The organism is Catenovulum agarivorans DS-2 (genome assembly GCF_000568405.1).
GTDB lineage: Bacteria > Pseudomonadota > Gammaproteobacteria > Enterobacterales > Alteromonadaceae > Catenovulum > Catenovulum agarivorans_A.
The window spans coordinates 1-115,343 of record NZ_ARZY01000004.1 but is presented as its reverse complement, the minus strand read 5'-3'; the positions used below and the strand labels follow the sequence as shown (position 1 = coordinate 115,343).

General features: G+C 40.9%; 95 protein-coding genes (1 of these 95 running past the window's edge). 34 read left to right on the top strand and 61 right to left on the bottom strand.

Features of this window, described 5'->3' with window-relative positions:
• Together DS2_RS03645 and DS2_RS03640 are read right to left on the bottom strand one after the other, a co-directional pair.
• Positions 1-744, bottom strand: partial view of a FecR family protein gene (locus DS2_RS03645; RefSeq protein WP_051479592.1) — the 5' portion only. It extends 621 nt beyond the left edge of the window; 744 of the gene's 1,365 nt are visible here — the first part of the coding sequence; it begins with the start codon at positions 742-744; the stop codon falls past the left edge of the window.
• 14 nt (positions 745-758) lie between these two features.
• On the bottom strand, positions 759-2,255 hold the full coding sequence (locus DS2_RS03640; RefSeq protein ID WP_035013280.1) for a porin family protein: 1,497 nt from the start codon (positions 2,253-2,255) through the stop codon (positions 759-761).
• 22 nt (positions 2,256-2,277) lie between these two features.
• Between DS2_RS03640 and DS2_RS03635 the strand changes: the two genes are divergently transcribed.
• Positions 2,278-3,222, top strand: a complete 945-nt coding sequence (locus DS2_RS03635) for a hypothetical protein (RefSeq protein ID WP_152537535.1) — start codon at positions 2,278-2,280, stop codon at positions 3,220-3,222.
• Position 3,223: 1 nt separating this feature from the next.
• On the opposite strand, the gene DS2_RS03630 is transcribed toward DS2_RS03635, so the two are convergent.
• Positions 3,224-4,288 carry a polysaccharide deacetylase family protein gene (locus DS2_RS03630; RefSeq protein WP_035013278.1) on the bottom strand — a complete coding sequence of 355 codons (1,065 nt, stop codon included), beginning with the start codon at positions 4,286-4,288 and terminating at the stop codon, positions 3,224-3,226.
• 46 nt (positions 4,289-4,334) lie between these two features.
• On the opposite strand from DS2_RS03630, the gene DS2_RS03625 reads away from it, so the two are divergent.
• On the top strand, positions 4,335-5,603 hold the full coding sequence (locus DS2_RS03625; protein ID WP_160168537.1) for an MATE family efflux transporter: 1,269 nt from the start codon (positions 4,335-4,337) through the stop codon (positions 5,601-5,603).
• A gap of 260 nt (positions 5,604-5,863) precedes the next feature.
• Here DS2_RS03625 and nfuA read toward each other — a convergent pair whose 3' ends face one another.
• Positions 5,864-6,460: a Fe-S biogenesis protein NfuA gene (gene nfuA / locus DS2_RS03615; protein WP_035013276.1), complete on the bottom strand. Its 597-nt coding sequence runs from the start codon at positions 6,458-6,460 to the stop codon at positions 5,864-5,866.
• Positions 6,461-6,577: 117 nt separating this feature from the next.
• Between nfuA and DS2_RS03610 the strand changes: the two genes are divergently transcribed.
• Positions 6,578-9,106, top strand: a complete 2,529-nt coding sequence (locus tag DS2_RS03610) for a M14 family zinc carboxypeptidase (protein ID WP_051479590.1) — start codon at positions 6,578-6,580, stop codon at positions 9,104-9,106.
• Positions 9,107-9,108: 2 nt separating this feature from the next.
• Here DS2_RS03610 and DS2_RS03605 read toward each other — a convergent pair whose 3' ends face one another.
• A complete protein-coding gene (locus DS2_RS03605; RefSeq protein ID WP_035013275.1) occupies positions 9,109-9,858 on the bottom strand; it encodes a ComF family protein in 750 nt (249 codons plus the stop codon).
• Between DS2_RS03605 and bioH the strand changes: the two genes are divergently transcribed.
• From bioH to DS2_RS03585, 4 genes are all read left to right on the top strand, one after another.
• Complete coding sequence (gene bioH / locus DS2_RS03600; RefSeq protein WP_035013274.1) at positions 9,857-10,603, top strand: pimeloyl-ACP methyl ester esterase BioH; 747 nt, start codon at positions 9,857-9,859, stop codon at positions 10,601-10,603. The genes DS2_RS03605 and bioH overlap by 2 nt on opposite strands.
• 76 nt (positions 10,604-10,679) lie before the next feature.
• The gene (locus DS2_RS03595; protein WP_035013273.1) at positions 10,680-10,958 is read left to right on the top strand and encodes a hypothetical protein; all 279 of its coding nucleotides are present in this window, start codon (positions 10,680-10,682) and stop codon (positions 10,956-10,958) included.
• A 6-nt stretch (positions 10,959-10,964) separates the two neighbouring features.
• On the top strand, positions 10,965-11,936 hold the full coding sequence (locus DS2_RS03590) for a putative metalloprotease CJM1_0395 family protein (RefSeq protein ID WP_035013272.1): 972 nt from the start codon (positions 10,965-10,967) through the stop codon (positions 11,934-11,936).
• 57 nt (positions 11,937-11,993) lie between these two features.
• Positions 11,994-13,001: a phospholipase A gene (locus tag DS2_RS03585; RefSeq protein ID WP_051479589.1), complete on the top strand. Its 1,008-nt coding sequence runs from the start codon at positions 11,994-11,996 to the stop codon at positions 12,999-13,001.
• Positions 13,002-13,072: 71 nt separating this feature from the next.
• Here the strand turns inward: DS2_RS03585 and pyrE are convergent, their stop codons facing one another.
• The 3 genes from pyrE to moaE form a co-directional block, all read right to left on the bottom strand.
• Positions 13,073-13,726, bottom strand: a complete 654-nt coding sequence (pyrE, locus tag DS2_RS03580; protein WP_035013271.1) for an orotate phosphoribosyltransferase — start codon at positions 13,724-13,726, stop codon at positions 13,073-13,075.
• Between the two features lie 12 nt (positions 13,727-13,738).
• Complete coding sequence (rph, locus tag DS2_RS03575; RefSeq protein ID WP_035013270.1) at positions 13,739-14,452, bottom strand: ribonuclease PH; 714 nt, start codon at positions 14,450-14,452, stop codon at positions 13,739-13,741.
• Positions 14,453-14,541: 89 nt separating this feature from the next.
• Positions 14,542-15,000 (bottom strand): molybdopterin synthase catalytic subunit MoaE, encoded by a 459-nt coding sequence (gene moaE, locus DS2_RS03570; RefSeq protein WP_035013269.1) that lies wholly within the window; start codon positions 14,998-15,000, stop codon positions 14,542-14,544.
• A gap of 218 nt (positions 15,001-15,218) precedes the next feature.
• On the opposite strand from moaE, the gene DS2_RS03565 reads away from it, so the two are divergent.
• Positions 15,219-15,770, top strand: a complete 552-nt coding sequence (locus DS2_RS03565; protein WP_035013268.1) for a YfaZ family outer membrane protein — start codon at positions 15,219-15,221, stop codon at positions 15,768-15,770.
• A 98-nt stretch (positions 15,771-15,868) separates the two neighbouring features.
• On the opposite strand, the gene prlC is transcribed toward DS2_RS03565, so the two are convergent.
• The 4 genes from prlC to proB all read right to left on the bottom strand — a co-directional run bounded on the left by prlC (position 15,869) and on the right by proB (position 21,004).
• A complete protein-coding gene (gene prlC / locus DS2_RS03560; protein WP_035013267.1) occupies positions 15,869-17,917 on the bottom strand; it encodes an oligopeptidase A in 2,049 nt (682 codons plus the stop codon).
• A gap of 168 nt (positions 17,918-18,085) precedes the next feature.
• Complete coding sequence (locus DS2_RS03555) at positions 18,086-18,340, bottom strand: lipoprotein (protein ID WP_035013266.1); 255 nt, start codon at positions 18,338-18,340, stop codon at positions 18,086-18,088.
• A gap of 294 nt (positions 18,341-18,634) precedes the next feature.
• Entirely contained in the window at positions 18,635-19,885 is a 1,251-nt protein-coding gene (locus DS2_RS03550; RefSeq protein WP_035013265.1) for a glutamate-5-semialdehyde dehydrogenase, read from the bottom strand.
• A gap of 18 nt (positions 19,886-19,903) precedes the next feature.
• Positions 19,904-21,004 carry a glutamate 5-kinase gene (proB, locus tag DS2_RS03545; RefSeq protein ID WP_035013264.1) on the bottom strand — a complete coding sequence of 367 codons (1,101 nt, stop codon included), beginning with the start codon at positions 21,002-21,004 and terminating at the stop codon, positions 19,904-19,906.
• Positions 21,005-21,148: 144 nt separating this feature from the next.
• Between proB and DS2_RS03540 the strand changes: the two genes are divergently transcribed.
• A complete protein-coding gene (locus tag DS2_RS03540; protein ID WP_081754176.1) occupies positions 21,149-22,375 on the top strand; it encodes a GAK system CofD-like protein in 1,227 nt (408 codons plus the stop codon).
• 90 nt (positions 22,376-22,465) lie between these two features.
• On the opposite strand, the gene DS2_RS03535 is transcribed toward DS2_RS03540, so the two are convergent.
• Positions 22,466-23,320, bottom strand: a complete 855-nt coding sequence (locus DS2_RS03535) for a spermidine synthase (RefSeq protein ID WP_035013262.1) — start codon at positions 23,318-23,320, stop codon at positions 22,466-22,468.
• Between the two features lie 116 nt (positions 23,321-23,436).
• Between DS2_RS03535 and speA the strand changes: the two genes are divergently transcribed.
• Positions 23,437-25,329, top strand: coding sequence for a biosynthetic arginine decarboxylase (speA, locus tag DS2_RS03530; protein ID WP_035013261.1), 1,893 nt, complete (start codon positions 23,437-23,439; stop codon positions 25,327-25,329).
• Positions 25,330-25,409: 80 nt separating this feature from the next.
• Here the strand turns inward: speA and DS2_RS03525 are convergent, their stop codons facing one another.
• Positions 25,410-26,636: an EAL and HDOD domain-containing protein gene (locus DS2_RS03525; RefSeq protein WP_035013260.1), complete on the bottom strand. Its 1,227-nt coding sequence runs from the start codon at positions 26,634-26,636 to the stop codon at positions 25,410-25,412.
• Positions 26,637-26,996: 360 nt separating this feature from the next.
• Between DS2_RS03525 and rpoH the strand changes: the two genes are divergently transcribed.
• From rpoH to DS2_RS03510, 3 genes are all read left to right on the top strand, one after another.
• Positions 26,997-27,860: an RNA polymerase sigma factor RpoH gene (gene rpoH / locus DS2_RS03520; RefSeq protein WP_035013259.1), complete on the top strand. Its 864-nt coding sequence runs from the start codon at positions 26,997-26,999 to the stop codon at positions 27,858-27,860.
• A gap of 101 nt (positions 27,861-27,961) precedes the next feature.
• Positions 27,962-28,213, top strand: a complete 252-nt coding sequence (locus DS2_RS03515) for a YkgJ family cysteine cluster protein (RefSeq protein WP_035013258.1) — start codon at positions 27,962-27,964, stop codon at positions 28,211-28,213.
• Between the two features lie 10 nt (positions 28,214-28,223).
• Complete coding sequence (locus tag DS2_RS03510; RefSeq protein WP_035013257.1) at positions 28,224-28,613, top strand: VOC family protein; 390 nt, start codon at positions 28,224-28,226, stop codon at positions 28,611-28,613.
• A gap of 1 nt (position 28,614) precedes the next feature.
• Here DS2_RS03510 and DS2_RS03505 read toward each other — a convergent pair whose 3' ends face one another.
• The 8 genes from DS2_RS03505 to DS2_RS03470 all read right to left on the bottom strand — a co-directional run bounded on the left by DS2_RS03505 (position 28,615) and on the right by DS2_RS03470 (position 37,868).
• Positions 28,615-28,947 (bottom strand): Na+/H+ antiporter subunit G, encoded by a 333-nt coding sequence (locus DS2_RS03505; protein WP_035013331.1) that lies wholly within the window; start codon positions 28,945-28,947, stop codon positions 28,615-28,617.
• The gene (locus DS2_RS03500) at positions 28,947-29,216 is read right to left on the bottom strand and encodes a K+/H+ antiporter subunit F (RefSeq protein ID WP_035013256.1); all 270 of its coding nucleotides are present in this window, start codon (positions 29,214-29,216) and stop codon (positions 28,947-28,949) included. The genes DS2_RS03505 and DS2_RS03500 overlap by 1 nt, the downstream gene beginning before the upstream one ends.
• Positions 29,210-29,731, bottom strand: coding sequence for a Na+/H+ antiporter subunit E (locus DS2_RS03495; protein ID WP_035013255.1), 522 nt, complete (start codon positions 29,729-29,731; stop codon positions 29,210-29,212). The genes DS2_RS03500 and DS2_RS03495 overlap by 7 nt, the downstream gene beginning before the upstream one ends.
• A complete protein-coding gene (locus tag DS2_RS03490) occupies positions 29,731-31,242 on the bottom strand; it encodes a monovalent cation/H+ antiporter subunit D (protein WP_035013254.1) in 1,512 nt (503 codons plus the stop codon). The genes DS2_RS03495 and DS2_RS03490 overlap by 1 nt, the downstream gene beginning before the upstream one ends.
• Positions 31,242-31,592: a Na+/H+ antiporter subunit C gene (locus DS2_RS03485; RefSeq protein ID WP_035013253.1), complete on the bottom strand. Its 351-nt coding sequence runs from the start codon at positions 31,590-31,592 to the stop codon at positions 31,242-31,244. Before DS2_RS03485 ends, DS2_RS03490 begins: the two co-directional genes overlap by 1 nt.
• A complete protein-coding gene (locus DS2_RS03480; protein ID WP_035013252.1) occupies positions 31,592-34,399 on the bottom strand; it encodes a monovalent cation/H+ antiporter subunit A in 2,808 nt (935 codons plus the stop codon). Before DS2_RS03480 ends, DS2_RS03485 begins: the two co-directional genes overlap by 1 nt.
• A gap of 325 nt (positions 34,400-34,724) precedes the next feature.
• A complete protein-coding gene (gene fusA, locus DS2_RS03475; RefSeq protein ID WP_035013251.1) occupies positions 34,725-36,812 on the bottom strand; it encodes an elongation factor G in 2,088 nt (695 codons plus the stop codon).
• A gap of 234 nt (positions 36,813-37,046) precedes the next feature.
• Positions 37,047-37,868 (bottom strand): glucosaminidase domain-containing protein, encoded by an 822-nt coding sequence (locus tag DS2_RS03470; protein WP_035013250.1) that lies wholly within the window; start codon positions 37,866-37,868, stop codon positions 37,047-37,049.
• Between the two features lie 165 nt (positions 37,869-38,033).
• Here DS2_RS03470 and DS2_RS03465 point away from each other — a divergent pair, with 165 nt between their 5' ends.
• Positions 38,034-39,224 carry a hypothetical protein gene (locus DS2_RS03465; protein WP_035013249.1) on the top strand — a complete coding sequence of 397 codons (1,191 nt, stop codon included), beginning with the start codon at positions 38,034-38,036 and terminating at the stop codon, positions 39,222-39,224.
• An 82-nt stretch (positions 39,225-39,306) separates the two neighbouring features.
• Here DS2_RS03465 and DS2_RS03460 read toward each other — a convergent pair whose 3' ends face one another.
• Positions 39,307-40,494, bottom strand: coding sequence for an iron-containing alcohol dehydrogenase (locus tag DS2_RS03460; protein ID WP_035013248.1), 1,188 nt, complete (start codon positions 40,492-40,494; stop codon positions 39,307-39,309).
• Between the two features lie 243 nt (positions 40,495-40,737).
• Here DS2_RS03460 and DS2_RS03455 point away from each other — a divergent pair, with 243 nt between their 5' ends.
• Positions 40,738-41,610, top strand: coding sequence for a transporter substrate-binding domain-containing protein (locus DS2_RS03455; RefSeq protein WP_235188537.1), 873 nt, complete (start codon positions 40,738-40,740; stop codon positions 41,608-41,610).
• Here the strand turns inward: DS2_RS03455 and DS2_RS03450 are convergent.
• The 9 genes from DS2_RS03450 to DS2_RS03410 all read right to left on the bottom strand — a co-directional run bounded on the left by DS2_RS03450 (position 41,591) and on the right by DS2_RS03410 (position 53,847).
• The gene (locus tag DS2_RS03450; protein ID WP_035013247.1) at positions 41,591-42,724 is read right to left on the bottom strand and encodes an ABC transporter substrate-binding protein; all 1,134 of its coding nucleotides are present in this window, start codon (positions 42,722-42,724) and stop codon (positions 41,591-41,593) included. The two genes, DS2_RS03455 and DS2_RS03450, sit on opposite strands and share 20 nt — an antisense overlap.
• Before the next feature lie 82 nt (positions 42,725-42,806).
• Positions 42,807-43,769: a class 1 fructose-bisphosphatase gene (locus DS2_RS03445; RefSeq protein WP_035013246.1), complete on the bottom strand. Its 963-nt coding sequence runs from the start codon at positions 43,767-43,769 to the stop codon at positions 42,807-42,809.
• Positions 43,766-44,848: a class II fructose-bisphosphate aldolase gene (gene fbaA, locus DS2_RS03440; protein ID WP_035013245.1), complete on the bottom strand. Its 1,083-nt coding sequence runs from the start codon at positions 44,846-44,848 to the stop codon at positions 43,766-43,768. The genes DS2_RS03445 and fbaA overlap by 4 nt, the downstream gene beginning before the upstream one ends.
• A gap of 15 nt (positions 44,849-44,863) precedes the next feature.
• Entirely contained in the window at positions 44,864-45,634 is a 771-nt protein-coding gene (tpiA, locus tag DS2_RS03435; RefSeq protein ID WP_035013244.1) for a triose-phosphate isomerase, read from the bottom strand.
• A 110-nt stretch (positions 45,635-45,744) separates the two neighbouring features.
• On the bottom strand, positions 45,745-46,692 hold the full coding sequence (locus DS2_RS03430; RefSeq protein ID WP_035013243.1) for a sugar kinase: 948 nt from the start codon (positions 46,690-46,692) through the stop codon (positions 45,745-45,747).
• Positions 46,692-47,972, bottom strand: coding sequence for an MFS transporter (locus DS2_RS03425; RefSeq protein ID WP_035013242.1), 1,281 nt, complete (start codon positions 47,970-47,972; stop codon positions 46,692-46,694). Before DS2_RS03425 ends, DS2_RS03430 begins: the two co-directional genes overlap by 1 nt.
• Before the next feature lie 8 nt (positions 47,973-47,980).
• The gene (locus DS2_RS03420; protein WP_035013241.1) at positions 47,981-48,316 is read right to left on the bottom strand and encodes a cupin domain-containing protein; all 336 of its coding nucleotides are present in this window, start codon (positions 48,314-48,316) and stop codon (positions 47,981-47,983) included.
• 126 nt (positions 48,317-48,442) lie between these two features.
• Entirely contained in the window at positions 48,443-50,656 is a 2,214-nt protein-coding gene (locus tag DS2_RS03415) for a chondroitinase-B domain-containing protein (RefSeq protein WP_051479588.1), read from the bottom strand.
• Positions 50,657-50,736: 80 nt separating this feature from the next.
• Entirely contained in the window at positions 50,737-53,847 is a 3,111-nt protein-coding gene (locus DS2_RS03410; RefSeq protein ID WP_035013240.1) for a TonB-dependent receptor, read from the bottom strand.
• 246 nt (positions 53,848-54,093) lie between these two features.
• Here DS2_RS03410 and DS2_RS03405 point away from each other — a divergent pair, with 246 nt between their 5' ends.
• On the top strand, positions 54,094-54,834 hold the full coding sequence (locus tag DS2_RS03405) for a FadR/GntR family transcriptional regulator (RefSeq protein WP_035013239.1): 741 nt from the start codon (positions 54,094-54,096) through the stop codon (positions 54,832-54,834).
• Between the two features lie 81 nt (positions 54,835-54,915).
• Here the strand turns inward: DS2_RS03405 and DS2_RS03400 are convergent, their stop codons facing one another.
• Positions 54,916-56,358, bottom strand: coding sequence for a sugar porter family MFS transporter (locus DS2_RS03400; protein ID WP_081754174.1), 1,443 nt, complete (start codon positions 56,356-56,358; stop codon positions 54,916-54,918).
• 130 nt (positions 56,359-56,488) lie between these two features.
• On the opposite strand from DS2_RS03400, the gene DS2_RS03395 reads away from it, so the two are divergent.
• Positions 56,489-57,661 carry a XylR family transcriptional regulator gene (locus DS2_RS03395; protein ID WP_035013238.1) on the top strand — a complete coding sequence of 391 codons (1,173 nt, stop codon included), beginning with the start codon at positions 56,489-56,491 and terminating at the stop codon, positions 57,659-57,661.
• 2 nt (positions 57,662-57,663) lie between these two features.
• On the opposite strand, the gene DS2_RS19630 is transcribed toward DS2_RS03395, so the two are convergent.
• From DS2_RS19630 to DS2_RS03375, 4 genes are all read right to left on the bottom strand, one after another.
• Entirely contained in the window at positions 57,664-58,731 is a 1,068-nt protein-coding gene (locus DS2_RS19630) for a M48 family metallopeptidase (protein ID WP_051479587.1), read from the bottom strand.
• A gap of 3 nt (positions 58,732-58,734) precedes the next feature.
• Complete coding sequence (locus tag DS2_RS03385) at positions 58,735-59,799, bottom strand: YjgN family protein (protein ID WP_035013237.1); 1,065 nt, start codon at positions 59,797-59,799, stop codon at positions 58,735-58,737.
• Between the two features lie 65 nt (positions 59,800-59,864).
• The gene (locus DS2_RS03380; protein ID WP_035013236.1) at positions 59,865-60,869 is read right to left on the bottom strand and encodes a LacI family DNA-binding transcriptional regulator; all 1,005 of its coding nucleotides are present in this window, start codon (positions 60,867-60,869) and stop codon (positions 59,865-59,867) included.
• Positions 60,870-60,970: 101 nt separating this feature from the next.
• The gene (locus DS2_RS03375; RefSeq protein WP_035013235.1) at positions 60,971-61,948 is read right to left on the bottom strand and encodes a heparin lyase I family protein; all 978 of its coding nucleotides are present in this window, start codon (positions 61,946-61,948) and stop codon (positions 60,971-60,973) included.
• A gap of 293 nt (positions 61,949-62,241) precedes the next feature.
• On the opposite strand from DS2_RS03375, the gene DS2_RS03370 reads away from it, so the two are divergent.
• Together DS2_RS03370 and DS2_RS03365 are read left to right on the top strand one after the other, a co-directional pair.
• Positions 62,242-63,345 carry a polysaccharide lyase family 7 protein gene (locus tag DS2_RS03370; protein WP_035013234.1) on the top strand — a complete coding sequence of 368 codons (1,104 nt, stop codon included), beginning with the start codon at positions 62,242-62,244 and terminating at the stop codon, positions 63,343-63,345.
• 363 nt (positions 63,346-63,708) lie between these two features.
• On the top strand, positions 63,709-65,457 hold the full coding sequence (locus DS2_RS03365) for a VCBS domain-containing protein (protein WP_035013233.1): 1,749 nt from the start codon (positions 63,709-63,711) through the stop codon (positions 65,455-65,457).
• Positions 65,458-65,621: 164 nt separating this feature from the next.
• Here the strand turns inward: DS2_RS03365 and DS2_RS03360 are convergent, their stop codons facing one another.
• From DS2_RS03360 to DS2_RS03315, 10 genes are all read right to left on the bottom strand, one after another.
• The gene (locus tag DS2_RS03360) at positions 65,622-68,429 is read right to left on the bottom strand and encodes a bifunctional aconitate hydratase 2/2-methylisocitrate dehydratase (RefSeq protein WP_081754171.1); all 2,808 of its coding nucleotides are present in this window, start codon (positions 68,427-68,429) and stop codon (positions 65,622-65,624) included.
• A gap of 189 nt (positions 68,430-68,618) precedes the next feature.
• Positions 68,619-69,026 (bottom strand): HIT domain-containing protein, encoded by a 408-nt coding sequence (locus tag DS2_RS03355; RefSeq protein WP_035013232.1) that lies wholly within the window; start codon positions 69,024-69,026, stop codon positions 68,619-68,621.
• A 130-nt stretch (positions 69,027-69,156) separates the two neighbouring features.
• On the bottom strand, positions 69,157-70,455 hold the full coding sequence (locus DS2_RS03350) for a tetratricopeptide repeat protein (RefSeq protein ID WP_035013231.1): 1,299 nt from the start codon (positions 70,453-70,455) through the stop codon (positions 69,157-69,159).
• Between the two features lie 17 nt (positions 70,456-70,472).
• A complete protein-coding gene (locus DS2_RS03345) occupies positions 70,473-71,078 on the bottom strand; it encodes an energy transducer TonB (RefSeq protein ID WP_035013230.1) in 606 nt (201 codons plus the stop codon).
• Positions 71,079-71,084: 6 nt separating this feature from the next.
• On the bottom strand, positions 71,085-71,492 hold the full coding sequence (locus tag DS2_RS03340) for an ExbD/TolR family protein (RefSeq protein WP_035013229.1): 408 nt from the start codon (positions 71,490-71,492) through the stop codon (positions 71,085-71,087).
• A 166-nt stretch (positions 71,493-71,658) separates the two neighbouring features.
• Positions 71,659-72,186 (bottom strand): MotA/TolQ/ExbB proton channel family protein, encoded by a 528-nt coding sequence (locus DS2_RS03335; RefSeq protein ID WP_419177429.1) that lies wholly within the window; start codon positions 72,184-72,186, stop codon positions 71,659-71,661.
• Between the two features lies 1 nt (position 72,187).
• The gene (locus DS2_RS03330; protein ID WP_035013228.1) at positions 72,188-73,561 is read right to left on the bottom strand and encodes a MotA/TolQ/ExbB proton channel family protein; all 1,374 of its coding nucleotides are present in this window, start codon (positions 73,559-73,561) and stop codon (positions 72,188-72,190) included.
• A gap of 11 nt (positions 73,562-73,572) precedes the next feature.
• Positions 73,573-74,334 (bottom strand): DUF3450 domain-containing protein, encoded by a 762-nt coding sequence (locus DS2_RS03325; RefSeq protein ID WP_035013227.1) that lies wholly within the window; start codon positions 74,332-74,334, stop codon positions 73,573-73,575.
• Positions 74,335-74,521: 187 nt separating this feature from the next.
• On the bottom strand, positions 74,522-77,227 hold the full coding sequence (locus DS2_RS03320) for a TonB-dependent receptor domain-containing protein (protein WP_235188536.1): 2,706 nt from the start codon (positions 77,225-77,227) through the stop codon (positions 74,522-74,524).
• 106 nt (positions 77,228-77,333) lie between these two features.
• Complete coding sequence (locus DS2_RS03315; protein ID WP_035013226.1) at positions 77,334-81,485, bottom strand: hypothetical protein; 4,152 nt, start codon at positions 81,483-81,485, stop codon at positions 77,334-77,336.
• A gap of 374 nt (positions 81,486-81,859) precedes the next feature.
• On the opposite strand from DS2_RS03315, the gene DS2_RS03310 reads away from it, so the two are divergent.
• Positions 81,860-82,456: a 5-formyltetrahydrofolate cyclo-ligase gene (locus DS2_RS03310; RefSeq protein ID WP_051479585.1), complete on the top strand. Its 597-nt coding sequence runs from the start codon at positions 81,860-81,862 to the stop codon at positions 82,454-82,456.
• Here the strand turns inward: DS2_RS03310 and arsJ are convergent.
• The 4 genes from arsJ to DS2_RS03290 are packed head-to-tail and all read right to left on the bottom strand — an operon-like array spanning position 82,406 to position 86,448.
• Positions 82,406-83,647: an organoarsenical effux MFS transporter ArsJ gene (gene arsJ / locus DS2_RS03305; protein ID WP_035013225.1), complete on the bottom strand. Its 1,242-nt coding sequence runs from the start codon at positions 83,645-83,647 to the stop codon at positions 82,406-82,408. The genes DS2_RS03310 and arsJ overlap by 51 nt on opposite strands.
• Positions 83,648-83,659: 12 nt before the next feature.
• Positions 83,660-84,664: an ArsJ-associated glyceraldehyde-3-phosphate dehydrogenase gene (locus DS2_RS03300; RefSeq protein ID WP_035013224.1), complete on the bottom strand. Its 1,005-nt coding sequence runs from the start codon at positions 84,662-84,664 to the stop codon at positions 83,660-83,662.
• Positions 84,665-84,699: 35 nt separating this feature from the next.
• Complete coding sequence (gene arsB / locus DS2_RS03295) at positions 84,700-85,719, bottom strand: ACR3 family arsenite efflux transporter (RefSeq protein WP_035013223.1); 1,020 nt, start codon at positions 85,717-85,719, stop codon at positions 84,700-84,702.
• A gap of 12 nt (positions 85,720-85,731) precedes the next feature.
• Positions 85,732-86,448 carry a metalloregulator ArsR/SmtB family transcription factor gene (locus tag DS2_RS03290; protein WP_235188535.1) on the bottom strand — a complete coding sequence of 239 codons (717 nt, stop codon included), beginning with the start codon at positions 86,446-86,448 and terminating at the stop codon, positions 85,732-85,734.
• A gap of 196 nt (positions 86,449-86,644) precedes the next feature.
• Between DS2_RS03290 and rpiA the strand changes: the two genes are divergently transcribed.
• From rpiA to bfr (DS2_RS03255), 7 genes are all read left to right on the top strand, one after another.
• On the top strand, positions 86,645-87,298 hold the full coding sequence (gene rpiA, locus DS2_RS03285; RefSeq protein ID WP_035013221.1) for a ribose-5-phosphate isomerase RpiA: 654 nt from the start codon (positions 86,645-86,647) through the stop codon (positions 87,296-87,298).
• Between the two features lie 146 nt (positions 87,299-87,444).
• The gene (serA, locus tag DS2_RS03280; protein WP_035013220.1) at positions 87,445-88,680 is read left to right on the top strand and encodes a phosphoglycerate dehydrogenase; all 1,236 of its coding nucleotides are present in this window, start codon (positions 87,445-87,447) and stop codon (positions 88,678-88,680) included.
• Positions 88,681-89,295: 615 nt separating this feature from the next.
• A complete protein-coding gene (locus DS2_RS20530) occupies positions 89,296-89,931 on the top strand; it encodes a helix-turn-helix transcriptional regulator (protein ID WP_160168536.1) in 636 nt (211 codons plus the stop codon).
• A 123-nt stretch (positions 89,932-90,054) separates the two neighbouring features.
• Positions 90,055-92,385, top strand: a complete 2,331-nt coding sequence (locus DS2_RS19625; protein WP_051479584.1) for a glycoside hydrolase family 88/105 protein — start codon at positions 90,055-90,057, stop codon at positions 92,383-92,385.
• Between the two features lies 1 nt (position 92,386).
• Positions 92,387-93,760, top strand: a complete 1,374-nt coding sequence (locus DS2_RS03265) for a BNR-4 repeat-containing protein (RefSeq protein WP_051479583.1) — start codon at positions 92,387-92,389, stop codon at positions 93,758-93,760.
• A 127-nt stretch (positions 93,761-93,887) separates the two neighbouring features.
• Entirely contained in the window at positions 93,888-94,352 is a 465-nt protein-coding gene (gene bfr / locus DS2_RS03260) for a bacterioferritin (RefSeq protein ID WP_035013218.1), read from the top strand.
• A gap of 14 nt (positions 94,353-94,366) precedes the next feature.
• Positions 94,367-94,834 (top strand): bacterioferritin, encoded by a 468-nt coding sequence (gene bfr / locus DS2_RS03255; protein ID WP_035013217.1) that lies wholly within the window; start codon positions 94,367-94,369, stop codon positions 94,832-94,834.
• Positions 94,835-94,929: 95 nt separating this feature from the next.
• On the opposite strand, the gene DS2_RS03250 is transcribed toward bfr (DS2_RS03255), so the two are convergent.
• The 8 genes from DS2_RS03250 to DS2_RS03215 form a co-directional block, all read right to left on the bottom strand.
• Positions 94,930-96,411, bottom strand: a complete 1,482-nt coding sequence (locus tag DS2_RS03250; protein WP_035013216.1) for a tryptophan halogenase family protein — start codon at positions 96,409-96,411, stop codon at positions 94,930-94,932.
• 203 nt (positions 96,412-96,614) lie between these two features.
• On the bottom strand, positions 96,615-99,713 hold the full coding sequence (locus DS2_RS03245) for a TonB-dependent receptor (protein ID WP_035013215.1): 3,099 nt from the start codon (positions 99,711-99,713) through the stop codon (positions 96,615-96,617).
• 271 nt (positions 99,714-99,984) lie between these two features.
• The gene (locus tag DS2_RS03240; protein ID WP_035013214.1) at positions 99,985-100,254 is read right to left on the bottom strand and encodes a transposase; all 270 of its coding nucleotides are present in this window, start codon (positions 100,252-100,254) and stop codon (positions 99,985-99,987) included.
• A gap of 1 nt (position 100,255) precedes the next feature.
• Positions 100,256-101,770, bottom strand: coding sequence for a tryptophan halogenase family protein (locus tag DS2_RS03235; protein ID WP_035013213.1), 1,515 nt, complete (start codon positions 101,768-101,770; stop codon positions 100,256-100,258).
• Positions 101,771-101,843: 73 nt separating this feature from the next.
• Positions 101,844-104,759: a TonB-dependent receptor gene (locus DS2_RS03230; RefSeq protein ID WP_152537534.1), complete on the bottom strand. Its 2,916-nt coding sequence runs from the start codon at positions 104,757-104,759 to the stop codon at positions 101,844-101,846.
• Between the two features lie 162 nt (positions 104,760-104,921).
• Positions 104,922-105,671 carry a LytR/AlgR family response regulator transcription factor gene (locus DS2_RS03225; protein ID WP_035013211.1) on the bottom strand — a complete coding sequence of 250 codons (750 nt, stop codon included), beginning with the start codon at positions 105,669-105,671 and terminating at the stop codon, positions 104,922-104,924.
• A complete protein-coding gene (locus tag DS2_RS19620) occupies positions 105,652-106,773 on the bottom strand; it encodes a sensor histidine kinase (protein WP_051479582.1) in 1,122 nt (373 codons plus the stop codon). The genes DS2_RS03225 and DS2_RS19620 overlap by 20 nt, the downstream gene beginning before the upstream one ends.
• Positions 106,774-106,875: 102 nt before the next feature.
• Positions 106,876-107,271: a GlcG/HbpS family heme-binding protein gene (locus tag DS2_RS03215; RefSeq protein WP_035013210.1), complete on the bottom strand. Its 396-nt coding sequence runs from the start codon at positions 107,269-107,271 to the stop codon at positions 106,876-106,878.
• A 342-nt stretch (positions 107,272-107,613) separates the two neighbouring features.
• Between DS2_RS03215 and DS2_RS03210 the strand changes: the two genes are divergently transcribed.
• From DS2_RS03210 to DS2_RS03195, 4 genes are read left to right on the top strand one after another with little or no spacing between them, the layout of a single operon-like run.
• Positions 107,614-108,327, top strand: coding sequence for a spondin domain-containing protein (locus tag DS2_RS03210; protein ID WP_035013209.1), 714 nt, complete (start codon positions 107,614-107,616; stop codon positions 108,325-108,327).
• A gap of 10 nt (positions 108,328-108,337) precedes the next feature.
• Positions 108,338-109,054 (top strand): spondin domain-containing protein, encoded by a 717-nt coding sequence (locus DS2_RS03205; protein ID WP_035013208.1) that lies wholly within the window; start codon positions 108,338-108,340, stop codon positions 109,052-109,054.
• A 58-nt stretch (positions 109,055-109,112) separates the two neighbouring features.
• Entirely contained in the window at positions 109,113-109,829 is a 717-nt protein-coding gene (locus tag DS2_RS03200; RefSeq protein ID WP_035013207.1) for a response regulator transcription factor, read from the top strand.
• 9 nt (positions 109,830-109,838) lie between these two features.
• The gene (locus DS2_RS03195) at positions 109,839-111,299 is read left to right on the top strand and encodes an ATP-binding protein (RefSeq protein ID WP_035013206.1); all 1,461 of its coding nucleotides are present in this window, start codon (positions 109,839-109,841) and stop codon (positions 111,297-111,299) included.
• Here the strand turns inward: DS2_RS03195 and DS2_RS03190 are convergent.
• Together DS2_RS03190 and DS2_RS03185 are read right to left on the bottom strand one after the other, a co-directional pair.
• Positions 111,271-112,170, bottom strand: coding sequence for a hypothetical protein (locus tag DS2_RS03190; RefSeq protein ID WP_152537533.1), 900 nt, complete (start codon positions 112,168-112,170; stop codon positions 111,271-111,273). The two genes, DS2_RS03195 and DS2_RS03190, sit on opposite strands and share 29 nt — an antisense overlap.
• 73 nt (positions 112,171-112,243) lie before the next feature.
• Positions 112,244-112,996, bottom strand: coding sequence for a SapC family protein (locus DS2_RS03185; RefSeq protein ID WP_035013205.1), 753 nt, complete (start codon positions 112,994-112,996; stop codon positions 112,244-112,246).
• A gap of 137 nt (positions 112,997-113,133) precedes the next feature.
• On the opposite strand from DS2_RS03185, the gene DS2_RS03180 reads away from it, so the two are divergent.
• From DS2_RS03180 to DS2_RS03170, 3 genes are all read left to right on the top strand, one after another.
• Positions 113,134-113,799 (top strand): tetratricopeptide repeat protein, encoded by a 666-nt coding sequence (locus DS2_RS03180; RefSeq protein WP_035013204.1) that lies wholly within the window; start codon positions 113,134-113,136, stop codon positions 113,797-113,799.
• A 253-nt stretch (positions 113,800-114,052) separates the two neighbouring features.
• On the top strand, positions 114,053-114,571 hold the full coding sequence (locus tag DS2_RS03175) for a sigma-70 family RNA polymerase sigma factor (protein ID WP_051479601.1): 519 nt from the start codon (positions 114,053-114,055) through the stop codon (positions 114,569-114,571).
• Positions 114,568-115,287, top strand: a complete 720-nt coding sequence (locus DS2_RS03170; RefSeq protein WP_035013203.1) for an anti-sigma factor — start codon at positions 114,568-114,570, stop codon at positions 115,285-115,287. Before DS2_RS03175 ends, DS2_RS03170 begins: the two co-directional genes overlap by 4 nt.
• Positions 115,288-115,343 lie beyond the last annotated feature (56 nt).

The window sequence follows — 115,343 nt, the reverse complement described above, 5'->3', positions numbered from 1 at the left end:
CTCGCTTTGTTGCGATTGATTATTGGCAGTTGCACTTTGTTGCTCTTCGTCTTGCGACTGACTTCCATCGTCGGTCTCCGCATCTTCGTCAGACTGTTCAGTCTCGTCAGTCTGCTGGTTTGGTTCAGCAGTGTGGCCGGATTCAAACACTTCAGGAACAGTTAATAACCCTGTCACTTGACCATTTGCTTGAATGAGGCCAAAGTTAAACTGTTCGTTTGCACCAAAAGACACGGTTTGCTGGATATCTGAGGTATCAACATTTAAATCGATCGCTCCATCCCAAACCGCAATAAATAAATCCCCTTCAACCAACTCAATTTCAAAATGCGTCCCACGAATACCTATACTGCCAACAGGTGTTTTAAGTTGATATTCACCGTTGTCGTTTTTAATTTTGCCACTAATGGTTCGAATGCCACCAGACAATAAATTCATGACCGCAGAGCCTGTATCTGTTTCAGGATCATATTCATAAGTCGAAATAAGTAACTGAGTATTCTCTTTAACGGCTAATAGACCTCCGTCCATCATTTTAAACTGAGCTGTACTGTTTGCACCTGTGGTGACAGTATCAATATCAAACACAGGGGAGCGACGCTTTAAAGCGCGTTTTTGTTCACCCGAAGCTTCAACTTGACCAAGAGCAACCAAGGTGCGTCCAGCAATCTCTGCTGCTGATGCGGTATTAGAAATCAGTGCAAAAGGTAACAACAACGCACATAAATTCAGCTTAGTTTTCATAAGTCACCTCTGCATTAAAATAAGTAGCGAATGCCAGTATTAACCACATTGCGATCAAAACTATAGACAAACTGATTACTATTTTTGCGGCTCAATCTTACTTGAGTACGCCACCTCCAACTCTCGGCAAGCGCGTATTCATGACCAATTTGGTAAATAATATTATTGTCTTTACGCTTTTCAGTAAAAAACGGAGAAACACCATCAACATCTTTAAAAATTTGATTCAGATGTTGATGTTTAGCCAATTGATACTGCCAACCCAAGCGCACCAACCCCAAAGACTCAAATTGATGCATCCAATTTATCGATAGTGAATTAATTGTCCGCTCGTATTGTTGTGAGGCTTGGTTAAAGTTTTTAACGTTTTCGTCTCTAAACGCGGTGGCAAAGGTCAGCCGACCAGAATCAAGTTGCTTGATGTACTCAAGCCTAACCATAGCGCTGTTAGAGTCTAGGTTATCGTTTACTTCATTGTTAATGGCAGAATAATTACCAGACAGCTGAACACTGTCCGATTGGTCAATGGCAAAGTTTGCACTCGCCATCACAGCCATCATGTTATGGTATTTTTCATCACCATACCAAAAAGACTGTAAAAACGTATTGGCCCGTAGTTGCAACGCGCCAATTCTGTGAGTATATCCAGCGATGATATCTAGGCTAGATTTATTAAAATCAGTGTATTGTTTGTTTTGCGTATGAGATGCACTAGCGCTGGCAAACCAAGCGTTAAATTTTGCAGTAGGATAACGATAGGCAAGATTAGCACTCAGTTTACTAAAGTTATCGGATTCAACTGGGAATTGCAGTTCAAACACCCCAACGCCCGCAACTGGAATGGGATAAAGTTCGTCACCCAAACCTGAATTGACGTTAGAGTCGTAGCCAAGGCTTATACCCGCAAACCCAGACCACACCGGATCTAACCGCACACTTTTTTGTTGGATTAAACTCAAATAACGCTCTGTTTGTGCAATAAGCTTATTAGTGGGCTGCAGCTTTAGTAAATTTTCAAATTCTCGCTTAGCCGCCACCAAATTATCCACTTCATAATATGCAACCGCTAACGCATATCGAGCATTTAGGTTATTAGGGCGATTCATCACCACCCGCTCAAATGCAAATATGGCTTCTTGATGTTTTCCGGCTTGGCGCGCTGATAAACCATACAAATAGTCAAAGTCGGCATCGCCAGCATATTGATCAAATAGAGATTCGGCTAACTCGAAAGCGTCTTGATATAACCCCGCTTCAACCAGCTTTATTAAATATTTACGTTCGTCTGTTTGCGCATTTGCACAGCATGTAAATACAAGCAAACTCGCAGATATCATTTTTGTTAGATTTTTCGCTGTTGAGAACATTGAATATATCCCTAATGGATAGTCTAATTTGTAAGCAATCAAGTGACTGCTGGATTTCCCAATAATTACCGTTAAACTTACAGTATAAGTGTAGGCACTCAAAATAGACAATGAATGAGCTAAGTATTTGTTAAACGAACTCATAAGTAAACACAAAGGCTGATAGTTGCGTCACATTCTTTTTATTTTTATCTGTTTCTCTGTTTGCTACTCAACTGGGTTGAGTAGCAAACAATTGCTGTTCGAAAAACATAAGCTCAACCGCCAAACACAGTTTAATTATGTTTGGTTAAACCATCAACAACAACAGCATAAACTGAGCTTTAGTTTAAGCAATAAAAAGTTATTTGGTTTGTTTAGAAAATTTAAGCTCTATCAACCCCATTTGGCTCAGCGTTTTGTTTACATCCAAATGCAAAAAGCCTTGAGTCAATGGCCGAATAAGAAACAGCGGGTGAAAATAATTTCACGCCCGAATGACCTTAAAATTGTCGCCTACGGCAGCACTCAGCCCCCACAAGAATTAATCAATCACTTGTTACAAGTTCAGGCCCAAGCTCAACAAACATATTTAGCACGCAATACTTACAGCCAAATGACAAATACATTTGGCAGCAAGGTAGTTAAACCCGATCATATGCGTATTGCAAAAGAGTCGCTTGAGTTTGTTTCTCCAATTGTCGAACATATTCCTCAGGAGCAGTCAGGTTATATTACCCGCGATTCAATCAATTACGTGCTCTCATGGATTCAAAGCATTCCATATTCAGCTCTAGAAAACCGCAGTGATTCAATGGGACTAGGTTTTAACCCACCCAACAAACTTTTATTTGAAAATCAAGGAGATTGTGACAGTAAAAGTACCTTGTTTGCGGCGATTATGCGAGCGTTTGTGCCTAATCTAGGCATAGTTATGGTTTACTTACCCAACCATGCAATGGTTGGACTGCAAATCCCGTACTCTCAAAAAGATGAATACATAGAAATAAATGGCAATTATTATGTATTAGCAGAGCCGACAGGCCCTGCTATATTACCGCTTGCTGAAATTGGCAGTGAATCCAAACGAGCAATTGATGCTGGCTCCTTTACTGCCGAATCAATGCCCTAATTTAATCCTCAATAAGCCAAGATTGCGACAACCAATAGAAGCGCCCAGCTTCTTTACTTTGCATTGTACAGTTGTAGCGCGAGCGACCTTTATCCAACGACTGGTTTGCCTTAATTTGAAAACGATTATCTGCTAGTTTTTCCATCACCATTTCAGCTTTGCCACCAATAAAACAATTTAGCTGGTTGGTTTTATCAAACAACAACTTAAAAGATAGAGATGGCGGATTATTGTCAGTGCTGACAATGGGTGAAGGCAACTGGGTATAATCCACAGGCAAAACTCGACTTAATAACTTGGTTGTTAATGTTTTCTCATTGGCATAAATACCTGAGGCTGGAAACCTTGGCAGCGCGGTAAAATCAGAAAAACCAGCTACCCCACCGCTTTGCTGGCCAAACGCAATAAGTTTCTGCTCGCGCAACCAGTTTTGTAACCAAGTATCATATTCACCATAAGGGTAGGCGACTAGCTTGCGGCTATAACCAATATGCTGAATTATCGCCTGTTCAGTATCTGTAATGGATTGTTTGATTTTCTGCTGCCATTGGTGATTATTTTGTGCGTTTTCTCGTACCCAATAGTCATGTAGCCAACCATGGTTAGCTATAGTGATTTTTTGCTTAGACCAATGTTTTAGTTCAGGCCATGTTAAATAGTAACTCGGGCTTTGAGTTAACAAGCCAGGGTTTACAAATACAGTTGCAGGCCAACCTCGTTTGACCAGTTCTGGTAACGCTTGATTCGCAATATTTTTATAACCATCATCGAAAGTAATCGCGACACTTTTATCCGGCAACGGCTCGCCACTACGAACTTTGTCGATAGCATCGGCCAAGTCAACAACATTCATATCTAGCTGCTCAATTAAATCTAAATGCTGGATAAACTGCTCATCTGTTACACTGGTAACCGCAGGTGTATCGTTTGCAACGTGGTGGTATTGCAAGATAACAAAACTATTATCAAGCAATTTTGCTTCTATGGATGCATAACTAAGTTTGCTAAACTGCAGTGCAATTAAGCCAACAAGTATCCAACAGCGACGCTGAATTAATTTTATCATGCTATTTTCACCTTCTTTAAAAGCTTATTTGGCGATTGCCTTGCCAATGATAGTGTCCAATATTACCACACCATTACTAGGCATTGTCGACACCAGTATTTTGGGTCATTTACCTCATGCCCATTTATTGGCAGGTGTTGCGCTCGCCAACACCGTAATTACCGCGATTGTTTGGATGTTTGGCTTTTTACGTATGTCAACTACAGGTCTAACTGCTCAGGCAATAGGCAAAAACAATAGCCAACAAACCACCCAATTATTAGTTCAAGGTTTAAGCATTGCTTTGCTTGTCAGCGGCCTTTTATTACTAATCCAGCCTTGGTTATTACAAGGTGCATTGTGGTTTGCGCAAGCAGATGAAAAGGTCAATCAAGCTGCCAGTGTATATTTTGCCATTCGAATTTACGCAATACCTGCAAGCTTAATCAATCTGGTGTTAGTTGGGTGGCTGCTAGCGCATGGTAAAACGAAAGCAATCATGCTGGCACAAATTGGCATTAACTTAGTGAATGTCGTGTTAGATTTAGTCTTAGTCTATGGGTTCGATTTAGCGGTCAGTGGTGTTGCCTGGGCGAGCTTGACGGCAGAGTACTTTGGACTAACAATCTATTTACTGGTGGGGAATAAGACCTTAGTAAAGACTCACTTACCTAAAGTAATACAACAGATTCAGCTGTCTAATTTTAACCATTTCTTGGCCGTTAATCGGGATATCTTAATTCGAACTTTAGTGCTTGAATCTGCCTTAGTATTCTTAACTTTTCAAGGCGCTCGAATTGGGGTAGATGTCCTTGCGGCCAACGCTTTATTGATGAACTTTTTATTGCTGATTTCTTTAGGACTAGATGGCATTGCTTACGCAGCGGAAGTGCAAATAGGTAAAAGTTATGGTGCTCAAGATCGAACAAAACTCAAACAAAACTACTTATTGGGAATGAGACTAAGTGTCGGTTTGGCATTGGTTTACTGTATTGTTTTTGCGCTCTTTGACCAACAGATTATTGCTTTAATGACGGATATAGATTCAATTAAAACCACTGCCAATACCTTTAGCTTTTATATAATTTTGTTGCCATTGACCGCGGTTTGGTGTTTTTTGTTAGATGGAGTGTTTATTGGCCTTGCAGACAGCAAAAGTATGAGAAACAGTATGCTTGTGTCTGTGATTGTAGTGTTCTTTCCGGTATGGTTTATCGGCAATCAATTGGCGTTAGCCTATGAGCTTAATCAAAACCATGCACTGTGGGTTGCAATTCATGCCATGATGTTGACTAGGGGTATTACTCTTGCTCGGAAAATAACTGTTTATATTTAGCTTTATGGTAACGTAAATTGGCCACCCGCGTGGCAAAAATACCAATATAACCATAAACTGCAAACGCAAATGCAATCAGGACCGCAACTAACAAAAGGTAAAGCCAAATACTCGCCATCTCAGGTAGCAGTACAAGCCCCGCAACACTCAACCAAAACCCTGACGCGCCAGCTAAAAAAAATCGCCAACTGCGCTTGGGGTTTTGGCTTAACCTATCACTCCAGTGCATATAGGGTTAAGTACGGTTGAAAAAGGCTAGTCTAATAATAAGAGTGCTCGCCAGCTTCGTGTTCTGTGACGTCACGTACACCCGTTAATTCCCCTGGGAATTGCTCCAAAAGTTGTTTCTCAATACCTTCTTTTAAGGTTACATCAACCATAGAACAACCATTGCAACCACCACCGAATTGAAGCACGGCTACGCCACTTTCAGTGATTTCCATTAAACTAACTTTACCACCGTGGTTGGCAAGCTGTGGGTTAACTTGGCTCACTAGTATATATTCAACTCGCTCAATTAAGCTCGCGTCTTCGCTCACCTTACGCATTTTTGCATTCGGCGCTTTTAACGTTAACTGTGAGCCCATTTGATCGGCTACAAAGTCGATTTCCGCTTCTTCTAAGTATGGCGCTGATTCGGGATCAACCACTGCGTCAAAACCATCATAAGAATATTTTAGGTCTTTTTCTTCAACCGCATCAGGTGGACAATAAGACACACCACACTCTGCATTTGGGGTACCTGGGTTTACAACAAAAATTCGAATTTGAGTGCCTTCTGCTTGACTTTCTAACAAGCGCGCAAAATGAGATTGTGCAGATTCAGAAATAGAAACTAATAGCTGTGAGTCGCTCATAAATTACCTGACTATTTTACTCAAGAAATAGCCATATGATACCGCAAAAATTGAATATTGGCTAAGAAACTGTATAGTTTGCTTAACTAAGTAAAAATGTTTCGTCGGAGCCCTGTCTTGAAGCGCTTTAGCCGTATTTTTGTTGTTTTTTTCGCCAGCATTTATAGTTATGGTATTTTCGCCAATTTAACCAGCCCAGAGCAATATTTCCCAAGTTACCAAGCGGACAAACATTTACGCTTTGACCAAATTGCGAATTACCTTAACTATGTTGATAAAAGTACAGCTAAAAGCAAACTCATCCAATTTGGTTGGAGTGAAGAAGGTCGGCCACTTTATTTGCTGGCCGTGTCATCTAAAAAAAATATTGAAAATTTAGATGAAATTCGCATTCGACACGAGCAGCTGAGCAATCCATACGCCACCCGACTCAATAGTCATAATTTACCAGTAATTGTATGGCTGAGTTTTGCATCACATGGCGATGAGCCAAGTGGTGCTCATGCTGCCATCAAAATTATTCACTACTTATTGAGCAACAATCAACCTGAGGTCAATAATTGGTTAAATAACAGTGTGCTGTTATTTGAAGTTGTCGCAAATCCTGATGGCTTTGACCAATACGCAAACTGGGTCAGTGGGTTTTATAGTGACTACCCCAGTAGCCATGCGCAACACGCAAAAAATACCCAAAAGTGGCCTAAATCTCGCGGCAATCATTATTGGTTTGATTTAAACAGAGATTGGTTGCCACAAACTCAAGCAGAAAGCAAAGCGCGCGTATTGGAATACCATAAGTGGAAACCAAACGTTTTGGCTGACTTTCATGAAATGCAATCAAACCAAAGTTATTTCTTTCAACCGGGTGTTAAGGCACGAATTAATCCACTCACACCAGAGCAAAACATTGATTTAACTAAAGATCTATCCAATTATACCGCAAGAGCGTTTGACCAAGCTTCCAAGCTTTATTACAGCGAAGAGAACTTTGATGATTTTTATATTGGTAAAGGGTCAACCTACCCTGATTTACAAGGTGGCCTCGGAATTTTACTTGAGCAAGCGCAAAGCCAAGGCCAGCAAATTCAAACACAAAATGGCCTATTAACTTTTGCACAAAGCGTCGAAAATCAGATGACTGGCATTACTTCAATGATTCGAGCAGCTAATGCAAAACGCAAAGCGCTAATAGACTTTCAGCAAGATTTTTTCCGCAACAACATTACCTTAGCACAAAAAGACAAAGTTTCAGGCTACTTAGTACAGTCGCAGTATGATGAACATAGCCTCGAGCAATTTTTGCAGCTAATGTCGGCTCACCAAATCAAAGTTTACCCACTTGAACAAGATTACCAAGCCAATGATCAACTGGTATTTTATAAAAACACCAGTTATTGGATCCCATTACAGCAGGCCCAATACCGCTTAATAAAAAGCATTTTTAGTCGGCAAACAGAGTTTAACGATCACACGTTTTACGACGTTACCAACTGGAATATTGCACTGGCTTATGGCTTACAACACTACAGTATTGAAGGTCGCTTTTTTGGTGTTAAAGCTCACGAGCAGCCATGGGATATCAACCGCCACGCTAAAACACTGCAAAAAACAACCAACTTAACAGAAAATGCGGCTGGTTACTTATTGGATTGGCGCAACGGCAAAAACCGCTTTGCGCTGAGCGAAATACTTAGAAACAATATCAAAGTTAGAGTGGCAAAAGCTCAGTTTAAAGGAGTGACACCAAACGGTAGCAAATCATTTCCAGCAGGCAGCGTGTTAATTTTACGCGCAGATAATACCAAGCAAGCCGTCACACAATTTAAAAATCTAGTGTCGCAATATAATTTACGAGCGCATAATTTAACCACTGCACACACGCCGGACGGACCCGACTTAGGCAGTGACAAAGTTCAATTAATTGAATTACCCAAAGTAGCAACACTTGCTGCACCTTGGGTTAGTCAAAGCGAGATTGGTGAATTTTGGTATTGGTTAGATAAAAAAATTAAACTACCACTGACCATGTTGGCCGACACAAGGCATACAAAGTGGCCACTAAACGACTTTACTCATTTGTATTTAGCTGATGGCCAGTATCAAAACCTGACTACGCAACAAATCGACCAAATTAAAACTTGGGTTGACCAAGGTGGCACTTTAATCGTAACCAAACGGGCTGCTATTTGGGCAAGTCAGCAACAGCTCATTAAAAACGACTATTTATCTGAACGTGATCTATCATCGCCCTTTAAACAAAATTACGACTATGCCAATAAAGAATCTTTCTATAGTGAAATGCGGATTTCAGGTACCGTTTTTAAAGGCGCGATTGACCCAACCCACCCACTTGGCTTTGGGCGTACTACACCATTGGTACATTTATTTCGCAACGACAGAGTTGTATTGCTCGAAACCAGCACACCATTTGCCGACGTCGCCCTCTATGACAATGACCCTTTAACCGCAGGATATGTCAGCCCAGAAAATATTAACCATATTAAAAATACCGTTGCGTTAACACATCATAAAGTCGGTAGTGGCAGAGTGATCGCTTTTAGCGACAATCCATTGTTTCGAGGATATTGGTTTGATACCGCCAAAATGCTAACCAACAGCTTATTTTTTGCCGAATTGATTGACTAAACTCAAACCTTACGCGCCCAACTTATGGTCGCAGCAGCTACACTTTTAGCCTGATGAGCCCAAAGACAAGTGGCGATTGAGTTTAGCGTTGATCCTGTCGTAACCACATCATCGATCAATAACAAACGTTTGCCCATAACGCCAGTGGCATATGCTGGGCGAACACGATAGACATTCGCCGCATGCAACCGCCTAGCGCCACCACTTAAGCGCGCCTGATGTTTAGTCGCTCGCACTTTAGTTAAGGCATTGATTATTGGAATGTTAAAGTGACGGCTAAGCTGCTGAGTGAGCCAAGCTGATTGATTAAATCCGCGTAGCCATAGTGCAGACCAATGCATAGGTACAGGTATAAAAAAGTCATACTGTTTAAATTGTTTGATTTGCTGAGGCGACAGGCGATTGAGGCTCTCGCGTAACACTTGCTGAAGTGCAGTTCTAACCGTTAGGTTTTTTTCAAACTTATATTGGGTTATCAACTGTGCAAACGGTGGCGTATACGCAGCTAAACAATATAGATGATCAAGTTCATGAATCTGCATACTTTTTTGCGCCTGTGACAAAACACTTACATCCTGCCAAGCCAAATTGTCGGCGCTCTGCCGCCAATCATCTAAGCAATGACGGCATAACAAGCTGTCGGCGCATGTAATTGATTGGCAACTAATACATTGACTCGGTAGCTTTGAGTAAAACTGTGTTAAAATAGCCAACAAGTTTTTGAGTCGAACAAAGTTGTTTTGCAAGTCCATGGCAAAAAATCTTCCTATTTATTTTATTCACGGCTGGGGTATGAACCGCGCTGTCTGGCAACCTACATTTGAGTTTCTTGCTCATCATACTGACAGAGCGCTTATCGCACTGGATTTACCCGGATACGGTTGCAGCATTGACACAATGCCAACCCACTATAACTTAACCGAGATCAGCCAACAAGTTGCGAGCCAGATAGATACCCCCGGCGTTGTAGTCGGCTGGTCATTGGGTGGCTTAGTCGCGCAACATATCGCAATAAATCAAGCAGAAAAATTACAGCAACTCGTGTTGGTGGGTTCAACCCCCTACTTTGCTGCAACCGAGGATTGGCCTGGGATCCAACCCAAAGTGCTCAACAACTTTCAACAGCAACTAAAATTAGATTATAAAAAAACTTTAGAAAGATTTTTAGCCATTCAAGCAATGGGCAGCATTGACGCTAAACAAGACATAAAAACGCTAAAAACTTTATTATTGACCCATCCAGAACCCAACCCACAAGCACTTGCATCAGGGCTAAACATTTTGCAGCATGCAGATTTACGCTCGCAAATTGGTCAAATCAACCAGCCTACGGCACGTTTATATGGCAAGCTTGATAGTTTAGTGCCTAAAGCTGTGATAGCGAAAATTGAGCAGTTGCAGCCAGCGTCGAATAGCTACATTTTTAATAAAGCATCACATGCACCATTCATTTCTCATCCCAATGAGTTTTGCCAGCAGTTATTAGAGCTAATCTAGGGCCTATTTATCTTTATTTTTTGCTTGTTTTGGTTAATAATTAAGCATTGGTTCTAACATAGTGAGTGGGGATTTAATGGATATTTCGTCAGCTTCCATTTCAAATGCGTTACAAACAAGTTTGCAAGGACTGCAAAAAAGCAGTGACGGACTCACCGAGCATGCTGAGAATATTCGTGACAGTAGTTTACAAAGTGGCGATCCATCTCAACAAAATCCACAAACAAGTACACTTCCTTCAACTACAGATAGCTTAGTCGGCTTGGTTGAAGATAAAAACTTGGCTGGTGCAAACATCAAGGCATTACAGACAGAAAATGAAGTGCTTGGTAGCATCATTGATATCAAGGTTTAATTCGCAATGAACATTGTGACTCAGTTTCCAGTTAACATTAATCTGAATACTGCGAATCCGCAAACCGAAGCGGCTCGCAAAGAAGCTCTGTCACGCGAAGCCATTACTCAAGCCACTGAAAATGAACAATCAGCCAAAGAATCAGGCGTTGGCTCTGAAAGAGAGCGTGCGCAAGCTCGTGCCAATCAGCCCGTTACTTATGAGTTTATCAAACAAGAACGGCATAATACTGAACAGTCAATTGAACAGCGACATGCGAAAGAACAGTCCGAAGAGAACTTGGCTGACGACAACCCTGAGCAACAAACAAACGAACAAAATCAGCAACAAGACCAACGCAATGGCCAAGCTGACAACCAACAGCTGTCGGATAGCGAACAACAAAAAGTAGAAGAACTCCAACAACGCGATCGTGAAGTAAAAACACACGAACAAGCACATGCTAATATCGGCGGTCAATATGCTGGTTCACCCAGTTATGACTATGAAAGAGGCCCTGATGGTAAGAACTACGCTGTTGGTGGTGAAGTTAAGATAGACGTTGCAAAAGTACAAAATGACCCTCAAGCAACCATCCGCAAAATGGAACAGGTTCAACGGGCGGCACTAGCACCAGCAGAACCGTCTGCAGCTGACCGCCGTGTTGCGAATGAAGCAGCACAAAAAGCTCAACAAGCTCGTAGCGAATTACAGCAAGAGCAAATAGATGAAATACAAAACACAACTTCAGTTGCTCAAGCTGCGGCGAGCGTAAACGCTGAGAATTCCAAAGAAGCCGAGGCAATTGCAACAATTTTTGGTGTCAAAGACGCAATCCCAACATTCGAACCAAAACAAAGCTTAAATGCCGATGCCACAGAGTCAGCTGCGATGGCCGAAAGCTACGACCCGAGTGTAAACGCCCGCGCGTTGCGAATTCAGAAGTATTACAATACAACCAGCATCCCCCAAACCACCCACTTTACTCGTTACGCCTAACGCCTGCTCAATCTTTTGCTATACTGAAAATAATATGAATAAAAATAGCGTGTTAGCATGGCAAAAACCGATAAATATTCTGCCGCTTTAGCCATTTTGGTTTACCTTGCATCCAGCCAACCTTTGTTAGCCAGCAATACTGATTTTATTGATGCGAAGCAGCACACGAATGCATGCAATCAGATTAAGTCGAATACACAACGTCTTGCCTGCTTTGACGCACTGTCTCCGCAAAAAACAACTGTGTCATTACAAAAACAACGAAGAGAGCAAGAAAAAGCGCATCATGACACACCTTTTATGATGCAATCATATAGGCCCAGTTATTTTTTGCCAGTCAGCTACAATCCAAGCCAGCATAAATTAAACCCCAATATTTTGTTTAATAGCCCGAAAGAAGGCTTATCGATAAACAACATAGAAGTGAAATTTCAAATCAGTTTTAAGCTACCGCTGGCTCAAGGTCTGCTGTTTGATAACGATGTTATAAGTATGAACTATACCCAACTGTCATTTTGGCAACTCTACAACGAAAGAGCATCTAAACCCTTTCGTGAAAATAATTACGAGCCCGAGCTGATGTGGCAGGTAGATTTTGATGACAAACAGCCGCCTAGCATACTGGGCTTGCCGCTAGATAGCTTCGGCGTTTCTTTTAATCATCAATCTAACGGGCGCTCGAATAACTTTTCGTTGGGCTGGAATCGGATTATTTTCCACTTTAATTTTAGCGACAAAAATTGGCTGATTGCCTTTCGTCCATGGATAAGAATGCCCGGAGACCACTTGCATGTACATGACAACGCGACTGACCACTACATGGGAAAATTTGATTTGTCAGCAGCGTATAAAATTGGCCAACATACACTTTCAAGTAAGTTACGCAACAATTTAAACACCTCAAAAAATAAAGGCTACTTAGAACTAAATTGGAGTTTTCCCCTGCCTATTACACAGCTAAAAGGTTTTGTGCAATACAGCACAGGTTATGGTGAGGTGCTGATTGATTACAACCACAAGGTTAATCGCATAAGCGCAGGCTTTTTATTAGCGGATTGGTTTTAGCAGGTTAATGTTAACCGCAAAGTTTGGGTAGCCTAATTGACTACCCAAAGCGATGATGTAGCTAAGAAAAATTAAGCTATGCCATATTGCTGACGGTATGCTTGAACTTTCTCTAGGTTAGTCTGGTTTTGCGGGTCTTGGTTATTTTGCTGTAAATATTCAATCAAGTCAGTCAATTGAATAATTGAAATGACCTGAGTGGCAAAATCGCGTTCCACTTCTTGAATCGCTGACAACTCACCTTTGCCTTTTTCTTGGCGGTCAAGCGCAATTAATACACCAGACAAGTTGGCACCTTGTTGTTGAATAATTTCCATAGATTCACGAATAGCAGTACCTGCAGTGATCACATCATCAACTAGCATAATGTCGCCAACTAAATCTGCACCCACTAGTGTGCCACCTTCACCGTGGTCTTTTTTCTCTTTACGGTTAAAACAGTAAGGTACATCTTGTTGGTAGCTATCGAACAAGGCGATGCTGGTTGCGCTCGCAATTGGAATGCCTTTATAAGCTGGGCCAAATAGTAGGTCAAAATTAACGCCACTGTCTTGCAAAGCCGCAGCATAAAAGCGACCTAATTGAGCTAAGTCACCACCCGTTTTAAACAAACCAGCATTAAAGAAATATGGGCTAGTACGGCCAGATTTTAATGTGAATTCGCCAAATTTTAGGACACCGCGTGACAAAGCAAATTCAATAAAGGCTTTTTTATAATCTTGCATGACTGTCACCTTTTACGCTAAAGCTGCTTTTTGAATATCAAAAATTTCTTTTAGTGCAAGACGCGCGTATTCCATCATTTCTTGCATTTCTTCAAAACTGTAAGGTTCGCCTTCGGCTGTACCTTGCACTTCAATTAATTTGCCGTTTTCTGCCATCACAACATTCATGTCTGTTTCAGCGTCAGAATCTTCTAAATATTCTAGATCAGCAATCACCTGACCTTTATAAACCCCAACAGAAATGGCGGCAATCATATGCTTTAGCGGGTTAGTTTTTAAAATCCCTTTGCTACGCATGTGCGCCAACGCATCTACCAATGCAACACAAGCACCAGTAATTGAAGCTGTACGTGTGCCACCATCGGCCTGAATAACATCACAATCTAAAGTTATGGTATTTTCACCTAACGCCTTTAAATCAACTGCAGCGCGTAACGCTCTACCAATGAGTCGTTGGATTTCTAACGTTCGGCCACCTTGTTTGCCACGAGCTGCTTCACGATCACATCGCGTATGAGTAGAGCGAGGTAACATGCCATACTCTGCCGTGATCCAACCTTCTCCTTTCCCTTTCATAAACCTAGGTACACCTTCGTTTGCCGAAGCTGTACAAATAACTTTAGTTTCACCAAACTCAATTAATACTGAACCTTCAGCATGTTTTGTGAAACCACGGGTAATAGTAATAGGGCGTATTTGGCTAGATGTTCGACCACTTGGGCGCATGAAACTCTCCTGTCAATTTGAATTGGCGGTATTATACCGAAATATGTTAGCCCTGCACTAAATGGAAAAATAAAATAGCCATTACGACTTTATTTCAACCAAGTTTGCGCCTGTGTTTGATCACTTTCTTTGGCATCAACCCAATGACTACCCTGCTCTGTTTGTTCCTTTTTCCAAAACGGTGCTTGAGTTTTTAATATGTCCATTATAAATTGCCCAGCTTCAAATGCAGCTTGCCTATGTTGGCTAGTTACACCAACAAAAACAATTTGTTCACCCAACTGCATTGTACCCACTCTATGTACCACAGAGATGCGACCTAATGGCCATTTTTCGCGAGCTTGCTCAACTATTAGGTTGAGTACTTTTTCTGTCATTGCTGGATAATGTTCTAGCGTCAGGCTTTTAATGCTTTGTTGTTGATTAAAATCCCGTACTAAACCAACAAAAAACACCACAGCGCCATCTTGCTGATTATTTTGGATCAACTGCTGATATTGTTCTGCAACATTAAAGTCGTCGTGTTGAACTTTTATTAAATCTGTCATTATGCTTAGCTAGTATTAAACTCGTCGATAGTCTTCATTTTAACCATGTTTACACTATATGTTGCAATATTCTTCAACGCAGTTGATATACAACAAATATTTCGCCACACAACTTAAGCAAATCTTTGTAGAACATCACATTTCACAGTTTTATCTTTGACTATTCTTATCGCTTGTATATTATGCGCGCATACAACATAAGGAATAAGGATCAGACGATGAAATATTCTCTAACCACAGTTTGCGCATCTCTTTTAGTAAGCCATTCAGTAGCGGCCAGTTATTTAACCGCTGATATCAGTAATGATGCGTTTAAGGCTGAGATCAGTTCAGATAGATTAGTTCAAAATGCTCAAGTAACAGCTACCGCCATCGCAACAGATGACGATGCAAATTTATTTGCCTTAGGTGCAGTAGTCGCTGGCCCAGTGCAAGAAATGCCTGATGTTGTTGCTGGTTTAGGTGGAAAGATTTATTTTAATGATATTAACGATGAAAACATGCAAGCATTTGCTTTGGGCGGTTACGCAAAATATCAAATTCCATCAGCAAAACACATTTCATTAACTGGTGAGTTTTATTACGCCCCAGGCATTACAGCGAGTGATGATATCGATTATCAAACAGACTTAAACCTTCGTGTTAGTTACCAATTGTTGCCGAATGGTGCATTTTTTGCGGGCTACCGTCATATCCAAGTGAATATTGAAAATGGCAGAAACTTAAGTTTAGATAAAGGCATACATTTAGGTTTTGAGTTTCAGTTTTAAGAGTGAATAGTCTGTTCGGAACTGGATTCAGCGCCGAACAGCGTTTTTTAAAATTATACTTCAGCTAGGCTTGATTGCACTTTGTCGAGCGGCAATAACTACGCCGCTTCAACCTCAATGCCACTGTGGCGCAACAAAGCATCCACTTTAGGCTCTCGCCCTCTAAAAGCTTTAAACAACTCCATAGGTTCCTGCGAGCCACCTTTTTGTAAGATATGCTCTAAGAAATCATGACCCGTTTTAGCATTAAAGATACCTTCTTCTTCAAAACGCGAAAACGCATCGCTTGATAACACCTCAGCCCACTTATAGCTGTAATAACCAGCGGCATAACCACCAGCGAATATATGGCTAAAACTGTGTTGAAAACGATTAAATTCAGGTGGGGTCACTACCGCAACTTTTTCACGTACCTGATTTATTTTTTGCTGGATATTATAACCAACGGCAGGTTTAAACTCGTGATGCAATTCAAAATCAAATAACGAGAACTCTAATTGGCGCATCATCATCATCGCCGATTGGAAGTTTTTCGCTGCCAACATTTTATCCAACAAATCTTGTGGTAAAGGCTCACCCGTTTCATAGTGGCCAGAAATAAACCCAAGTGCTTCAGGCTGCCAGCACCAGTTTTCTAAAAACTGACTTGGTAATTCAACAGCATCCCAGGCAACCCCATTAATGCCCGCAACCGCACTAACATCAACTTGAGTTAACATATGGTGTAAGCCATGGCCGAACTCGTGGAATAAAGTTTCCACTTCGTTATGGGTAAACAATGCAGGCTTATCACCAACTGGTTTGTTAAAGTTACAGGTTAAATACGCTACCGGTAGCTGTAATTCACCATCGTTTTTGCGCATTTGCCCTACACACACATCCATCCATGCTCCGCCTCGTTTGCCTTCGCGCGCATATAAATCAAAATAAAAGCTGCCTTTTAGTTGACCATCTTGTGCGAAAATATCGTAAAAACGAACCGACTCATGCCAAGTTTGCACACCGTCTCTTGGTTTAATTTCAATAGAAAATAAACGCTGTGCCGTTGCAAATAGGCCACTGATGACTTTTTCTTCAGGAAAATATGGGCGTAAAACTTCATCTGAAATAGCGTATTTTTGCTGTTTAAGTTTTTCAGCATAGTAACTCATATCCCAAGCTTCGAGTTTATCTATACCATGTTGCTCTTTGGCAAATTCAGTTAGTTCTGCGAGTTCAGCTTGTGCTTGTTTTTTACTTTTGTTGGCTAAATCATACAAAAAATCAGACACTTGCTGCGGGCTTTCGGCCATTTTGGTCGCTAAACTTAAGTCAGCATAACTTGCAAAATCGAGTAGTTGAGATTTTTCGTATCTCAATTCAAGAATTTGCTGCATTACCTTTGAGTTATCCCATTTACCTGCATTGGGCCCTTGATCAGACGCTCGCGTTGCAAATGCACGATATATTTCTTCACGTAAACTGCGATCATCCGCATACATCATTACAGGCAGGTAACTTGGAAATTCAAGGTTGAATAACCAACCGTCAAGCGACTTAGATTCAGCTGCTTGTTTTGCCGCTGCAATAGCGCTTTCAGGTAAACCAGCCAGTTGTTTTTCATCGCTAACTTCTTTGCGCCAACCTTGGGTTGCGTCCAATACATTATTAGAAAATTGTGTGGTCAATTCAGACAAAGCCTGACTAATCTCACCAAAACGCTTTTTCTTGTCATCAGGCAAGCTCACACCGGATAGTTTAAACCCACGTAATGCATCATTAATGGCTTTTTGCTGAGCTTGCGACAAGGCCACAAAATCTTCGCTGTCGGCTATTTGTTGATAAGCTTGATACAAACCTTGGTGCTGACCTACATAAGTGCTGTACTCAGATAATAAAGGTAAACAAGCCTCGTACGCTTGGCGCAAGGCTTCAGAATCAGCGACTGAATGTAAATGCGAAACAGGAGACCAAATTCGGCTTAATTTATCGTCAACCTCGTCAATTGGTTGGACAAAGTTTTGCCATGAGTAACTAGGTTGTTGCACAACTTGCTCTATGACAGATTTACATTCTGCTATTGCTTGCTCAACTGCTGGTAAAATATGTTCTGGTTTTATGTTGGCGAATTCAGGCAAGCTTGCTTCTGATAATAATGGATTACTCATTAATGACCCTTTGTTGTAAATTCAGTTTCCACTTTCATGTTTATAAGTATTTGGTTAAAACTATAAATTACAAGGTGGAGGGCAATAACTTTTATTCTGCTTTGATTGGGAATTAGAATTTAATAATAGAAGTGAGGTTTCCCAGTATTTAGGAAACCCATTAACGAATTATTTGAGGCCGTTTTGTAAGGTTAAAGTGGCAACATCTGCAACAAATGTAATTTTAATATTACGTTTATTGTCACCCCACATACATTGTTTGGTACCAATCACTTCAGAACACTCGTCTGGCGCACCAATAATAGTTTCAACTTCTTCTAAGGCCATGCCTACTTTAATTTTATTATAGTTATCAGCTGTAACTTTACTGCATCCACTGCATATGAATAACAACGCAACAATTAATCCCAAGCGTCTAAACATACCTGCTCCTATCTAACAATCCAACAAGAAAAAAAGTAACGAAGATGTTAAATATTTTTTAACTTATTACAAGCATTAATTGTAATTATTTGTAACAATAATGGTCTTAGAATGTTTTTTAGCCAAAAAATAAACAAAATTGTTTGGTAACTATTGTTCGAGCATGCTTGACTTGTACTATTTCTAACCAACAAGCTATTTTTGTTTATTTACAAAAAACAATGAGAGATGCGAAGTGTATTTAATGAAGGAGTTTAATGCAGTTAGCGCCGGCTAACTGCATTTGCAGGCCAATTAAGCTCTAATTTGACCTTCGCCTTGGACGATAAATTTCTGTGTGGTTAAACTTTCAAGCCCCATAGGGCCATATGCATGTAGCTTTGAAGTCGAAATACCGATTTCAGCGCCTAAACCCAATTGCCCTCCATCAGAAAAGCGTGATGATGCATTAACCATAACCACGGCACTGTTAACTCTACGGGTAAATTCATTCGCTCGCTGATAACTCTGAGTACAAATCACTTCAGTATGTCCTGAGCTATAGGATTCTAGGTGGCCAATCGCCGCATCAAAGTCATCGACAACACGAATCGCAATTTCTAACGCTAAATATTCAGCATGCCAGTCGTCTTCAGTGGCAAGCTCAGCTCCAGAGAAATAACCAATACTGCGCTCACAGGCATGAATTTTTACTCCTTTGTCAGCTAGTGCTTTTGCTGCCATTGGTAAAAAGCTATCGGCTTGTGATTGATGGACTAATAAAGTTTCTAACGCATTGCATACACCAGTACGTTGGGTTTTACCGTTTAGCAACAATTCAAGCGCCATCTGCTTGTCTGCATCTTGATCTACGTATAAATGACAAACGCCCTTAAAATGTTGAATCACTGGAATGCGACTATTTTCGGTTACAAACCGAATAAGCCCTTCACCCCCACGCGGAATAATCAAATCAATATCTTCTGATAGTGTCATTAACTCGTTCATAATGGCGCGATCTGGATCTGGCACCACACAAATCGCATTGGGATCTATGTTTTGCTCAACCAATGCTTCATGCAAACATTTAGCAATGACAAGATTAGAAAATAATGCTTCTTTACCACCACGCAAAATCACCGCATTACCCGACTTTAAACATAAAGCAGCGGCTTCAGCTGTTACATTTGGACGCGCTTCATAAATCATTGCTATCACACCTAATGGTATACGCATTCGACCTACACGCATACCATTCGGTCTAATTTTCAAATCAGACACTGTGCCTACAGGATCAGGCAATGTGGTTACTTCGACCAATGCATTGGCTAAATCTTTTACACGCTCAGGCGTTAATCGTAGACGATCTATCATCGCGTCGGTTAAACCGTTTTCTTTACCCGCGTCTAAGTCTTTTTGGTTTTCAGTTAAAATTAACTCTGTGCGCTCAATTAACTTTTGCGCCATAGCTGACAACGCAGCATCTTTTTGCGCTGTACTCAAATTGGCAACTGAAAAAGACGCTTTGCGTGCATCTTTAGCCATTTGTGCAATTGAAAAACTCATTATTCTACCTTTTATCTGTTACAGGATAACCAAATCATCTCTATGGATAATGACATCACTTGGACAATAACCCAACACTTGAATGATTTTTTGACTTTGCAATCCTTTAATTTTATTCAACTCTAAATCACTATACTGGCAAATACCTTTAGCTAACTTAGCACCCTCTAAGTCTTTAATATAAACCGCATCGCCTTTATTAAATACACCATCTACGTCTTTAATCCCAATGCTCAGCAATGACGCACCTTTGTTGCTCAAAGCGTTTGCCGCTCCATTATCTACTATTATGCTTCCTTGTGCTTTTAACGTATATTGCAACCAATGTTTACGCGCTTTTATTGGGCTCGCTTGACGCTTAAACCAAGTGCCCTGCGGCTGCTGTTGTAATAGGCGATCAAATACTTGACCTTTTGTACCATTTACAATCAGGGTATGCACCCCATTTACGGTTGCCTTTTCTGCCGCTTCAATTTTTGTACGCATGCCACCTGTGGCAATTTTATTCGTTGTGCCGCCCGCTAAGCCATAAATTTCTGGGGTAATACTTTCAACCGTAGCAATCAATTCTGCATCAGGGTTGCTTCGAGGATCTGCGGTAAAGAGGCCGTCAATATCACTACAAATCATCATCATATCGGCATCTGAAACTTGCGATACTAAAGCGGCTAGGTTGTCATTATCTCCAACCTTGAGTTCCTGAGTAGCAACAGTATCGTTTTCATTTACGATAGGCAGAATGCCGTTGTTGAGTAATTCTCTAATGGTATTTTTAATATTGACGTATCGACGGCGGTCAGCTAAGTCATCATGGGTTAACAATATTTGCGCACACGGGAAATCAAAAAATCGCGCCCAATTTGCCATCATACGAGTTTGCCCGACTGCGGCCATAGCTTGTTTTTCAGCAATAGATGGAATTTCTTTATGTGCAACCAGATCACGACCAGCCGCAACACTTCCGCTCGATACCAATACAATTTCTTTGCCCTGGGTACGGCACTCTGAAATATAGCGAGCTATTGGCAGCAAATATTGGCCGCTGCACCCTTTTCCTTCAGGCGCAATAAGAGCACTACCGACTTTTATGACAGCTCTTTGCCAGTCAAACCAACTCATGTTGTGACAACCTACTCAAATACAAAAACTATATTATACCCTTATTCAGTTTTTAGGTGCAGGGGGCGATTACAATTTATATGATATTGATGTTTATTAACTTGCGAATTGATCGCAAACCATCTATGTTGCAAAGAGTCCATTATGATTGTGAGACACTTACACTATGACAAGACACCACAGAATTTCGCCCACCTAAAGATGGCGTATTCGCAACCATTAAACTCAAACTTAAATGAACGAGTTGCGCAACATAAACAACCATCACTGGTTTTTTTCAGTGGAGGCAGTGCTTTGTCTGGGTTTAGCAAAGCACTAAAGTTATACAACCAAAATCACAATCATATCATCACCACTCTGGATTCAGGTGGTTGCACCGCCAAACTTAGACATTGCTTTTTGATGCCTGCAATTGGTGATATTAGAAATCGTCTGTTGGCGTTGGCAGATGATAGCAAAGCAGATGTCGCGGCTATTACACGCATTATGGGCCTAAGGTTTGCAAAACAAGGCAGCGCAGCTACATTGAGGCAATCTTTATTTGCGTTCAGCCACAGCGACCACCCAATGTATGCGCAACTTTCCCCAACACAACAACAAACTATCCAGAATTGTTTGAGTTATTTTGCCAACATCATTCCTGCAGACTTCGACCTGCGCAATACTAGCATTGGAAACGTTTGTTTGGCTGCGGCTTACCTGATCAATAACAGGAGTTTGTCCGCGGCTATTGATATATTTAGCCACTTGTTATCGATCAAAGGCCAAATCGTGCCAATGTCAGATAGTTACTGCCACTTGGCGGCCCATTTAAGTGACGGTCAAACCATAGTTGGCCAACATAATTTGACTGGCAAAGAAGTTTCTCCGATTCGGAGTAAAATCACCAAAGTTGAACTTTCAAGCAGTAGCGAATATCTATCACCTATACAAATCAAAACACCCAAAAATGTTTTAAATACCTTAGCCCAAGCGCAACTTATTTGTTATCCGCCTGGCAGCTTTTATTCAAGCCTGATCACCAACTTATTAACAGATGGAATAGGCCAGGCAATCAGCCAAAGCCAAGCGAAAAAAGTGTATGTCCCTAATCTGACACAAGACCCAGAGCAATTTGGCATGAGCTTGTTTGATTGCATAACGACACTGCTTGAATATCTAACCAAACATCTTGACCACAAAGTCTCTGTTTCATCTGTGTTATCAACTATTCTGCTCGATAAAAGCGCCCAGCACCAACTCACACCAGCCCAATATCAGCAATTATCTAAACTAGGAATTGCTGTTGAGATCTTGCCGCTGGTCAGCGAGAAGTCTGCACCATATTATGATCCACATCGCTTAAGCCAAGCACTACTAAGCCTATGTTGATCTTTGGCATAAATTTTTGCCGCCATTTGCATGGCTTCACCAAAAGTTTGCTTCTGCACTGATTGTTTGTGACACCAAGATCAGCACGCTCTATAATTTTCCAGTAAGATAGTTGGGTAAACAACCACTGAGCTTGTGGGTATCAGCACTATAATATTTAAGCTGCTGACTAAGATGTTGCGCATCTTGAAAGCGAATGTTGTTGAAGCCTGCACCTTTGGTTGCCAAGGTACAACTGCACTGCCCACTGGGGTAAATAGGTAAAGGAAATAATAAAGTTTCGACCTGCCTAAAGCCCGCTGCCAACATATTCTCTCGCATCGTCTTAATTTGCGCCTGCTGTAACAATGGTGAGCCACTGGGTGCGACCAACAGACCATTTTCGTTTAACAACATCATACAATCTTGATAAAAACTATCATCGAGCGCGCCACAGCTGGGTAATTCAGCATCGATCAAATCAACAATAATAACGTCAATACTCCGCTCAGGCATTCGTTTAATAGATTGCCTATGCTCTTCAAATAGCAGTTGCGCACGTTCATCAGCCTTATGTTCACTTAACTCGGGGAAATACCTGTGTGCCACCTCTGAGACTAAACTGTCACTATAGACTTGTTTAACAGACCGAACCGCTTGATGTTTGAGTACCTGCTGCAGGCATCCACAGTTTTCCCCACCAATGATCAGCACATTTTGTGGATTTGGATGAGTCAACATTGCAGGATGAACCATCATTTCATGATAAAAAAAGCTATCTTGACTACTTAAACGTGGGTAGTTATCTATGACCATTAAATAGCCAAAATCTGTGGTATTGTACACTTCGACTTTATGAAATGGTGATTGCTTTTCAACCACTTTATGCTTGACGCGCAGTGACACCCCTGTGCCCAAACGCTCATTTTGTTCTGCGAACCAACTCAGTGATGATAGATCTGGCATAGGTAACCCTTTTGATTATTGCTGCTGCAACGAAAAATCTAAATCAATTATAGCCCATCCAGCGTAATCAGATTACACTATTCGTTTTACTTGTTAACACTCTAATTGATTCGCTGATGACTGATAGTTTTATTCAACACGCTAAACAAATTTACAACGTAGCTAACTGGAGTGACGGTTATTTCGATATTAACGATCGTGGTGAGTTAGTTGCCCAGCCTAAAGGCAAACCACAACTGCAGATTAGCTTTACCAAAATTGTCCATGACCTACAGCTAGCTGGTCTAAGACTACCTATTCTCGTACGTTTTACCGATATATTGCGTGACCGTGTAAAAGCTCTCCAATCAGCCTTTAAAGACGCGATCGAACATCACCAATACGAAGGTTCTTATCACGCGGTCTATCCGATAAAGGTCAACCAACAGCACAGTGTCGTTGAACAACTACTTAGAGTGACTCCCAAAATAGGGTTAGAAGCTGGTAGCAAACCCGAATTACTTGCTATTCTCGGCGCGACAACCGAGCCGCTAAAAATTGTATGCAACGGCTACAAAGATAGCGAATTTTTACAGTTAGCCATTATCGGCCAACAAATGGGCCATAAAGTCTATGTGGTGATTGAAAAGCTTTCTGAGCTTAAAACCTTGTTAAAAGAAGCTGAAAAAATGGGTGCAGCACCTGCCATAGGTATTCGCATTCGTTTGAATACTGTAGGCAAAGGTCGCTGGCAAGATTCTGGCGGTGAAAAAGGTAAATTTGGTTTGCCTTCACACCAATTGCTACAGGCGATTAAATTGCTTAAAGAGCATAATCAAACGCATTTATTTCAACTGATCCATTTCCACATTGGTTCACAGATTGCCAATATTCGTGATATCCAAGTCGCAATTAAAGAATGTGCTCGATACTATGTTGAATTAAAAAATATGGGCTTGGCGGTAGACACCCTAGATGTCGGTGGGGGTTTAGGAGTTGACTACGAAGGCAGCGGTAGCCGTAGCCAATGCTCAATGAACTATGACATGCATGAATATGCCAAAAATATCGTCGCTGGTATCAGTGAAGTGTGCCATGCAAATGGGATTGCCGAGCCCAACATTATTACTGAGTCTGGTCGCGCAATGACAGCACATCACGCAGTGCTGCTATCGAACATTATTGATAGCGAGCAACCAATCAAGCTAGCAGCCCCATTTATCGCAAGCTGTGATGCCCCACTAGAAACGGTTGAACTAATTAAACTAAGCGAAACACTTTCACCTAGACGCGCGCTCGAAAGTTACCACGATGCAGTACATTATTTCGCCGAAGCCCAACAAAAATTTACCTTGGGATTAATTTCGTTGACGCATTGGGCTGAATTTGAAAGTTTCTACTTTTCGATTTTGTACATGATCCGCGACAACCTAGATAAAAATGCCCGCTCACATCGAGAGCTAAAAGAAGAATTAGATGAAAAGCTTGCGCGCAAACTATTTTGCAACTTTTCTTTATTTCAATCACTGCCAGATGCTTGGGGTATACAACAAATATTCCCAGTTGTACCGCTGAGTGATATGGACCAAGAACTGTCAGAGCGTGCCATTGTGCAAGATATAACCTGCGACTCAGATGGACAAATCAAACAATACGCTGATGGTATGGGAATAGAAAGCAGTTTACCTGTGCCCAAATACAAACCTGACAACCCTTATTACATCGGAATTTTTATGGTTGGGGCCTATCAAGAAATACTTGGCGATATGCATAATCTATTTGGAGATACAGATTCAGCCCATCTTGAGTTCGATACTTCAGGCAAAATGCGCATCAACCATATCTTGCATGGTGACACGGCTGAAACAGCATTGAAAACGGTGCATTTTCAGAAATCATATCTATTGGAGAACTATTCTTCGCAACTCGCGCAGTCAAAACTGACTAGTGAACAAAGAGATGAATATTATTTACTGCTCAAAAGTGGCGTTGAAGGCTACACCTATTTTGAAGATGAGCACAGTAGTTAAGCAGATTTACGCTTAGTTTTGAGGCATGCCTGTTTGTTGCAGGCATGCCTTGGCAAAAGCTTCACGCAACTCCGAGGCGCTTACGCAGCACTGCGTTCACAGTTACAAATTCTGTCAGCCCAAGCGAGCGATTCTTGGTAGAACTCATGGATATGGTCAATCGGAGCTTTCAATGCCATTGCCAAAGTCTCAACCTCGTCCCACTGAGCTTGTTCGTAACTTAGTGCGAGCTTAAGGTACAACCCCAATATGCCTTTTTGTTCAACCAAACCTTGTTTGATCTCGTCGGCGATAGGCAATTTGCCTGCAAGTGCATCCATTGGTTCATCTAATAGAGCATCGACTAAGCTAAGCATACCGACCAGAAAAGCCATAGGTGGATTTTCATCATCGCCACGCATTTGCGCAATGTGGCCACAAAATCGCGCTCGAGCCAATGACAACACCATTATTTCATCAGGCTTGTCACCACTTAAGTTTGCCAATGCTAACAACGAAATAAACTTCTTAACCTCGGCTTCTCCCATGTAGACGATTGCATGTTTTAACGAGGTAATCTGTTGGCTGGTACTGAACCCTGCACTATTTATAAACCGTAACAACTTGTAAGACAAAGCAACATCTTGTGCAAGTATTTCACTGACTTTATCAATATTCAACTGCGCACTACCGGCTTCGGAAATCAGCTGTAATAAATTGAGTTTATTAGCGACAATTTGTTTAGATTTAAAAATTTCTGGCCGAGCGAAAAAGTACCCCTGAAACAACTGAAACCCAAGAGTTTTTAATTGCTCAAACTCTTCACGAGTTTCAACTTTTTCTGCCAATAAATTCACACCTGATCCAGCAATACGGCGAACGTATTTGCTAATTTGCAAAATATTAAACTGACGAACATCAACTTTAATGGTGTCGATATAAGGTAAAAAGATATCCCAAACAGGATCAAAGTTGTGATCGTCTAATGCCAATCGGTAACCTTGCTTTTTCAAAGCACGACAAGCATCCAACAATTCCTCACTGATCTCGACACTTTCTAAGATTTCAATCACTACATTTTTAGGATCTAACGATTCTGGAAAGCGATTAATCAAAGTGTCTTCAAAAAAGTTGATGTAAGTACATTTACCATCAGTGATACTTTCGAGACCTCGAGTTAAATGATTAGATGTTAATATTTGTGATGTAGCCTGATCTGGACATATATCTGGAAATGCATTCTCTACACCATTTCGGAACAACAACTCATAACCGACTATTTTTTCTTCGACATCCAATATTGCTTGGCGCGCGACATACGAATACATAAACCACTCTCAATAGATACAACTTTGTGATATTTTTTTAACATTCACTAACAGATTACTGCGACATCACCACAATAGCTAGTCTAGAATGATAAAAAATGTCGAGATAGAACAATAAACAGCCAACTCAAGATAAAATCGTATTTAATATAACTCACAAATCTAAAAAGTTAGTCAGACTGTGTTAGGGTAAGGGAACAAAATCGGTTGACTTGCTTCTAATAAAGCAGTTATAACCATATTTAACAAATAATTGGTCCTTGATAGAATTTATCACGCCCCTATTAATAGGGTTGTTGAGTGTTAAAAACGATATTGATAAAATATATTCTCATCAAGGTAACCGGACTGGAGTGATTTATGACAGCGTCATCTACATCTACAGCATTAATGTTGACCCCACAAACGGGTAGTCTGGATTCTTATATCCAAAGTGTAAATAGCATTCCTGTATTGACGGCCGAGCAAGAAAAAAGCTTAGGCGAGCGTCTATTTAATGATGGTGACTTAGAAGCAGCACAACAACTTATCATGTCACATTTACGCTTTGTTGTGCACATTGCAAAAAGCTATTCGGGTTATGGATTACCGCAAGCAGACCTCATTCAAGAAGGTAACGTGGGCTTAATGAAAGCCGTTAGACGGTTTGATCCTTCAGTGGGTGTTCGCTTGGTTTCATTTGCAGTACATTGGATTAAAGCAGAAATCCACGAATACGTACTGAAAAATTGGCGTATTGTTAAAGTAGCAACAACTAAAGCTCAGCGAAAACTTTTCTTTAATCTACGTAAATCGAAAAAGCGCCTTGGCTGGTTTAACAATGAAGAAGTCGATAAAGTGGCAGGTGATTTAGGCGTCAGTCGCTCAGAGGTTTTGGAAATGGAAAGCCGCATGAGTAATCAAGACCAAGCCTTCGATTTAACTAACGACGATGATGAAAGCACCAGTTTTGCTCCGGCACAGTTTTTAGAAGACACAGCTTCAGACGTTGCCGAACACGTAGAAAGCGACCAATGGGAAAGCCATGCTAATACGCGTTTACTGCATGCAATTCAGACATTAGATGAACGTAGCCAAGACATCATTCGTACACGTTGGTTGGATGATAACAACAAACTAACTTTACAAGAATTGGCGCAGAAATATAGCGTGTCAGCTGAACGAGTTCGCCAGCTAGAAGCCAACGCAATGAAAAAATTGCGCAACGCTATGGGTGAACTGTAGTTCCAAAATACTAGCGAAAATTATGTAATTTGTCACAATAGCCGGTTTGCCGGCTATTGTTGTTTTTGGCGATAGTAAAACCTGTGCAAAAGATTAATTAAATGCAATGTAATCCCGGTTGTGGCGCTTGCTGTATCGCCCCATCAATCTCTAGTCCTATTCCTGGTATGCCAAACGGTAAACCCGCAGGCGTGCGCTGTATTCAGCTCGACAACAACAATTTATGCAAGATATTCGGTCAACCACAAAGACCTAAGGTATGTTTGCAATTTCAGGCAGATAGACAAGTATGTGGAAGCAGTGCTGCCGAAGCACTGACCATAATCACTCAACTTGAAAATTTAACCGAATAAAGGCTGTACCATGTTAAACATCAAACAAATCCACCATGTGGCAATTATTTGCTCCGATTACCAAAAATCAAAAGCCTTTTACACCCAGATTCTAGGTTTTGATGTTATTGCCGAGACATACAGAGCAGAGCGAGACTCATATAAATTAGACTTAGCGGTAGATGGACATAGCCAAATCGAATTATTTTCATTTCCGAACCCGCCTAAACGTCCTTCTCGTCCGGAGGCGCAAGGTCTACGTCACTTGGCATTTAAGGTTGATGATGTGGCTAAAGCAAAGGGCTGGTTAGAACAACAGGGGATCTTAGTAGAACAAATACGCATAGATGAGCTGACAGGCAAAGCCTTTACCTTTTTTCAAGATCCAGACGGCCTGCCACTAGAATTATATCAAGGGTAGTCTAATCTTTCTCTATTCTATCTATACCTTGGGTGCCCTCTTTAGCCGCTAGTTTATGATGGATAGCAGACTTGATCAGAATATAACCACTGATAGGTGCGGTAATTAACAAGAAAATTGAAATTAGGATTTCCTTTAAGCTATAACCCGCTGTTGTCACAGAAAAATAAATCATTGCAGCGATTAGTAGACATGCCATCCCCAAAGTAGTCGCTTTAGTAGGCCCGTGCAGACGCATAAAAAAGTCAGGCATTTTCACCAAACCAATCGAGCCAATTAAAATTAGCGTGCCGCCTAACAATAGTAAAATTGACACCAGCCATTCATATATCATCATTCGATTAAATCGCCTCTTAATAAATATTTACACAAAGCAACTGTACTGACAAAACCTAACATCGCAATTAATAATGCCGCTTCAAAATACAGACTAGTATCGTTGTGCAATCCATACAACACAATGACTGCAATCGTATTGATGTACATAGTATCCAATGCCAAAATACGATCTGGTACAGATGGACCTTTTAGCAATCGCCAAATATTTAACAATAGTGCCAATCCCAACATGGCAAAAACAAAAATAATAACGCTACCTAACATCCGAAGATCTCCTTAATTGGGGCTTCATATCGAGTTTTAATTTGCTCAATTAACTTAGCTTCGTCTTGTAAATCCAGCACATGAATTAACAAATATCGTGGCGTTTTATTGTCCGATGTATGGTGCTCTTCACTGATCGGATATACCTCAGCACTGACTGTACCTGGCGTTAGTGACACCGTACTAGCCAACAAAGTAATCGGCAGAGCATCCGTCATATCCAATGGTACTTTGACAAAAGCAGGGCGCAACCTCTTATTTGGACCGACAATTAAAATAGCCACTTGAATGTTAGCGGTAATAATGTCAAGCAATACCACTAATAGCTGTTTTATCGCTAATGCAGGTCGTTTTACTGAAGGATTTTGCTCGGTAAATGGCCGGGTAAAAATAGGAATGGAAATAGCGAGTATAGTCCCTAATAACACTTGGCCAAACGACAAACTATTATTCAACAATAACCAAATAACCAATAACAATATGCTGGTAGATGGCGCGGGGAAATAACGATTCATTACAGCCCTCCCGTTAATTGGGTTACAGCCGGGTTTTGATGAATTTGCATCGCGGCTTGCAAACAAAAGTCGGTAATTGGCTTGGCAAATATAACCATAAACGGTGACACACCTGCTAAAATATACACAGCCCACACTTTAAATTTATGAATGGGTTTTACATCAATTTTATCAATATCTTTGCTGGTGTTTTGCCAGAATACAATACTGCCCGCGCGCGTAACCCCAACCAAAATTAATAAACTGGCAACTAAATAAATCGGCCAAAAAAGTGCATAATCCCCTTGTTGGTAGGTTGCTTTTAAGATCCATATTTTACCAACAAAACCAGATAAAGGTGGCATACCAATCACGGCTAATGCTGCGGCAAAAAACACCACCCCAATCAACAAGCCTTGCTTCACAGGTCGGCCGGTGGTGATTCTATCGGCCACCTTCCCTCGCTGACTTGCAATTAGATCTACACATAAAAACAGCGCGGCACATACCAAGGTTGAATGGATTAAATAATATATCGCTGCGGCAGTCGCCTGCATTTGTTGTAAACTTACCAACGCAATTAAAGTACCAGCCGACACAACAATTAGATTGGCCACTAACTTGCGCAAATCTTTACTCGCCAGTACACCAATGGTGCCAACAACAATAGTCGCTAGCGCTGCAAACCATAAGACATCTTGCCCCATAGCGCCTAACGGGCCGCTGCCTGGACTAAAAATTGAGTTATACACGCGAATAATCGAATACACCCCTACTTTAGTCATTATGGCAAACAAAGCTGCAACAACTGGCATCGCATTAGAATAGGTATTTGGCAACCACATGTGCAAAGGCAATAATGCGGCTTTTAATGCAAATACAATCAATAATAGTGAACCGCCAATTTTGGCGAGAGAAACATCATCATTAGTTAATTGGCTGATGCGGGCCGCAACATCTTGGATATTTAAGCTACCAAGTACGCCGTACATAGTCCCTAGCGCGATCAAAAAGATGGCTGAACCAACTAAATTAAGGATAACGTAATGCAAAGCGCCGCGAGTATTATGTTTATCCGCAGCATGCATTAATAATGAATAGGATGCGATAAGTAGCACTTCGAAAAATACAAACAGGTTAAACAAATCTCCCGTCAAAAAGGCACCACATACCCCCATCAATAAAAAATGCACCAATGGATGGAAGAAACTCCCTTTCGCATCATCGCCTGCGCAGCTGTATACGATACAGCATAGAGACAAAAAAGATGCCAAACAGGTGAGCGTAACGGCTAGCAAATCTGCGTGCAATACAATCCCAAAAGGTGCCTGCCAGTTCCCTATTGCATAAGTTAACGTACCTATGTCGAGTACATGGCTCAACAAACAGATATTGATTATCAGTGAAATAGCCGCTAAGCCGACTGAAGCAAATCTTCGAGCTTTGACACTTTTACCACAAGGTGGCAACAACAAAAGTAGCGCACTAAATAGTGGAAATAAAATTGGAAAAACGACAATATGCTGCATGATTATTTTCTTACTCCAGTTTTATTGTTTGCTTGAGCAAGTTGGTTAACATAATCATTGCCTAAATCAGCGCGTGCTCTAATCGCTAAAATCACCGAGAAGGCTGTCATCGCAAAGCCTATAACAATTGCAGTTAATACCAAGGCTTGTGGCAATGGGTCAGCATATTGCTCGCTGCCACTGAGAATGGCCGCCTTATTAATTGTTAATCGTCCTGACGCAAACAAGAAGAGGTTAACTGCGTAAGACAACATAGTTAACCCCAGTACAATTGGGAAACTTCGAGCTCTGAGGATCAAAAACACCCCACAACCCACTAAAACACCAACACAAACCGAATATAACAATTCCATTATTTGGCTCCTATTGTTTTAGTCTCGGATTTAGCTTCATCATTAGCTGTCAACTTACCTAAACTCGCTAAAATCATCATAGTTGCACCGACAACCGTAACATACACACCTAAATCAAAAATCATCGCACTGGCTAATTCTGTTTTGCCAACCAGTGGAATATCGAAATAATCAAACCAACTGGTTAAAAATGGCTTATCAAACAAGAAGCTGCCAGCCCCACAAATAAACGCTATCATCACCCCAGAAGCGATAATTTTACGGTAATTAAACAATAACCTGTCATTAATCCAGTTTGAACCGTGCGCAATGTACTGCAATATAATCGCCGTTGCGGTCACTAAACCTGCGATAAATCCACCACCAGGCAAATTGTGGCCGCGAATAAAGATAAAGGCTGACACCAATAGAGCTAACGGCAATAAGGTTTGAGAAATGGTTGCGAGCAATAATGGGTATTTTTCACGCGCCCATTTGCGACCTTCGCTATCGGTTGAAGGCATAAACAAAGGCAAATTATTTAACAATTTATAAATGCCCAGTGCTGCAATACCTAATACGGTTATTTCACCTAAGGTATCAAAGCCCCTAAAATCAACCAAAATTACGTTTACAACATTGGTACCACCACCACCTGTTTTTGCATTCTCAACAAAAAACTGTGAAATAGAATCTAGTGGTCGAGTAACTAGCGCATAACATATACTACCAACTACAACGCCACAACCAGTCGATATCATTAAGTCGCGTAATACCCGAATTGAACTAGATTCTTTTGGTGTTTTTTGCGGTAGGAAAAACAGAGCCAGCATCAACAAAACAACGGTGACCACTTCAACACTGAGTTGAGTCAAGGCTAAATCTGGCGCAGAAAATCGGGTAAATGCCACCGAAACCATCAAACCAACAATAGATATCATAATAAGGGCAATCATTCGATGGCGATGCCAAATAACCGTTGCGACAGCACCAGCTATTAACAACCCAGTACCAACGGCATTAAACATATCAATTGGATGCGGCTGGTTTCCACCAACTAGCTTTTGCATATCAAACAGTGGAGCACCAGCAAAAAACAACACAGTTGCAATTAATACTATGGTGTAGCGCTGTAAAGAACCATTCTCAAACTGGCTAATGCGTTTTTGACACCAAGATAAAACAACATCTAACCCTTGCTCAAACATATAGCGGCCTTCCAACGCAGGTAAGGTGGCCTGAAACTGAAATAAGTGTTTGCGCAGCGAATAAATAACCACACCACCAGCAACCGCTAGAGCACTCATCAACAATGGCAGGTTAAATCCATGCCATAAAGCAATTTCAAATACGGGTGTAGCACCAGTTAAAACAGCGCTTGAAGCGACATCGAGAATGCTGTCGACAATTAAGTTTGGAAACATCCCAACCAAAATACAAATTGCGACTAAAATTTCAATCGGAACACGCATATAACGTGGCGCTTCGTGAGGCTGTTTAGGTAAATCAACCGGATCACCGTTAAAGAATACATCGTGAATAAAACGCGCCGAATAGGCAACCGAAAATGCGCCGGCGGCTGTGGCTAAAACAGGAATGAGCCAAGACATAGAGCCAAGTAACTGGGCGTGCAAAGTTTCTGCAAAGAACATTTCTTTAGACAAGAAACCATTTAACAAAGGCACCCCTGCCATAGACGCGGCTGAAACCATAGCGAGTGTTGCGGTAAACGGCATAAACTTCCACATGCCATTAAGTTTTCGCATATCTCGCGTGCCCGTTTCGTGGTCGATAATACCAGTTGCCATAAACAAAGAAGCTTTAAACGTAGCATGGTTAATAATGTGGAATATCGCCGCAACTGTCGCAAGCTCAGTATCTAGCCCCAACAGCAGGGTAATTAGGCCTAAATGACTAATGGTTGAATACGCCAATAACCCCTTTAAATCATGTTTAAATAACGCGACATATGCACCAATTAACAATGTGGTTAAACCGGTTAAACTGACAATTAAAAACCAAATTTCAGTGCCAGCTAGCGCAGGATAAAAACGAGCTAATAAAAAGATACCAGCTTTAACCATGGTTGCCGAATGTAAGTAAGCACTAACTGGCGTTGGAGCGGCCATGGCATGAGGCAACCAAAAATGAAATGGAAATTGAGCTGACTTAGTAAATGCCCCCAATAAAATTAACACAAGGGTCAGCTCGTACCACTGACTTTGTTTAATCATATCGCCACTGGCTAAAATAACATCTAACTGATAGCTGCCAACAATATTACCTAGGATGAGTAGACCAGCCAGCAAGGCTAAACCACCAGCTCCAGTGATAGAGAGCGCCATCAGTGCGCCTTTACGCGCCTCAGCTTTATCAGACCAGTAGCTGATCAACAGAAACGAGCTAATGCTGGTGAGTTCCCAGAAAAACCACAACTGGATGGTATTGTTAGACATGACAATGCCTAACATAGCGGTCATAAACAGCAATAAATACGCGTATAGTTTGGGTAAGGAGTCTTTTGCGCTTAAATAATAACGCGCATAAAAGATAACTAAACAACCAATGCCTAGAATGAGCAAAGTGAATAAGAGTGATAAGCCATCAAGTCGAAAGCTTAAGTGTATACCCAACACATCCAGCCATTGAATATGATCATAGACTGTTTCACCGTTAAATACCGCAGGTGCGTGATACAAACAAACAGCCAGCGCAATCAGTGGTGCAATCAGGGTAACAGCCGCAGTTTCATTGCGACTGAGTTTTGCCGCACGTGAAGAGATCAAACTGCCAATTGTTGTGATTAGTGGAACCCAAAACAAAGCCATACTGTTGAATCCATTAGTTATTACAGTGATATAAGTATAATTAGAGCATTAAGATACCAGATTTATCCAAGAGGTAAAAAACGTTTTATTAACATAATTCTCTTGATAAATGGCATTTATGATCATTTGCACACAAAACGAACGCAAGATAACCAATTTGATTTGTGCTCAGTGTTCTGATGAACAAATTAACGAAAGCGTGTGAATGTTTTACTATCCAATAGCAAAAACAAAATAGTATTCGAGTGTAAGAATAGCAGCAAATACAAAAAAGCCCTGCTGTTTTTCAACAGCAGGGCCCATCAAAGAATCAATAGAGGCTTAATTATTTAGCTTCTTTTTTCTCTTTTTCAGCTGCAATTACAGCGTCTGCTACGTTTTGTGGACATGCTGCGTAGTGTGAGAATTCCATAGAGAATTGACCACGACCAGATGTCATAGTACGCAAGTGACCGATATAACCGAACATTTCTGATAATGGAACGTCAGCTTTAACACGAACACCAGTTGCACCAGCTTCTTGGTCTTTGATCATACCACGACGACGGTTGATATCACCGATTACGTCACCAACATGATCTTCAGGTGTAAATACGTCAACTTTCATTACTGGCTCAAGTAATTGAGGACCAGCTTTTTTCATTGATTGACGGAAAGCGCCTTTAGCAGCGATTTCAAACGCGATTGCTGATGAGTCAACTGCGTGGTATGCACCATCGAATAATTCGATTTCAACGTCTAGAGTTGGGAATCCGGCTAAAACACCTTGATTCATCATCTCTTTAAAGCCTTTCTCGATTGCTGGGAAGAATTCTTTAGGAACGTTACCACCAACAACAGTAGACTCAAATTTGAAGCCTGAATTTGGCTCACCTGGCTTGATACGGTAGTCGATTTTACCAAACTGACCTGAACCACCAGATTGTTTCTTATGCGTGTAGCTATCTTCAATTGCTTGAGTAATAGTTTCACGGTAAGCAACTTGAGGCTGACCAACATTTAATTCAACACCGTAAGTACGCTTCAAGATGTCAACTTTGATGTCTAAGTGAAGCTCACCCATACCTTTAAGGATGGTTTCACCTGAATCTTCGTCAGTTTCAACTTGGAAAGATGGATCTTCTGCAACCATTTTACCAATCGCAATACCCATTTTTTCAGTTGAACCTTTATCACGAGGTGCAACCGCAATTGAGATTACTGGATCTGGGAAGATCATAGGTTCAAGAGTACAAGCATTTTTAGGATCACACAAAGTGTGACCAGTTTGTACATTCTTCATACCAACAACCGCGATGATGTCACCCGCTTGTGCAGAAGTTAACTCAGTACGCTCATCAGCATGCATTTCAACCATACGGCCAACACGCTCAGTTTTACCAGTAGCAGAGTTAAGGATAGTGTCACCTTTATTTAATTTACCAGAGTAAATACGAATAAAGGTTAATGCACCGAATCTGTCATCCATAATTTTGAATGCTAATGCACGGAAAGGCTCGTCAACAGAAACGATTGCTTTTTCACCTGTAGGCTCACCCGTTTCTTCGTCAGTTAAGTCTTGTGGCTCAACTTCTGTAGGCGACGGTAAATAATCAGTAACCGCGTTCAATACTAATTGAATACCTTTGTTCTTGTATGCAGAACCACAGAAAGTTGGGAAGAAAGATAAGTTATGAGTACCTTTTTTGATACACTCTTTGATTTGCTCTAAAGTTGGCTCTTCACCATCCATATAAGCCATCATTATGTCATCATCTTGCTCTACTGCAGTTTCGATCAACATTTCACGATACTCAGCAGCTTTTTCTTTATACTCTTCTGGAATTTCAGTAACTTCATAGTTTTCAGGTAAACCACTATCATCCCAAATATAAGCTTTTTGCTCTAATACATCAACAACACCGCTAAAGTCATCTTCAATACCAATTGGTAAAGTCATAACTAGTGGGTTAGCAGCAAGTACGTTCTTAACTTGATCAACAACGCGATAGAAATCAGCGCCCATACGGTCTAATTTATTTACGAAGATCAAACGAGATACTTCTGCATCATTTGCGTAACGCCAGTTGGTTTCTGATTGTGGTTCAACACCACCAGAACCACAGAATACACCAATACCACCATCAAGAACTTTTAATGAACGGTATACTTCTACTGTGAAGTCAACGTGTCCAGGGGTATCGATGATATTTAAACGGTGATCATTCCAGAAACATGTAGTTGCTGCTGATTGAATTGTAATACCACGCTCAGCTTCTTGTTCCATAAAATCCGTAGTCGTTGAACCGTCATGAGTATCACCAATTTTATGGATTTTACCGGTTAACTTAAGAATACGTTCTGTCGTGGTTGTTTTACCCGCATCAACGTGGGCAAAAATACCAATATTTCTATATTTAGATAAATCAGTCATTGTTTTACTCTACTAATTATGTGTCAAGAATTTATACCAAAACTCCGCAGAAATCAGTTCTTCAGATAACTTGGGTATATAATGCGCGATAGGATACAAGGTAAACGAGCAATTGAAAAGAAAGACAGCGTTAGATTTAAAAATAATCTGTTTTTTTGACATTAAATGTCACAAATCAACTAACTTAAAGCTTTAATTCGGCATTTCTTCCGCAAAAGAAACGCCAATGAACAATTAGCGATCTAATCGATCTAATTTGTTAAATCGAATCATCTCTTGTAGCTCTTCTATATAAGCTTCACCTCGTTCAGAATATTTCATAAGGCCCTCAGATAACTTGATACCCGTGATGCTATTTTGCTGACGACGCAATTTCTCTCGCATTATACGCAGCTGTGTATATGCCGGATGCGTATTAAGGTTATGTATATACCGCTCAACAGAATGCTGCGGGCTAGAAAATTTTGCAACTTCATGAGTTTGCTCTTCACCCCGACTGAGCGGTACTAAGCCACAACCCTTTTTAAAACACCATTGACCAAAAAAGTTATTCCCTTGCAATGCAAAACGAGATGTCCCCCATGCGCTCTCGTTGGCAGCTTGAGCAAGCGCCAAAGAAGGCGGCACCAAATCAACCCGTCGAATTAACACTTGCCAGTCTTGCTCATTTTCAATCGAGAAAACATCAAGTCCATATTTGTCTGCTGTCTTTTTAACAAAACGAACTTGTTGATTGGTCAAGTCAGTTTTGATTTGCTCAAGCTCGACAAGACGAGCACGTAACTTTAGTAATTGCTGATTGGTATGCTTAACAATGGGCAGAAAATAGTCAAAAAAAACCTTCTTGCGTTGACCACCCGCGGGATATTTTTTAAAACTTGGCTTGCTACTCGGCAGTTTAATATCTTCATCTAATAGAGAATAAGGCGCTTCAGGGTCTGTGTCTTCACTCGTTTGACGACCTGACTTGTTAATATCTGTTGTAAAGTCAATCAATAACAAAACAGCAATGGCGATCAACAGACTATTGAAAAAAATATTATCAAACTTAAACATTAAATTTTCCTGATTGAAATACACTTATTACATAAACAACACTAGGTTGGCGATTTATCACCCAGTTAAACTAAAATATAGCAGATTCACTAGCTTGCTACTTGCACCAAGCCAATGAATCCGTATCATCAGCGGCCCTTTCACTGCGCATGATTAATTAACTAAATGAAAAAACTGCTAGCCGCCCCAGTAAAAATGTCCTTGCCTGAAAGCGAAAACCAGCTTTACCAAAATATGCTAAAAAACATATCGGACATTAGCCTTAACTTGCTCGCAATAAAAACCGACGACATTATAGAGGAAATCCCCAGCGATTTTTTAACTTGGTGCAAAACCATGCACCTAATTTGCAACAAACATCTCAATTACGAGCTTCTAGAGGCAGAGCAATTGCCCGTAGTTGCCAAACTAAGTAAATTGCTCGAGCAAGCAATTAGCCAGTGCCAATTAAAAATGTTGCGAATTACTCCTTGGCCAATATTTGTTGCCAACATAGAAGAATTGCAAAATCGACCAATTTGGTCCGAGCAACAGGCTTTTCTACATTATATAGCACAGCTGAGATCACAAAGTTTTAGCCAATTAATAAGCGAAGACCAGTTGGTTTACTTTGGCAAACATACCGCCAAGCATGATCCTAGCATTTACACCTTCGACGTAGAGCACTTCACTGGTTTTCGCAACGCCAAAAATTTTCTAGCGACCGTCACGCATAACGCAGACGCAATAGAAAAGATGCTGCAAGCAATCCCACTGCAAGGTGAAGTAACCTTTGCGCACTATCAAGACTTCGTCTCTCAATATGTGGCCATGTTTGAGCAACAAGCTGAACCAGAAAAAGCACCTTTGTTTCCAGCGACACGTTTATTGGCACTACATCGCCCTGACGTGTTTATCAGTATAAATTCAAGCAAGGCCGATAGCATTTGCGCGGCGTTTGGTCTTGCAAGACTATCTAACCAGGATTTTTTATCTTATTGGAATGACCTAGTAGCAAGCTATCAACAAATGCCATGGTGGAAGCTCGCATCAGCAAACAATGATAACGAGCAGTTTATTTTAGAGCACAGGGCAATACTGCTTGATTTGTTTTGGTTTGCCGATGAAAAAGCGCATGAACAATCCAACTACTACAAAGCTTTGCATAAACCCTCTAGTAGCTCAGTTAATAAATCAGCAAGTGCACGTCGCAGCGGCAAAAGCCTAGAATCAGTGTCGGCAATGGTAGACAAAGTACTAGCCGAAGATGATATGCCAGCATTTGTTAAAGCAAACAGAGAGGCTATTATTAAACAAGTTATGGGCGGCAAAAAAATCGAAGAAGTAGTCGGTTTAATGCGCTCAATATTTGGCTAAAGCATACAAAAAAAGCCACTTCTGTTACTCACTACAGAAGTGGCTTTGGCTTTTGGCTATCTTACTTCTTTCTTGGTTTCAGTTATTTACACAGTTGGTAAATTCTTACGATCTCATCTTTGCTGATGGGCCTAGGTCCGGCTGTGCTCTCGGGTGCACCACCCGGAAACATGCGCACGACATCATCGGCCATTTGTTCAAATTTATCGTCCGGTATGCCAACATCTGACAATGTTAAAAAGGCATCCATACGCTTGAACCACTCTCTTACTTTTACGTGCAGCAATTTTGCTGCCACAAGATCATCTGTTTCTGTTACCCCAAAACATCGGCGTGCAAGTTTGGCAAATCTATGTGGAATTGCGTCAGCCATGTGCTCTAAATACGCAGGAATAACAACCACCATGCCGCGAGCATGGGGTAAATCATAATAAGCGCTCAGTGGCATTTCAACTGAGTGCATCGGAATACAACCTAAGCGACCAAGGGCTTGAATACCTGACCAACCGAAAATCGAGCACAGCGCGAGTTGACCACGCACCTCAACGTCTTCAATGTTTTGGACAATTTTTTCAAAGTTATCCATTAAACATAAGATCATGCCCTCGGTCATTCGATCGGCAAATTCTGATTCAGCGTGACTCGACAAATAGTGCTCAACTAAATGAGAAAATATATCTATGCAACTTTCTTTTGTTAGATGCAAAGGAACCGACTTTAAGATTTCGGGATCAACAATTGCGACTTTTGGAATGCGGTATGGTGAACGCGAAAAACTTTTTTCGTTGGTTTCTGCATTCTGGATAACGCCACCAGCGTTGCACTCAGAGCCAGCCGCAGAAATAGTTGGTATAGAAATAATTGGGAATGCGCCTGTATATTCTCTTGGCGTACGCTCACCTAATACAACATAGTCCCAAGATTTACCGCCAGAGAAAGCGGTAGCAGCGATATATTTGGAACCATCTATTACACTGCCACCGCCTAGAGCAATGACAAGGTCGCATTTCTCAGCAATAAAAATATCAGTCGCTTTATCGATTGTTTGAGCGCGTGGATTCGGTTCAATCCCTGTAAAAATAACCACCTCCAAACCAGCTGCGCGCAACGAGCTTTCAACTCGCTCAATCACAGGATCAAGCGCAGACCCTTTGGCATAAGTAGCAATCATCGCCTTTTTACCGAACTCGGCAGCAATTTGTCCAACTTCATCAATTCTGCCAGGTCCATAGGTCAGTTTTGTTGGGAAATTCCATTCAAATGGGGTCATAGTCCACCTCGTTACAATGCAATTGGCTATCGTCAAACACCAGAATTATGTATAGCAAAATAATCACACAAACAAACAATAGCGTCAAACAATTTTAATAAATTGGTATGAAATGAATCACAATTATTCTATAATCGTGTCAGCTAACTAACAAGAAAGCTTGCACTTTTGTAAAACAAATGGATACTTTCTGTAAAAAGTTCGAAAAATCTGATATTTATATTGATAAAGTCGAGGTGAGTTGTGTTTAACATTATATCTAAAAGCAAATTGTGTCTTACACTTGCATTAAGTGTATGGTGGTCAAGCTGTGTAAATGCCAACCAGCCAGTGGTGATAAAACACAATAAAATTGACTCGCCTAAAGAAGAATATCAGTTTGGCCTGTTGAAATTAGCTTTGAGTTACTCGGCACACAACTATCAGCTCAATGAATCACCCACTTATTTAACCCAGCAAAAATTAATGTCTGACCTAGGAAGCAATAATGTTCATGTTGCTTGGGTTGGGACTTCTAGCCAGTACGAGCAAAATTTTCAGCCCATCAGAGTTCCGTTATTTAAGGGCTTACTCGGCTATAGAATTTTTTTAATCAAACCGGAAAATCAGCAACACTTTGAGCATGTGCATTCAGTTGAAGATCTTGCTAACTTAACTGCTGGACAAGTGCGCACTTGGGTAGATACACAAATTTTACAACAAGCTGATTTGCCAGTGGTAACGGCGAACAAATTTGGCAATTTGTTCTATATGCTCGAAGGTGAAAGGTTTGACTACTTTCCGCGCAGCGTTTATTCCGCATTTGCAGAAAAACAAAAATTCCCAGAGCTTGGTTTGAGTGTCGAGGACAATCTCATCTTAATGTATACCCTGCCAGCCTACTTCTTTGTCAACAAAGACAATACAGCGCTTTACCACGAGATTACAGCAGGCTTACAGCAAGCAATCGAAGATGGTTCATTTGACGACTATATGTACAATCACCCATTAATTAAAGATGCTTTAGAGCTGAGCAATATTCAAAATCGTAAAGTCATTAAATTGAACAATCCATATTTACCGCCGCAAACCCCTATTGATGATCAACGTTTATGGTTTAATGTTGCGAAGCATTAGTAACCAAATAATCTAAATAATTAAACGAATACTCTGTCGTGTCATTTAGCTGTACTTTCTGATAGTAACGCGACATTTTTAAGAAGTTCACCTGTTGTAGCGAAAAATATTCATTATTGTGCTTATACAAATGCAGGGAACTTCTATCCACTTTTTCTAAATCCAACCTAAAGCTCACGCCTGCATCAGCCGCAAAGTCTAAGCCATTTAAATAATCGTATAATAAAGTTAACGCGTATGCCCCTTGCAGAAAGTGGCCACCATATGAAACTTTTAATCTATTGCGCTCTATTGCTTGTAGTGCTTCAGAGTTCCAATCTACCCCACCGACCATAATGTTAGCCCTATCCAACTTTGCATCAGACAAGCCAGCTATCGCGCCCATAGCCAGTTCGTCATTTGCACACCAAACAATTTGTATTTCACCATGTCGACGTAATAGCTTTGGCAAGACCTCTTGGGCACGAAGTCTTGACCAACTCCCCTCAATTAATTGCACCAATTTAACATTGGGCAAATCATCCAGTGCTTGGTACAAACCTTTTTTACGTAATACGCTAGCGCTGTGCGTGCGCTCGCCAGCTATCGCAATAACTTTAATCAATTGATCATCAACCGGGTTTTCGCTTTGATATCGCTCAACTAAGTCATGCATTAAATCACGACCAGCTTTCAGATCATTGGTTTCAAACTCAGCGATCCAATGCTTAAACAAAGCTCGAGGTCGACCAACAGCAGCTTGATTTATACCTGTATTTTGGTCGATAAAATTGGTAATAATACTGATAGATGGGATGGCAGCACGCTCAAATATATCTAACACTATGCTACCTTTGTTTAAATAATTATAAAAAATGACAGCGTCTATTTTGCCATACTTGCCAGAAGCAACATCTCGAGCACGCTCAACATAATTAAATCGGTTGCGATTAAAATCAACCATAACTAATTCTATGCCTAAATCTTTAGCTGCCTTGGCAGTAAATTGGTGGGTATGTTTCCAAAATTCGTTGCCATCACCGAAGATAATTTTTTCGTTGGATAAATCAAGCGGGACAAACCAAGCCATTCGCAGCTTAGCGGCCAGTTCAAAAGAGGATAGTATAAAAAGCATACAAGTCAGCAACAACCGACTTGTGTGCTTTAAACTAGATATATGGCGAAATATTTGCTTCATCTAACAAGTATAGATAGCCTCAACAAATTGACAAACAAGCCTCAACTTCTTTTTTTGATCCCATAATCACAGGAACTCTTTGGTGTAATTGTGTTAACCGGGTTTGCATTATATCTTGCGTCCCCGAACTGGCTAAACCGCCAGCGCCTTCAATCAACATTGCCATTGGCATTGCTTCATACAACAAGCGTAACTTACCAGTATCACCTTGCTTAAGTGCATTCTGTGGATACAAGAAAATACCACCACGGGTTAAAATTCTATGAATATCTCCCACCATGGCCCCATTCCAACGCATATTATACTCGGGAGCGCCATCACCTTTAGGGGAAATCAGCCCGTCAATATATTGTTGAATATATTGTGGCCATTTAGAATAGTTAGACATGTTAATCGAAAACTCACAAGCATCAGCAGGCACCTGCATCTCCTCATGCGTTAACAAATAACCGCCATGGGTTCTATCTAGAGTAAAACAACGGGTTTGTTTGCCTGTCGACAATACCAGCATGGTCGATGGACCATACAACACGTAACCAGCAGCGACTTGTTCATGACCTTTGCGTAAGAATTGTTTTTCATCATCTGCCGCTAATGAGTCTATCGCAGGGAAAATGGTAAAAATAGTACCGATTTGGCCATTAATATCAATATTGCTCGAGCCGTCTAGCGGGTCGAACGCAACAACAAATTTACCATTATCGTGTACTGCCACTACAGTGTCTTCTTCTTCAGAAGCAAAAGATTTTACATTGCCTTCGTTTAACAGCATGTCTTTAAACAACTGATTGGCAATAACGTCCAATTTCTTTTGCGTTTCACCCTGAATGTTCTCATCCAAAGTAGAACCCAACACTCCACCTAACGCGCCTTGACTGACACGAAAAGAAATTTCTTTTGTTGCAGCTAATATGGTTCTAATCAGCATAATGAGGTCTAACTCAACCTCATCAGCTCGTAATACAGGAATTAATCGTTTCATCTAAGCAAGGTATTTCGGTTGATACAATTTAAATCAGCAAAACTCTGCTCTAAACGTTTCGCCATACTTTCTTCGCCTTTACGTAACCACACTCTCGGGTCGTAGTATTTTTTGTTCGGTTTGTCGTCACCATCCGGATTACCTATTTGGCCTTGCAGGTAACCTTCATTAGCTAAGTAATATTGGTGAATACCTTGCCAAGTTGCCCATTGGGTATCTGTATCGATGTTCATCTTAACCACACCATAACCAATAGAATCGCGAATATCTTGTAAATCAGAACCAGAACCACCGTGGAAAACAAAGTTTAATGGGTTGTACTTAAGCACAAAATTATCGACTAAATAAGCTTGAGAATTACGCAAAATAGCAGGCTCTAAGCGCACATTACCCGGTTTGTATACACCATGTACGTTACCAAATGACGCAGCTACGGTGAACCTATCGCTAATCTTAATTAATTTGCGATACGCATATGCAACATCTTCAGGCTGAGTATACAAAGCGGCGCTATCAATACCTGTATTATCAACGCCATCTTCTTCGCCGCCTGTACAACCTAATTCAATTTCCAAAGTCATTTTGATGTTGTACATGCGTTTCAAATACTGCGCACAAGTATCAATATTTTCTTTTAACGATTCTTCAGACAAATCTATCATGTGTGAGCTAAATAAACTCTCACCATGTTTTAAAAAGTACTCTTCGCCGGCATCCAATAAACCATCAATCCAAGGTAATAACTTTTTCGCAGCATGGTCTGTATGTAAAATAACTGGCACTTTATAATGCTCAGCAGCCGCTCTGACATAATGCGCACCTGCAACAGCCCCAGCGATAGACGCTTCAATAGAGCCTAACTCGCTGCCTTTGCCAATAAAAAAGCCAGCGCCACCATTCGAAAACTGAATAATAATTGGTGAGTTAACTTTTTTTGCAGCTTCTAAAGCTGCGTTAACTGAATTGGTATTAACCACGTTAACAGCGGGGATGGCAAACAAGTTTTGTTTAGCAATGGCAAACAACTTAGAAACATCATCGCCAGTTAATACACCATAGTTTTTGGATAATCTTGGCATAATAAGTAAAGCCTCTTATTCGGTTTTTTGGGAAAATTGATCGGCGACCTGACAAATTTCCATAAAGTGTGATGGGTCTAAGCTAGCGCCGCCGACTAACAAACCATCAATATTTTTTTGTTCCAAAAGTAGTGCTGCATTGGTCTTATTTACGCTGCCACCGTACAAAATTCGTACTTTTTCAGCGACATCCCGACCAAATAGTGCTTTTATTTCTTTACGTATAAAACAGTGAACTTCTTCTGCGTTATCAGCTGATGCCGCATTGCCTGTGCCTATCGCCCAAACGGGTTCATAAGCAACCAAAATGTCATCGCCATTAAACTCAATACCTTCTAGCCCTTCACTCAACTGTCTAAATAACACGTCGCGAGTGACGCCCGCATCACGCTCTTCAGCATTTTCCCCGATACACAATACGGGTTTTAATTCGCTGTCTAACGCACTTTTTACCTTGATATTGCATGACTGATTATTTTCACGAAACATTGAACGTCGTTCAGAATGGCCAATCAAACAATACTTACAACCAGCCTCTTTGAGCATTTGAGCAGAGGTTTCTCCAGTGTAAGCGCCAGATTCAAATTTACTGACGTTTTGACTACCAATTGCAACACTTGAATACTGCAAAAAGCTCAGCATTTCGCGTAAATAAATATACGGAGGGCAAACTACAACATCAGCTTTAAAGTATTTGCGGATAAAACTAGCAACTGACTTGCATAATAAATCTATGTCGCCGTTCAGTTTCCAGTTGGCAATAATAATTGGGTTTCTAGCTTTCATAGTGATAACCACCTTTTAAAAAAGAACATCCTTGTAAAAAGTACGACTACTAACTTGTAGGTCTGCCTATTTTTAGTAATAGGCATATCTTTTAAAATAGCAAAGGCGTGTTATTTTGCTGGCGCAAAGTCCAAAAATAACTGTTTAACTTTTTTCGAGAATATATCAGCGTCAACGATTGCGCCTTTGTGTTGCACAACTTCACCAGCAATACGGCTGGCCATTTTGACGCTGGTTTCAATGTCATAACCATTTAACCGTGCACCAAAATACACACCGTTAAATGAATCACCTGCAGATGTTGTATCAACAACATTGGTAACTGGTGTAATGGTTACCACTGTTTGTTTGTTTTTATATTGAACCGTTACGTGTTTAGCACCATTTTTAAGCACCAACTCTTTAATGTCATAAACAGCAAGAAACTCTAACACACCTTGTTCGTCTTCAATGCCATACAACAAGCTAAAGTCTTCAACGCCAGGCAATAAAATATCCGACAGTAAAAAACACTGATGGAACAAATCTTTAGCATCTTGTGGATTTGCCCAAAGTTTAGGTCGGTAATTCGGATCGAACGCAATTTTAACGCCTTGTTTCTTTAACTGATTCAACAAGTCAAAAAACTTAGCTTGATCTTCTTTCGGTAAAATCGCTAACGAAATTCCAGAAAAGAAGAAAATATCTGCTGAGCCTAATGATTGAATATTACTTGCATTAACCAACTCAATAGTACGTTTAGCCGCCGAGTTATCGCGCCAGTAGTTGAATATTTTTTCACCTACTTCATCGTTGTGGATCCAATATAAACCTGGGATCAACTGTGGATGACGCAACACATTTTGAATATTGAGTTGCTCGCGAGCAAAGGTTGCGACCATTTGCTCACTTTGCAAGTCTTGACCAACAGCGGTTAACAAACCGCTGTCGATATATTTGAATGTACGTTTTAAATACACACAGGTATTAAAAACATCACCACCAAAACCTTGGTGAAGTGAGCCTTCGCGAGAAGAAAGCTCAATCATACACTCACCGAAAGCTACAAACTGACTCATTATTTAGCCCCTTTTTTGGCCACTCTTTTAATTTTGCCGCCAAGTAATACAGAGATAAAACACAAAGGTACAAAGGTTGCAGCTAAGCCAAATACCACTGAATAGTTACCACCCGCAGATAAAACAGGCACCAACTGAGTAACCACAATGACACTTAGCACCGCGCTTGAACCAGATAAACCAGCTAACGAACCAACCGTTTTACCCGAGAAATAATCACTTGGTAAGGTTTGAATATTGCCAATTACCACTTGGAAACCAAATAAAATAAATGCAATAAGGGTCACAGCCATAGTTGGCGTGTCAGCATAAATCGTCGCTAACAATGCTGGTAACATAAATGCACAACCAAAACCGATTACCGTACGGCGAGCACGATTTACTGACCAACCATTGCCAATTAATCGGCCTGATAAGTAACCACCTAATAAAGCACCCACCATAGCACCAACATACGGAACCCAAGAGAAAGCGCCAATTTGTTTAACATCAAAACCAAATCTTTCGTTTAAATACAATGGCAACCAAGCAACAAATAACCACCATACTGGATCAACAAAGAAACGAGCAGCGATTACACTCCACGCCTGTTTATGGCTGAGTAGTTGGCGATATGAAGGTACATATTCTTCTTCCGCTCCAGCAGCGTCTCTTTCAGCTTGCTGACCTTGTAAAATGTACTGACGTTCAGCTTCTGCAATTAACGGGCTTTCGCTCGGTGTACCTTTGTATAAATACAACCAAGGAATTAACCAAAATAAACCAACACCACCAATCACGAAGAAGGTTGCTTCCCAACCGATAAAGGCATACAAAGCAGCAATTAATGGTGGAGCGATAATAGAACCAATTGACGCGCCAGCATTAAAGATACCCTGCGCTAACGCACGTTCTTTAACTGGGAACCATTCAGCATTAACTTTAGTTGCACCAGGCCAGTTACCAGCTTCACTAAAGCCGAGTAAAAAACGGAATATTGAAAAAGACGTTACTGTAGTAGCGATACCATGCAAGATAGTTGCAATTGACCAAACACCAATTGATAAGGTGAAACCAATACGTGCGCCTAATTTATCAAATAAACCACCAAAAACACCTTGACCGATTGCATAAGAAATCATAAATACGGTCATAATGTTGGCGTAGTCGGACTTATCCAAGCCAACATCTTCGGCGATACTTGGCCACATAACCGCTAACGCAGAACGGTCGATATAGTTGATTACGGTTGCTAATGCGATTAAGGCGATAACAGCCCATCTTAGTCGGTTAATAAACATCTTTCACCTCACAGGAAATCTTCACGAACTGGACTAAAGGTGTCAATTAACACACCCGCCTCAATGCACACAGCACCGTGCAATTCTTCAGGTGGAATATAAAAACCGTCACCTGCTTTTAAACGCTGTACTTCACCATTAATAAATACATCAAATACACCACTTTCAACATAAGTTGATTGTGAATGAGGGTGCTGATGACGGTATCCCTCTGCGCCTTTTTCAAACCAAACTTTAACAACCATAATCTCGTGGTTGTAACCCAAAATTTGGCGTTTCACGCCGCCACCTAAATCTTCAACTTGTACATTTTCAGCTTTTACGAAACGTTCACTCTGTGTCATGGGATACCTCATACTTTAATTCGAATATTTAAATACTCTTGCTGACCTTTGCCTATTTAGTTAAAACAGGCGCGCATCCTTGCGCTACACGACTACCGTAAATCAAGGTCAGACTTACGATTCGGGTTATTTCGATGGTGTCACCGAAATATCAAACTTTGCAGTGCCAACCAGTTGATTATTTTCAATTGAAACTTTTGGTTCACCCACTTGAGTGACCAATTGCACGCTGGCAGACTGTTTAAACTGGTTGTTTTTAATATGCATTTCTTGAACACCTAATAACTCAAGTGCTAATCCACCTTTGTTATTTTTACCTGTGCCGACATTAATAACTTGATTATTCTGCATATTTAAATGTGGTCCAAAGGTACTTTCATCACGTCCACCGCGATACAAGCGAACCAATGTGCCCTGAATATTGCTAAATGTATTGTTGAGCAATACAACATGATCTGCATTAAATACACCTAGATCATCCGTTTCTTTATTCAGACGCAGTACATCACCAGTGATGTTTTTAAACTCGGAATTGGTAATAGAAACAGTGTCTGCAAGGCTGCGATAACCAGCATCAAATATGTTGTAGAAACCATTAATATCTAGGTCTCGGACAACCATCTGGTCAAGCACTAAACGAAAGTTTTTATACATACCAGATTTGAGTGTTCTAAAAATGGTATTACCTTTGTAATCAGGTGCAGCATCGCCAGCAATAGTCACGCCTATCATTTTCAGCGAGCCATTGTTTTGAATTTCTAAAAAGGTACTGCGCATCGGTAGAATGGTTACATCGGCACCTTTTTTAGCTTTGACCGTAATGGTTTTATCTAAAAAGATAATTTTTGGCGATGGATAATTACCAGCCGAAAGTTCTAATATGTCGCCATCTTTTGCCGCGGCAATTGCATCAAACAGAGTGTTTTCACCCGCTTTGACTTGAACAACTTTGCCAGAATCAAATTTGGTAAAAGCCGATTTTTTGCCATACCAACTTGGGCCTACATCTGCCTTGTTTAACACCTGCAACTGACGCTCAACACCAACATCTGATAATTTTTGAGGGTAAATTAACCCATTGTCAGCACGCTTAACTGTCACTTTATCTTTAGCCATGTTGTTAAGTGGCACAGCGCGACTAGTTACGTTGACCGCAGGGTTGTTAATAAACTCAATACCAGAGGCATCTGAATGCACTGTTACTAAGTTTTTAGCTGATTGATTGTAAATAAAATTGTTCGCAAAAGTTGAGTCGCTTGGCGCTTGACTGCGTTCAGCATCAGCACCGGCACCAATTTCAATAAAATCTAAATCAACAAAAGTATTGTTTTCGATTTGGGCGTTTTTCACAGGCATATAACGGTTAACCGGAGAGTTTGGCACCCCATTCATCACAGTGAAACCAGCGCCAAAGCGGTAGCCTGTTAAACCTTCTAAGTAGTTATTTTTAACCACCTGGTCTTGATTGATAATTCGGATCCCACCTGTGTGTTCTACACCGTGGCCAAAAAACACATTAGATTCAACCTGATTGCCGTTGCCGTGACGCAAAGTAAGCGTACCTTTAGAACGGTCGAATACGTTGTTAGTGATTCGGTTTTTGCCAGATTTAATCGAAATAATTTCGACTTCACCATCACAATTTTCAAAGTAGTTAGAGTCAATGGTAGTCAGAGAGTCAAACATTGAGAAGTGGCTGGTACCTACTCGTAATGTTTCACCGCCATTTGAACCGAATACAGGGCGATAGCCAAAATAGTTGTGGTCAATTAAATGGTTATTTTCGCGGCTTTCTTCGCTATCTAGCCTGACAGCTAAAGTAACGCCTCGGTTGCGTTTACCCGCTAAGTAGTTATGGTCAAAACGGTTATTTTTGCCATACAAAGCAACCCAATAGTCAGATTCAAACCTGTCAGGGTTACTAAACTCATCGATAACAGTTTCTGTTACACGACTGTTATTAGCGAGTTGTTGCTGATTAATTCTAAAAGAAATAACTTCAGGACTTGGTGTATAACCTTGGGTAAAAACCAAACCTTTTACCACCAAGTATTCGCCTGCCATTCGTAAATTCGATTGGCCGGTAATCAAAACTTTGCCTTTAGTTTGAGCACGTAAAGTGATTGGTTCGTCTTTGGTACCTTGTCCACGTAAAACAATTTCAAAGTTTTCCCAGCGTCCATTAGCCAACACAACTTCGTCACCTGCTACAAGCTGCTTTGCCACATGCTCATAGTCGGCAATGGTTTTGACTAAATAAGTTTCTGCGTAAGCACTAGTTGCAAATAAAGTTGCACAACCAATAGCAGATAAACTGTAGAGATTTCGGGTATTTTTCATATAAGCGCCACCGTTAAAAAAAGCGGAACATTCGCAAGTAGGCAAATGGAATGTTCCGCTGAAGAACCAACCTTTACTGATTAAAACTTAGCTTTTAACGCTAAGAAGAATTTAGAGCCAGTAGATGAAATTTCATGGATGTTTGAATCTACACCACGAACTTGCACCTGAGGTTCATTTAACAAGTTCAGCGCTTTTAAGCTAACTGAGAAAGTTTTGTTGATTTTGTATTTCGCACTGAAATCTAAGTATTCAGTATCCAATACATATCTGTTTGAGCGTTCGTCAAATAAATTGCTCGGCTGATAGTACTTAGAGCGGAATTTGTACAACACGCGTAGCGATAACTTGTCGAAATCCCAGTACACAGAAGCAGAGCCTGTTTCTTTAGAGTTACCCCACATATTCGCAGGCGCTAAGAAACCAGGATATCTTGGGTCTTGACGCTCATAATCAGAATCTGCGTAGTTATATGCAGCTTTAACCCCAATTCCATCAAATGGCGCTGGTAATTCACTAAAGTGTTTTTGTGCCGAGATTTCAATACCATTAATGGTTGAATCTTGGTCTAGTACATCATTTACCGCTACGCGACGCTCAATTGAATAGTCATCACCACCAAATGCAACATTAATTTCTTCATTAACTGGAGATGAACCTAATACCGCATTAAAGCGTTTCCAGTAGTAAGCTAAGCTCAAATATGCATCTTCACTTGGATACCACTCTAACGATACATCACCATTCCACGACATCAATGGTTTAACCGCTGGATTACCACCAGTAACCTCAGTAACCAACCCAGAAACTTGATCAATATTGGTGATCTTACCGTCTTCAACATTGATATTCACTGTGTTTGATTCAGCATCATCCATAACAAAATTACGACCTGCGCCCATATCTTGTAATGCCACTCGCGACATTGAACGATAACCGGCTAAACGTAACATCACTTCATCATTTAAATGCATGATTAACGTGGCACTTGGCAACCAACGTAAATTATTCGATTTGAGCACATCCGATGAGCCATCACTGACAGATGCTTCGGTCAATTCATATGCTTGAATGCCTGTATCTGGATCAGGTGCACCATTTGGCACAATTTCGAGCCCACGATTCCAGCTTAACGATTCAATCTCTGTATGCACAGCACGCACACCAAAGTTACCTTCAATCGGTAAACCAGCTAATTCGCTGCGATAGTTAGCCATAATATATGCCGCACTAACCGTTTCTGTTGCATCAACGTCACCAGAACTACGCGTATTTGGGTTTTCACCAATATCAACATAACGGCGACTTGCAGGGTCAGCTGTGTCTCTGTCATACATTTGTGCAACCGTACATTCACCGTCTAACATTGGGTATGCACCTGAACCTGAACCGTCTTGGTCAGCAAAAAAGTCGCTATTGTTGAACTCACTAATACAATGAGTGGCTACCTCATCTAATAAAGTATCAACAATCAAGTTACCATTGGCATCGGTCGCATCATCATTTTGCGAATCCCACTCAATATTTGAAGGCTCGCCCCTCATATCTTTTGTAAAACGAGTGTCATTGTCGACTAACATAGTTTCTTCAGACAAGCGCACACCAGTTTTTATGCTTTCGATAAAGCTGCCACCAATATAATAGTCAACGTCTAGCCGGGCTGCGTAAATAGTGTCTTTACGGTCTTCATGTTCGCGATAGTAACGTAGACGGTCGATTTCGTTGCTCCAGTCTTCAACACTGGATAGGTCAAATGGCACGTTATTGCTATCGTACCCTTCTTCCCATGGTGCATTACCGTTTGCATCATTTAAACCAAAAGAAGGCACTAAAGTAGAACGACGATCCCAAGTGTAACTTGGCTCTACCCCTGATTCACCAGTTTCAACTCTGGTTCTGTGGCGTAAACGATAGCGTTCTGAATCAGAGTAAGATACATCTAGTTCAACTTTTAAATCGGTATTAGGCGTATAGGTAGTTTTTAACCCCCACCCGGTATATTCATCTAGCTGACTACGACGCTCGCCTAGTAATTGTAAATCAGACAGGCCTTTATAATATACAAGTGCACCTTCATCATTGATGATCATGTCATCTGCATCGTGTTGGTCACGCGCGTTAGATACGGCTAACTCATGACGATGTTCAACATACTCAAGTTTTGAATAGACAGCATCCAGGTTGAAATCCCAATGTTCATTTGGCGTATATTGAATCGCCGTGACAATCCCCTTACGCTCATCTTCATCTTCGATGCTTCGGTAAGTGAAGCTGTTCGGGATCATAAACAAACTGGTTGGATCATATTGTGCAAATGCTTGTTTTGATGCTTCCACATCACGCTCTGGTAAAATCACATGATCACTACCACGACCAGCTCGTGCGTCACAAACTACCGTTCCACCGATGTCAGAACCGTCAGCATTTCTCAAGCCACACATATTTAGGGTAGAGCTTGAAGTGTAAATTTCTTCTGGATTTGACGAGTCAGAATAAGTTAAACCTAATGTGTAACCTAAGTGGCCATCACCCAATTCAGTTTTTTGCACCGTTGAAAGCAAAAACTTTTTACCGTATGGGCTAAACCCATCAACATGATCAGCACCTTGGTTATATACCCCTGTTACTTCAACCACGGTTTCTTCTTTACCATAAGCAACCGGACGTAATGACCCAACCTCAATTGTGCCGGATACACCACCTTCAACTAAATCAGCTTGTTGGCTTTTATATACAACCACTTTGTCAACCAATTCAGACGGAAACTTTTTAAAGTTGACTGCACGGTTAGGACCAGCATTGGTAATTGAACGACCGTTAAACGTAGCACTGCCTAAAAATGGACCTAAACCACGTAACGAGATTTCGTTCTGACTGCCTTTCAATCTATGACCAGTCGCACCTGGTACGTTTTCAATAACGTCTGACAATGATAAGCCTGGTAAGTCACCAAAATCAGCTGCTGCAATTGCATCGACAACAGCAACAGTATGTTTTTTCTCGCTCAACGAGCGGCTCATTGTGGCACGGTTACCCGTAACCTGAATTACTTCGGCAACTTCTTCGTCAGCAACCTCTTCAGCCGCGAATGCAGCTTGAGGAACCATAGACAATAAAAGAGTTGAACCGCCGTATACAAATACATTTCTAACCGCTTCAGCGATTTTATTTGTTTTATGTGCTTGTTTCATGCTGAGTCCTCTATCTGACCTTTGTGTTTTACCTTATTTAAAATGACCAAGAAACAATTGTCAAACACTTTAAAATAATTTTAACACAATTTGTTTTACAACATGGTATACCACGACTATAGTGTAATTGTAGTCGTAAACAATAAAGATAGATTTTGTTTTACAATTTTGCTAATTTAATAACCTTATTAATTGTAAGAAAATAACAAACCCCATGTTGGGTCATTGAAATGTGAGGAAACAGATTTGAAAAGTCGTCGTTTATTTTGGAGCGTTGTCGATAAAATAGAGGAAGGTATAGACAACGGATCATATTTACCCGGCACCCGTTTACCGTCAGAAAGAGAGTTGTCTGAACTGTTTAATGTGAGCCGACCAACGCTACGTGAAGCCATTATCGCGTTAGAAGTTAGAGGACGGGTTGAAGTTCGCACCAACGCGGGTGTGTACGTGATGAACCAAGAAGATAAAACAAAAAAATCTTCTGTTAGTCACATCTCGGCATTTGAATTAACACAGTCTCGTGCATTAATTGAAGGCGAAGCTGCAGCGCTCGCAGCTGTGTCAATCACTGAAGAAGAGTTAGACAAGCTTGAAGAGTTAATCGAAAAGCTCGACGACGAAGAATACAGTGACGAAGCTGACCGAGAGTTTCATTTAACTATTTGTCAAAGCACTCGCAACAAAGCGCTGATGTATACCATTCAAAACTTATGGGAATTACGCAAGCAACCTTCGGTGCAACAAGCGCACAGCTATATATGTAGCCAAAGTACAGCACAACGTAAAGAAGAGCACAACGTAATTTATCAGGCACTTAAGGCTCGTAATCCAGAACAGGCGAGAAGTGCCATGCATCAGCATTTTAATCGATTGATTAATGCCTTGTTTGAAGCAAGCGAAGTGCAGGCATTAGAAGAAATAAAACAGAAATCTGAAGCAACACGGCAGTTATATTCTTTAGATCGTATTTTGTCGGCGAAATAGCCGACAACACAGCTCACACTCACATTTAAATTTGCCGGCTTACTTGGGTAAGTCGGCATTTTTTGTGGTGCTCGACTTAACTTAACCTGCCATTTCTTCCAATTCTTTGCCTTTTGTTTCAGTCACAAATTTAAATACGAAATATGCCGAAATTGCTGCACATAAAGCATAAAAACCATAGGCATAGGCTAAACCAACACTACCAAGCAATATTGGGAAAGTCATAGTGATAGCAAAGTTTGCTACCCATTGGAAAAAGCCCGCAATTGCTAAACCTAGGCCGCGAATTTGATTAGGGAACATCTCACCCAACATAACCCACATAATGGGTCCCCATGACATATTAAAGAAGATGACATATAAATTTGCCGAAACCAAGGCCAACAACCCCATATCAGATGTTAAGCTCAAGCTTCCTTCAGCATCTAACGTGGCAGTCGAAAAAGCATACGCAGCAATGGTTAAAGTAATCGCCATACCAATTGAGCCAATCCACAACAGTGGCTTTCGACCCAGTTTATCTACCAATATAATGGCAAGAATACATGCACCAATACTTAAACTGCCTGACAATACATTAATAAATAATGCATCAGATTCAGAAAAGCCAACGGACTGCCACAAAATAGCACCATAATAAAACACGACATTAATGCCAACAAACTGCTGAAACACAGCTAACCCGATACCAACCCAAATAATTGGCCGAATTTTACCTGTCGCTTTATCTTTGATATCTGACCAAGTTGGCTGATGTTTCGATTGTTTTTGGTCGGCTAATGACGCTTCAATTTCGCTATATTTTCGATTGCCTTCAACATCACCATATAGTTTTATAAGTACGCTTTTCGCTTGTTGAGCACGATTTTTAGCCACTAAGAATCTAGGACTTTCAGGAATTAAAAACAATGCAAATAAAAAGATGCTTGCAGGAATGAGCTCAACCCAGAACATCCACCGCCAAGTTTCAAAACCAGCCCACAAAGGGTTAAGCGCAGAACCTGAAATATTGGCTAACAAATAGTTGCTTAAAAAGGCCCCTGTCAAACCAGATATAATCGCGACTTGTTGAATCGTGGTTAAACGGCCACGATAGCGAGCCAATGCCACTTCACTAATATAAGCAGGTGTCATTACACTGGCAGCGCCAACGGCTATACCACCAATTACTCGGTAAACCACAAATTCAAATGAACCAGTCGCAACGCCCGACCCCCAGGCTGAGACGATAAACATAACCGCAGACAAAATAAGCATTGCCTTGCGTCCATATAAATCGGCTAAACGGCCAGCTAGTGCAGCACCAACCGCACAGCCCAACAGCATAGAAGCAACGTTAAAGCCTGTGCCAGCGGAATCTGAATTAAACGCAACTTGTAAGCCTTCTACAGTACCGTTGATTACCCCGCTGTCATAACCAAATAAAAAGCCACCTATGGTTGCAATACAGCTAACCATAATAATGAACCAAGTGTTTTCACCCCCAGTATCATTCTGATACTGATTGCTCGCGATCGACTCCACCCAAACCTCCTAAACCAAATCAATTTTACAAAATTTGTACCTTTAATGTTTTATATTAACAAAACTTATGGTAATTTGGCCCTACAAAATTTCTTATGTAATGTATGAAAATTAGTTAAACATTTCATTTATGAAGAAACTACAAAAAGTTGCTGTTTTGTTCAATGCCAACAAAGGCTACGACAGAAAAATTATCAAAGGTATTTCGCGTTACTCTCGCGAAGTTGCCAGTTGGCATATTTGTGTTGAAGAAGACTTGGTTACTCGACTAGACAAGCTAGCAAACTGGCAAGGTGACGGCATGATTGCCGACTTTGATGACCCAAGCATAGTCGAGTTTGTTATGAGTAAAAATATTCCGTGTGTCGCGGTAGGTAGCTCGTATCGGCAAACCAACCAATACCCTAACGGTATTCACTATGTTGCAACCAACAACGATGAAATAGCGCGGCTTGGCGTCGAACATATCAGCCGACTGGGATTAAAGAATATTGCATTTTATACAGGCTTCACAGACAAGCATAGCCGCTGGGCAGTCGAGCGTGAACAAGCTTTTATTGATCATGCCGCTCAGTATGGTTATCAGCAACAAGATATTCATGTACTGCGCCCACAAAACATCTCAGTAGACAGAGTTGAAAACATTAATCAGCTGGCTGATTGGATTGCTAGTTTACCAAAACCGATTGGAATCATGGCACCAACCGACATGCGCGCTTGGCATGTTTTTGAAGCTTGTCATCAAATTGATGTCAGCATCCCAGAAGAAGTGGCTGTGCTAGGGGTTGATGGTGATGACCTTATTTTAGACATTACAGGTAATCAGCTAAGCACAGTAACGCAAGGCAGCGAGCACATGGGCTATCTAGCGTCGTCAATTCTCAATCAAGTCATGGCGGGTGTGCCACCGAGTGACACAATTCATTTGGTTGATCCAATTGGCTTACAAATTTGCCACTCTACTGATCTCGAAGTTATTTCAGATATTTACGTGCGCAAAGCGCTATCTTTTATCAAAAATAATGCCGACAAAGGGATAAAAGTAATCCATGTGCTGAACCATTTAGGCATATCCAGAGCAAACCTAGATAAACGCTTTAAATCGGCGCTCAATGCGACCGTGCATGAAGTTATATTCGACGAACAGTTAAACTTGGTGTCTAACTACCTGCTCAATAGTAAAATGACTTTGCAACAGATAGCAGACGCGGTTGGCTACAAATCACCCCAATATATGATGATGGTATTTAAAGGCCGATATGGCGTAACACCTAGCGAATTTAGGAAAAACCATGGCGCTTAGCCTTAAGGCTGAGACTCAGCAGCTAAACGCTCAATATTTTTAATTCTATTTTCAGTTAAAGGGTGCGTCATAAAAATTTCTAACGCATTAGCGCTGTGTGCAGACTTTGAGTCAGTTTGTTCGTGAGTACCTTCATCGTGCAAGTGAATTTCTTCAAGCCGCTGAAAAGATTCAATCAACAACTTGGGTGAAAGATCACGCGCCTGCAGCACCTCCACTGAATATTGATCAGCTTCATATTCAAATTCGCGACTAAAATCTAACTGCAACAGCGCCATTGGCAAGCCAGTTAACGAGCCAGAAATGTCGCCTATATCGCCCAATAAAACACTAAACACGATAAACAAACCAGCCTGACGAAAGAAATTCCTCAACCCATGTTTTTGTTCAACGTGGCCAACTTCATGAGCCAAAATCGCTAAAATATGCATATTTGAAGGCATATTCGTTACCAGTTCATCGGTTAGAACAATATCACCTGAAGGAAGGGCAAAAGCATTGGCTTTGAGCTCGTTACCTTTATAAAAATGTAATCGATAACTATTGGAATGGGCCTCAACTGCAGGTAGCTGGTAAAACAGTTCAGCAATTTGTTGTTGTCGTTCAAGGGTTATTTCACTGTCAGTCAGTAAATCATCCTTTAATAACTGCAGTGAAGCGTGGCTTGCATCATCTAATATTTGACTACTCACAAGTGTTGCTGCTTGATCGGCAAAATATGGAATGCCATATTTGACAAAATTAACAACAATAAACAAACTAAAAATCACTGACAGCAAAGCAAAACGCCAGTGCTTTTCCAGCCGGTCAGATACACTATCAACAAAAGGGGTTTTGTTAAAAGCTTGTTTCAAAACACTATGCTCAGAGCTGGTTAAGAGCCCGCCACAAGGCAACTGAATAAATTGCGGTGTAGTTCCTATTTTTGGACTTAATATGCAAGATTTTACATCATGACAAAATTGCTGTTGTTCACAATTAAAAACTAAGTGACCATCAACAACTCGCACATCAACAGAGCGCTCTTGTGCGCTCTGTCCGTCTGAATAATAGGCCTGAAACTGCGCCATCAATTATAGACCAAAACCAATTTCAACATCTAAACCATCCGCAACTTCTTGACCGATAGCTGAGTTCTCTTTTTGATGGGTCGCTTCAACTTCACTGATAAAGTTTGCAGGTGCTTCTAATGCCGAGGTCTCTAATAAAAACCTTGCCATACGGATTTTTGCCCATGGCAACATTAAACCTAGCGTTAAACCTATAGCTAAAAAGTTGGTCACAGCAACAAACACATAACGACTTGGTTTTAACTGAGTTATCACTTGGTGACCTGCCAGTTTAGAATACTGCAAGCTCCACTTGAACAAGTAAGCTTTAACGGCAATACCGATATAAAACATCGCCAAATACATCATTAGGAAAACCAAGACAAAAGCTGGGTTAGTCATGTCAGGTTGACCACCCGCCCCAAGGGATTTAGTTACAGCAAACATCCCTCCAACCATAACACCCATAGCAACGTACATAGACAAGAACAGGATATAATAATTTTTAATTGGCGGCTCACAGGTAAATTCCTTGTCGCCCCATTTAATGTGATTCACGATAAATGCTCGTTGCTGTCGAATTGCATATGGCATAAACAAAAACAATGGTAGCGAGCACAACACAGGTAAAATCAAGAAATACCAATAGCCTTGTGCAATACTGCCAGTAAATGCAAATTTAACGTTTCTATGTGCGGTATTTCGGTAATTAAAGCGCAAACTAGATACAAATAACGCTGGCATAGCCAAAACAAAGGCCAGAATTAAAAATCCAGCAGCAGGACTTTGTAAATAGTTAAGTAAGAAAAATGCAATTAACAAACCAGCGGTAATTAATCGGCCGATTAAGATCTGCATTGGTGTTGCTAAATATTGAAAAGGTTTGCCGCCAAACAAAGTGTTGCCATAGAAATACTGCTGTTGACGAACTTTAGCCCAAGCTGAGTAAATACCTAAAGTGACTATAGTGAGTGCAAAGTTGACAATCCAAATACGAAAGAACTCGCCCGCTTTACCTGTAAATTGAAAATGAGTTGTTGTTAAGATAGCCTCGTCCTGAGAAGAAGCATCCGTGTTATGATTTTCCATAAAAACCTCCATTAAAAGTAGTGTGAAAAAATAACACTCCTATTCAATAAAGGTCAACAAAATATTTACATTATTTGTTTTACAGAGTCCCGCTCTACCAGATGTGCTTCAACCCGAGATGGTTGAATCTCTAACCCCTTTTCATTGTAAACATCTGTTAAAATTCTCCGTGCTGCTTCAGCTGCCATTTGTCGAATAGGGAAATGAACCGTGGTGAGTCGCGGTTTAATCAAATTGCTATAGGGTAAATCGTCAAACCCCACAACAGATATATCTTCAGGCACGCTTAACCCAGCTTCTTCAATAGCTGAAATAGCGCCATACGCGGTTTGATCATTGCCACAAACAATTGCAGTAAATGGCTCGCCTGATGCCAATAGTTTTTTTACCGCAGCGACACCACCATCTTCACGAAAGTTGCCTTCAACCACCAAATTTAACTTAAGTCCAATATTGTTTTTACCTAACGCTTGTTGATAACCCCAAAAACGCTCTCGAGCATCGTGCTTCCATTGTGGCCCAGCAATATAAGCAATATTACTATGACCCTGCTTAATTAAATAATCAGTTGCTAAAAAGGCACCTTGCTCGTTATCAATATACAAGCATTGTTGTTCCATTTGCTCGATATTTCGATTAATCAAAATAACATGGGTGCCTTGATTTGCTTGCTCAATAAGATACTCGTCGGGTAAGGTTTCAGCGTGCAATATCAGTGCGTCACATCGACAGCTCAATAAAAATTCAATCGCTTCTTCTTCTAACTTTTTATCACCATGGCTAGCTGAAATTAGGATACGTTTTTTTGCATCCCGTAACACCTCTTCAGCTCCAGCCATCAGAGCGCCATAGAATGGACCATCAAATTCGGAAATTAATAAACCAACACTGTTTGAACGATTAGATGCCAACGACTGAGCATGTGCATTTGGCCGATAGCCCAGCTCCTTCATCGAAGCAAGTACTTTTTGTCGAGTTTCTTCAACCACCTTGGCTGTACCATTCATAACTCGAGAAACAGTCGCTTGGGAAACCCCCGCATGTTCAGAAACTTCTTTTATTGTTGGCATTCTATGCTCTTAAACTTAAAATTTATGTCAAAGAATATTAGCGGTTTTAATATCGGCAAACAAGTTGTCGGATATTGCATGTCGATTCTTTGGCATACTAATCATTTATCAATGACACCTTTAATGATGCTAAAATTGGCAAATCGGACTTGCTCTTCGTCGGCGCGTAGACTGGCAGTTTCAGCAATTGAACGGTAAATTCCCCATTTTGGACGGACAAAATCACCAGCGTCATTTGCTCGTAGCAAGTCAATATCTTGCTCGTGAATCGCCAGCACTTTATTATTGTCTCGTAAACGAGTTATCTCAAATATCAACTCACCTTGCTCAGCATAAGTAGCTTGAACAAACACCTCGACCCATTCGTCGACTATCACATCCCAGTTTAACCTAGCCATATAGTAACTTTGCAGCAACTGACTGGCGTTTGCATGGCCTTTACTGTATCGAACTTGCAGTTCGTTACCTGAAGAGCTTGCCTCAGCACCAGATAAGGTAATAATCGGCTGGTTATCATTACCATTGGCAAAACTTTCGCTGGCATTTTTAGCTTTTAATTGGAAAAAATGGGTGAATTTACTCGACAATTCCAGCTCGGATGAAACTTTAAATTTCCATCTATATTGAAAGGTCTCCCCCTCAAAAGCCAATAAATCGCTATTCGACTTATCATATGCCTTAATCTCGTTGCGTTGTCTGTCAGATGCAACCCCTTTGTTTAAATCTAAATCTCGATGGGCGAGAAAAACAAAATGATTGCCAACAATCTCGTCGTGATCTTCAATAATGTGTACAACGTCAGTGTGGTCATTAGAATACATATCAGGTGATTCAATCGATCCTCGACCAAACACTTGCTCAATAAGTTGATAAGCACTGGCTCCTTGCTCTGGGCCATCAGCTTCCAAAGAAAATGCCTTTATAGCAGTAAAGTGACTGCTTTCTTGTTGTTCACTTTGTGTTTTATCTTTGTCTTCTGCTGGCTGATTGCTCGCCTCGCCATTTAATGACCCCGAGCTACCACAAGAGATAACGCCCAGCAAAGCCAGAGCGGGAACACAGCTATTAATCCACTTCATCAATTTCCACCTATATAACAATTAAAGCAAAACCAGACTAAATATTCAGCCAGATTGTTTGACAAAACAAACAGACTAACCAATATTTAATCAAGCAATAACTCAATTTGGATATCTCTTGGTTAGTGGCAAAGTAAATTAGTTGGAGGATATTAACCAAACAGCTATTGACTAACCAAGATAAATTACAACATAATAAATATTGTTTTACATTATTGTAAAAACAAAATCAATTATTGATTTAGTTACGATCAAGTATAGGTCAAGATATCAAGCAACAAAGGTAGACTTTTATGCAAAGAATTAAAGCAGTTAGCGTTTTATCTATTATAGCTACAGCGCTTATCGCCTGTTCATCAACAGAAACGCCTCAAACCACCAGTTCGTCAACCAATAGCTTGGTTCCAGCAGATAAGTTTGATTTAAGCGAGTGGAAAATCACCTTACCTATGGACGGTGATGGTAATGGCAAGATAGACGAAATAGACGTAAAAGCCATTCAAAGTTACTCACACCCTGATTATTTTTATTTAGATGAAAACGGGCATATGGTTTTTGCAGCGCCAAATAAAGCAATCACAACCAGTGGCTCAACTAACACGCGTAGCGAATTACGTCACCAATTACGTGGCAGCAATACAAAAATAAAAACCAAAGCACCACAGAATAATTTCTATTTAGCGGCACATCCGTTGTCAGACCGTTTTGAGCGTTTAGGTGTGCGTATCGGCGGAAAAATGGAAGCTAGCCTAAGAGTCGATCACGTAGCAACTAGAGCCGGCCATCCAGACAAGCCACCTGCTTACTCTGTTGTTATTGGGCAGATCCACGCTGGCAAAGATCAAAATATCATCGACTTAGGTTTAGGTTTTGGTTGGGGTAACGAACCTCTGAAAATTTACTATAAAAAGTTTCCGCATCACGACAAAGGCTCGGTCTTTTGGAACTATGAAAGAAACCTCCCAAAAACCGACCCAAATAGAACAGATATAGCTTATCCAGTATGGGGCAACACTTGGGACAACCCAGCAGACCCGGGTGAAGCGGGTATCGCATTAGGCGAAGAATTTAGTTATGTCGTCAACGTGCATGAAAACGTAATGCACCTAGAGTTTACAGCCAAAGGCAAACCTACGGTTAAATACTCAATTGACCTAACTAACAATGTTGATGCATATGGCAAGGTAGATGAACTCGACCATCCAAATGGTTACACGGGCGACTGGAACTACTTTAAAGCTGGAGCATACAACCAATGTAGCACCAAAGACGCTAAAGGTGGGTGGTACACAGCTTGTCCGGGAACCGGTGATTGGGAAACCGACAAGGCCAATGGTGATTATGTGCAAGTTACCTTTACCAAACTTAAAGTTGGTGAAAGCACCCAACCAAAATAACAATATTTTTTTCAAGATAATAAAAGGCACTCAATGTGCCTTTTATTTTAACTTATTGATAACAAGCAACTTTACCGTAACTGCTCACAATCAGACAAACATGTATTACACTTTTGTTTGTCCAAATTGTAAAAACATCTTGTAAATAGTGTAATCTTTGTTGTATTTTAAACATATCGTTTAATTACAAAACGAACAAAACGGAATGCTCAAGCCTGCTATCCGGCAAGCCTGTAGCAATTAATATGGAAATTGACTTGGTAACGACACAACAAAGAACAGACAATTTTATCTAAACTGTCTAGCAATAAGCCTTAATCTAATTGCGAAATGACAATAGGTAAGCTAACGAGGAATGAAATCATGAACATGAAAAAATGCTTAATTACAGCAGCAATGACATTAGCATTAGCTGCATGTGAATTAGACAAAGACAGCACTGGGGATAGCATTGCACCACCAGAAAACCTTCCAGGTGTCATTTTAGGTCCCTTAACACAAGAAGTGCGCAGTGACGCGGGCGACTTGCAAGGCAGTTTGGAAGTTAGTGATCCAGATTTGGGTGAAAAAGGTTTTGTTGAACAAGTTAGCATGGCAACTACCTATGGCACATTTTCAATCGACTTTGAAGGCAAATGGGTTTACACGGTAAACACCAGTGATGATACAATCGCAAACTTAGTAGATGAAAACGACACTGTGGATGATGTAATCACAGTAACATCTGTTGATGGCCAAACCGCTGAATTAGTTATCACTATTTCAGGATTACCACAGACTCCGGTTATCTTGAACAACGTGGCGAAAATCAGCGACACCATGAGTGACGATGCTGGCGAATTGCGTAAAAAATTATCGGGCTCTATCATCACAGGTAAACTAACCATCCGCTTTAATAAAGATGAAATTAAAACCTCTGGTGGCACCGCAAAAGAAGCGTATATTGCACTATACGGTGGTTCAACCAGTACATATGATGCTTTAGTAGACCTTCGTATTGGCAATGGTGACCTTGCGGTCCGTGTACCAAAATCAGTTGATAGCAGCGGTAAACAAGCGATTACCCCAACATTTACCATAGGCGAATGGAATGAAGTGGAAATTAGCTGGGATGCGACCAACGCTACAGATACAGTCGCACCTATTGTTAATGTAAAAATTAACGGTCAAGACTCTGGTTTAGGTGATTTCTCATCATTCAGTGACTCACTAACAGATGTAATGAGCGGTATAGCAACATTAATCTTAAAAGTTGGTGACACTAGTGCTGTAGTAGATGGCTCAGCTTATTTCGACGATATTGTCATATACTCTGATGCATCAGCAACAACTAAAGCATTCGAAGCCGATTTCGAATCATATTCAGATAACTTCGATTTAAGCAACGATTCAGAATATTCTTCTAGCACAGCAGATGCATTTGTTGAACAACAAAGCACCAGCGCGCCAGTTGTGACCACAACAAAAGTGGCAAAAATTAGTGATACTATGAGCGATGACGCAGGTGAGTTACGTAAGAAGCTTGACGATAAAGTGTTAACGGGTCAATTGAACATTCGCTTTAGCAAAGACGAAATTAAAACATCAGGTGGTACAGCTAAAGAGGCATATATCGCATTATACGGTGGTTCAACAAGTACCTATGACGCTTTAATTGACTTACGAATTGGCAATGGTGACCTTGCGGTCCGTGTACCAAAAACAGTTGATAGCAGCGGTAAACAAGCGATTACTCCAACATTTACCCTAGGCGAGTGGAATGATGTTCAAATTACTTGGGATGCGACCAATGCCAGCGATACAGTCGCACCTACCGTGAACTTAAAAATTAACGGCCAAGACTCTGGTTTAGGCGACTTCGCTTCGTTCTCTGACTCGTTTGCTGATGTTAAAGACGGTGTGCAAACACTTATCTTAAAAGTTGGTGACACCAGCGCAGTAGTGGATGGCGCAGCCTATTTTGATGACATCGTAATATACTCTGATGCGGCAGCAACAACCAAAGCGTTTGAAGCCGACTTCGAAGCTTATTCAGTAGATTACGACTTAACCACAGACTCAGAATATTCGTCATCTTCAGCTGATGCAAAAGTAGCAGAGAAAGCGCTATAACAAATTTATAGCGTATATAAGAATACTCTAGCACCACCTTAAAGGCACGTTTATCGTGCCTTTTTCTTTTACCCTCTTTTACCCTTCTTTCACAAAACGAAAAAATCCCCGTTAGTCTATAACTAACGGGGATTTATATATTAAGCTAAAGTGTAGCGAAAACTTTAGTTAACGCGTTTTACTGGAATCTCTGCATCAAATTTACTTGCCAATTCTTTTTCTGGTGGAGTAAATTTAGTTAAGTCGATACCTGCAACCGCAGCTTTATATTCTTCCATAGTTGGGAAACGACCCAACACACTTGAAAGCACAACTAAAGGTGTAGAACCAAGTAAAGACTCACCTTTTTTCTCTGCCGAGTCAGCCACAACACGTCCTTGGAATAAACGTGTTGAAGTTGCAATAACAGTGTCACCAGGTTCAGCTTTCTCTTGGTTACCCATACATAAGTTACAACCAGGACGTTCTAGATATAAAATGTTTTCGTATTTAGTACGAGCCGAACTCTTAGGATTTGCATCATCAAACACGAAGCCAGAGTACTTCTCTAGAATTTCCCAATCACCTTCAGCTTTAAGCTCATCTACAATGTTGTATGTAGGCGGCGCAACAACTAATGGCGCTTTAAATTCAACAGAACCGTTCTGTTTTTCGATATTACGTAACATTTGCGCAATAATTTGCATGTCACCTTTGTGAACCATACAAGAGCCGACGAAACCTAAATCAACAGGCTTGTCTTTGTAGAATGATACTGGACGAATCACATCATGCGTATAACGCTTAGAAATATCTTCGTTATTAACATCAGGGTCAGCAATCATAGGCTCTTCGATGCTGTCTAAATCAACAACAACTTCGGCATAGTATTTAGCTGAGTCATCTGGCGCTAACGCTGGCTCTTCACCTGATTTAATTCCGGCAATGCGCTCGTCAGCCAATTTAATTAAACCTGCTAACATGCCAGCTTCGTTGTCCATACCCTTGTTGATCATAATTTGGATACGGCTCTTAGCAAGCTCAATTGATTGGATCAAGGTTTCGTCATCTGAAATACAGATAGACGCTTTGGCTTTCATCTCAGCTGTCCAGTCAGTAAATGTGAACGCTTGGTCAGCCATTAAAGTACCAATATGAACTTCGATTACACGACCTTGGAATACATTCTCACCACCAAACTGCTTAAGCATTTGGGCTTGAGTTGCGTGTACAACGTCACGGAAATCCATATGATCAGCCATTTTACCTTTAAAAGTAACTTTAACTGATTCTGGAATTGGCATTGCTGACTCACCTGTAGCAAGTGCAATTGCAACCGTACCCGAATCTGCACCAAAAGCGACACCTTTTGACATACGAGTGTGCGAGTCACCACCAATAATAATTGAACGGTCATCTACAGTGATGTCATTCAATACTTTATGGATAACGTCGGTCATCGCATGGTAAACGCCTTTTGGATCACGTGCAGTGATAAGGCCAAATTTGTTCATGAACGCCATTAATTTAGGAATATTCGCCTGAGCTTTTGCATCCCAAACTGATGCGGTGTGACAACCAGACTGATATGCACCATCAACTAATGGAGAAATCGTCGAAGCAGCCATCGCTTCTAATTCCTGACATGTCATTGGGCCAGTTGTATCTTGTGAACCAACGATGTTTACTTTAACACGCACGTTTGAACCCGCGTGTAATGGTGCTTCAGATGCTACACCTACCGCGTTACGGTTAAAGATTTTTTCAACCGCAGTTAAACCCTGACCTTCGTGAGAAATCTCTTTCGACGGTGCATAAACTTGAGGGGCTTCAATACCTAAAGTTTCAGCAGCTAAAGTTTGAAGTTTCTTACCAAAGGTAACAGCGTATGAACCACCCGCACGCATGAATTCGACTTTTTGCGGGGTAAATGCAGAAGAAACGTCAACTAACTCTTCGTCACCTTTTAATAATTTCTTCGCTTTAGTATCGATTGTTAACACAGTACCAGTTGCAACTGAGTATGCTTCTTCTAGCACAGGGTCACCATTTGCATCCGTTACAACATTGCCATCGGCATCTATTTTCTTAACCCAGTTTTTAAGGTCAAGACCAATACCACCAGTAACATCAACAGTAGTTAAGAAAATTGGTGCGATACCATTGGTACCTGCAACAACAGGCGCAATGTTAACAAATGGTACATATGGCGAAGCTTGTTTACCCGCCCAAAGTGCTACATTGTTCACACCTGACATACGAGAAGAACCTACCCCCATAGTGCCTTTTTCAGCAATCAACATTACTTTGGCGTTAGGGTGTTTTTTCTGTAACTCAACAATTTCTTGCTGCGCTTCAGGGGTGATCATACATTTACCGTGAAGTTCACGGTCAGCACGCGAGTGCGCTTGATTACCTGGCGATAATAAGTCAGTAGAGATATCACCTTCACCTGCGATATAGGTTACAACTTCGATTTTTTCGTCTAATTCAGGTAATTTTGTAAAGAACTCTGCTTTTGCATAACTTTCTAAAATTTCTTTTGCAACAGCATTACCTTCTTTAAAAGCTGCCTGTAGACGATCTGTGTCTGCTTCGTATAAGAAAACTTGCGTTTTTAATACTTCAGATGCTTGAGCTGCAATGGCTGCATCATCACCTAAAGCTAAATCTAGCAATACTTCAATTGAAGGACCACCTTTCATGTGAGAGAGTAATTCAAATGCAAATTCAGCATTTATCTCAGCAACAGACTCTTCACCTAAGATGATTTCTTTAAGAAATTTAGCTTTTACCCCTGCAGCAGGTGTTGTACCCGGCAAAGTATTGTAAATAAAGAATTTTAACGAGTCTTCACGGAATTCATTGCCAGTCTCTTTAATTTGAGCAATGATTTCTGACATTAATTCAGCGCTGTCAATTGGTTTGGGATTTAAACCAAGTTCCGTTTTACGGGTCTCGATCTCAGCCATATACTCTTGATATAGGCTCATTTAACACCTCCGGGGTAGTTCCTCTAAATATTATTAAATTGAATTCTGCTTAACTCTGCTACAGATAGGAAAGACAAACCGCCTATCCTACCCATACAATATGCCAGCAAGTATAAGTGATGCTTAGCAAAATAACAGGTAGGTTGGCGTTAACTGCACAAATAGCCAACATAAGTTGCGATTATGATTTTATATACAAATAGCGTGTCGCAGCATTTGCACCCGTTGCACTAATTCACCTTCGTGATACGGCTCTTGCGCCAAATTACCCCACACTGGCGCGGGCCAAACAGGATCATTTTTATAGCGGCCAATCACATGAACATGTAATTGCCTAACAATATTACCAATCGCTGCTGTGTTTATCTTATCTGGTGAAAACAGTTTTTGCTGTAGATTTGTCACCATAGTGATTTCGTTTAGCAAAATTTGCTGTTCGGTTAAAGTTAAATCTGTTATCTCTGCAGCATTTTCTCTACGAGGTACTAGAATTAACCAAGGTACAAGTCTGTTATTCATCAATAACAGGCGGCTTAACTCCAAATCCGCAACTTCAATACAGTCCGCTTCAAGCCTGGCGTCTAAAATAAAGCTCATAAATACTCCACCATGGGTTCAGCAAGTGTAAAAATAGCTTAGAAGAATATCAGCAAAGATGCGAGTTAAATTATGATGAAATGTGAGGCGGGTTTAAGCGGCTATCCAATAGATAACCGCTGAATACAGATTAAGCAGAAATATTTGCCAAGGCTTCGGCGTTTTCTTTCTCTTTAGACACGTACTTTTGCCATTGCTTAGCCATCATTTTACTTGAGTTATGCTCGCTAGCGACCTGTAAGGCTTTAAGCGATTTATCATACTGTTTCAAATTAAAGTAAGCCATGCCAAGCACCAATTGTGCTTTACCCATGTCGTCTAGCTGGCCCTTTTCAATCGCTTTTTGAGTTGATTGAATCGCAAGCTGCCACTTTTCCATATTTAGATAAGTTTGGCCTAATTGAGCATCAAGGTTGCCATCAGTTGATAATTCAGCTGCTTTGGCCAAAACTGGCACAGCTTTTTCATCTTCTTTAGCTAAGGTGTAGGCTTGCGCTAAAAACTTGAGGTTTTTAACATTTTGCTCAACCTTACCCTCTTCTATTGCTTTATCCAACAATAGCGCGCCTTTAACCGGTACTTGGTGATACACGTATAATTGAGCCAAAGTTAGAATGTCCGCTCGTTTGGTTACAAAACCTTGCTGATAAGCAACTTCCATCATTGCTAGTTGCTTATCTTCCAGACCTAATTCACCATACATACCAGCTAATTGTAGCCAATATTCAGGTTTATTAAATAACCGCACTAGCGTTTCAGTTACATCGGCAACATGCTCTGGTTTTTTCAGCGAGTAATAAATTGCTCGTTGCAATACAAACCAGTTTTCTTTTGGTGTGTCGCCAGCATCTGCAACTAACTTAATTGCTTTTTTTAATGGCTGAAGCGCATTGTCGTATTGTTTAAGCTGATAATAAGCCTGCGCCATTAACACTTGTGCATTTGGATTTTCCGCATCACCACCTGCTGCCAACCAAGCATTTAACGTATCAATGGTGCCTTGGTAATCTTCTTGCGACATGCTTAACTGAGCTAAGCTATATAAAGTACTTTGGCGCAAACTCTCTGGAATAGCTTCTTCAGCAACAACAGCCTCGAAGTTTTCAATCGCCTTTGGAATATTCTCCATGTTGTAATACACAAATGCATAAAAATTGTGCATCATCGCGATTTCATAACTATTCATTGAACTACGCTTACGATTTACATTATCAAGCGCTTCAATGGCTTCTTGTGGTTTGCCTTCATCAGCGATTGATTGCGCTCTAGCCAATTGCTCGTATACTTTAGAGCGCATGGCTGGCACTTTAACCGTTTTGCTGGTTGCACTAGATTGAGCGTGTACTGGCGTCGTCAGCGTATGTGAAACCGCTGCACCCAACACGATAGCAATCGACATGATTACCATTTTTTTCGATAATTTTGTCATTTTAAATTCACTCCCAACTAGTCAATTTTAAAAGTGATTCTGTTTTGTACACCAGCCACTTCCATGGGTTCGCCGTTAACCACTCTTGGCTTATATTTGAACTTTTTAGCCGCATTCAGTGCTGCTTGGTCAAATATATTCGCAGGCTCAGCTTCGACAACAACTGGGTTAACAACCGTACCTAGTTTGCTGACAGTAAATTCAACAATGACATAACCTTCTATACCGCGTTGCTGTGCTCGGCGTGGATAAATCGGTTGAACTTTGACAATTGGTAAATACTCACCATCTCCAGATTCAAGCGATAAACCATTTGATAGACCAACATCCGCTTCTACGTCTGCGGCAAAGTCTGTCGTCACCGCATTGGCATTTGGATCAGGCGCATCCATTGGCGGCGCTTCCATTGGCGGTGGTGGCTCTTGAGGTTTAGGTGGCTTTTGTGGTTTTCGGTCTTTTTGCTCTGGTGCCGACTCTTTTTTCACACGGACAAAGTCTAATACGCTGCCGCGAGGTGGCTCAGTAAGCGCGCCCTCACCGCTTTGTATTAACGACTGCATGCCGTAAAAAATTAAGAAAGTCGTCGCAACAGATAAAAGAATTGCAATTAAATATCTGCTCATAATTTATCAGTCGTTCGCTGCAATTGATACGTCATATGCACCCGCTGCACGCGATGCATCCATAACTTTAATAAGCGTTTCTACGTCTGCTTTTTTATCCGCTTGAATCACCACTGAACCTTGTGGGTTTTCCGCTTTTAAACGCTCGACGTTTGCTTGTACCGCTCGAATGTCGATACGACGCTTGTCAATCCAAATTTCGCCAGCATCGCTAATTGCAATTAAAATATTAGCGCGCTCTTTTTTAACGGCGGTTGGTGCATCTGGGCGATTAACGTCTATACCGGCTTCTTTAACAAAAGATGCAGTTACGATGAAGAAGATCAACATGATAAATACAACGTCTAGCATAGGCGTCATATCTATCGACGTTTCTTCTTCTTCCATAATTTTATTTAAAGGACTTGCTCGCATAATTTTTACCTTTTAAATTTTGCATTTGTTCTTGCTCCTACTTAGCTGCGTTCAATTCTAAACACGCATAAATCTGTCCCTAGAGCTCTGCTGCGCCATCTATGAGTGCAGAAGGTTTAGAACTGAAGCGTGCCAAGTAGTCGCTTAATTCAAGTGCAATAATTATCTAGTGATCCATTGTTAAATGATCTTCAAGTAGCTCAGATTCGCGTTTTGCTACTCGCTTTAACCAAGTTGAGGCAAATACCCCAGACAAAGCACCAACCATTCCCGCCATTGTTGGGATAGTTGCTTTTGATACACCTGATGCCATTGAGCGTGCGTTACCAGAGCCTGAAATAGCCATAACATCAAACACTTCAATCATGCCAGTTACCGTCCCCATCAAACCAAGTAAAGGGCACAGCGCAACAAGTGCATTTAACAAAGGTAAATTTTCATTCAATTTATTGCTTGCACGCGAGATAATCGCTTCGCGAATCTGATGCGCATTCCATGATTTGCGCTCTGTACGAGCTTCCCATTGGGCAATCATTTCTCGCTCATACTTTTTATAGCTGATGCGTACAAAAGCAATACGTTCAAATATTAAGATCCACATCACGAATATTAGGGCGGCTATCCAGGTGAGTACTTGCCCACCTGTTTCCATAAAACCCTGAATCGCTTCGGACATTTCGAATAAAGCGTACACCTTATTCTCCTTGTTCTGCTCTTTCCGCGATAATACCTGCGCTTTGCTCTTGTAAGATTGAAATCAATCCACGGCTGCGCGAGTTAAGAACTGTGTATAACAACAAGGTTGGAATTGCGACAACCAAACCTAATACAGTTGTAACCAATGCTTGAGAGATACCACCTGCCATTAATTTAGGGTCACCTGTACCGAATAAAGTAATTGCTTGGAAAGTATTAATCATACCAGTCACTGTACCGAGTAGACCTAACAATGGCGCAACCACAGAGATAATTTTGATAAAGGTTAAGTTACGCGCCAATTTTGGTACTTCCCGTAAAATGGCTTCACTTAACTTAAGCTCAAGTGTTTCGCTGTCTGCTTGTGGGTTATCGTTTTTAACTTGCATAACACGGCCAAGCGGATTGTTTGCTTGAGGTGTAGCTTGTTTTAATTGACGCTTAATTTTGCCACCCACTATGGTTAAGCTAATGAAACGTTCTAACGCTAATAATAAGCCGATTAAACCAACACCCAAGATTACATAACCAACAGTACCACCTTGCTCAACACGCTCTTGCAAGTTTGGCGCTTGAACTAATAAACCTAAGATAGAACCACCCGTTGGGTCGATAGCAAACTCAACTAACTCACCTTTTTTGTCTTGCACTGCAGAAGCAGTTGCTAAGTAACGGTCAGACGGTTGACGAGATAACTCAGCTAATGAACCGGTTTGTTGTACATACTCAACAAATTTACCGTTAGACACTAAGTTGAATGAACCTACACGAACCACTTCTTGTTCAGTTTTAGTACCTGTATCAGCACTGACCACTGGCGCATTAAAACGAACAATTTTACCTGACTCAGTCATTTCGCGTTGTAATTCAAACCAAACGCGCTCAATTTCTTCAACTGAAGCTAGTTTAGAGCTTTGTCCCATTTTTTGTGCCAACTCATCTAAAAAGACATCACGGCCAGGGTATTGTGCTGAAATAATTGAGTTTTGAAACTTACCTTTCATATCGCCAGACACTTGCTGTAACACACCAAATAACTCTTTTAACGAACCCATACGGTTGCTTAGAGTATTGGTGATATCGGCTAAATGAATTTCGTTTTCTTCAAAAGTTGTTTCTAATTGCTCACTACGTTGAACCAATTGATTACGACGTGCTTGAGCGTCATTTAACATTTGAACTTGTTGTTCTTTTTTAGCTAAAAACTCAGATTCACGCTGTTTGTTTTGTTGGTTTTGAAACAATTGACCTTGTTCCAACTTAGTTAACAACTCATCTAAGTTAACTGCGCTTTCAGCTTCAGCCATAACAGGCGCAGATAAAGAAACAGACAGTGCCGCTGTTGCTAGAATATGTTTAACAAACTTTTTCATTTTAAAACCTCTTATTCAGCAGCTGAAACTGGTAAAACTAATAAATCAGGTGCTAATTGCTTACGTGCTATACGTAAACCTTTAGTAATTTGAGTGCGATATTCTGGAGACAAACCAACAAAATCGTTTTGATTTTTATCCCATGCACCGCTGAACTTGCCATCACGCGTTTGGTAAATTAACGCCACGCGACCAACACGTAAGAAATCAACGTCACGAACTTCACCTTCAACTTCTAAAGTTGAGGTATAAGCTTCAATAGTTTTGCCGTAATCAACTTCTACTTGGTACGCTTCTAATACGCGACGGAATTTTTCTGAAGGCGTGATATCAGCTCTATCCATCATGCTTTTTAAATCAGCAATACGCCCTGTGCGCTCTTCTGGTAAGAATGGAACATCTAAGCGAACAAATTGCTCTAAACCATCAATCATGCGAATCATTAATGGTGTAACCTGGCGCTCAACGACAGAAACTTTGTCGATTGACTCGTTAATGTCAGCCATTTCAGCTTCTTGGTTAGCAACTTGTTTTTCTAATTGTCGGTTGTAAACCAATAAACCTTCAATTTCCTTGTTAATTGCTTTAAATTGCTGCAAACGCGCTTGAATATCATCGCTAATTTTGTCGATTTTTTGTTGCGACTTTTCAGCAGATTGATTAATTTTTTGCCCTGCTTCAATTGCAGGCTCTAAGCTGTTAGCTTGTGCAAACGAAGCCATTGCTACGCATGACGCGACAACAGTCGTTTTAAATATTTGCGAAAGGCTCATAGTTAAGCTTCCTAAAATTACCGTTTGAAATTATGAGCAACTATATGTCGTTTAGATGACAGTGAGATTAATGCAAAATGACAGTAATATGACAAAGCAACAAGGTAAGCGGGAAAGGGATTGATTATGTGAAAGAAATATTAAAGGGATGAAATATTTCATCCCTTTATGGTGCGAGATAGCTAGATTAGAACTCGTAGTCAAAGCTCACACTAAATTCAGTTCCTTTATCTTTACGGTAGAAAGGAATGTCTTGTTGCAGTATTTCTTTCTCTTCACCTAAGATATTTTTAATCTTGAATTTAACACTACTCTCAAAAGTTGGATAGTAGGTGTATACCATATCCAAAGAATGGAACGATTGCTCCTCAGCGTCTTGATTACCACGCGTACCAGGAACAATAATACGAGGTCCAAATACATTGTAGACTAACGAAGCTGAGTGCTCACCATCATCAGAATCCCAACCTAACTGCATATTTGCAACCCACTCAGAATGACCGATCAAGCGACGTTCGTTATTAGTTACAAAGTTAGAAGATACAGTCGAGCCCTCTAAAGCTGCGCGTAGTTGCTGATTAAATATGGAGTCTAGATCGTCAAAACCAATCACTACATTTGAATCTGAAACAGTTAAATTACCAGATAAGAAATAAGCAGCTAAATCGTTATCAATAATTGATAAGTCTTGCATAAACTCAATTTCAATACCATATAATTCAGCTGATTCTGCATTGGCAGTCAATAGTTGCGGAGTTGCGCCACCTACGCTGGTGATCTCAACAAGCTCTATTGGATTGACCATATCTTTGTAGAACAGGGCACCTGACAATGTATTTCCCGCAGAACCATACCACTCTAATCTAAAATCAACATTAGTTAGCTTGGTACTTCTTAACGTTGGTGAACCACGCACTAACAACTCAGTTAATGGATCAATAAAAAAAGATTTACTTACATCACGAAAATCAGGTCGAATTGCAGTTTCAGATATATTGAAACGAACTTGCATTTCTTCAGACCAGAAATAAGTAAGAGCTAATGATGGGTACAAGTCATCTTCTTTAATAGATGTTTGTTGGATTTCTTCAGTTGATGCATCAAACTTATCGGTATGAGCTTGTAGCGGCACAGATACCTGAGAAAATTCTTCCCAGCGCACACCACCTGTCACACGAAGTTTATTATTCCAAAAAACATCAGCCATACCATAAAAAGCATCTATTTTATTAGCTGCGAGGTAGGCATCACCATCGGTAGTGGCGTCTTGGAAAATATTTGCGCCAGTACTACTCGAATAAAAATCATCATTCGCAATATTTTCATCTGAAAAAATATCATAAATATTACTACCTTTGGTGAACTCATCACTGATACCAAAGTGAAGTATATCTATCGAAACATTCGATGCGTTTCGTTGTTTCTCAGAGAAATCACCACCGACTTTTATTTCAATTTCAGTATTGTCTAAATAGAAAGGTATACCAGCGTTCCAACCCCAAGTGTCCATTTTATCATGTAGCTGTTGGTAATCTCGATTCATTTTTGCAGATGATACGTCTTGTAAAAACTCCTCTGTTACCGAACCGTTTTCAAGGACTTGCTCAAAAGTTGCTTCTAGCGAACCTGGAGCCTTACGGCTAGTTCGACTCGTACCTAAATACCAGTCAAAAAACGAATTATTTAAAGCAGCAAAGTTGTGTTTCCCTTTCAACTGTGTCGAGAACATTTCTCGCTCTTCATACAAAACTTCAATACGGCGTAAAGCCTTTACGTCATTGTTATCAGAGCCGATCTCGTTCTCGTCAAAGTAATCGTGGTCACGAACACGGTCGCTCATATCATGGAGTGCAATATTAGCTAGCTCGATTTTATGACCTTCATACTCATACCCTAGATTTAACATGCCGCTCCAGCGCACATTGTGTTCGGTTGTTACGCCAGAACGATACTGAGCAAAACAATCACCTTGGGCATTACACACCCCAAAGTCTCTATCCTTAGAGCCGATATTGCTACCACTATCTTCATCACTTATTGACCAGCTATTGTCGTATCCCGCTGTTGCCAAGAAGCCAAAATTGCCGATTTCCGTGTCAATTCGGTCACCCAAAGTAACACCAAAGCCAAAGTCTGGGTCAACAGACTGCTTCTCTGGACCAATTTCCCAATTTATCGAAGACAGCAGTGCCTTGCGTTCTTCTAAAGTTGTATTTCTGTCACCTTCGATCCCTGTACCGCCGTTATCGGTGATTGACTGTTGGAATAGAGCAGGTAAACCCCGAGTTCCATCGTCTTCGCCTTTCCAGTCATCAGCCCCTCCTTCATAAAAATATCCGTCTTCTGTATTTTTCGAAGTTGACCCTAAACCACCGCTAACTTTAAAGATAAAATCTGATGGTAAAGATTTTGTTCTAATGTCCACATTACCACCACCAAAATGCGCTGGCATATTAGGAGAATATGACTTTTGAACACTCAAGCTTTCAATAATATCTGATGGAAATAGATCTAGTGGGACTACTGAACGAGTTGGATCTGGACTTGGAACCAACATTGAATTTAATTGAGTGCTGGAATATCTTTCACCCAAACCACGTACATATATAAACTTACCGTCAACAAGTGTAAGGCCTGTAACACGACGTAAAGCTGATGCTGCATCACCATCACCTGTTCGTGAAATTTGTTCTGCGCCCATTATATCAGCAACAAATGCCTGGTTTTGACGCTCTTGTATCACTGCTTGGGCCGACCCTTGAAGGCGACTAGCAGTAGCAACAACTTCCTCTATCATTGGGTCATCTTCTTGAGCAGCATGTGCTGCATGGCTAGACAACGCAAAAAGGACTGATGCTGCAAGGCTTTTTTTTGATAGGTTTGTATCAAACATTTTCAACCTCATCAGATTGGCTGACATTTTGCTCAGCCAGAATAATTAACTAACCAGAATAAAAAAACGCACCATGAATCGTTCATAGTGCGTTGAGGTTTTAAAATTAAAGACCAACAGTCCAACCAGCAGTCCAGTCATTATCCGCACTTACAGCACCGATAAAGTTGACCTCATCAAAGAATGAGTTGCTAGGAGTAACCGCAGGTACATTTAACAATGGAGAATCACTAGCTGGTACGTAACCATTTAGTTTTAATTCCGCAGCAGTCAATTCTAAGTTCTCAGATTGACCTTTAAACCAGCTTTCTACATCACCAGTACCAATTGCTTCTGAACCAAAGTTGTTACCTTCCGTTGTACAAGCAACCACTGAATTTGTGATAGTCAATTCGCCGCTTGCAGCATGAGCTGTAGATTCAGTTCCGTTCACTCGCAAGCAGTTACTGTAGTCTGCTGGCCCAGTAACAATAACATTGTGTAGGTTACCAGCGGTTCCAGCACGCAATCGAAGACCATTAGTACCAGTAGAACCAAGCACAGTTACATTACTAATGGTAGGTTTAGTCAGTGGTGTAGCTGCAGCATCGAACTCTGAATTGTCAGCTTCGATAGCATTGTCACCATCTGCATCACCTTGTTTAATCAATACGTATTGTGCATTACCATTCCAACCGAACGACCAATCTAAAGAATCATCACCGATTTCAGTTAAAACTAAGTGGCTAATGCTCGCGGTACCACCAAAGAACTCAACGCCGTCATCTAAGTTTTGGTGAACTTGGATAAAATCCAATTCGGTTTGTGAACCAACGCCGGCAAGAGACAGACCATTCAATTCATCACCGTTACCAAGTGTTTTACCAGCATGTTTAATCACAACATATTTCAAAGTACCTGAGTTGTCTTCTGGTTGATTACCACCAAACAAGCCAGCATCACCTTCAGCTGAAACACCACACTCAGCTAATTCTTGTGCTGTTGTTTCACCTTTTTGGTCACCACATGAGTTCGCTGGAGCATTACCCAATAACACCACACCGCCCCATTGGCCGATACCAGTTTGAGCACCTGTAACATCTTGAATTGACGTTAAAGTGATAGGCTTAACATTTGAACCAACAGCTTCAATCATTGAACCACGTCGAACGACCAAGAAGTCATCACCAGACTCACCGATAATAGTTGTACCAGCTTGAATATATAGCGTCGCGTTACTCGCATTATCTTCACCTACAGCGGTACGACCTTTAATTACCCAATGCGCATCGTTAGTGAAAGTGACATCAGCCGTGAAAGTCGTGTCTTCTGTTAAGCGATAAACTGGCTTATCAGTAATTTCCGGATACTCACTAGAAACGTCAGTAGCTAACCCTTGCTCAAACGCATTTTGAACATCTGCTGGGAAGTTTTGATTCACACCATAGGTCCAGCCGTCCATCCAGTTGAACTCACCATCGAATGCACCTATATAATCGGTCTTATTGAAGAATGGATCTAATGTAGAAGAATCAAATCCATTGCCAAGCAAAGGTGAACCTGTTTTAGGAGAAAAACCATCCGTTGCCAAGTTCAACTCTGCGGGTGTATGAACCGCATTACCATCTTGACCCGCAAACCAAGTTGATACGTCACCGTCACCAATTGCTTGAGAACCAAAGTTATTCGAAGCATCAGCACATGCCACAATTGAGTGGGAAATAGAAAGCTCACCCGACAGCGCATGGGCTGCAGATTCGTCGCCATTTACACGTAAACAGTTGCTATAATCCGCTGGGCCTGTAACAACAAAGTTCTTAAGTACACCAGCAGTCCCCGCACGCAATCTCACACCGTTCGCACCCGATGCACCGACGATGGTCACATTAGATATAGTTGGTTTTGTTTGAGGTGTAGCTTTAGCATCAAACTCTGAGTTATCTGCCTCAAATGCATTGTCACCCGCAGCCGCTGACTGCTGAATATATACGTTTTGTGCTTTACCAGTCCAACCGAAAGACCAGTCGAATGCATCATCACCAATACTAGTTAAAACGACATTGCGAACGCTTACCGTACCGCCAAAGAATTCAATACCATCATCTAAGTTTTCATGAACTTGAATGAACTCTACTTTAGTACCTGAACCCACACCTGCAAAAGAGATACCGTTTAACTCATCGCCATTGCCTAGTGTTTTACCAGCATGCTTAACGACTAAATATTTTAAAGTACCAGAATTATCTTCTGGGTCTGTACCACCAAACAAACCAGCAGCACCTTCAGCAGATACACCACAGTTTGTTAACTCTTCAGTTGTAGTTTCACCTTTTTGGTCACCACAAGAGTTTGCAGGAGCGTTACCTAACAGTACCAAACCACCCCATTGACCGATACCTGTATCTTGGCCCGTTACATCTTGAATAGACGTCATTACGATTGGTGCCGATACAGAACCTAGAGCTTGTATTTTAGAACCACGACGAACAACTAAGAAATCATCACCTGATTCACCGATAATCGTCGTTCCATCCTGAATCCAAAGCGTAGCGCTATCCGTTCGATCGCCACCTACTGCTGTACGACCTTTAATAATCCAATGAACGTCATTTGTTAACGCCATATCTTCAGAAATTTGAACACTTTCTTGTAAGCGATAGACTGGCTTATCAGTAATTTCAGGGAATTCTGAAGAAACGTTAGCAGCTAAACCTGCGTCAATTGGGGTTTGTAAATCTGTAGGGAAACCACCGTTGATGCCAACAGTCCAACCATCCATCCAGTTTGTTGAACCATTGAATGCACCAATTTGTTGGCTACCTGAAATAAGAGGAGAACCGGCTTTTGGCATATAACCGTTGTCTTCAAGCATCAGCTCGGATACAGGTAACTCTTGGTTACCAGCTTGGCCCAAAAACCAAGAGTTAACATCACCATCTCCAATTGCTTGAGAACCAAAGTTGTTCGCAGGATTAACACAAGCAACAACTGAATTTGAGATTGCCAATTCACCAGAAGCAGCAAGGTTTGCTGACTCAGTACCATTTACACGTAAACAGTTGCTATAATTTGCTGGGCCTGTAACAAATACATTTGATAGAACACCAGCTGTACCTGCTCGCAAACGGATACCATTAGTTCCATCAGCACCAACAATAGTTACGTTTTTGATTGTAGGTTTAGTTAGAGGCGAAGCCGCTGCATCAAACTCGGAGTTGTCAGCTTCAATGGCGTTGTCGCCAGCGCCTTCTAGTTGCTGAATGTATACATTTGTTGCACTACCTGTCCAACCAAATGACCAATCTAAAGAATCATCACCTATGCTAGTCAAAACAACATTTTTAACGCTTACAGTTCCACCAAAAAACTCTATGCCATCATCTAAGTTTTCATGAACTTGAATGTATTCAACAGTTGTACCTGAACCCACACCCGCAAATGAAATACCATTAAGCTCGTCACCATTGCCTAATGTTTTACCTGCATGTTTAACAACTACATATTTCAACTTACCAGAGTTGTCTTGTGGATCGCTACCACCGAACAATCCAGCGTCCCCTTCAGCTGATACACCGCAGTTAGCCAATTCATCAGACGTAGTTTCACCTTTTTGGTCACCGCATGAGTTTGCAGGAGCATTACCCAAAAGAACAATCCCCCCCCATTGACCAATACCAGTCTCAGCGCCAGAAATATCTTGGATAGAAGTGAACGTGATTGGCTGAGAAGCAGTACCTACCGCATTTATTTTAGAGCCACGACGAACTACTAAGAAGTCATCACCAGTTTCACCAACTATAGTGGTTCCTTGCTGAATCCATAATGTTGCAGAGTTCGCATTGTCTTCACCAACAGCAACTCTGCCATCTAAGATCCATACAGCATCGTTTGTTAACGATACGTCACTAGTCAAAACAGGATTTCTCGCTGCAGTACCGCGCGCAGCCGTAGTGCTTGACAATTTGTAGATCTTCTTAGTTGGATATTTTGCCGCAACATCACTATACGCGGCATCAGAAGTTACTTCAGAAGCAATCCCTGCATCAATTGCCGTTTGGATACCAGTATCAAAGCCAGTTTGTCCATTTAAACTATCATCACGGCTAGATGTTCCGCTATCAGGGTTTGTCCCCGTATTATTATTGATAGTACAGTCTTTACAATCCACATATTCGTTATTGACCGTATCGCCTTCTTGCACTACTAAGTCGCCACCACAACCTGCAAGGGTTAAAGATGCAGCAACCGCACTTAATTGAAACAGCTTTTGTATATTCATTATTGTCTCCAAATGGAACACTTATTTGATTTAACACGCAAAAATTTAGGGCAAAGGCTACGCACGAAAAGTGACAGAAAGTTGCAAGTTTTATGACAGTTGGATTACAAATTGTAATTTTACTTGACTGTTTTAATTAGAAAAATCTCAGTCAGCGGCCAGCACGCTTGGCGTAAAGCCCTATAAAATAACGGATGCAGACCACTTGCTTATTTAACCGTCAAAATGGTTAAACAAGCCAGTTGTAAATAAACTGATGCTTATTTTTACATTTAAGTTACACAAGGTATTTAGCTGTCATTGAGGTAGAATAAGTAAACAGAGTTCAGTTAGATGCTTTAAAGCAATTTTGATTTAGGTTGAGGTGGCAAGGTATGGAAAAAACAAATATTGCAACGTTGCGGGCAGAGCTGCGCAAAAAAATTAGGCTAAAACGTGGCGCACTGACAAATGAGCAACAAGCTAACGCGGCCCAATTATTGTTGAAGCAAATTATCAACTCTGGCGTATTAAATGGTGTGAAACAATTTGCGGCCTATTTAGCGAATGATGGTGAAGTTAGTCCCCACGCATTAATTGAATATGCATGGCATAATAGTATTAGTACCTATTTACCAGTGCTGCATCCTTTTGCTAAAGGCCATTTGGCATTTTTGCATTACCACAACAATAGCGAAATGCAGCTCAACAAGTACAAAATTGCTGAGCCTAAATTAAATTGCCAGAGTATTTGTCCAACATCCGAGTTGGAATTGGTGTTTTTACCTTTGGTCGCGTTCGATAAATTTGCCAACCGCATGGGTATGGGCGGAGGGTTTTACGATCGCACTTTTGCCAACAAGCGTAATATTAAGTTAGTTGGCCTCGCCCACGACTGCCAGCAAGTAGACGAATTGCCAATAGAATCTTGGGATGTACCACTACAGGCTATTATCACCCCTAGCCAAACCATTATGGTTAGCACGCGGTAGGTTAATGGAAATCACAGCTGCACTGACTATAAAGGCACACGATATACTTAAACAAGCCGCTAAGCCATACGCTTGATATACCCAGCCTGACAGCACTGTGCCTATCAAGCGACCAAGTGCATTTGCCATATAATAAAAACCAACATCTAAAGACACGCCATCTGCATCCGCCATGCTGACGATCAGGTAGCTATGTAAAGATGAGTTAATTGCAAATAAAACACCAAATATCATTAACCCAGCTATCAAACTGATGTGTATTGCCCATTGAAAATAAAGCGCTAAGGCAATGAACAAAGTAACAGTGGCTAATAATGTGGCCCATTTAGTCGCTTCATTGGCTGGCGATAAACTTTGGTTAAAGTTTATCAGCTTAGGCACAACCGATTGAACAATACCATAGCCTATTACCCATAAGGCTAAAAAGCCTCCAACTGTCCAATGGTCCCAATTAAATACTTGGGATAAAAACACCGGCAGCGCAACAACAAACCAAACATCGCGCGCGCCAAATAAAAACATTCTTGCAGCAGACAAAATATTTATTGCACGGCTTTTCGACAAAATTTGTTTAAACTTTGGTTTTTGTTTGGCTTTGCCTAAATCATTTTTAAGTGCATACAGGCTATAACCCCAAACAATAACGAGTGCACCTGCCATGGCTGCCATTGCGCCTTTAAACGACAACAGGGTTAACAGCAGCCCACCTAAGAAAAAGCCGACGCCTTTAAGTGCGTTTTTTGAACCCGTTAGTATCGCAACCCATTTAAACAATGTGCCTTCTTGACCCGCCGCAACTAGCATTTTAATCGAGCTTTTGGCGCTCATTTTGTTGAGGTCTTTGGCAATCCCTGAAAGCGCTTGAGCTATCATCACATACACAACGGTTAACCACTCAGCCGGTACAGCTAACATCAGCAATGCGATAATTTGTATCGCCAAACCAATATTCATGGTTTTATTCAGGCCTAAACGCGCGCCTAAATAACCACCGACTAAATTTGTAATCACACCAAATATTTCGTAAAACAAAAACAGCATGGCAATACTCAATGGCGAGTAACCCAATGCATGAAAGTGTAATACCACCAGCATTCTCAAGGCACCGTCGGTTAGAGTAAAAGCCCAATAATTACCGGTAACAATAAGGTACTGTTTTATGTCGGCTGATAAATTGGCCAAGCGCTTCATGACAATTTCTCCTTAAAGAGACAAGGCAACCTTGCGCGTTAGTTCGGCGGTACGGTTCGAATAGCCCCATTCGTTGTCATACCAAGCATATAATTTAACTTGAGTGTCGTTTACCACCATAGTCGATAACGCGTCGATAATGCTTGAGCGCGGGTCTGTTTTATAATCTATCGACACCAAAGGTTTTTCTTCGTAACCCAAAATGCCTTTTAGCTCACCTTCTGCAGCTTCTTTCATCCATGCATTAATTTCTTCGGCCGTTGTAGCGCGGCTGACTTCAAATACGCAGTCCGTTAATGATGCATTGGTTAATGGTACACGTACCGCATGGCCATTTAATTTACCTTTTAGTTCAGGAAAAATATGTGTAATTGCAGTTGCAGAGCCAGTAGTGGTTGGAATTAAACTGCTACCGCATGCACGCGCTCTGCGTAAATCTTTATGTGGTGCATCAATTATGGTTTGCGTATTGGTAATGTCGTGAATAGTCGTCATTGAACCATGTTTAATGCCAATTTTATCTTGTAATACTTTAACAACAGGCGCTAAACAATTGGTCGTGCACGAAGCCGCCGTGACTATAGTGTGTTCAGCTGCGTTGTATAGATGATCGTTTACCCCCATCACCACATTCAATACACCCGCCTCTTTGACCGGTGCCGTGACAACCACTTTTTTGACGCCTTGGTCTAAATATTTTCGCAGCAACTCGGTTTTGTTCATTTTGCCAGACGCTTCAATCACAATGTCACAGCTCGACCAATCGGTCTGTTCAATTGTTTTGTTTTGAGTGACTTGAATTGCATGGCCGTCAACCACTATGCTCGATTCTGTATGCTCTACTTGTTTATGCCACTTACCATGTACTGAATCATAAGTGAGCAAGTGCGCTAGGGTTTCAGCATTACCCGCAGGATCGTTTATTTGCACAAATTCAATATCTGTATAATCAAATGCGGCACGAAAAGTTAATCGTCCCATGCGGCCAAAGCCATTGATACCCACTTTAATGGTCATTATAAATTTCCTCTCAATTTTTTAAGTTAAACTGACTATTCAAACCAGTGCCGAGTTCTGTTCACTAATGCTACAAGCGATAACATCACCGGCACTTCAACCAATACCCCCACTACCGTGGCCAAAGCGGCCGCTGAATGTAATCCAAATAGTGAAATTGCCACCGCAACCGCTAATTCAAAAAAATTAGACGTACCAATTAAACATGCTGGCGCAGCAATTTTGTGTTTTAGTTTGAGTTTTAGCGCTAGAAAGTAAGTTATTGCGAAAATTCCATAGGTTTGTAATAACAGCGGAATCGCAATTAGCAGCAAATTTAGCGGCTGTGCCACAATGGTGTTGGCTTGAAATGCAAACAACAAAGCGACGGTGGCTAATAAACCAATAACAGAAAAAGGTTTAAGTCTATCGAGCAGTTGGCCAATTGCCGCACTGTCTTTGGCTGATTTGTTTAAACAATTGCGAGTTATCACACCCGCTATCAGCGGCAATATCACGTACAGCACAACAGAGATAAACAAGGTACTCCAAGGCACCTGTATGTCTGACACGCCTAATAAAAATCCAGCGATCGGCGCAAAAGCAAATATCATAATAATGTCGTTTATTGATACCTGAACAAGTGTGTAATTGGCATCCCCTTTGGTTAAATGCGACCATACAAACACCATTGCTGTGCAAGGTGCAACGCCCAATAAAATCATGCCAGCGATGTATTCTTGGGCGGTTTGCGCAGACACCCAATCGGCAAATATACCTTCAAAAAATAACCATCCAAGTGCCGCCATCGAAAAAGGTTTGACTAACCAATTAATGATTATGGTGAGCAATAATCCTTGTGGATTTTTGCCCACGTCGCGAATGCTGGCGAACTCTATCTGCACCATCATGGGGTAGATCATCAACCAAATAAATACAGCAATCACTAGGTTCACTTTGGCCACTTCCAACTGGGCGACAAAAGCAAACAAACTAGGGTATAGCAAGCCTAGGCTGACACCTAAAACAATTGCAGCTGCGACCCATACGGATAAATAACGTTCAAAATTTCCCATAATGTACTCCTGTTATTCACAGCATTTAGCAGTACGAGTTGGTCTATCACCCATGGCATTTAATCTAGCCAACTCTTGCTCAATAAAATTGGGTTCGTTTACCACAGTTGAAGTAATCACCTGTTTCATCCAAACAGGTAAAGTTGGGTTGAGTGAATAAAATACCCATTGTTGGTGTTTGCGATCCGACAATATGCCCGCCTTTTTTAACTGAGCTAAGTGGCGCGATACCTTAGGCTGGCTTTCTTCTGCCAATGCAACCAACAACTCACACACGCAAACTTCGTGCTCCACCGCGACAATCAACAAAGTTTTTAGCCGAATATCGTCAGCCAATGATTTATAAAAGCGCGTCGGCGAAATCGTATTCGGCGTCGCTTGTTCAAGTTGCAACACAAAGGTTTTAATGCGTTCATTCAACTCTTGCAGCGTCTTTTCAAATGGATTGGCTTCTTTACGTGATTTTGGCCCAACGAAATCCCAGGCTAAACAGTTTGTGCCACTGACTCGCCCTTCACATTCTGCCGCGGCTTTATTGCACAAGGTAATCACAAAGTCGAAGTGTTCACCGGCAAATTGTTCTACAGATTTCGAAGTCAAATTGGCTGTGGGCAATCCAAAATGTTCAATTGCCGATAAGGTGCGTGGGTCAATACCACTCGGGTCAGAGCCCGCACTAAACACTTGATACTTGCCTTTACCATGATGCTTGAGCAAAGCTTCCGCCATTATCGATCTTGCTGAATTTTCGGTGCATAAAAATAAGACTTTCAACGGCAACCCTCATAACTTTTTTGTTATATAATAAATAAATTATATAAATTCACAAGCCTTAAAATGAAATATGCTTAAATTGCCGTCTGTTGGTTGTTAAGCGAGCTTCTGGTTCGTTATACTAGCGCCACTTTTACGAGGAGCCGCTCACATGAACCAAAACGATAAGAAAAAAGCCGTCGCCGAAGCTGCTATTCAATATGTTGAAAAAGGCAGTATTGTTGGTGTTGGCACAGGTAGTACCACAAACTTTTTTATTGATGCGCTCGCGCCAATTGCAGATGATTTAAAAGGCGCTGTTTCAAGCTCTGAAGCATCAACCGAAAGATTAAAAGCATTAGGCATTGAAGTATTTGACCTAAACGAAGTTTCGTCATTTGATATTTATGTTGATGGCGCAGACGAAGTTAACCCGCAAAGCCATATGATTAAAGGTGGCGGTGCCGCGTTAACCCGCGAAAAAATCGTTGCAGCTGTTGCCAAACGTTTTATTTGTATTGTTGACGATTCAAAAGAAGTTGACGTAATGGGTAATTTCCCACTACCAGTTGAAGTGATACCAATGGCACGTAGTTATGTTGCACGTGAAATTGTTAAATTGGGTGGTGATCCAGTTTACCGTCAAGGTGTTGTCACCGACAACGGTAACGTCATTTTAGACGTTCATAATTTACAAATTACCGATGCAATTGAACTAGAAACCAAGTTAAACCAAATTACAGGTGTGGTGACAAATGGTTTATTTGCAATGCGCGGCGCTGATGTGGTTTTAGTTGCAACCGACAACGGTGTTAAAACACGTTAAACAAGCTGTTAAATGTTGTGATATTAGCGGAATTTAACTGCTTTTCGAGCTAAAAATGCGTGGTTAATCTATAGCTAAAATCTAGCATCTTCAGCTAGTTTGAGTATATAATTGCGCCCAATTTAAAGTAATGCCCTGGAAACCCAATGAGTAAATATTCTTTATCAAAAGATAAAATCAAAATCCTTCTTTTGGAAGGTGTGCATCAAAGTGCTGTAAAAACTTTGAATAACGCGGGTTATACCAATATTGAGTACCTTAAAACTTCACTTGCTGAAGAAGACTTAATTGCCAAAATTAAAGATGCTCATTTTGTTGGTATTCGTTCTAGAACCAACTTAACACGTAAAGTATTAGAGCAAGCTGAAAAGCTGATTGGCATCGGTTGCTTTTGTATTGGTACCAACCAAGTTGATTTGCAAGCAGCTAAAGAATTCGGTATTCCTGTTTTTAATGCGCCTTTTTCAAATACGCGCTCAGTTGCTGAATTAGTTATCGGTGAAATTTTACTATTATTCCGCCGCATTCCAGAAAAAAGCACTTTGGCACATCAGGGTATTTGGCAAAAATCTGCCAATGGTTCAATTGAAGCTCGTGGTAAAACGCTTGGTATTATCGGTTATGGCCACATTGGTACCCAGTTAGGTATTTTGGCTGAAACCATTGGTATGAATGTTATCTTCTATGATATTGAAGACAAATTACCACTAGGTAATGCAAAACAAGTTCATGATTTAAATGAATTATTAGCGCAAGCTGACGCGGTAAGTTTACACGTACCAGAAAACGCCAGCACTAAAGACATGTTTGGTGCCGAGCAGTTTAAAGCAATGAAACAAGGCGCAATGTTCATTAACGCGTCACGCGGTACTGTAGTAGACATTGAAGCTTTAGCCGAATTCTTAGCTGGCGAACAACCGCACTTAGGCGGCGCAGCGATCGACGTTTTCCCGGTTGAACCAAAATCAAATGCTGAAGAGTTTGTTTCACCATTACGTGGCCTAGCTAACGTATTGTTAACGCCACATATCGGCGGCTCAACTTTAGAAGCGCAAGAGAATATTGGTATTGAAGTAGCGGGTAAATTAGCTAAATACAGTGACAATGGTTCTACGTTATCTGCTGTAAACTTCCCTGAAGTATCTTTACCTTCACACGAAGGTCGCAGCCGCTTGTTACACATCCATAAAAACCAACCAGGTGTGTTGACTAAAATTAACCAAGCGTTTGCAGAAAAAGGCATCAATATTTCAGCTCAGTATTTACAAACCAATGCTGACATCGGTTACGTTGTATTAGAGGTTGATTCTGACGACAGCGAAACTGCGTTGAAACAATTAAAAGCAATTGACGGCACAATTAGAGCGCGTGTGTTGCTTTAATAAATACAAGTCATTTAATGCCTAATATTTAAAAGGAGCCATGGCTCCTTTTTTGTTTTTCAGTCACTTTATACTTGTTGCGAGTACAGGTTAATTGCTCTAAACAATACTTTTTGCTAGCATTAAAAAGACAAATGTAAACAATAAACAACAATGCTTAATATACCGACCAACCTTGTTCAATATGTGCTTATGCCTTTAATTTCGGCTCAGTTACTATTGTTGGTCTTGCTGTATATTTGTTTTATGCGTGAGCGCATCTTTGTAAACCTACCACTGCACCACACCATAATTTTTCTAGTCACCTTTATTCTTTTTTTACTTGGTAAAGGTCTGCAGTCATATACAGATTTAACCAGCGCTTACACTATATTGTTTTTGCGAACCTTATTGTTTTTTGGGTTTGGCATCCCATCGCTATTGTTACTTAATTTCAATTTATTTGGGTATAGATACAAAGCTAGAGTCCAACTTCTGCTCTATACGTTTTCGCTACTCCTGTGTTTGATATATGTAAGCAGCGCAGATGCCTCTCTGTCACAAATTTATTTTCAAGCTCATTGGTCTAAACTACTCCATCACATCAACTACAATAACGTACTATTGGTGCTTACCATGGTATTTTCTGTTATTCCGCTAAGTTACCTAACGTGGCGCTTAGCCCTTTCACACAAACATAAAACTCAACTCATTTTTTTACTCAGTTCACTCAGTTTTGCCATTCTCTTTGTTGTGGGCTTACCAACACAAAAGTATTGGTTGTACTACATTGGCTCTATTATTACCGCAGGTGGTTGGTTTTATGCTGTGTACCAAGACATTAAAGCGATGAAAGCACACTCGGAAAATTTAGAAGCTAAATTGGCAGAACAAACCAGCTCAAATGATGTAATTAAAATACGACAACTGGTAAATGAAGAATCGCCGACCCGTGCGCAACAAATTGTTGAACAAACAATACAGAGCCTAACAGAGCTATACCAACACAATATTGAAGCGAAACAGTTAGCTGATAAAGTAAATGTAAGTGAATCTTATTTGATGCGTAATTTTAAAAAACACACTGGAAAAACCATCAAACAATTTTTAACTGAATATCGAATCACCCAAGCCAAAAAGCTGCTTCCACACAATAGCGTCACAGACACTGCATTTGCGGTTGGCTTTAATAACTCAAACTACTTTAGTACCGTGTTTAAAAAGACTACGGGTTTAAGTCCTCAACAATATATTGAAAAACAAACAACTTAACCATTTGAAAATCAATAAGTTAATCTTTGTTCATTTTTTTATAGGTGCTTACGTCAATTTTTTGAAGGTAGCTGCAACAACAATTCTATAGCCTGATAAATCAGAGTTTTATTGGAGCTATAGATGCGTTTACCTTTAATAATATTAATTTTCGTAGCAAGTTTTTTACAGCCTATTCGAGCAATCTCAGCTGATTCTACTTATCATAAAAGCAGCTCAATTCTATTAAGTCCTTACAGTAGATTAAATTCATACGCGCTTGAGAAAAACAACATTCAGCAAGTTATGCGCGACGCAGCTGAATTTCAACTAAACGAGTATGGCCCTAGCCCAGGTTTAGGTTGGACTGTTGGAACTTTCTACTCAAGTTTTGTTTCTGCTTATAAATCCACTCAAGATCCTTGGTATTTTAAACAAGCCTTAAAATGGGGGAAAACCACTGACTGGGATATCAAACATAGCATTAACGCAGACGAAATTTGCCCAGGACAAACCTACCTAGATCTTTACTTTATCAACCAAGATAAAACTTTAATTGATACTCTTAAACAGAAAATTTCTAAAGCATACTTTAATAAGCAAGTGTTAAAAGCTGGTGATTTACACAAGTGGGACACTGAAGACAAACCATTTACTGGGCGTAATGTTTGGAGTTGGGCCGATGCTTTGTACATGGCTCCTCCTGTATTTGCACGATTGGGTAAAGCAACTGGTGATAACCGATATTTTAGTACTTTACACAAGCTATATTGGGATGCGGTAGATAACTTATACGATCCTGACGAACAACTGTTTTTCCGCGATAGCAAAGCAGATACCGAGCACCTAACCAGTCCGAACAACAAAAAAATTTTCTGGAGTCGCGGCAACGGGTGGGTATTTGCAGGTTTAGCAAGGACGATAGGCTACCTTCCAAACAACGACCCACAAAAACAAAAATATCTAACGCTATTTGAGCAAATGGCATATAGCCTTGCGAAATATCAACAACCTGATGGACTATGGCGTTCGTCACTGAATGATCCAAATTGGTACCCAACCAAGGAATCGACTGGTTCCGCATTTTTTATTTTTGGTATTGCCAAAGGTGTCAACCAAGGTTGGCTAGAGAAAGAATACTTTTTACCCATTCTGATAAAAGGCTGGAGTGGTTTGGTCGGTATAGTTTCACCTTCAGGAAAAGTAGGTTACAGCCAAGTCGTTGCAGGTTCTCCACATGAAGTAAGGCCCCACGATAGTATCGACTATGCCCAAGGTGCTTTTATATTAGCCGCATCAGAGATGCATTCGCTTGTAAACCAAACGGAACTGCCAATAGCTGAAACAAATCAGTTTGTTCCAAGGTTAGTCGCGAAAAACGCCCATTGGTCTAACAATAACCAGAGTCTTCTTGCACACAAAGGTGTGTATTACCCCAGTTACCGAAAATCAGATGGCCGACAAGCATTAACCGCTTTTACCGCCAAAGTATGGCCTAATGTCAGTGCGTATGCTCGTAAAGAGAAAATACTAGCCATGCCCTCTTCTCCCTTTACAAGGGATATCCCTGCATTAGTCGCAACCACTGACGAGAACTTGATAGGCTTATATGCAAACGAGCATATGGCTTTACGTAACATAACTTTGCCACTTTGGTCAGAAATGCAATTGTCTAGCGAACAAAAGGCATTGTCACAGCTGTCTACCCCTAAAATGTTCAAATTGAGTACAGAAAATAACAGAATTTACTTATTTGCCCACAGCTCTGACAACAAATTTGTGATGTTCTTTTCGGATGATCAAGGTAAAAATTGGCAACAACAAGTTACCCCTTTTACGAATAACGGCCATCAGCCAACCAACAGCTACATCATCAGCAATGGTCTAGATCGTATCGACATACTGTATACAACTGAACAGGCCAAGCATACAACAAATTTACATCATATATATTTTCAACATAGGCAGCTCTACAACAGTTATTCGCAACCAATTAACAGTGCTAAATCGGCAACACTTGTTGCAACAGGAAAGTTTGCTGCAAACGCAGATGTTAGCCTAAAGCCAAAGTTAACAGCCACATACATTAAACGAAAAACCAATGGCCAATACGCACTATACCTAGCGATTTTGTCAAATAATAACTGGACTGAAACCCAAATAGGCTTTGTTGGTACTGAAGCACAAGCAGATACAGCCTCGGTAGCAATACATCCTATAAATGCAAACAGCCTAGTTATTTCTACCCAAGTTCATCCGCACGAACAATACACTTTAGCCAACAATAAAAACCAATTATTTAAAGCACAGGTAAATCAGACAGAAACACAGTGGCAGCAATTGACATTCGACCCGGTGTTTAACCAACTGAACCCCAAATTTTCTACTGGCTCAATGTTTAGCCTATTTTGGCTCAGCGGCGACATAACCAACAACACATATCAAACCGATATATTAATGAGTGAGCAATACTAAAATGAAAAATTGGATAATTTTATCTTTGTTACTAACAACTTTAGGCTGTAGCCAAACACCCAAAGTTAAACACTTCTCTGCACAAACGTTAACAAATAAAGCACCGACTACCTTCATGCATGATGGAGGTTGGTGTTGGTACCAAGATCCCAGAGCCATTATCCATCAAGATAAGCTCATTATAGGTGGTATAAGTGGCCAGAGTGGCGACATTAGAGTCAGCGTGTTTGATCTAAAAAACAATAAAATTATTGGCGAGACTGTATTGGATGCAGCATTTGAAGTAGATGATCACAATGCGCCAGTATTTTACATGCGACCCGACAATCGTTTAGTCGCAACCTGGGCAACACATGGCAAAGAAAAAGTGCACTACTACAGAATTTCTGCTCCCAACGATTTTTTAGCTTGGCAATCTATACAAATTCATCAGCACCCATTTGATAAGCCAAAATCATCATATTGGGGCGGTGTCACTTATATGAATTTGTACACAATAGAGAAACAGCAGCGTTTATACAATTTTTTTAGACTCGGTATGGACTTAAATCCTTACTTTAGCTATTCGTCAAATCAAGGTGAAACGTGGCAAGGCTTTACCCACTTTCTTCAAGACGATGTTGCTGGCAAACACCGTCCTTATGTTAAATATAGCCAAATAACGCCAAATACTATCGGAGTTAATTTTACCGATGCACATCCTCGCGATTACGGGAATAGCTTATACTACGCTTCATTTAATGGTGCGAGCTTTTATCGAGCCGATGGCAGTAAAATAAAATCATTGGCAGATGGCCCCTTAATAACAAAAGAGGCTGAATTAATTTATCAAGGCAGCAGCTTACGAAAAAAACCTACAGGTTATGGCAGCATGCCTAACAGCGCCTGGACGATTGACATGGAAACTGACCAAAATAAACGTCCTTATTTAGGCTATAGCGTCTACCTAAAAGACAATGATATACGCTACCGTTTAGCACAATGGACAGGGGAAAAATGGCTAGATCGAGAAATTGCACATGCGGGTAGTTACCTCTACAAAAAAGAAAGCAGCTATTCAGGATTATTGGCGCTCGATCCAACCAATCCAGCTAACATTGCCATATCAACGGACGTAAACCCTACGACTGGCGAACATTTAAAAGGCCAACACGAAATTTATTTAGCAACCGTGGCGGAATTTGATGATAAAAACAGCATCAAATGGCAACCGCTGACTAAAAACTCTCGCTACAGAAACATCCGCCCAATAATAGTGGCCGGTCACGGCTACAAGGTTCTAATGTGGATGAAGGGTCCTTTCAATCATTTTCAAGACTATAAAACAAACATTGTGGGTTATGTTATTGGCCAACCTAAGAAGCGACAGCAGTAGCAATAACAGGAATGGAAATGAGAACAGTTAACCTTTGCAACACATTGAAATATAAAGATTTTTTTGACAAATCGATTAAATCGTCTATACTTTGTCCATCTTAAGCCCAATCTATATGAGGCCAGCCATGCAAGGTGACAAGCAAGTTATTGATATTCTGAATAAAGTTCTCACGTCTGAACTGACTTCTATTAACCAGTTCTTTTTACATGCACGCATGTTTAAAAACTGGGGACTTTCAGCATTAAACGAAAAAAGTTACAAAAAGTCGATTAAAGACATGAAACAAGCGGATGAGTTAATCGAGCGTGTTTTAATGTTAGAAGGATTACCAAATCTGCAGCGCTTAGGTTCGTTGCGCATTGGTGAAAGCACTGAAGAAATGCTTAAGTGCGATATGGAATTCCAAGTTGAACAAATTGCATTGTTAAAACAGGCAATTGCCCTTTGTGAACAAGCTCAAGATTATGTCACTCGTGATATTCTAGAAGAAATTTTAGAGTATGAAGAAGAACATATCGATTGGATTGAAACGCAACAATATCAAATCGACAATATGGGGATTGAAAACTATCTCCAATCTCAACTGTAATTGGAGGGAAAATCATGAAAGGCAATCCAGCAATTATCGACGCCCTAAACAAATTATTGGCTTTTGAACTAGCCGCAATGGACCAGTACTTTATCCATTCTCGCATGTATCAAGACTGGGGATTAGAAAAACTATATGAGCGTATCGACCACGAATTTGACGACGAGAAGTCACATGCGTCTTTGCTCATTGAGCGAATTCTATTTTTAGAAGGCACACCAGATATGACTAAACGAGATGGTTTAGTCATTGGTACAGATGTTCCTTCAATGTTAGAAAGTGATTTGCGCGTTGAGTATGCAGTTGGCAATGCATTAAAAGAAGTAATTGCGCTGTGTGAAAAAGAGCAAGATTTCGTGACACGTGAAATGTTAGAGAAATTACTCGACGACACCGAACAAGATCATGCATATTGGTTAGAGCAACAGCTGCGTTTAATTAAAATGCTTGGTTTACCAAACTATTTGCAATCACAAATGTAAAGTGCTTTTAAGCCACTGAAAGCCCAAAGATATGTAAAAAGGGGTGACTCATTAAGTCACCCCTTTTTTCTTTGAGTGTTTTTTATAGTGGATAATTAATTTGCTAGCGGAGACGGACAAAACTGCTGAATAAACTGCCAATGTTCAGGTAATTGATTAACAGTGTTGTCTATGCCATCTTTAATTGATTTTAAGAAGCGTTTTAACTCTTCGTCCGGCATGTTATCAACAATAGGATGGTAATGCTGAGGTATTAAACCTTGCCCTATCATCACTTGCTGCCATGAATCATCAAACAGCTCGTTGTTTTTCCTAAATACTTTACCGGTTTGCTCGAATAACTCGAGCCGATGCGCCAAAGTTTCAGGCACCTGCATATTGCGACAATAATGCCAGAAATCAGCATCATCTCTGTTGGTGACTTTATAATGCATAATAATAAAATCACGGATAGCCTCAACGTCGACTTTAGTTTGTTGATTAAACTCGTCGATATCACATTGTTTAACACCATCGTATGGGAAGATACGCAATAAACGCACAATAGCTTGTTGAATAAGGTGAATACTGGTTGATTCTAATGGCTCTAAAAAGCCACTGGATAAGCCAACTGCAACACAGTTTTTATGCCAGTGTTTGCGGCGTGTACCCGTTCTAAATTTGATCACTCTTGGTTCAGTTAACGCCTCACCTTCAATATTGTTCAGTAAGGTTTGTTTTGCTTCTTCATCAGAAACATATTTACTTGAATACACAATACCGTTACCCACGCGATTTTGCAGCGGTATACGCCACTGCCAACCAAATGGATGCGCGATTGAACGCGTATAAGCTCGCGGTTTTTCAACAGCTGTCGTTTGAATGGCAATTGCACTATCGCACGGTAACCAATGCGACCAGTCTTCGAAACCTGCATGTAGCGTTTGTTCTATTAAAAGCCCACGCTGGCCGGTGCAGTCTAAAAATAAATCTCCTTCGATAACTTGGCCGTTTTCCATTTCAAGTGATTGAATAAAGCCATTTTCAGAGCAAACATTTACTTTGCCAATTTTACCTTCAATACGTTTAATGCCATGTTGCTCAGCAATACCACGTAAAAACTTAGCGTATAAAGAGGCATCCATATGGTAAGCGTAGTTAATGCCATTTTTAGGAAGCTGGGCAAAGCGATTACGTTTGGCAGCAACTTGCTCTATACAATAATCACCAAAATCAGAAGCAAAGCCTTTTTCACGGCCTTTTTTCCAGAAATGTTGAAAACCCGCTGCCCAGCAGTCTCGGCCCGTTACCCCAAATGCATGAATATAATCTTCATTTACATCACGCCAATTTTCAAAACTAATGCCCAATTTAAACGTGGCATTGACCGCTTTCATAAATTCAGCTTCGTTGATTTTTAGCAGTCGATGGTAAAAAACAAGTGTTGGTATGGTTGCTTCACCAACACCAACAGTGCCTATTTCTTCCGACTCAATTAAGGTAACTTCTAGGTTGCTAATCAGCTTGGTTAACGCAGCTGCAGCCATCCAGCCTGCCGTGCCGCCACCTGCTATCACAACCTTGGTAACTTTATTCATGTGTACGCCTTATATTTGTATAAATAGCTCGTGTAGAGTCTTATTTTAATGAGAAATCATTCGCGAAAGCGCATTCATCGCATCAGCATAACAAACGATTAACATCATCAGCAATAGCTGCAAGTGAATCTAAATCAAAAAAAGCCGCTAATGATTGCTCAGTTAGCGGCACACAAAGGTTACTACAAGGTCAAACAAAGACTTTAGAAGGTGTAACGCGCTCCAAAGTTATAGCGTGTACCTGTTTGCTCGATTAAATAGGTCATTAGCTGATGACGACCATGATCACGAGTGTACTCGTCAGTGACGTTAATTGCTTCAGCGAATACAGTGAAGTTTTCGTTAATATCAAAACTGACATTTGCATCCAGTTGACCATAATCCTGGGTGTAGATTGGATTGTGCGTCACACTGGCATCACTCGTAGCTTTTAAGAAGCTATCACGCCAGTTATATGCCAACCTGATTTGCAAACCATCTTTGTCATAAAACCCAACCAAGTTATAAGAGTCAGACAAACCAATCAATGGTGCTTCTTGTGGCTCCAATGAACTATTGTCGTAAGTTAGATCGCCATCAACTATAGTCGCATTGGCAATCAAACCAAAACCACTGTCTCCAAATAAGTGCTGTATTGCCAACTCGAAACCATCAAGGTTTTTACCGCCAGAGTTTACAGGCTGAGTATAAGTGACTTCTAAAACAGCGTTTTCAGTTGGGTGCCCCCAGATTTTAGCTGCTTCACCAGTAGTAGAGTTAGCTTCTTCTATATAAACACCATCCGCTGGGTTTTGTTTAAGAATTTCGGCTCGTACAGCCGCAGGATCATTTGGACCAACCACTGCAACCGCGTCATTAAATCGCTCACCAGCAGCAGGATTAAACACGCCAGGCAGCGTATCGTTAACTTCTTCTACCGATACAAAACCATCAATCTTCTTATCAAAATAACCGACTGACACATAACTACCTTCACCATAATAAAATTCAACTGATAAATCTAAGTTAGTTGACTCTATTGGCAATAAACCTGGATTCCCTCTAGCGCCTTTAACACCTGTATAACGGGCTTCATTTACACGCCCTCCCGCTGTTAAGTTGCCATAGCCAGGACGACTAATGGTTTTACTCGCTGATGCTTTAACAAATAAATCTTCAACCACTTCAAGCTGTAAGTCTAGATTGGGCAAAATGTAGTCATAGCTACCTTTACCTGTTGCAAAGACATCTTCAGTGCCTCGTTCAATTGTAAATTCATTGTCTGCAATCCAACCAATGCGCAATACTTCTGGTAGCAGAGTTGTTGAAATTACATCCGTTTCTTCGTACCTCACGCCAGCATAAATGGTTGCAGGCATAGGTCCTAGGTCAAAAACAAGCTTAGATTGTACATAAGCACTAACTGATTCTTCTTTAGTGCGTCGGTCTTCTTGATATTTTGATGGTGCACAAATAGTTGTACCACAAGGCCAAGTTTGTGGGTCTGAAGGATCACCATATTTTTCACCAACAATCTTAGCGATGGCTTCAAAATCTGGCGCCCAAAACTCGTTTATCATGTTGGATTTGTCACCGGGTAAGTTATCAAAACGTTCAACCATGGTTGAACGACTGGCTTCCAATAACTCATTTGGTACATCGTCATATTGACCTACCCCACCCCATGTAGCGCGCTCAGCGAAAGCATAAGCGTTGCGGTTTTCCACCACATTATTGCCAATGCCAAAATCAATGCTTTCAACAATGCCACTATCAAAGGTCCACTTCCCTTTAACTTGTAGCTGATCGATTTCAGATTTCATATAAGAGTTACGGAAGCTAGTACCAGTTGTTCGCACGCGATCAGGCTCTAAACCAGATACATCACTCAAAGGATGCGCCGTTGCGTCATCAAAATCGTTAACTGAATATTCTGCTGGGAATTTCACACTAACCACTGGAAACTCAGAACTAAAATCAATGGTGGTTTCACCACGAATATTGGTCGCCATTTGGATCGTATTGCTGTTGCCATATATGGTGTTTGGTTTAGCTTCAGCACTTGAACTGTGGTAATCCAAAGTAAACTTTAAATTATCGTTCGCTTGATACTCTAAGTTAAAACCAACCGATTTATTTTCATTTACTTGGCCACTTTGCTCTACTTGGCTAACTAAATCAGCAAAAGTTAAGTCGCCTTTTGCATGGCCAAACGGTGGCTCGTCACCTGCGACACCTGTATTGTTTTCTGTAATAACAATAGGTGCTGCAACACCTTCAGAGTTAGTATCGGTCCACTGGCTGGATGTATGGCCAAAATTCATCCACACAGAATGAATATTTTGATTTACGTCGACGTCATTTTTAGAGTAGGTATAATCTAATGTCGCGGTTAACTCATCAAACGGCCTAAATTGCAGCGTTAATTGGCCATTAGTACGCGTGCGCTCGACTTCTTTAAACCCATACAGCATGTTTTGCGGTACCGCATAAATGCCAGTAGACGGACGATTTAGATGATTAGGATCGGCACTGCCATCAGCCGGCGCATCGGGCAAGGTTCCCCAAGTTGCATCTTGGGTAGCGGAGAATGGCCGCCAACCATTACCCGCTTCAGCACGCGCAGCACCATTTTGACGGTTCTGATAACTAGCAACAACTGCAATACCAATTTTATCATCGGCAAATGTTTGGCTAAATAACCCTGAAAATTCAGGTGTAACTGAATCACCCGAGTCTGTTGAAGTGTCATGAACAGCTTTAACGCCCACACTCAATTTGGTGCCTGGATTATTAAGCGGTTTAAACGACGTTAAGTTAATGGTTGCGCCTAAACCACCAGTTGCAATGTCAGCTTTTCCTGATTTGTAAACCTCAACTGCAGCAACCCCTTCGGAAGCTAAGTTTGCAAAATCAAAAGAACGAGAGTCAGATGCACTGGTTGCATTAATATTTGCTGTTGGCATTTGACGGCCATTTAACAATACCAAGTTATTATCAGGTCCAACGCCACGCACGGTTACCTTACTGCCTTCACCATTACTGCGGTCGATAGATACACCGGTAATACGCTGTAAAGACTCAGCCAAGTTAGTATCTGGAAACTTACCCATATCTTCAGCAGAAATTGCATCCACAATACCTGCCGCACTGCGTTTTAAATCAACAGAACGCATTAAACTGCCGCGTATGCCTTTTACTTTAATCACTTCAGTATCAGCACCTTCTTCAGCAAATACTGGTGCTGAGGTAAATGCGGTTGCACTTAATACCAGTGATAAACTGGTTGCTAGTCGTGTTTTGTTAAACTTATTATTTTTCATCGTGTTCACCCATGTGTTGGAAAACCTTTTTGGTGGCCCCTTTGCCAATGTAATCATTTACATCGTTTACGAAAAAAAAGCAGGCTAACCTGCAAATCAATGTAAACATTTACACAATCTAGATGATCATTTCTGTATAGTCAACTTAATTGATTACAAAAATCCCATTTTTTAGAACCTTTAATTAACATATTTATTAAAAAATAGGCGAAAAATGCGAGTTTAACAAACCTAACTAGCGCTAAAGGTTAAATATCAACCTTGAAAACGTTTAATTCTGTTTGGTGTACATGGAAAGCATTTTTGTCAGAGCTTGCAGATCTTGAAGCTGTCGCTCTAAATCAATCACTGAAGATTGTATTTGGTTTAACTCTTCAACATGTGGCCTATACAGCTCCCCTCTATGGTATTGAGTAATCCATTTGAGGAGCTTGCGTTTGCCGACATGATGTTGCTCTGCGACACTGCACAAACTTTGCTGCTGGTGGACAACAGCTTCTATACACTTGAGTTTAAAAGATAGTGTTTCTTTGCTTGGCATTTTAACAACCCAAGCAATCAACCTGAGATGGGTAGTTCAGACAACAGGCGTGAATAAATTTGTTGATTTGCTCAATTGAGTACTGTTTAGCAAAATCATTGCCTTCAATTAACTGCTGTTTGTCCGGAAAGTGGCCATAGCCTGCTAATAAACAATGCCAAGAGACACTCGGGTAATACTCGTCTATTTTCTGCCGCGCCAACTCGTCTGACAAATTTTGCCCACTAAACCAAGTTTTTATAATGTGCTGCAATGAGTCTGACAAATTTTGATTGGCCGCATTGTTACGCCAATAAAGCGTGTCTTTGCGTGTATTGAGCTTGTAATGCGCAACAATATAATCACGGATCGCATTAAAACGCGCTGTCATTTGTTGGTTGTAGTCGGCTTGAAGTTGGTTACTAAAGCCACCCTTGTGGAGTGCATCAATAAAACCTTCAATACCTTCTTGCACTATATGCAAAGCAGTTGCTTCTAAAGGTTCGATAAATCCTTGTGACAAACCAATAGCCACACAGTTTTTATGCCAGTGCTTAGTCACTTGACCCACCCGCATATTTATATGCCGCGCTGAAATATCAGCGCTTTGAGCAACTAATCTATTACGTAGCTCTTGTTCAGCCTGCTCCGCATTTGTGTATTGACTACTATAAACATAGCCAAACCCTGTTCTGTGCTGTAGCGGTATTTGCCACATCCAGCCATGCTTTAATGCAGTGGAAATTGTTTGGCTCATTAGTGGTTGCTGGCTTTTACGTGGCACACTTAACACCACGGCTTTGTCATTAAATAAATTGTCTGAAAAAGATTGAAATGGCACCGCTAGGCTTTGCTGCAACAATAGTGATTGAAAGCCTGAACAATCAACAAAATAATCAGCTGAAAAAGTTTGGCCGTCTTGACCGATTAGCAGTTTAATATTCCCAGCTATATCTTGCTCAACATGCTCAATTGTTGCAACAGCCACAGATACCCCCAGTTGCTGCGCTTTTGTTTTAAGTATTCGCGCAACTTTGGCGGCGTCGAAGTGATAACCATAGTTCACCTCAAACGGAAAATTTTCTGCTGAAATTGGCGCTTTATTTTGATTTGCCAAATGTGTGGTTAGAAAAAAATGATCAGGGTGAGCGTCTAAATCAATCCCTTTGCGAATTAAAAAGCTGTTGTGAAAAAACCCCGGTACTGTGTGATCATCCACTTGTGCTGGAAAAGGATGGAAGTATTGCTTGAAGCCAGCTCGAGTAGACCAATCAACAAAACGAATGCCATTTTTGTATGTGGCATGGCAAGCAGGCATCCATTCTTGTTCACTAATGTCCAATGTATCAAATAATTTTTTAAGCTGCGGGGTTGAGCCTTCACCCACACCAATGCTTGGTACTTTATCTGATTCAATTAGAGTAATTTGCACTTTTTCAGTTTGACTGTCTGGTTGGCGATTATTCCAGTGTTTTGCCATTAAACATGCTGTCATCCAACCTGCCGTGCCACCACCTAAGATACATATATTTTTCATCAACTCAACTCCGTAACCCTGTTTATAAAAGCTCACAACCAAATGGCTGTGAGCTTAGTTATGTTAGCGACAACTAAAAGTTGAAGTTTGCGCCAACAAAGAATTGACGACCAAAACTATGGTAGCGCCCTGTTGATAATGGTGTGCCATAGGTCGATGAATTGGATTCATTGGTTAAATTATTCACTTGCAGCACGGCGTCCACACCATTGTTGAAGTTATAACTTACTTGCCAATCAACAATTAAGTACTCATCTGCTAGCTCAAAAGTGGCACCACCAGGTGTAGCACCGTTGTAGATATATTCGTCACGGTATCTAGCGTTAAAGTGGGTACTTAAATTATCAATATCCCAAAATACGGTTGCGCTCCATACGTGTTCAGACAAACCGGGTAGGCTCACGTGGACATTCGTAAAAGTATTACCTCCGTCTAAACCTATTTCACTGTCGGTATATGAGTAATTGGCATTAATACCTAAGCCAGAAAACACTCCAGGCAATTGATCGAACATGGTGGTGAAAGCAAGCTCCAAACCTTGCATATAACCACCTTCATCCGTGTTACGTACCGTTTGATATTGCCCCTCAACAAAACCTTCTGGCGCTTCTAAACCAATTGCAGACCAAGGGATATCGCCTTCGTTATAGGTAATGGATTCAATTACTGATTCAATGTCTTTATAGAAAATTGCCGCGGTAAATGCGCCGCCATTGTCGGTGAAATATTCGTACGACAGATCGTACTGAGTCGCTCTAAACGGGTCTAAATTTGGATTCCCTTTAGACCAAACATTGTATCTAGGGCTCGTACCATCGTTGGCCGTATCCGCCCAAGAACCAGCACCACCGCGTAATTGATAAACCGGAGGGCGACCTAGTACCTTAGCCGCTGCAAAACGGATTTGCTCCTGCTCTGATATTTGGAAATTTAAGTTTACCGAAGGCAAGGTGTCTGTGTATTCAGGGCCGTATTTAACATTTTCATAGTCGTTACGGGTCACACCATTGTCATCGGTAATTTCATCACCAATTAAGCCACCTTGTAATTGCTGAATACCAATGGTTTTAGTATCAGTTCTAACAACACGCACACCAAAGTTACCTGTTACGCCAACATTACCAAGGTCGGTATTAAAGTTAGCCATCACATAACCAGCACTGACTTTTTCTTCTACCGCACCACTTTCAATTAAAGTCCAATTGTGATTCCAAGTTTGCTGTGCTTCATAACCACCAACACCAAAAGTTGCATCGCCTAAACCTTTCATATCAGTAACTTCAAGAAACTTTAATCCATCTAGTTCAGTAACCTTAGTAAAACCTTCCAGCGATCTTGGCGTACAATCATAACCATAGTGATTAAACTCACAGGTGGTATTTGGATCATTAACGACTGTGCCATCGGGCATGCGGTAGCCTTTTTGGCCTTCTCGTGTACCCCATCTAAATACGCTGCGTTTGTCTTCAAAACGACGCTCAGACAAACGAGTACCAAATTCAATTGAAGTGAAAAAATCGCCTTCTAAATGCAATTTAAAATCGAGTTTGGCGCTGTCTATTTTATCTGTATACAAATGCGGGAAGCGTTCAAAAATACCCAAACGCATGTAGTCTAGATCTGTGTAGTCTGTATTCAGTACAACACTGGGCATTTGTTGATTTTGATAGGCAAAGGTAATTTGTTGGTCTGACTTTTCTTGCCAAGTTTCTACCTGGACATCGTTGCCGTCGCCATCAGTCACTGTATCAGTGCCAAATTCGTAGGCATGCATACTGGCAATCATATCCATACGCGTTTTTTTACCTTCACTACGCGCGATATCAAGTTTTATTTCGAAATTGTCGCCCAAGTATTCAGCGTTAAAACCATAACTGTCAGTGGTTGCATCTGTGGTTTGGTCTTCTGAGCGCATTTCAAACCAAGGGCCGTTATAAGCCATATTGTGTACAGTACCGCCAACCAGCCAATCGTTGTCGTCTACTTCGCCTTCAGCTTGTGGGACAATTTCATATACAGGGTTTGTCACATCATACAGGTTAATCGACTTTTCCATACCCTCGAAATTTAGGCCATGGCGGAAATCCTCTGATTTAAAAGTTGAGCGAAAGTAATCAAACGCAACTTTAAAATTATCTGTTGGTTGATATACAGTGGTGAATAACATCCCAGTGCGCTCGTCTTTGCCGCGCGCATACCTAAGTTGTATGCCGTCAAGTGAGCGGACTTGAGTGCCATCTTGGCGATAATCTTGCCGATTACTTGGTTCATGCGCATCAAAACCTTTGAAGAAGTTAGGTTGGTCAAGTACAGCTGCGCCTACCGCTACACCCAAGGTATCATTTAAAAACTTTCCTTGGTAAGACAAACTGAGTCGATGGCCTGATTCCTCACCATCAATCTCTCCTGCTTCGTCATTCCACGAATATCGGGCCGAGCCTGAAAAGCTATGCTGTTTTTCCGCAGTCAACGGATTGACCGTTTTTAACTCAACAGTTGCTGCGACGCCACCTTCAACCAAAGACGCTTTAGGGGACTTATATACAGCTGCTTGGTTAATCAATTCTGCTGGATATTGGTCAAAAGAGATCCAACGACTCCCCGCTGTATAACCACTGGTACTTGCCTGTTCACGGCCATTCAGTGTCGTTTGGATAAAGTCGCCATCCATGCCTCGAATATTTAATTGTGACGATTGGCCGCTGGCTCGAATGGTGGTCACGCCGGGTAAACGTCCCAATGCGTCGGCAATTGAAACATCTGGCAGTGAATTTAAATCGCCTGCGTCTATTACTTCACTAACTGTATCGTTAAAACGCTTTTTATCAATTGAACCTAAAATACTGCGGCGAATACCACGAATTTCAATGACTTCAGTTTCTTCATCTTGTTCTATTGTATTATTTTGTTGTGCCAAAACTGTAGTTGGTGCGGCTATGCCAGCTGCCGTTAGCGCCAACATTAGTAGGTTGGGTTTAAAGTTTTTCACCTGTGTTCCCTCTGTTTTTGTTTATCGTTTGCATGTGTGCCTGCTAGATGCAGGAATATCCCCAAGCTACTCGAAGTGACCCACTTCAAAGCTTGGGCATATCAGTCTAAACACAGAGGTTAATAAGATGTTGTAAATTATGATAAGCGGCAGAATAGTCGGCTAAAAGGCATAATTGTTTTTTAGTTGGCTAGCGTGTCTGCGTGAAACTTCAACTTCGTGGCCATTGTTTAGCGTTAGCCTAAAGCCCCCATTCACCCAAGGCTCGACATTTTCTACATAAGTTAAATTAACAATATTTTGTCGATTGGCACGAAAAAACATTTGCTCAGGTAAACGCTCTGCTAGTTTGACTAAAGACTTATACACAAAAGCTTTGTGTAACTGGCTGGCGTGGTTGTACTGATAAAAATACAATAAAGAGTGGTTGCCGCAGCTTTCAATGCGCTGAATATTTTTTAGTGCAACCAAGTAACAATTGTCACCATCTTTGACAAAAATTCGGTCTTGCTCAGAAAAAGCAGTGTTGGTATCACCCAACTCGCCAGTTTGTGGCACTTGTAATTTTTTGATTGCTGCAGCTAACCTTTTTGGATGCACAGGTTTCACCAAATAATCGACCGTGTGATAGTCAAATGACTTAATCGCAAACTCCGAATAAGCAGTTATGAATATCACTTTCAGTTCGGCATCAATTTGTTCCAGCAAAGCAAAACCATCTTGTTCTGGCAAATGAATATCCAGCAAGATTAACTCAACCGCTTGTTTTTTGGCTTGTTGCATTGCTACTAGCTCTAGTGCTTCGGTTACATTGCTCGCTTCAGCCACTAACTCTATTTCAGGGTGTTTTGCCAGCATTGCTTTTAAGTCTTCTCTGGCAAGATATGAATCTTCAACAAGCAAGGTGCGCATTTTCCCGTCCTATTTGTAATGGCATATTTAATTTGGCAACAACTTTTCCATCAGCTTCGGTTAATAGAAAGCTAGCCTGATTGGCATATACCAACTGCAACCTTTGAGTTAAATTTTTTAATCCGACTGCTGTTTTATCTTCACCATGAGTTTGTTTATTCACAGGGGTAAGCGAACCGCAGTTGCTGACTTCAATATTCAACTGCTGATTGTTACGTTTAATTGTCAGCTTAAGTTCTGTGGCCGATTTTCGTTGGTCAACACCATGTTTCAGCGCATTTTCAACCAAAATTTGTATCGCCAAAGGTGGCACTTGCGCTTGCATTAAACCAGCATCAAGCTGTTTGCTAAAAACCAGCCGTTCGGCAAATTGCAGTTGCGCAATATCAATTAAACAATCGACGATGGCTAACTCACTTTCAAGCGGAATTTTATCAGCTTGTTGATGCGTAAGTGAAAAGCGCAAGATTTGCGACAGCGCTGTTATCATCTCAATCGCTTGTTCAGAGTTAATGCGAATTAAACTACGAATGTTATTTAAACTATTAAACAAAAAGTGTGGATTAAGTTGCGTGTGCAATGCATCTAATTGCGCTTGTTTTAGTGCTTGTTGCAGCTGTAAGTTTTCAAGTTTGGTTGCAAAATGTAATTTGCGGTGTTCAACAAAACAATACAGCGCACACCACCCCAACACCATAAATATGCAGCTAAAAATGTTCCACGCCAGTTCTAAAACTTTATGCTTAGTTTCGCCATGCAAAATAACACTTTGATATAAACTTTCAGCCAATACCCATTTTGCTGAAAAATAACTAATAGCCAAACTAAGCGAGCACGCCATAACACTGACAATAACACTCGTCAGCGCTATATACTTGGCTAAATGAAACAATTGAAGGTGTTGCCAAGCATATTTCTGGTACAGGAAACGAAAAATAAAACAGCCCAACAGCAGAAACACCATTTTGCTGCCCGAGCTCAGCACTGTGTACAATAGCCAATCTGGAGATGGCAGCATTAACACAGCCACCACCAGCAAATAACAAGCAAGTGCGATAGCGTGGAACAGCCAAAACAATGGCTCTTTTGACCAAAACGACATAATAGAATTTACAACAAGTTACCCAAGCATTAAATTTACTTGGCTGGAGCTGCTTTGACAACTAAACATGATAAGCGGTTTATAGCCGTGATAAACGGCAAGCTACAAACTAATCTTCAGCACATTTAACGCTAACGCTTCATCATCTTCTTCAGCTAAACCACTAATGCCAATTGCGCCAATCACCCCTTGGTTGCTTTCAATGGGTACACCACCCGCGATGCCGGTAAATTTTACATCTGTCCAATAGGCTAAATCTTTACCTGTTTGTTGCGCCCATTTCGCCAGTGACGATGTTTTTTGTCTATCTCGCGCTGAGGTATAAGCTTTGTTTTGTGCAAGCACGCCTGCATGCAAAGCTGTGCCATCCATTCGAGCATATGCAAGCAATTCACCGTGTGCATCAACAATCGCGACTGCGACTTGCTGATTTTTACTGGTGGCGATTTCAATTGTGTTAGTGATTAGCTGTTGGGCTAGTTTTAACGTTATATTCATTTGAGTTTTCTTTTATTAAGGTGACTTGTGAAAAGTGATAGAACAATAATTTAGAGCAAAATCTCTTTTTCATGGATGAAAAAGCGAAGCATACAAGGACGTACTTGCTGCGTTTTTGCGATAATTATGCTCTAGCACTTTGGTGCTAATCCCTGCTATTAAAGCTTAGGTTTGAGTCTAATGTCCTGCACAAATTAAACAATCACCCAAGCTCCACACCTCGAACTATTGTACGAAAACAACTTGGGATACTTTTGTGATATTTACTTATATTGTTTTGCGATAGTTATTTTCGACAATGATTCTGACCTGATAACTAAATTCCTTTGACGGAGAATCAAAATGAAAATAACAGCTCAATCACTCGCAAAAAACGCAGTCATGGCAGCAGCATTGGCAGCAAGTGCTTTTTCAGCTCAAGCGGCTGAGTTAGATATTAAACTATATAACTTAACTCACGGCATTACTTTTACCCCCGTGTTAGTTGCAGCGCATGACAGCCAAACCATGTTGTTTAAAGTAGGTGATACGGCATCTGCCGCATTACAAAAAATGGCTGAAGGTGGTGCAATAGACGATTTATCTAGCCAAGTAACAACTGCAGGTGGTGTTGTAGTTGAAAATCCAGCGCAAGGTATGCTGGGTGCAGGTGCCATGACTACGGCCATGTTAGATACGCAAGACAATATGTATTTGTCCCTCACAGCTATGTTATTGCCAACTAACGATGGTTTTGTTGGTTTAGACAGCTGGAAGATCCCATCTGAAGCTGGCACTTACACAGTTTGGTTAAACGCATATGATGCAGGCTCTGAAGCAAACGATGAAATAATTAACGGTGGTGGTGCTTCTGGCACACCTGGGATTCCAGTTGCACCGAATGGAGATGGTGGTTCAGGCGCATCTGGCGTACGCACTACTGAAGCCAACAACATGGTACACATCCACCCAGGTAATGTTGGTGACACAGACAATGCTGGCGGCATGTCTGATTTAGATAGTCGCGTGCATCGTTGGTTAAATCCGGTAGCAAAATTAGTGGTAACAGTGAAATAAGGAGTTGGCTATGAAAACTCAATTTAAACCTGCTCATAGTTTGATTTGGTTATCACTCATTGCTGGAATGTCTGTATTGAGCGGCTGTAGCATTGATATTAACAGCGATGATGACGACAAAGATGATGAGATGAAGCAAAGTTATCACTACCAGATCACTGTGACTAACTTAACCCAAGCACAGCCGATGTCACCTGTAAGTTTAACCCTACACAATGCATCAACTAAATTATGGATGATGGGTGAATTGGCTAGTAATGCGCTAGAGGTGATGGCTGAAGGCGGTGACAACAGCCAACTTGCTGAATTACCTTCAGTAAAAATGGCCTACTCTGGTGAGGGCATTTTAATGCCAGGTAATAGCCAAAGTTGGATGATAGAAAGCATGTACGAAAATTATATGCATTTATCTATTGCAACTATGCTGGTTAATACCAACGATGCTTTTACTGGCAAAACAGCTATAGATTTGTCTAGCTTAGATGTCGGCATGAGCATGCACTACACCACCATGGCGTACGATGCCGGTACAGAAGCAAATGATGAGATTAATTTGCCAGGTCCTGCAGCCGGTGGCGAAGGTTACAATAGTGCTCGAAATGATGTTGACCGAGTGCATATTCACCCTGGTGTGTTGTCAAATGCAGAGCTAACGGGTTCGTTACTCAGCCCCGAGCACAAATTTGATAACCCTGTCACAAAAATAACCATCACTCGTATGCAATAAAATTGTTGAAAACACGCTCCTTATCTAAACCAGCTTGGGTAGATGATAGGGAGCAATTATGTGTAAACATATTTTATTGGTGGAAGATAATCCAGATATTGCCAACATAGTATCGATAAATTTAGGAATGTTAGACCATAAAATTACCGTGATTAACGACGGCAACCAGGCCTACAAACAACTTAATCAACATTATGATTTGGCTATTTTTGACATTATGTTGCCCGGTACTGATGGTTTGAAACTTTGTAAACGCATGCGTCAATTACATCCAAATATTCCAATTATTATGCTGACGGCTAAATCGTCTGAGCTGGATTTAGTGGTGGGGCTTGAAAGTGGCGCTGATGACTACCTAACTAAACCCTTTTCAGTTTTAGAACTACAAGCACGGGTAAAAGCACATCTGCGTCGTTTACACAGCTTAACTGCTGGCGAGCGAGATGAAAATTTGCAGCCAGTGTTAACCTTTGAGCAGCTAGAAATTGACCCAAACCGCTATCAAATAAAACTCAACGGGGAATTTCAGGATATCAGCCACAAGGAATTTGAACTACTGCATTTTCTTGCACAACAACCTAGCCGAGTGTTTTCACGCGAACATTTGTTGGAGCAAATTTGGGGTTATCAACACGCAAACTCTGCCCATACCGTTAATTCTACGGTTAATCGCTTGCGAGCGAAATTAGAGGTCGACCCAACGAATCCACAATGGCTGCAAACTGTTTGGGGTGTCGGTTACAAGTTTGTCGCACCCAATCAATTAGTCCATTAGGATACCCTTATGTTTAACACTCTGGCAGCCCGTTTAAGTTTAGTATGCACATTATTGTTTTTACTGTTTAGCGCATTGGCATTTAATTGGTATGTGTCGAACAGCCAAACCTTTAGCCACGAAGTTAAACAACAACTCCACCACGAATTAGCCCATCACCTTATTCACGATAGCCATGATTTACAACGTGGCGTTATTAACCAAACGGATTTAAAACAAGTATTCCATACGCAAATGTTGTTGGGGCCTGAGTGGGAGTTTTATGCCATTGACGCAAATGGCCAAATTTTAGCTTATTCTGCCCCCGCTGGAGTAGTTAAGCTAAAACAGATAAAGCTTGCTCCGATAAAAGCATTTTTAGCAGGGCAAAGTTATCCGATTTATGGCAGTGATCCGCGTACCCCTGGCGAACAAAAAATATTTTCAGCTGCGCCAATTTACACACCGCAAGGTGACATAACAGGGTATTTGTATGTTGTTATTGGCGGACAAAAGTTTACTGGCTTAGTGGATATGTTATCTGCCAGCCAAGTTTTGCAAAATGGTTTAATTATTTTACTGCTAAGCCTAATGTTTGCCGCAATAGTTTTGGCATTAATTATTCATATCGTTAGCCGGCCTGTACGCCAAGTGAGCCAACAATTACATAGTTTTGTTGATAGCAACTATAGTCAATTGCCACAACTGCACAAAAGCTGGTTTAGTTCTGATGAAATTGATTTACTCCAGCAAGATATTCAGCTAGCAGCAACACATATTCAACAGCAATTTAGTCAGATAAAATCGACCGAACAGCTGCGAACTGAATTGCTCTCGCACATATCTCATGATTTTAGAACACCACTCACAGCACTCAATGGTTACTTAGAAACTTGGTTAATTGCAGATGAACCACAGAAAAGCCCACAATTAATTGAAAGGGCACATAAAAATACTCAACAACTCAGCCAGCTGGTAGAAGCCCTGTTCGAGCTTGCTCGACTAGAACATGGCGATATTAAAACTCACTTTGAGCGAGTAAACTTGGTTGAACTCACGCTGGATATTGTGCAAAGACTCTCCTTTCAAGCGCAAAAAGCCCAAGTTAGCGTGCAAGTTAAAATGCCCGAACACATTTCACCAATTGTACTAGCCGATATCGCTAAATTAGAACGCATATTTGTCAATTTAATCGACAATGCAATTCGCCATACTCCCCCCCACGGCTGTATCGATATTGTACTTGGAGTAAACGCGCATCAATCGCTGATAAAAATTGTTGACTCTGGCGTGGGCATTCCCCCAACAGAACTCAAGCATATATTCGATGCTAGATACAAAGCCAGCAATAGCAAAAGCCAATCACTCAATGCGGGTTTAGGCTTAGCTATAGTCAACCATTTGCTCAAGTTACACAAAAGCGAAATTAAGGTTAAATCAGCGCCTGAAAAAGGCAGTGAATTTAGTTTTTGTTTGCCTTTGGCTCAGTAATAAGCTCGTCAATAGTAAAGTTATATTGGGTGTAGTTGCTTGGTAACGTTTTGATAAATGGGTTGTCTAAACGAATAATTTTTCTTTCCGACAAGTTAACTTTTTTGATGCTAGCTAAATGATGTTCTCGCCATAAAGCAACAAAACTGCCGTCTTGCCAAGCTCGCTTTAGTCCAAGTTCAACTCGCTCTGCATTTTTACCATTGTCTTTCGAGGTCATAAAAAACCTGGGTAATGGATAAACCAGCAGCAAATGAGGCTCAATCCGTAAATTATTGTAAGCAATAGAAAAGTCGTCAAACTCATGCGTGATTTCGTTTATCCCTCTGAAAAATAAATCAACCCGCTTGCGCTCAACCATAGCGAACATACTGTTGTAATTACTAACCTGAAAAACACTCAGTTTGTTATGGTGGAGAATTTGTGTATCCAACCAGCCTATTCCCTGAATAATTGAGTAATCGGTAAGAGATTTCAGACTATTAACATTGGCGAATGCGTATTGATTCTGTTGGTGAACAAAAGCAATTCTATAACCAACTACCCCCCTATCAATTGGTATTTGAATTGACAGAAATTTACTGAGCATTTCGTCAGTAACAGAGAATTTAAAAAAGAAATTATTAAAATGATTAGCTTCGGCTAACTTAATTATCCGACTTAAATTAATGCCTTTACTCGTCGGCACCATTGCAAATGGGCCGTATTCAGCAACAGTTTTTTCCAGCGCAAGCTCGAGTAAACGCTTGTCATAATTATTGCGCTCGTCCTCCACAGATTCGTTTCCCATATAGGTAAACAAAGTGCCAAACGCAAATGCCGTTGCCTGTGTCCATATAGCGACAAAAAATATGGTCAACCTAAGTAACAAGCTTTTTACCCACAACTAAACGACGAAAGTAGCTATAAGCATAGTCAGCTATTGGCTAAAACACAAAGTGGCTTTAGCTTGATTGAACACGCCGATTTTTTAGTTGAATCAATGTATGAATTTGTGCGACTGAGTGCGCAAGAGCAAAACAAGCACTTAAGTAGCCTTTATCGTTAAGCATCGCTAGTTCAGCAGCTTTCAACATACTTAAACCTTCGTTAGATATGGTATATAAACCATTCACTTGTAATTTTTGTTGGTTGTCTAACACGATGTCTAAGTTCATCGGTTCGATTAAGTCGAGTTGAACTAAATGATGAACAAAGTCTTGTGTGATTGGCTCGTCTTTTAAAATATCACTGATCACCTGATAACTTTGTTTAAACACCTCGGTTTGTTCACCGTTTTCATCAAACAACACCTCTCCTTGCTCAAAACTTAAAGCTGGGCTGTTTTCATCAATACACAACACATATTTAGGTTTACTAGGCTCAGCTTCGTTTGGTTCTTGGCCAATAAAAAATGGCTGGCGGCGCACTTGCATCGGAGTGTAGGCTGCTTGCCATTGATTTTTATCCCAAAATAAATTTTCATTTTGTTCTAAACCAAATAAAACATTAGTGGTGAATTGGCCTGTGTGCTCATTTTTACTTAGTACAATTGGATAATTGGCAGCCAATCGAACATATTCAGAAAACATCGCTGGTGCCATATGCTGCTGAGCGTTATGCAATTCGATTTTATCCACCAACATACGTAATTTTCTGTGCTCAGCTGGATTCAACGCAACTAATTTTGGTGTGTGTACCGAAGTAAACTCTATCATAATCATTCCCAATAAAATTTTGCTATACCTTACAATTTAATCGCCAATCATTGAACATTTAAATTCGGCACAATATCTGCTTAAATCATCTACATTGAGCTAAATTTAACTTAACGACATTTTTTTGGCAGATATCTATGGCTAACAACAATTCAACTTTAAAACAAACATCAGTGGCCGTTTGTGCGTTTGCAACTTTGTTTAGCCTCTTTACAACCGCTAACAGCCAAGCCAATGAATTTGATAACTTAAAAGTTGTGCAAATTTACTCGCAAGAAGAATTAATCGGTTGGATAAATAACAACACTCACCTCACTCGCGTAAAAGAAGATAGATGTCAGTTGGTTGAAGATATTGAAGCTCGTGCACAAATCGTTAAAACCCCTGCATATCAATTTTTATGGGGTGATATGTTAGCTTGGGGTGTATGCGTGGATAAAAACCCCGAGTTAGGTTTGTACTATATGCAACAAGCCGCTCACCAAGGTTTACCCGGTGCACTTGAGCAACTAGGTCGTTATTACGCCAACGGCATACTCGTGCAACAAGATGATAAACGCGCAATCAACTATCTACGTGAAGCCGCCGCGCTTGGCCACATAAAAGCAAGAGTTCAATTTGCCGAATACCTTGATCAAGGCCTTGGTAGCCCACTTGATTTTGAAGACGCCTACCACTGGCTGCACAACACTGTTATCGCCGATAAAAAAATGCACAAACGCGCTGAAAAGGCCCTGGCGTCACTCGCAACAAAAATGCCCGAACGATTGGTTGAAAAAGCAAAAAGGCCTGAGCAAAAGTAATATTAATACCACCATGTAGCCACCAACACACCTAAGCAACGAGCAACATAGGTTGAGCTCTACCAGCGACACATATTGAAATAAGCTCCCATGCCATAACACAAATCATAAATAAAAAAACGCTTAGGATTTTGAAGTACTTGATGTTGTTAACATTTATTAACACGGTAAATGGTATATCAACCTTTATGTGCTAGGCTGGTTGAAAATTATGCATCCAAATTGGTTTGTAATTCGTTTAGGGGATATATACGTGCAAAAAGATAAACATTTACCATGGCTAATTGCAGTAGCTGAAGGAGATCAAAAAGCTTTTGAGTATTTATATAAAGACACCAGTGGTTTACTCAATACAATCTGCCGAAAAATGCTTGGCAACGGAGCACTAGCCGATGAGGCACTGCAAGAAGCCTATGTCCGCATTTGGCACAATGCTAGTGATTACCAAGTGGATAAAGGCGAAGTGCTAAGTTGGATGGTGAGTATCGCTAGGTACCGTTGCTTAGACATGTTGCGCTATCAAAAAGTTAGACAGGAACAAGACTTAAATGAAGAACATAATGCACAAGAGCAGATTGTGGTAGAAGAAAACTCTCAGCTGTCTCACTGTATTGAAGCTCTGGCTCCGGAGCAACGCCAAGCTATTCATTTGGCTTATTTTCGCGGTTTCAGCCATAGCGAAGTAGTATCTTATTTGGGTGATCCAATGGGAACGGTAAAGAGCTGGATCCGTCGAGGTTTATCACAACTTAAGAGGTGCCTTGGAATATGAAGTATGACAATGACGAACTCATGAGTTACCTAGCAGCAGAATACGTACTAGGCACTCTAAACGGCGCCGCTCGTAAACGTTTTGCACGTTTACTCATGACCTCTAGCCACGCTCGCGAGGCCACAACACAGTGGGAACGCCATCTAAATGCATTAGGTACACCATTACCCCACAAGGTACCAAATGAAGAGGTATGGACAAAAATTCAAGCTCGCATTCATGGCGGAAAGATTTCGTTGCTAACTCAAGCTCGTAGCGACGGTAACACACAAGACAACACAAAAAACAACTGGTTCTGGCCAACCATTAGTGCCATCAGTTTAGCCGCGAGTTTGGTACTTGCTATTTTATTAATGCAGCCAATTCAACCAGTCGATCAACGATTTGTTAGTGATCAGTTTGCGCTTGTTAAAGGCAAGCAACAACAATCATTATGGTTGATTGACGTCACCAGTGAACAACTTATTGTGAAAGCAAGTGACAAATTAGTTGCGCGTAGTGACAAAGATTATGAACTATGGATGGTAGTGAAAACACAAGAAGCGCCAATTTCACTTGGTTTATTGCCTAAATCGGGCACGGCTTCGCTGCCCGTTCCTCAAGATTTTGCAAACGGCAATATTGCTTTGCTAGCCGTTAGTTTAGAACCAATAGGTGGCTCGCCTACGGGTTCACCAACAGAAGTTCTTTATACTGCTGAGCTCATTAAAATCTAATTGAGGTCAGACAAGTTATCAGGGGGCTAGGGCCTGTTGATCTTTCGTGGACAAAT

Coding starts and splice junctions, on each gene's coding strand:
- DS2_RS03640 (WP_035013280.1), bottom strand. CDS start 2,255: ATGAGTTCGTTTAACAAATACTTAGCTCATTCATTGTCTATTTTGAGT.
- DS2_RS03630 (WP_035013278.1), bottom strand. CDS start 4,288: ATGATAAAATTAATTCAGCGTCGCTGTTGGATACTTGTTGGCTTAATT.
- DS2_RS03625 (WP_160168537.1), top strand. CDS start 4,335: ATGATAGTGTCCAATATTACCACACCATTACTAGGCATTGTCGACACC.
- nfuA (WP_035013276.1), bottom strand. CDS start 6,460: ATGAGCGACTCACAGCTATTAGTTTCTATTTCTGAATCTGCACAATCT.
- bioH (WP_035013274.1), top strand. CDS start 9,857: ATGGCAAAAAATCTTCCTATTTATTTTATTCACGGCTGGGGTATGAAC.
- DS2_RS03605 (WP_035013275.1), bottom strand. CDS start 9,858: ATGGACTTGCAAAACAACTTTGTTCGACTCAAAAACTTGTTGGCTATT.
- DS2_RS03595 (WP_035013273.1), top strand. CDS start 10,680: ATGGATATTTCGTCAGCTTCCATTTCAAATGCGTTACAAACAAGTTTG.
- DS2_RS03590 (WP_035013272.1), top strand. CDS start 10,965: ATGAACATTGTGACTCAGTTTCCAGTTAACATTAATCTGAATACTGCG.
- DS2_RS03585 (WP_051479589.1), top strand. CDS start 11,994: ATGGCAAAAACCGATAAATATTCTGCCGCTTTAGCCATTTTGGTTTAC.
- pyrE (WP_035013271.1), bottom strand. CDS start 13,726: ATGCAAGATTATAAAAAAGCCTTTATTGAATTTGCTTTGTCACGCGGT.
- rph (WP_035013270.1), bottom strand. CDS start 14,452: ATGCGCCCAAGTGGTCGAACATCTAGCCAAATACGCCCTATTACTATT.
- moaE (WP_035013269.1), bottom strand. CDS start 15,000: ATGACAGATTTAATAAAAGTTCAACACGACGACTTTAATGTTGCAGAA.
- DS2_RS03565 (WP_035013268.1), top strand. CDS start 15,219: ATGAAATATTCTCTAACCACAGTTTGCGCATCTCTTTTAGTAAGCCAT.
- prlC (WP_035013267.1), bottom strand. CDS start 17,917: ATGAGTAATCCATTATTATCAGAAGCAAGCTTGCCTGAATTCGCCAAC.
- DS2_RS03555 (WP_035013266.1), bottom strand. CDS start 18,340: ATGTTTAGACGCTTGGGATTAATTGTTGCGTTGTTATTCATATGCAGT.
- DS2_RS03550 (WP_035013265.1), bottom strand. CDS start 19,885: ATGAGTTTTTCAATTGCACAAATGGCTAAAGATGCACGCAAAGCGTCT.
- proB (WP_035013264.1), bottom strand. CDS start 21,004: ATGAGTTGGTTTGACTGGCAAAGAGCTGTCATAAAAGTCGGTAGTGCT.
- DS2_RS03540 (WP_081754176.1), top strand. CDS start 21,149: ATGATTGTGAGACACTTACACTATGACAAGACACCACAGAATTTCGCC.
- DS2_RS03535 (WP_035013262.1), bottom strand. CDS start 23,320: ATGCCAGATCTATCATCACTGAGTTGGTTCGCAGAACAAAATGAGCGT.
- speA (WP_035013261.1), top strand. CDS start 23,437: ATGACTGATAGTTTTATTCAACACGCTAAACAAATTTACAACGTAGCT.
- DS2_RS03525 (WP_035013260.1), bottom strand. CDS start 26,636: ATGTATTCGTATGTCGCGCGCCAAGCAATATTGGATGTCGAAGAAAAA.
- rpoH (WP_035013259.1), top strand. CDS start 26,997: ATGACAGCGTCATCTACATCTACAGCATTAATGTTGACCCCACAAACG.
- DS2_RS03515 (WP_035013258.1), top strand. CDS start 27,962: ATGCAATGTAATCCCGGTTGTGGCGCTTGCTGTATCGCCCCATCAATC.
- DS2_RS03510 (WP_035013257.1), top strand. CDS start 28,224: ATGTTAAACATCAAACAAATCCACCATGTGGCAATTATTTGCTCCGAT.
- DS2_RS03505 (WP_035013331.1), bottom strand. CDS start 28,947: ATGATATATGAATGGCTGGTGTCAATTTTACTATTGTTAGGCGGCACG.
- DS2_RS03500 (WP_035013256.1), bottom strand. CDS start 29,216: ATGTTAGGTAGCGTTATTATTTTTGTTTTTGCCATGTTGGGATTGGCA.
- DS2_RS03495 (WP_035013255.1), bottom strand. CDS start 29,731: ATGAATCGTTATTTCCCCGCGCCATCTACCAGCATATTGTTATTGGTT.
- DS2_RS03485 (WP_035013253.1), bottom strand. CDS start 31,592: ATGGAATTGTTATATTCGGTTTGTGTTGGTGTTTTAGTGGGTTGTGGG.
- DS2_RS03480 (WP_035013252.1), bottom strand. CDS start 34,399: ATGGCTTTGTTTTGGGTTCCACTAATCACAACAATTGGCAGTTTGATC.
- fusA (WP_035013251.1), bottom strand. CDS start 36,812: ATGACTGATTTATCTAAATATAGAAATATTGGTATTTTTGCCCACGTT.
- DS2_RS03470 (WP_035013250.1), bottom strand. CDS start 37,868: ATGTTTAAGTTTGATAATATTTTTTTCAATAGTCTGTTGATCGCCATT.
- DS2_RS03465 (WP_035013249.1), top strand. CDS start 38,034: ATGAAAAAACTGCTAGCCGCCCCAGTAAAAATGTCCTTGCCTGAAAGC.
- DS2_RS03460 (WP_035013248.1), bottom strand. CDS start 40,494: ATGACCCCATTTGAATGGAATTTCCCAACAAAACTGACCTATGGACCT.
- DS2_RS03450 (WP_035013247.1), bottom strand. CDS start 42,724: ATGCTTTTTATACTATCCTCTTTTGAACTGGCCGCTAAGCTGCGAATG.
- DS2_RS03445 (WP_035013246.1), bottom strand. CDS start 43,769: ATGAAACGATTAATTCCTGTATTACGAGCTGATGAGGTTGAGTTAGAC.
- fbaA (WP_035013245.1), bottom strand. CDS start 44,848: ATGCCAAGATTATCCAAAAACTATGGTGTATTAACTGGCGATGATGTT.
- tpiA (WP_035013244.1), bottom strand. CDS start 45,634: ATGAAAGCTAGAAACCCAATTATTATTGCCAACTGGAAACTGAACGGC.
- DS2_RS03430 (WP_035013243.1), bottom strand. CDS start 46,692: ATGAGTCAGTTTGTAGCTTTCGGTGAGTGTATGATTGAGCTTTCTTCT.
- DS2_RS03425 (WP_035013242.1), bottom strand. CDS start 47,972: ATGTTTATTAACCGACTAAGATGGGCTGTTATCGCCTTAATCGCATTA.
- DS2_RS03420 (WP_035013241.1), bottom strand. CDS start 48,316: ATGACACAGAGTGAACGTTTCGTAAAAGCTGAAAATGTACAAGTTGAA.
- DS2_RS03415 (WP_051479588.1), bottom strand. CDS start 50,656: ATGAAAAATACCCGAAATCTCTACAGTTTATCTGCTATTGGTTGTGCA.
- DS2_RS03410 (WP_035013240.1), bottom strand. CDS start 53,847: ATGAAACAAGCACATAAAACAAATAAAATCGCTGAAGCGGTTAGAAAT.
- DS2_RS03395 (WP_035013238.1), top strand. CDS start 56,489: ATGAAGAAACTACAAAAAGTTGCTGTTTTGTTCAATGCCAACAAAGGC.
- DS2_RS19630 (WP_051479587.1), bottom strand. CDS start 58,731: ATGGCGCAGTTTCAGGCCTATTATTCAGACGGACAGAGCGCACAAGAG.
- DS2_RS03385 (WP_035013237.1), bottom strand. CDS start 59,799: ATGGAAAATCATAACACGGATGCTTCTTCTCAGGACGAGGCTATCTTA.
- DS2_RS03380 (WP_035013236.1), bottom strand. CDS start 60,869: ATGCCAACAATAAAAGAAGTTTCTGAACATGCGGGGGTTTCCCAAGCG.
- DS2_RS03375 (WP_035013235.1), bottom strand. CDS start 61,948: ATGAAGTGGATTAATAGCTGTGTTCCCGCTCTGGCTTTGCTGGGCGTT.
- DS2_RS03370 (WP_035013234.1), top strand. CDS start 62,242: ATGCAAAGAATTAAAGCAGTTAGCGTTTTATCTATTATAGCTACAGCG.
- DS2_RS03365 (WP_035013233.1), top strand. CDS start 63,709: ATGAACATGAAAAAATGCTTAATTACAGCAGCAATGACATTAGCATTA.
- DS2_RS03360 (WP_081754171.1), bottom strand. CDS start 68,429: ATGAGCCTATATCAAGAGTATATGGCTGAGATCGAGACCCGTAAAACG.
- DS2_RS03355 (WP_035013232.1), bottom strand. CDS start 69,026: ATGAGCTTTATTTTAGACGCCAGGCTTGAAGCGGACTGTATTGAAGTT.
- DS2_RS03350 (WP_035013231.1), bottom strand. CDS start 70,455: ATGACAAAATTATCGAAAAAAATGGTAATCATGTCGATTGCTATCGTG.
- DS2_RS03345 (WP_035013230.1), bottom strand. CDS start 71,078: ATGAGCAGATATTTAATTGCAATTCTTTTATCTGTTGCGACGACTTTC.
- DS2_RS03340 (WP_035013229.1), bottom strand. CDS start 71,492: ATGCGAGCAAGTCCTTTAAATAAAATTATGGAAGAAGAAGAAACGTCG.
- DS2_RS03330 (WP_035013228.1), bottom strand. CDS start 73,561: ATGAAAAAGTTTGTTAAACATATTCTAGCAACAGCGGCACTGTCTGTT.
- DS2_RS03325 (WP_035013227.1), bottom strand. CDS start 74,334: ATGAGCCTTTCGCAAATATTTAAAACGACTGTTGTCGCGTCATGCGTA.
- DS2_RS03320 (WP_235188536.1), bottom strand. CDS start 77,227: ATGTTTGATACAAACCTATCAAAAAAAAGCCTTGCAGCATCAGTCCTT.
- DS2_RS03315 (WP_035013226.1), bottom strand. CDS start 81,485: ATGAATATACAAAAGCTGTTTCAATTAAGTGCGGTTGCTGCATCTTTA.
- DS2_RS03310 (WP_051479585.1), top strand. CDS start 81,860: ATGGAAAAAACAAATATTGCAACGTTGCGGGCAGAGCTGCGCAAAAAA.
- arsJ (WP_035013225.1), bottom strand. CDS start 83,647: ATGAAGCGCTTGGCCAATTTATCAGCCGACATAAAACAGTACCTTATT.
- DS2_RS03300 (WP_035013224.1), bottom strand. CDS start 84,664: ATGACCATTAAAGTGGGTATCAATGGCTTTGGCCGCATGGGACGATTA.
- arsB (WP_035013223.1), bottom strand. CDS start 85,719: ATGGGAAATTTTGAACGTTATTTATCCGTATGGGTCGCAGCTGCAATT.
- DS2_RS03290 (WP_235188535.1), bottom strand. CDS start 86,448: ATGGCGGAAGCTTTGCTCAAGCATCATGGTAAAGGCAAGTATCAAGTG.
- rpiA (WP_035013221.1), top strand. CDS start 86,645: ATGAACCAAAACGATAAGAAAAAAGCCGTCGCCGAAGCTGCTATTCAA.
- serA (WP_035013220.1), top strand. CDS start 87,445: ATGAGTAAATATTCTTTATCAAAAGATAAAATCAAAATCCTTCTTTTG.
- DS2_RS20530 (WP_160168536.1), top strand. CDS start 89,296: ATGGTATTTTCTGTTATTCCGCTAAGTTACCTAACGTGGCGCTTAGCC.
- DS2_RS19625 (WP_051479584.1), top strand. CDS start 90,055: ATGCGTTTACCTTTAATAATATTAATTTTCGTAGCAAGTTTTTTACAG.
- DS2_RS03265 (WP_051479583.1), top strand. CDS start 92,387: ATGAAAAATTGGATAATTTTATCTTTGTTACTAACAACTTTAGGCTGT.
- bfr (WP_035013218.1), top strand. CDS start 93,888: ATGCAAGGTGACAAGCAAGTTATTGATATTCTGAATAAAGTTCTCACG.
- bfr (WP_035013217.1), top strand. CDS start 94,367: ATGAAAGGCAATCCAGCAATTATCGACGCCCTAAACAAATTATTGGCT.
- DS2_RS03250 (WP_035013216.1), bottom strand. CDS start 96,411: ATGAATAAAGTTACCAAGGTTGTGATAGCAGGTGGCGGCACGGCAGGC.
- DS2_RS03245 (WP_035013215.1), bottom strand. CDS start 99,713: ATGAAAAATAATAAGTTTAACAAAACACGACTAGCAACCAGTTTATCA.
- DS2_RS03240 (WP_035013214.1), bottom strand. CDS start 100,254: ATGCCAAGCAAAGAAACACTATCTTTTAAACTCAAGTGTATAGAAGCT.
- DS2_RS03235 (WP_035013213.1), bottom strand. CDS start 101,770: ATGAAAAATATATGTATCTTAGGTGGTGGCACGGCAGGTTGGATGACA.
- DS2_RS03225 (WP_035013211.1), bottom strand. CDS start 105,671: ATGCGCACCTTGCTTGTTGAAGATTCATATCTTGCCAGAGAAGACTTA.
- DS2_RS19620 (WP_051479582.1), bottom strand. CDS start 106,773: ATGTCGTTTTGGTCAAAAGAGCCATTGTTTTGGCTGTTCCACGCTATC.
- DS2_RS03215 (WP_035013210.1), bottom strand. CDS start 107,271: ATGAATATAACGTTAAAACTAGCCCAACAGCTAATCACTAACACAATT.
- DS2_RS03210 (WP_035013209.1), top strand. CDS start 107,614: ATGAAAATAACAGCTCAATCACTCGCAAAAAACGCAGTCATGGCAGCA.
- DS2_RS03205 (WP_035013208.1), top strand. CDS start 108,338: ATGAAAACTCAATTTAAACCTGCTCATAGTTTGATTTGGTTATCACTC.
- DS2_RS03200 (WP_035013207.1), top strand. CDS start 109,113: ATGTGTAAACATATTTTATTGGTGGAAGATAATCCAGATATTGCCAAC.
- DS2_RS03195 (WP_035013206.1), top strand. CDS start 109,839: ATGTTTAACACTCTGGCAGCCCGTTTAAGTTTAGTATGCACATTATTG.
- DS2_RS03185 (WP_035013205.1), bottom strand. CDS start 112,996: ATGATAGAGTTTACTTCGGTACACACACCAAAATTAGTTGCGTTGAAT.
- DS2_RS03180 (WP_035013204.1), top strand. CDS start 113,134: ATGGCTAACAACAATTCAACTTTAAAACAAACATCAGTGGCCGTTTGT.
- DS2_RS03170 (WP_035013203.1), top strand. CDS start 114,568: ATGAAGTATGACAATGACGAACTCATGAGTTACCTAGCAGCAGAATAC.